The following is a 112650-nucleotide window of genomic DNA, read 5'->3' as shown; positions in this document are numbered from 1 at the left end:
CGCTGAACGGGGACTGGCGGTTCCGGTGGTCGCCCGTCGCCTCGGTCTCCGAGGACTTCGCGACCGAGGGTGGGGAGGACGACGACCCGGCCTGGGGCGAGCTCCCGGTGCCGTCGCACTGGGTGCTGCACGGGCACGGCGCACCGAGCTACACGAACCTGCAGTACCCGTTCCCGATCGACCCGCCGCACCCGCCGGAGGAGAACCCGACCGGTGACCACCGCCGCACCTTCGAGCTGCCGTCGTCGTTCGACGGCGCCGGCCGGGTGCTGCTGCGGTTCGACGGGGTCGAGTCACACTTCCGGGTGTGGCTGAACGGGACGCTCGTGGGGTGGTCGACGGGCTCGCGCCTGGCGACCGAGTTCGACGTCACCGAACTGGTGCGCCCGGGGGCGAACGAGCTCGCGGTCCGGGTGCACCAGTGGTCGGCGGCGTCCTACCTGGAGGACCAGGACCAGTGGTGGCTGCCGGGCATCTTCCGTGACGTCACCCTGCTCGCCCGGCCCACGGCGCCGATCGACGACGTGTTCGTCAGCGCGCGCTTCGCATCAGGGCGGCGCACCAGCGACGCCGCGGCGCCAGCGCCGGGCGAGCCTGCGAGCACGGTTCGTTCCGCACGCGGTACACAGGCGGGCACCGCGGCGTCGGGACGGCCGGAGACGGGGACCGGCACGATCACGTTCCCGACGCTCGACGCGGTGTTCCCGGTGCGGTTCGCGGTGCCCGACCTGGGCGTCGACGTGACCTGGGCCACGGCGGACGACGTCGCGCCGATCGAGGTCGAGGGCGTCGAGCCGTGGAGTGCCGAGCTGCCGAAGCTCTACGACGCGATGCTGTCGACCGGTTCCGCGGCGGCCGGCGCGGGCGCCTCGGGCGGTGAGACGGTGTCGCTCCGACTCGGGTTCCGCACCGTGTCCATCGTCGGCGACCGGTTCCTGGTGAACGGCGAGCGCGTGGTGTTCCACGGCGTGAACCGGCACGAGACCCACCCCGTGCGCGGCCGGGTGTTCGACGAGGAGCACGCCCGCGCCGACATGGCGCTGATGAAGCGCAACAACGTCAACGCCATCCGCACCTCGCACTACCCGCCGCACCCCCGTGTGCTCGACCTGGCCGACGAGCTCGGGTTCTGGGTGATCCTGGAATGCGACCTGGAGACCCACGGGTTCCTGTTCACCGACTGGGTCGGCAACCCCTCCGACGACCCGGCGTGGGCCGAGGCCTACCTCGACCGCATCGCCCGCACCGTCGAGCGCGACAAGAACCACGCGTCGATCGTGATGTGGTCGCTCGGCAACGAGTCCGGCACCGGTCGGAACCTCGCGGCGATGTCGCAGTGGGTGCACGACCGCGACGCCGAGCGCCCCGTGCACTACGAGGGCGACTACACGGGCGAGTACACGGACGTCTACTCGCGGATGTACCCGACGCTGCAGGAGACCGAGTCGATCGGCGGCGGCACCCCGACGCCCCTGCTCGGCTGCGGCCCGGCCGAGGCCGCACGGCAGCGGTCGAAGCCCTTCATCCACTGCGAGTACGTGCACGCGATGGGCAACGGCCCGGGGCAGATCGCCGAGTACGAGGCCCTGGTCGACCGGTACCCGCGGCTGCACGGCGGGTTCGTGTGGGAGTGGCGGGACCACGGCCTGCTCGCGAAGACGCCCACGGGCGAGGACTACTACGCCTACGGCGGGGACTTCGGCGAGGTCGTGCACGACGGCAACTTCGTGATGGACGGCCTGGTGCTGCCCGACGACACCCCGACGCCGGGGCTCGCCGAGTTCGCCGCCGTCGTGGCCCCGATCCGCCTGGCGGTCTCGGACACGACGGTGCTGGTCGAGAACCGGTACCACTCGGCCTCGACCGCCGGGCTCCGGCTGTGCTGGACCCTGTCGCGGAACGGCGTCGTCGAGGCCTCGGGGCGCCTGTCCACGGGCATCGTCGCCGCTCGGGAGTCGGCGACGGTCCCGGTGCCCTCAGAGGTGCTCGACGCGGCCACGTCCGAACTCGCGCCCGGCGACGAGCTCTGGTTCGACCTGACCGTGGAACTGGCGGGGCCGACCGCGTGGGCGGACACCGGCCACGTCGTCGCACGCACCCAGCGGCTCGTCGCAGCGCGCGCGGCGGACGCACCACGGGCCTCCCGGCAGGGGTGGGACGGCGACCGACTCGGTGACGGCACCTTCAGCGCCCGCGGTGACCTGGTGTCCTGGAAGGGCCACGAGGTCGCCGGGCCCCGTCTGGAACTCTGGCGTGCACCGACGGACAACGACAGCCTGGCGTCACAGGGCGGCTACGAGACAGCGGACCCGGTGCTCACGCACGGTGTCGGCGACCCGACCGCTCCCCCGTCGGCGTCGCGCTGGCGCGACCGAGGGCTGGACCGGCTGACGCACCGGCTGGTGTCGGTGTCGCGGACCACCTCCGGGCTGGAACAGCGCGTCCGCGTCGCGGCGGCGAACAGCGGGTGGGGCCTCGAGGTCACGCACCGCTGGACCCTGACGTCCGACGGGCTCGTGCTGCAGACCGACGCCGTGCCGTTCGGCGCCTGGGACGTCACGTGGCCGCGGATCGGGGTGCGGTTCGACCTGCCCGCGTCGCTGGCCGACGCGGACGCGACCTGGTTCGGGACCGGACCGCTGGAGTCGTACGCCGATTCCTCGCACGCTGCCCGTGTCGGCCGGTTCACCGCGCCGGTGCGGTCGCTCGGGGTGGCGTACTCGCGGCCGCAGGAGACCGGGCACCGGCCCGACCTGCGAGAGCTGTCCGTCGGGCCGTTCACCGTGTCGACCGTCGGGTCGCACCGTGCGGGGTTCACCCTGTCGCCGTGGACCGCGCAGCAGATCGACCGTGCCGAGCACCCGTACGAGCTGCCCACGTCGGACCACCTGTACCTGTACCTCGACGCCGCGCAGCACGGGCTCGGCAGCCGGGCGTGCGGGCTCGACGTGCTGCCGGAGCACCAGCTCTGGCCGCAGGCCTTCAGTTGGAGCGTGCTGCTGGCGTAGGTCGGGGCGAGCAGCCCGCGGGTCGGCTCCGCGAGCTGGCCCGCGGGCTGCGCCCCGCTGCGGTCATCGCGCCCCGTCTCTTCGGGGCGCGATGACCGGGGCGGGGCGCGGCGCGGGCCGCGGCGCGCCGTGCACAACCAAAGCCACCTCGAACCACGGGTTCCCGCGGTTCGAGGTGGCTTTGGTTGTGCGGAGCGCGACGCCTACGCGCCGGCGGCCAGGGCGCGCAGGGCCTCGGGGTCGCTCGCGTTCAGGAAGTCGGTCAGTCGCTCGGCCTCGCCCGGCTCCTCGATCGCCTCGGCCGCACGCCGCAGGGCGAACAGCGCCCGCAGCACGCCACGGTTGGGCTCGTGTGACCACGGCACCGGGCCGACACCGCGCCAGCCGGCCTTGCGCAGGGCATCGAGCCCACGGTGGTAGCCGACACGGGCGTACGCGTACGACTCGAGGGTCGCGCCACGCGCCCACGCCTCGTCGGCGAGCAGCGCCCACGCCAGGCTCGACGACGGGTAGGACACCACCACGCTGGCGACGGGGGCCTCCGCCTCGATCGCGGCGGTCACCTCCGGCTCGGCGGGCAGCAGGGTCTCGGGGTTCGACGACGGGGTCGGCAACAGGTTCTCCGGCATGCCCCCAGCCTGTCATCCCTTGCGGGTGCCCGTGTCACGGGATTACCGTGGAGGTCACCTCGTCGTCATCGCGGGGCCGCCGGGGCGGGAGACCGACCGGCGGAACGGATGGCGGACACGGGGGTCCCCCGACGGAAGCAGACGGATTGCTGTCGATCACCGGTACCGCTCAGCCCACGCGCTGACACCGTGATCGCGCGCCCCGTCGGGCGCTCCACCGCACCGCGGTGGCCTCGGTGTCGTGCGCCCAGCATCGACACCGGGAGACACCCCCATGCCCACCAGTCCGTCCGTCGTCCTGCACGACGTCACCTTCGCCTGGCCCGACGGCACCGTCGCGCTCCACCACCTCACCGCCGCCTTCGGACGTGGCCGGACCGGCCTGGTCGGGAGGAACGGGGCCGGCAAGTCCACGCTGGTCCGGCTCGCGACCGGCCGGCTCCACCCCACGTCGGGCAGCATCACGACGTCGGGTCCCGTCGACCACCTGCCGCAGCGCCTTGCAACGGGGATCGACGACACCGTCGCCGACCTGCTCGGCGTCCGGCCCACACTCACCGCGCTCCGGGCCGTCCTGGCCGGCGACGCCACGGCAGCACAGCTCGAGGCAGTCGGCGACGACTGGGACCTGGAGGAACGGGCCGCCGCGGTGCTCGACCGGGTCGGGCTCGACGGCACCGACCTCGACCGGCCGGTGTCGACGCTGTCCGGCGGGCAGTCGGTGCTCGTCGCCGTCGCCGGGGTGCGGTTGCGCGCTCGGCCGATCGTGTTCCTGGACGAGCCGACGAACAACCTGGACCGCCGGGCCCGCGGGCTGCTCCTCGACCTGGTCGACGACTGGCGCGGCACCCTGGTGCTCGTCAGCCACGACCGGGAACTCCTGGAGCACGTCGACGAGACCGTGGAGCTCCGCGCCGGGGCGATGACGGTGTTCGGCGGGACGTTCAGCGCGTTCGAGGAGCACCTCGCCGTGCAGCAGGCAGCCGTCGAGCGCGAGGTCCGGGTCGCCGAACAGCGGCACCGCACCGAGAAGCGGCAGCGCATCGAGGCGGAGACGAAGATCGCGCGTCGTGCCAAGGCCGGTGAGAAGGCGGGCCGCTCGATGCCGAAGATCCTGGCGAACGAGCAGCGGAAGAAGGCGCAGGAGACCGCCGGTCGACTGCGCGTCGGGTACGCGGACGACGAAGCCGCCGCACTCGCCACCAAGCGCGAGGCCGAGCTCCGCCTGCGCGACGACGAGTCGATCCAAGTCACCCTGCCCGACCCGGACGTGCCGGCATCGCGTCGGATCGCCACCGTGACCGTCCGCGGCCGGGACGTCATCGTGCAGGGGCCGGAACGGATCGCCGTCACCGGGGACAACGGCGTCGGCAAGTCCACCCTGCTCGAGCAGCTCGTCGGCGACCCCGCCGCGCGGGAGCACCCGCTGCCCGAGACCACGGCCGCCGCCCACGTCGACCGGATCGCGTACCTGCCGCAGCGGAAGGACAGCCTGGACGACACCGCCACGGTGCTCGACAACGTGCGCCGGGACGCCCCGCACGTGCCCGTCGCCGAGGTCCGCAACCGGCTGGCGAAGTTCCTGGTGCGCGGGGACACCGTCGACCGCCCGGCCGGGGACCTGTCCGGCGGCGAGCGGTTCCGGGTCGCGCTGGCGGCCCTGGTGCTCGCCGACCCGCCGCCGCAGCTGCTCGTGCTCGACGAGCCGACGAACGACCTCGACCTGACGAGCGTCGACCAGCTCGTCGACGCGCTGCGGGCCTACCGGGGAGCACTCGTCGTGGTGAGCCACGACGAGACGTTCCTGGAACGGCTCGAGCTCGACGACCGGATCGAGCTGCGGTAGCCGAGGGTCGGCGTCAGCGCCGTCCGAACATCAGCGCCGTCGGGTCGGTCGGATCGCGAGCGACTCGACGGTGCCGCGCTCGGGCATGTCGACGACGGTGCGGACCGCGGCGGCCACGTCCTCCGGCGCCAGGTAGTAGTCGGTGTCGTAGGACTCCCCGAGCTTCGCCACGAGCTGCCGCTGCATGTCCGAGTCGGTCCGGCCCGGGTGCACGCTCGACACCCGCACGCCGTTCGCCCGCTCCTCTTCGCGCAGGGCGTCGGCGAAGGCCCGCAGCGCGAACTTCGACGCCGCGTACACGCCACCGCCGGGGCCCGAGTGGAACCCGGAGCCGCTGTTGATCGGCACGACGATGCCCCGCGCCGCCCGCAGTGCCGGCAGCGCCAGCCGGGTGAGCTCGGCGACCGCGAACACGTTCGTCGCGAAGACCTGCTCCCACACCGCGCGCGGGGTGTCGGCGACGGTGGTGCCCTGCTCGACACCGGCCGAGTGCACGAGGACGTCGAGCCGATCCGGCAGCGCGGGGACCTCGCCCGCGCCCAGGTCACCGACGAACGGCGCGGCGCTCGGCAGCTCCTGGACGAGGGCGTCCACGGCGTCGGCCGACCGGCCGCCCACGAGCACGTGGTGGGTGCGGCCGAGGTCGGCGGCGATCGCGCGGCCGATGCCGCGGGTGGCTCCGGTCACCAGGGCGACCGGACGGTTCTGGAGCTGGTCTGTCGTCACGGATGCCAGCCTACGGAAGCCGGCCCGGGCCTCCTGAGCGATCGCGGCGACGACGCAGGACCGTCAGCGCGACGCCGGCGACGACCACCAGACCCACGAGCGCCGCGATGCCCCACGGCGAGCCGGCGAGCGCCGCGACGACCGCCCAGAACACGGCGAGCCCGACCGTCGCGTACAGGAACGCCCATGCCACGCACCCCGGCACCATCGCGATCGTGTACCGCCACCAGGCGACCCGCGCCAGGCCCGCTGCGGCGTTCATCACCGTCTGCAGGCCGACCACGACGAAGCTCACCGTCACGACGGGCAACCCCCAGCGATCCAGCAGCGCCGAACCGCGGCGGACCGCCGGCGACCGCAGCCAGCCGCCCCACCGCGATCGGGACGCACCCGTCACCGCGAGCCGCGCGACCCAGTACGTGGCCTGCGCACGGCAGAACACGATCACGAAGAGCGCGAGGACGAGCCACCGGAACGGGAGCCCCTCGAGGAAGGACGGCACGCTCGCACCGTAGCGCCCCGACCCGGAGAGCGCCCGTCAGCGGTGGTCGGACGAGCCGCGGTCAGTCGTTGTCGACGCCCTGGCGGATGCGGATGCCCTCGAGCACGTCCTGCGCCCGCTTCTCGTCCTGCTTCTCGATCTGTCGGGTGTCACGCTCGGGGAGCTGGATGTCCTCCTCCGCGCGGATGCCGGCCTGCAGCTCGCGGCCCCGCTCGATCTCGGCGTCGAACTCGGCACCGAAGAGCAGGGCGTTGTTCGTGATCCAGATCCACAGCAGGAACACGATGACCCCACCCAGGGAGCCGTACGTGGCGTTGTAGTTCGAGAAGTTCCCGACGTAGAACCCGAAGCCGACACTGGCGATGATCCAGATGAGGAGCGCCAGGATCGAGCCACCGCTGACCCAGGTGAACTTCGGCTGCTTGACGTTCGGAGACCAGTAGTAGAGCACCGCGACGACGATGATCGCGATGACGAGCAGGATCGGCCACTGCACGATCGACAGGACGGTGACGGCCACGTCGCCGAGGCCGATGACGTCGCCGAAGCTGCGGGCGAGCGGAGCGCTCACCAGCACCAGCAGACCGACCACGAGCAGGACGACGGTGGTGACGGTCACGCCGAGCATGGTCGGGCGGAGCTTCCAGATCGGGCGGCCCTCGCGGACGTTGTAGATCCGGTTCATGGCACGGCCGAAGGCGCCGACGTACCCGGATGCCGACCAGAGGGCACCGACGACACCGACGATGAACGTGATCGGGGCGGCAGGCGAGCGGACGAGCCCCTCGAGCGGCTCCTTGATCAGGTCCACGACCTGGTCGGACCCGATGTTGCCGATGATCTGCAGCATGGTCTTGATCGTGTTGTCGGCCTGGCCGACCAGGCCCAGCAGTGACACGACCGCCAGCAGCCCGGGGAACAGCGCGAGCACGGAGTAGTACGTCAGGCTCGCCGCCAGGTCGGTGCACTGGTCGCTCGTGAACTCGCGCAGCGTCTTCTTCAGCGTGTAGACGAGCGTCGGCTTCTTGAGGTCGGTGGGGTTGTCGGGCTTCCGGGCGTCGTCCGGATCCGGCTTGTGCTCTTCGTGCGCCATGTGACTACCCTCTCGCCTTCACGGCCTGCTTCGACCGCTTGACCGCCTGCTTGCGGTTCTTGTTCGCCCGTCGCTGCACCGCCGCGATGCCGACCTGCTGCTTCACGCGGGCGCGGTGCGCCGGGTCCTGCTCCAGGGCTTCCTCCGCCGCCTTTGCCCGCGCCTTCCGGCCCTTGCGACCGGCCTGCGCCTGCTCCTTCGCCGAGGGGGCGTCGCCACGCGCGCCGAACGGCAGCAACGCGGTGAAGGCCGAGTTCGCCGGCGGTTGGGCCAGGTGCCCGGCCGGGCGGTTCCGCAGCGCGATGCCGAGGACGATCGCCGCGACACCGGTCAGTCCCGTGATGCCCATCGCCACCAGCGGCGTGGGATCCCGGTGCCACCGCTGCTTCGTCTTGGCGACCGCGAGCCGCGTGCGGGCGGGCAGGTCCGCGCGTCGCTTCAGCTCCGTCACGGTGTCCGTGATGCCCTCACGGGTGCGCACGTTGGCGAGTTCGAGCTCGGGCAGACTGTCCTTGGCCATTCCCCATTTCGTACACGTCCCACCCGGGATCGTGCCCAGCAGGCCGCGTCTACCGTGCCGCACATGCTCTTCCGGGACGCCGCCGAGGGGATCCACCGCCTCGAGATCGCACACACCAACACGTACCTCGTCGAGACCGGCGATCAGTTGCTCGTCGTCGACGCGGGGTTGCCCGCCGCGTGGCCGCACCTGCAGCTCGCCGTGCACGACCTGGGCTACACGCCCGACCAGGTCGAGGGGCTCCTGCTCACGCACGGGCACTTCGACCACGTCGGCACCGCCGCAAGGATGCACCGCGACTGGGGCACGCCCGTGTTCGTCCACCCGGGCGATCGGCACCTCGCCGCGCACCCGTACTCGTACCGGCCGCAGACGAACCGTTTCGGGTTCGTCGCGCTCCACCCGGGTGGTCTGCGCCCCCTGGGTCGGATGCTGCTGGCCGGTGCGGTCACGGTCGACGGCATCGCGGACACCGAACCGATGGAGAACCGCGCCGACGTGCCGGGCAACCCGTGGATCATCGAGACCCCGGGACACACCGACGGCCACGTGGCACTGCACTTCGCCGACCGCGACGCCGTCATCGCCGGGGACGCGCTCGTCACCTTCGACCCGTACACGGGCGGGATCGGACCGCGGATCGTCGCACCCGCGGCGACCTCCGACGTCGACACGGCGGTCGCGTCGCTCGACCGGCTCGCGGACACCGAGGCGAAGCACGTGCTGCCCGGCCACGGCCCCGGGTGGTCGCTCGGCGTGCGGCGGGCCGTGGCGCAGGCGCGGCGGGTGGCCGGCGTCGCCTGACGCGCGAGCGACAGATCAGGCGGACCGCACCGGGTCTGGTTCGCGAAAGCGACAGTATGCCGCGAACGTTCCGCAACCCACTGTCGCTTTGACGCGGTGGACGCGACCAGAGCCGGCCTGGAGGCGCGGTGCGGGCCCGCCCCGCGCCTCCAGGCCGTGGGTGGTCTCGGTCAGGACGGGACGACGACGTCCTCGGGCAGGCCGGACGCCGCGGAGCGGCCGGCGGCCTCCATCAGCGCGAGGCTCCGCAGGTTGTCACGACCGCTCGTCTCGGGGGCGGGGCCGCCCTGCACCGATCGGGCGAACGCCTGCAGCCCGCCCTGGCGGTCGGTGTGCGCGAGCACGGGGAGCTCGACCGGCTCGGCGACGTCGTCCTGCGTGCGGCGGACGGTGACCCGGTCGCCGTCGACCGCGTTCGGTTCACCGTCGCGGCTCGTGAACCAGAGCTCGCCGTCCTCGCCCTCGATGCTCCACTCGCCGGCCCAGGCGGTGCGCGGGCCGCGGCTCAGCCAGCTGCCGCGGTAGTTGACGACCGTGCCGCCGTCGAGCTCGATGATCATCGAGGCAACCGCTTCGTCCTGGTACTTGCTGTAGGCGGGGTAGCTGGCCTTGGCGAAGACCCGGAGGGCCTCTTGCCCGGTGATCATCCGGAGCAGGTCGAAGTGGTGGATCGCCATGTCGTTGATCATCGCGTGCGGGAACCGGTAGTGCGGGTACGTCTCGGCGGGCTGGTCGTTGTCCCACTGCCGGAAGTCGACGTTGATCGCGGAGACCTCGCCGACGACGTCCGCCTCGAGCATCTCCTGCACGACCCGCGGTGCCGGGTACCAGCGGTAGTTCTGGCTGACCTGCAGCACTAGGCCGAGCTCCTCGGCGCGACGGACCGCGGTGACGGCCTCGTCGGTGGTGTTGGCGAACGGCTTCTCGACCAGGACGTGCTTGCCGGCATCGAGGGCCTCGAGCGCGAGCGGCACGTGCGTCACGGCCGGGGCGGTGATGACGACGGCGTCGGCCTCGACCGCGGCGAGCGCCTCGGTCAGGGACCCGAACGCCGCGGAGGCCGGGAGCCCGAGGTCGGTCCGCACGGCCTCGAGCGTCGGTGCCGACGGGTCGACGATCGCGACCACCTGCACTTCCGACACCTCTGGGATGGCGGTGCGGGCCCAGTTGCCGCCCCACCCTCCGAGACCGACGTGGATGATCCGGACGCTCATGCGCGCACTCCTTCGTGACTGCCGTCGTGACTGGTGACGCACCACGGACGCCGCGGTGCGTGCGTCCAGTCTGTCAGTGCGTGAAGGCGTACGCGATGAGTGCCATCGTGACGATGAAGCCCGCCAGGTAGTTGATCCAGAGGAACCGCTTCCACCCGGCGTTCGCGGCCTCGGCGCCCTGGTCGGTGATGTTCCACCACGGCAGCACGTTGAGCGCGTACGGGATGACGACGATCGCGGCGATCGGCCCGGGGAACGCCGAGAACAGCAGCGCGACGCCGGCGACCAGGTAGGCGACGAAGGCCAGGCGGACGGTGGCCCGGGCGCCGATCACGGTCGCGACGGAGCCGATGCCACCGGCACGGTCGGCCAGGACGTCCTGCACGGCACCGAACGCGTGCGAGGCCACGCCCCACAGGAAGAACGCGATGCACACGGCGACGAGTTCACCGGTCCAGTGCGGACCGGCGAGGGCGAGGCCGTAGATCGCCGGGGAGACGAAGTGGGTGCTCGACGTGAGCGAGTCGAGGAACGGCTTCTCCTTGAACCGCAGCCCCGGTGCCGAGTACGCGATGACCGCGAAGACGCTGATCGCCAGGACGAGCCACGACCACGGCCCGTTGCCGCTGACGGCGCCGAGCACCATGAGCGCGACGAGGAAGGGGACGTTCGTGACGACGACGGCCCACAGCGTGGTGCGGTGGACGCTCTTGTCGAGCAGGGCCCCTTCGACACCGCCCTTGCGCGGGTTGCGCAGGTCGGACTCGTAGTCGAAGACGTCGTTGATGCCGTACATCGCCAGGTTGTAGGGCACCAGGAAGTACACGACACCGACCAGGAACGCGACGAGCGAGAACCCGCCGCCGCCCTCGACGCCGACCCCGCTGCCGAGCAGGTACGCGGCGCCGAACGGGTAGGCGGTGTTCACCCAGCTGATCGGGCGCGACGACACGAACAGGGCGCGCAGGGTCGACGGCCTGGAGGCGGTGCTGGCGTTCACTTCATGTCCTCTGCTGGTGCTGTGGTCGGGCCGAGCGCGGGGCGCGCGCCGGTCCGGTCGAACAGGACCCACAGGCTGGGCAGCAGCACGATGGCGGACATCGCGTAGGCGAGGTCCTCGACCGGGATCGCACCGATCTTCGCACCGCTGATGAGCGAGGGGTCGTAGGCGACGATCCGCAGCGTGACGATGACGTTGTCGAACACCATCGTCATCACCAGCAACGCGACGCCGGCGATCACGGACGTGAGCACCGCGACCCGGCGCCCGACCGCGGGCCGTCGACCCGCCGCACGGGCCCGGCGGGCGGCGACGACGCCGGCGACCACGGCCACGACGGCCGTGACGCCGAAGAACGGCAGGGCCAGGAGCGCGTACGCCCCGGTGCCGTTCACGCGCGCCGCCGATCGGTCGCCCGCTGCACCAGGGGCCGGACGAAACCGACCAGGTCCATCGTCGAGTAGCAGAGCAGCAGCAGGAAGAAGAGTTCCTCGAGCGGGACCTCGGGCGCCAGGAGCACCCCGGTGAGCAGGTTCTGCGGCCCGATGAAGAAGATGCCGGCAGCGACACCGGCGACGTCCCACACCATGAAGAACGCGACTCCGACGACCATCACGGCCGCCGCCCGCCACGGTGCCCGCCAGAAGAACAGCCGGAAGCGGGCGTCCAGCACGGTCATGCCGACCAGGGACACCACCAGGCCGGCGAGGTAGACCCCGGGCATCAGACGGTCTCGGTCCGGTCCCGCGGGGCCCCGAGGGGCGTCGGCAGCGGCTCGGTGCTCCGGTCGCCGTGGATGCGCTTGAGCAGGACCTCGGCGCTGATCAGGCACATCGGCAGACCGATGCCCGGGATCGTCGAGGCGCCGACGTAGTACAGCCCCTCGACCTTCTTCGACGCGTTCTTCTCGCGGAAGAACGCGCTCTGCTTCAGGGTGTGCGCCGGGCCGAGCATCGAGCCGTTCCAGGCGTTCAGGTCGTCGGCGAAGTCGCGCGGTCCGATCGTGCGTCGGACCCGGATGCGGTCGCGCAGGTCCGGCACCCCGGCGCGCTCGGCCAGCGCGTCGATGGCACGGTCGGCGATCTGCTCGACCTGGTAGTCACCGGCACCGTCGATGCCGCCCTTGCCGATCGACAGGTCGGCGGGCAGCGGCACCAGGATGAACAGGTTGCTGGTACCGGGCGGGGAGACGCTCGGGTCGGTCTCGGACGGGGCGCAGACGTAGATCGAGGCGGGGTCCGGCACGTGCCGGTCGTCCCCGAAGATCGCGCCGAAGTTCGCCTTCCAGTCCGCGGTGAACATCAGGGTGTGGTGCAGCAGGCCCGGCGTCGGACCGTCGATGCCGAGGTACACGAGCACCGCGCTCGGGCCCGGGTCGCGCTTCTTCCAGTGGTCCGCGCCGTGGGTGCGGTGCTCACGCTCGAGCAGCTGCATCTCGGTGTGCTGCATGTCGGCAGCGCTGACCACGAGGTCGGCGGGCGCCGTGTGCTGCACACCGTCGCGGTCGCGGTGGACGACCCCGGTGGCGACGCCGTCCTCGACGACGATCCGTTCGACCTTCGCGCCGGCGATGATCTTCGCGCCCTCGGCCCGGGCGACCCGCTCGACGGCGGAGATCACCTCGGTGATGCCGCCCTTCGGGTAGAGGACGCCGTCGGCCAGGTCGAGGTGGCTCATCAGGTGGTACATGCTCGGCGCCGCGTACGGGCTCGTGCCGAGGAACACCGCCGGGTAGCCGAGGATCTGCCACAGGCGACGATCGCGCACCGCGGTCTCGGCGAAGGTGGAGAGCGGCTCGAGCAGCAGGCGCGCGAGCTTGGGCAGACGACGCAGGACGTCGGGTGCGGCGAGCTTCGTGAGGTCCTGGAAGCTCGTGTAGAGGAACCGGCGCACGGCCATCGTGTAGGTGTCCTCGGCCGACGCGAGGTACTTCCGCATCCGCTCGCCGGCACCGGGCTCGATGGACTCGAACAACGCGATGTTGGCCTCGGCGTCGGCGCGCAGGTCGATCGGCTCGTCGTGGCCCTCGCTGTAGACGCGGTAACCGGGGTCGAGCTTCACCAGGTCGAGTTCGGCCTCGGCCGACGTTCCCAGCAGCTGGAAGAAGTGGTCGAAGACCTCGGGCATGAGGTACCACGACGGCCCGGTGTCGAACCGGAACCCGTCCTGCTCCCACGAGCCGGCACGGCCGCCGAGCTGCGTGCGCTGCTCGAGCACCGTCACCGAGAAGCCGTCGCGTGCGAGCAGCGCGGCGGCCGCCAGGCCGCTGATGCCGCCGCCGATGACGACCGCGCGGCGTGCGGGCACCTTGCGCCGGGTGGTGGTGGCGACCGTCGTCGGTCGGGAGGCGCGGGGCGGGGTCATGAGGAGCCTCCCGGCCGGTGGGTGGTGACGCGCGACCGGAGCGGTGCGCGTCCGGCGAGGACCTGCGCCGCGAGGCGCGCCTTCACCGGGTTGGGGACGCGCACGCGCGTCGTGACGAGGCGGCTCGCCGGGGTGCGCGCGAGTCGGTCGTTGAGTTCCTGGAACAACGCGTGTGCGAGTCCGACGGCGTTGCGGGCGTCGGCCGGCAGCAGCCGGATCGTGCGTGCTGCGTGGTCGAGGTCGGCCTGCACGTCGGCGACCAGGCGGTGCTTGGTGGCTTCGTCGAACGACCGGATGTCGACGCCCGGGAAGTACGAGCGACCGAGCACCTCGAAGTCGGCGTGCAGGTCACGCAGGAAGTTCACCTTCTGGAACGCGGCGCCGAGCGCACGTGCACCGGCGACGAGTTCGGCCTGGTCGAACGTCGGCCGACCGGCCCGGTACACGAACGCGCGCAGGCACATCAGGCCGACGACCTCGGCGGAGCCGTACACGTACGCGTCGAACGAGGCGTCGTCGTGCTCGGTGCGGTCGAGGTCCATGCGCATCGAGGCGAAGAACGGGGCGGTGAGCTCGGCGCCGAAGCCGGTGGCGCGGGCCGTGCGGGCGAAGGCGTGGACGACCGGGTTCACCGAGAAGCCGAGCGCGATGGCCCGTTCCGTGTCGGCCTCGAGCTCGTCGAGCACCGTGCGGGCGAGCTCGCGGTCGAGCCCGGCCTCGGTCGCGGGGCCGTCGACGACCTCGTCCGCGACGCGGACCAGCGCGTAGACGTTCCGGATGTGCTCGCGCGTGTCGCGGGCGAGCATGCGGCTCGCCAGGCCGAACGACGTGGAGTACCGGTCGATGACGACCCCCGACGCGGCCTCGGCCGTGGCGTCGTAGAGCTGGAGGCGAGCCGGACGGGATCCGGTCGCCGTGGTGGTGCTGTGGGTCACCGGGCGCGCTCCACGAGTTCGGTCACGAGGGCCTCCAGGCGGTCGGCGAGGTCGTACGGCAGCCGGGCGAGCTCGGCCCGGGCGAGTGCGGTGTGGTCGGCGACACGTGCTTCCGCGGCGCCGCGCGCACCGCAGGACACCAGGGTCGCACGGACCTCGTCCGCGCGGGCCTCGGTCAGGTCCGGGTCGCCGAGGTACGGCTCGAGGTCGGGCCAGCAGTCGGTGGTCGCCGCGTAGGCGATCAGCATGGTGCGCTTGCCCTCGCGCAGGTCGCCCAGCACGGTCTTGCCGGTCATGGTCTCGTCGCCGAACACCCCGAGCAGGTCGTCGACGATCTGGTACGCGATGCCGATCTCCCGACCGAAGGCCCCGAGGGCGGTGACGATCTCCTCGTCGGCGCCGGCCAGGACAGCACCGGACTGCAGCGGGGCCTCGAACGAGTACACGCTCGTCTTCGCCCGCTCCATCGCCAGGACCTCGTCCACCGTCGGCATCACGCCGAGTGCCAGGTCGACGTCGGTCATCTCGCCGGCGGCGCTGGCGAACACCGCCTCGTCGAGCAGTTCGAGCAGCCGCTCGCGGCGGGTGCCGTCGACGCCCGCAGCCTCGATGAAGCGGGGCGCACCGGCGAGGGCCAGGTCACCGGCGATGACCGCGGCACTCATCCCCCGGTGCTCGGCCGTCGGCAACGGCAGGCCACCCGTCGTCCCGTTGTCACGGAAGGACCCGGCGACGTTCGGCTGACCGCGGCGCGACCAGTCACGGTCGATGACGTCGTCGTGCACCACGAGTGCGGTGTGCAGGAGTTCATAGGCCGCGGCGACGTTGGCTGCGGCGTGCGCGTCGGTGCCGCCCATGCCGGCGTACGCGGTCATGACCATGCGGGGCCGGAAGCGCTTGCCGCCCATGCTCGCCTTGCGGAGCACGCGCCACAGTTCTTCCGACGGCCGGCCGTAGCGCTCGGCGCGTGCCGACGACACGGCGAAGAAGCGCTCGAGGCAGTCGTCGACGAGCGCGAGGTCGATGTGCGGCACGGTGGTCGCTTCCTCGCTCATTGGCCTAACCTATCGACACAGATGAACGCTTTCCCTGAATCCGTGGTGCTCCTGGCCGACGACCGTACCCCGATCGGCACGGCGGACAAGTTCACGGTGCACACAGCCCACACGCCCCTGCACCTGGCGTTCTCGTGCCACGTCCGGAACACCGACGGTGACGTCCTGGTGACCCGACGAGCACTGTCGAAGAAGACCTGGCCGGGGGTGTGGACGAACACCTTCTGCGGCCACCCCGGTCCGGACGAGTCCTTCGAGGACGCCATCGGCCGTCGTGCCTCTCGCGAGCTCGGCATCACGGTGCGTGACGTCGAGGTCGTGCTGCCGGAGTTCCGGTACCGCGCGGTCGACGCCTCGGGCATCGTGGAGAACGAGGTCTGCCCCGTCTTCCGTGCCGTGACCGACGACACCCCGGCGCCCGCCGACGACGAGGTCGCCGAGTGGGCATGGGTGTCCGAGGACTCTCTCAGGCAGGCCGTCGCCGGCGCGCCGTTCGCCTGGAGCCCGTGGCTCGGGTGGCAGCTCGCCGAACTCGAGACCGCCGGGCTGCACGTCACGCGCTGACGCTCCTGCGCCTGTCGGGCCGGGTTGTCCCGCCCGCGCCGCAGGCGTACGCTCGACGGTCGGCAGCGCTCTGGGCGCCGCCACGACGAGACGAGAAGGGCAGGTGAGGCGCGATGTCGGGTGACCATCCTCGATCGGGCCGGCCGCCCGTGTCGGTCGTCGCGCCCGCTCGCTGACCCTGCCTGCGTCCCGGATCACCTCCGGGGCGCCATCGCGCCCGTCTGCTCCGCACCGAAGGAGCACGCACATGGCACTGATCGACAACGCGATCTACGTCCGGGGACGCCGCGTGGAGTCTCCGTCGACCCTGTCGCGCCCGGCTCGTGGCGACCTGACGTGGATCGGGCTGCTCCGGCCCGACCCGCACGAGCTCGAGGCCGTCGCCACCGAGTTCGACCTGCACGAGAACGCCGTCGAGGACGCCCGCAAGGGACACCAGCGCGCCAAGCTCGAGCGCTACGGCGACACCCTGTTCCTGGTGCTCCGGCCGGCCTGGTTCGACCAGGCCTCGGGCACCGTGGAGTTCGGCGAGGTGCACCTGTTCGTCGGCGACCACTTCGTGGTGAGCGTCCGGCACGCCGCCCGACCCGACCTGGCGGCGCTGCGGGCACAGGTCGAGGCGGACCCGGAGTTCCTGGCGAAGGGGTCCGAGGCCGTGACCGCAGCCGTGCTCGACGAGGTCGTCGACGGGTACGGCCCCGTCGTCCAGGTCCTGCAGGAGCAGATCGACGCCATCGAGGACCAGCTGTTCGCCGGGCACGTCGACCCCGGGGTCTCGAAGCGCATCTACCAGCTGCTCAGCGAGGTCCTGGCGTTCCAGCGGGCCACCACCCCGGTGCCGGCGATGGTCACGGGGCTGCTCCGCGGTGCCGACAAGTACGGCGTGGACGACGACGTGCAGCACCGCCTCCGCAACGTGCACGACCACGCGCTCCGTGTCACCGAGCGGGTCGACTCGTTCCGCGCCCTGCTCGAGAACGCCCTGACCCTGCACGCCACCCTGGTGTCGCAGGAGCAGAACGAGGCGATGCGCCGGATGACGAGCGCGAGCCTGGCCCAGGGCGAGGAGAGCCGGCAACTCGCCCGGGCAGCACACCGCCAGGGCGAGGAGGTCAAGAAGATCTCGTCGTGGGCGGCGATCCTGTTCGCACCCGGCCTGATCGCCGGTGTCTACGGCATGAACTTCGACCACATGCCCGAGCTGCACTGGCGCTACGGCTACCCGGTCGCGATCCTCGGCATGCTCCTGCTGATGGGCGTGCTCTGGGCGATCTTCCGCAAGCGCAACTGGCTCTGAGCGGACGGCGGATCGGCGCACAGGTGGCGCCGATCCGCCGGACGTGCATAATGATCTGGCCCGGAATGTGAACGTGCACATCGATGTGCCACGACACCCGGGCGGAAACGAGCAGCAATGGCGTCATCGCGGACACAGCAACCGCGTTCGCCCAGCATCCGTGACGTCGCACGGATCGCGGGCGTCTCGCACCAGACCGTCTCGCGGGTGCTGAACAACTCGGATGCGATCCGGGCCGAGACACGCGACAAGGTCCTGGCGGCCATGGAGCAGCTGCAGTACCGGCCGAACCGGGCCGCACGCGCCCTGGTCACGAGCCGGACCCACACGATCGGCGTCCTGACGGCCCGCCGCGCCCACTACGGTCCCGCCGTCGCGCTGCAGGCGATCGAGGACGCCGCGATGCTCCGGGGCTACTCGGTCACGACGGCGAACATCGCCGAGGCGACCGACGCCGCCGTGCGTGAAGGACTCGGACACCTGCTCGACCTCGACGTCGAGGGCATCGTCGTCATCGCACCCCAGCAGCGGGTCTTCGACCTGATCGCGGAACTCGGCATCCGCACCCCCTACGTCACCATGCGCGCCAGTGTCGGCGAGGACCCGACGGCCCTGTGGGTGGACCAGATGGAGGGCGCCCGGCTCGCGACCGCGCACCTGCTCGACCTCGGCCACGAGTACGTCCGGCACATCGCCGGGCCGCAGGACTGGATCGAGGCGGATGCCCGGATGCAGGGGTTCCTGCGCGAGATGTCCGACCGCGACATGGCCGTGGCTCCACCGATCCTGGGCGACTGGACCGCCGACTTCGGGTACCACGCCGGCCGCGAGCTGCTGCGGTGGCGGGACTGCACCGCGATCTTCTGCTCGAACGACCAGATGGCGCTCGGCGTGATGCACGCAGCGCGCTCGTACGGGCTCGACGTCCCGGGCGACCTGTCCGTGGTCGGCTACGACGACATCCCGGAGGCGAAGCACTTCTGGCCGCCGCTCACCACGGTGCAGGTCGACTTCGCCGAGCTCGGGCGTCGCTGCGTGGATCTGCTGCTGCCGAGCGAGGGCGAACTGCTCCGCCCCATCGACATCGTCCCGCAGCTGGTCGTGCGCGCCTCCACCAGCGCGCCCCGTACGCGCTGACGCACCTCGGGCCGCGCCACGCCCCGAGTACCTGCCACGAACTTCTGCCCAGGGACGCCCGGAGACACCCGGTACGCCCGGAACCACCCGGCGCCCCCGGAGTACCTGCCACAAACGGGCATACCTGCCACGAACTTCCGACCAGGTACGCCCGAAGACACCAGGTACGCCCGGAATGACTGGGTACACCCGAAACGTCTCGGTACACCCGAAACCAACCGGCCACCCCGGAGTACCTGCCAGGAACGGGCGTACCTGCCACGAACTTCTGCCCGGGTACGCCCGAAACGACCCGGTACGCCCGGAACCACCCGGCCGCCCCGGAGTACCTGCCACGAACGGGCATACCTGCCACGAACTTCCGACCAGGGACGCCCGGAAGCGCCAGGCAAGCCCGCCCCGACGAGGCGAGCGGGGCTCCGGACGCGACCACGAAGCGGACGGGAGGCCCGTGGCGGGCCCGCCACGGGCCTCCCGTCCGCGCATGCGGATTCGCGCAACGAAACGCGCGCTCCCGAGCCCCCTGGCCCCAACCCGGGGGACGTTCCCTCCGGATCACGCACGCCGTTACGAAAACGCGACCAATCCGAATTGACAGCCGCACCGAGGCTGTGCGTAAATTGCCTCCGTCCAGCCGATGTGACCGTTCACATGAGCGTCACACCGAGCCGGATCCGGACGCGACAACGAAGTCCACACAGGCCCCCTGTGCTTTCGCTGCCGCAGCAGAACCACCCGAACACACTGCCGCACCGAAGCGGCAGAAGGAGATGCACTGTGGCGTCAACCCCGATCGACACCGGCCTCGAGACCCGGTCGATCACCGCACCCGAGACGATCCTCGAGATGCGCTCGATCACCAAGGAGTTCCCTGGTGTGAAGGCGCTGGCCGACGTCTCCCTCAGCGTCCGCGCCGGCGAGATCCACGCGATCTGCGGCGAGAACGGCGCCGGCAAGTCCACCCTGATGAAGGTCCTGTCGGGCGTCTACCCGTACGGCACCTACAGCGGCGAGATCGTCTACGAGGGCGAAGAAGTCCGCTTCTCGAACATCAAGCAGTCCGAGCAGGCCGGCATCGTCATCATCCACCAGGAGCTGGCGCTCATCCCGGAGCTCTCGATCACCGAGAACCTGTTCCTGGGCAACGAGCCGAGCCGCGGTGGCGTCATCAACTGGACCGCCGCGCAGCTGCGTGCGCAGGACCTGCTCGCCCGCGTCGGCCTGGCCGACGACCCGGACACGCAGATCAAGAACCTCGGTGTCGGCAAGCAGCAGCTCGTCGAGATCGCGAAGGCCCTGCACAAGGACGTCAAGCTCCTGATCCTCGACGAGCCGACCGCCGCGCTCAACGAGAACGACTCGCAGCACCTGCTCGACCTGATCGTCGGGCTGAAGGCCAAGGGCATCGCGAGCATCATCATCAGCCACAAGCTCAACGAGATCGAGCAGATCGCGGACGAGATCACGATCATCCGCGACGGCAAGGCCATCGAGACGCTCAACGTCAAGGCGGACGGCGTCAACGAGGACCGCATCATCCGCGGCATGGTCGGCCGCTCGCTCGAGTCGCGCTTCCCCGACCGCACCCCGAAGATCGGCGAGACCTTCTTCGAGGTCCGCAACTGGACCGTGCAGCACCCGCTCGACTCGTCGCGTCTGGTCTGCAAGGCCTCGAACTTCCACGTCCGCCGCGGTGAGATCGTCGGCTTCGCCGGCCTGATGGGCGCCGGACGCACCGAGCTCGCGATGAGCCTGTTCGGTCGCTCGTACGGCACCTGGCTCGACGGCCAGATCATCAAGGACGGCCGCGAGATCAAGGTCACAAACGTCCAGCAGGCGATCGAGAACGGCCTCGGCTACGTCTCCGAGGACCGCAAGGCGCTCGGTCTGAACCTGCTCGACACCGTGAAGCGCTCGACGGTCGCCGCCGACCTGCGGAAGATCTCGAAGGCCGGTGTCGTCGACTCGCTCGAGGAGTACTCGGTCGCCGAGAAGTACCGCAAGATGCTCCGCACGAAGGTGCCGAGCGTCGAGGACAACGTCGGCAAGCTGTCCGGTGGCAACCAGCAGAAGGTCGTCCTGTCCAAGTGGATGTTCACGGACCCGGACATCCTGATCCTCGACGAGCCCACCCGCGGCATCGACGTGGGCGCCAAGTTCGAGATCTACGGGATCATCCAGCAGCTCGCCGCCGAGGGGAAGGGCATCATCCTCATCTCGTCCGAGCTCCCCGAACTCCTCGGTCTCTCCGACCGGATCTACACCATCTTCGAGGGCCAGATCACCGCTGACCTCCCGGCCGACCAGGCCGATCCCGAATCGCTCATGCGCAGCATGACCTCCGCGCGGAAGGGCGCCACCGCCTCATGAACAACCTGAAACTGCTCTTCGGCAAGGGCAACAGCATCGGCCAGTACGGCATGATCATCGCGCTCATCGTGCTGCTGATCTTCTTCTCGATCACGACGAACGGGCTCATCCTCGAGCCGACCAACGTCATCAACCTGTTCCTGCAGTACTCCTACATCCTGATCCTGGCGCTCGGCATGGTCATGGTCATCATCGCGGGGCACATCGACCTGTCGGTGGGGTCGGTCGCAGCGGTCGTCGGCATCGTCGTGGCGCAGTCCATGGCCGTGTGGGACTTCCCGGTGTGGGCCGCCATCATCCTGGGTCTCGCGTGCGGTGCCCTGATCGGTGCGTGGCAGGGCTTCTGGGTCGCGTTCGTGAAGGTCCCGGCCTTCATCGTGACGCTGGCCGGTCAGCTCATCTTCCGTGGTGTGAACCAGATCATCGGCAACTCGACGTCGGTCCCCGTCCCGGACGCCTTCACCCCGATCGGCGCCGGCTTCCTCGGTGACTTCGGCCCCGACTTCGGCTTCAGCAACGGCACGCTGCTCATCGGCCTCGTCACGATCCTCGCGCTCATCATCATCGAGGCCCGTGGCCGTGCCCGCCGTCGGAAGATGCAGGCCGAGGTCCCGCCGCTGTGGGTCTCGATCGTCCGCACCGGCATCCTGGTCGCCGTCACGCTCGTCGCCACGTACCTGTTCGGCGCCGGTCCGGTCGGCACCTCGGTCCCGATCGTCGCGATCATCCTCGGTGTCCTGACCATCGTCTACGGCTTCGTCACGAAGAACACGATCTTCGGTCGCCAGGTCTACGCCGTCGGTGGCAACGCCAACGCAGCCGTCCTGTCCGGCGTCTCGGCGCGGCGGGTCAACTTCTTCGTCATGATGAACATGTCGGTCCTCGCCGCGATCGCCGGCATGGTGTTCGTCGCCTACTCCGGCGCCTCGGGCCCCGCGGACGGCACCGGCTGGGAGCTCGACGCGATCGCCGCCGTGTTCGTCGGTGGCGCGGCGGTCGCCGGTGGTGTCGGCACGATCTCCGGCTCGATCATCGGTGGTCTCGTGATGGCGCTGCTGTCGAACGGTCTGCAGCTCATGGGCCTCGAGTCCAACCAGGTGCAGATCATCCGCGGCCTGGTCCTGCTCGTCGCCGTCGCCTTCGACGTCTACTCGAAGTCGCAGGGACGCCCGTCGCTGATCGGCGGCATGATGCGGCAGTTCCAGCGGAAGGACACCGAGCAGGACACGGTGGCCGCCCAGCAGCCGCGGTCCATCGAGGACCAGCCGGACAAGATCACCCTCCCCTAGTCCACCCCTCCCCACAGCGGGGCTCCGGCCCCACACCTCCTCAACGAAGAGAAAGCACTCACATGCGCAAGAAGATCGTCGCCGGCCTCAGCCTGGCGCTCATCGCGGGCCTCGCCCTCAGCGGCTGCTCGGCACGCGGCTCGTCCGACGACGCCGGCAGCACCAGCAGCATCAAGAAGGGCGACCTCATCGGCGTCGCCCTGCCGGCCAAGACCTCGCAGAACTGGGTCCTCGCGGGTGCCGCGTTCAAGAAGTCGATCGAGGACGCCGGCTTCAAGGCCGACATCCAGTACGCCAACGCCGGCAACCCGGTCCCCGACCAGCAGTCGCAGATCTCGGGCATGATCACCAAGGGCGCCAAGGCCGTCATCATCGGTGCCGCCGACGGTTCGCAGCTGACCGCGCAGGTCAAGTCCGCCAAGGACCGTGGCGCCGTCGTCATCGCCTGGGACCGCAACATCCTGAACACGAAGAACGTCGACTACTACGTGGCGTTCAACAACTTCAAGGTCGGCCAGCTCCAGGCCGAGGCGCTGCTCAAGGGCCTCGAGGAGAAGAAGGGCGACAAGCCGTACAACGTCGAGCTCTTCGCCGGTTCGCCGGACGACGCCAACGCGACCGTGTTCTTCAACGGTGCGATGGACGTCCTGCAGCCGAAGATCGACGACGGCACGATCAAGGTCGTCTCCGGTCAGACCACGTTCCAGAAGGTCGTCACGCAGGGCTGGCTCGCGCAGAAGGCCCAGTCGCGCATGACCGACCTGCTCTCGCAGTACTACACGGGTGACACCGAGCTCGACGGCGTCCTGTCGCCGAACGACACCCTCGCCCGTGCGATCCTCACCGCGACCAAGGCCGCTGGCAAGGACAACCCCGTCGTGACGGGCCAGGACTCGGAGACCGCGTCCATCCCGCTCATCATGAAGGGCACGCAGTACTCGACCATCTTCAAGGACACGTCGAAGGAGGCCCAGGCGGCCGTCGACCTCGTCTCCACGCTGTCGAAGGGCGACAAGCCCGACACGAAGATGGACAAGACGAACAACTACAACGGCAAGAAGACGGTCCCCGCGATCGAGCTCACGCCGGTCCTGGTCACCAAGGACAACGCCGTCGAGGCCTACAAGGGCAACGACACCCTCGAGGAGCTCGCCAAGAAGGGCTGATCTCCCCAGCACCACGGACGGCCCCGTCTCGCCTCGGCGAGACGGGGCCGTCCTGCGTCGTCCGGGGGCCGGCCACACGGCGGACGGGAGGCTCGGTGCACGTCGTGATCCGTGCCTCCAGTCCGCCGTGTGGTCCGCCCAGGGCACGTGGCCGCGTCCGGTCCGCGCCCGCGTCCGTCAGGGGTGGGCCGCGCGCAACCGGCGCGCGGCGTCGGCGAGGTGCGGGACGTCGGTGCGGGCGGTGCCGAACACCAGCGCGCGCGTCGTGTCGAAGTACCGCCGGGTCAGCCGCTCACCCAGGTCGGACACGCGCGACCACGGGATGCCGGGCTCGCTCGCGGTGACCCCGGCGGGGAGCACCCGGACCGCCTCACCGATCTCGACCAGGCGCATCCGGACCGCGTCGTGCACCAGGTCCTCGGGCAGCCGCTCGTCGTCGATGTAGCGCCGGATCGCGTCGCACGCCCGGATGACGTCGTCGAGGCGGTCGGCCACGGCACGGCGGATGCCGGGCTGCCCACTCACAGCGGCACCGCGGTCCGGACGACCCCGGGGCGCATACCCGCGGCGTCGACGACGTCGACCCGGACTCCGAGCAACCGTTCGGCGGCGTCCTGGATGCGCATCAGCGCGAAGATGCCGAGCCCCGCGTCGACGTCGACCATCAGGTCGACGTCACTGTCCGGGCCGTCGTCACCCCGCGCGACGCTGCCGAAGATCCGGGGGTTCCGCCCGCCGAACCGCTGCACGATCTCGATGAGGTCCTGCCGGGCTGCGACCACGCGCTCGAGGAGCGGCGGGGGTTCCTCGACCGGCTGCAGGTCGATCGTCGTCGTGAAGCCCGCCGCGCGGAGCATCCGCTGCAGGGCTGCGAGCGACGGTTCGCGCCGACCGTTCTCGTAGGTGCTGATGACGCTCTGCGTGACGCCGGCGCGCTGGGCGAGCTGGACCTGGGTCAGTTCGGCGCGTTCACGGGCGTCGCGGATGAGCACCGCGGCCGACAGTGGCGGGGCGGACCGTGGGGGAACAGCGGACATGCTGCAACGATACACAGCATCCAACATTTCGTCCGCCGCCGGAGCGGCTCACGCTCAGCGGGGGTCGGAGACGTCCGCCCGGTGGAAGTTCTGCGCCGAGCGGGACGCGGTCGGGCCACGCTGGCCCTGGTAGCGGGACTGGTACTCGGCGGAACCGTAGGGCTTCTCGGCCGGGCTCGACAGCTGGAAGAAACAGAGCTGCCCGATCTTCATCCCCGACCACAGCTTGATCGGCAGCGTCGCCACGTTCGACAGCTCGAGCGTCACGTGCCCGGAGAACCCGGGATCGATGAACCCCGCGGTCGAGTGGGTCAGGAGTCCGAGGCGACCGAGCGAGCTCTTGCCCTCGAGTCGCGCTGCGATGTCGTCGGGCAGGGTGACGACCTCGAACGTGGAACCGAGCACGAACTCGCCCGGGTGCAGCACGAACGCCTCGTCCGGGTCGGTCTCGACCAGGCGGGTCAGGTCGGGCTGGTCCACCGCGGGGTCGATGTGCGGGTACTTGTGGTTGTCGAACAGCCGGAAGAACTTGTCGAGCCGGACGTCGATGCTCGACGGCTGCACGAGCGAGGCGTCGTACGGGTCGAGGCCGATCCGGCCTGCAGCGAGCTGGGCGGTGATGTCGCGGTCGGAGAGCAGCACGGACGAAGCCTAGCGGCAGCGGGCGTCGCGCCGGTATGCTGCCAGGCTGCCCACCGCCCGAGCGGGCGGCGTTCGGAGCAGTGATGACCACGTACACCGTCGACGAGATCACGGTGCCCGCCACCATGGACGACGACCCGGCCATCGTCTCGGTGTTCCGCGAGTGGGTCGACGCGCAGAACCGGGCCGAGGTCGCGACCACACACCTGCCCGAGCTGCTCTGGACCCCCGAGGAACAACTGCCGTACCTGATCGACCCGGATGCCCCCAGCCGACTGTTCCTGGTCCGTGACGACGAGGGGACCGCGGTCGGAGCCGGCTCGTACGACTCGAAGGCGGACGTGGCCGCCCCGAACTGCTGGATCGCGGTCAGCGTCGCACCCGAGCACCGACGTCGCGGCGTGGGCACGCTCCTGGCCGAACACCTGGAGGGCGTCGCTCGCGGTCAGGGGCGCACGCAGTGGAAGGCCTACGCGGTCTCTCGACAGGTCGGGCCGGCATCCGGTCCCGGGTACCGACAGGCACCCACCGGGTTCGGGGCCGTCCCGGAGAACGAGGCAGCGGTCCGGTTCCTGACCCGTCGAGGCTGGCGGCTCGGGCAGGTCAACCGGATCAGCCGTCTCGCACTCCCGGCCGCCGAGGCCGCGGTGCCCGACGTCCTCACGACTGCGACCGCGGCGTCGGGTGACCACTACCGCGTGCACACCTGGACGGGTCCGACACCCGATCGGTGGCAGTCGGACCTCGCGCTCCTGCTGACCCGGATGAGCACCGACGCCCCGTCGGGCGACATGACCGAGCCTGAGGACGCCTGGACCGTCGAGCGGCTCCGGACACACGAGCAGCACCTCGAGGACGGACCCCGCACGATGCGCACGATCGCGGTCGAGGACACCTCGACCGGCTCGCTCGTCGGGTTCACCCAGCTCGCCGTCCCAGGTCCCCTCGCGCAGCCGGTCATGCAGGGCGACACCCTCGTCGTCCGTGAGCACCGTGGGCACCGGCTCGGATGGCTCCTGAAGGCGGTCGGGATCGAGACCGTCGAGCGGGAGCATCCGGGGCACCCGTCGATCATCACGTTCAACGCGGAGGAGAACCGCCACATGCTCGACGTGAACGAGGCCGTCGGGTTCGTCGGCGTCGGCTGCGAGGGCATCTGGGAACGGCGGGTCTGAGCGCGCATCCGAGGGGCCGCCGTCCAGCCGACACGCCTACGATTGGACGGTCATGACCGTCACGTCACCCGAAACCCAGCCCACGGGGTCAGCGCCGGACGCCGCCCCCACCACCGGGCGCTCGTCCACCGTCGCGACGGTCCTCGTCATCGCGATCCCGCTGGCCGTCGCGTGCTCGATCCTCGGGCTGACGATCACCGGTGCCTTCAGCGCGAGTCAGCAGCTGGTGTCCGCCGGCGAGGTGGTCGAGTACGGCCTGCCGATCGCCCGCGTCGTGCACGACACGATGGCAGCGCTGACCATCGGGCTCCTCATCGTCGCCGCCTTCGCGCTGCCCGCGCAGAAGAAGGACCACGGCGCCCTGTCCAGCGTGCAGCACCGTGCGACCCGGTGGGCTGCAGCGACCGGCGCCGTCTGGTTCCTGGCCGCCGCGGTGAGCATCGTCCTGACCGGCGCGAACACCCTCGGTGTCCCGCTCACCAGCCCGGTGTTCGCCCGCAACTTCATGCTCTTCGCGTTCCAGGTCGAGATCGGCCAGGCGCTCGTGGTGTCGGCAGCCGCGATCCTGGTCGCCACGGTGGTCGCCGCTTTCGCCACCCGGGTGACGACCCTGGCGTTCGCCACCGTGATCGGCCTGTTCGCCCTGCTCCCCCTGGCCCTGTCCGGCCACGCAGCCGGGTCGCTCGAGCACGCGAACGCGGTGAACTCGCTCGCGATCCACCTGGTCGGGGTGTGCGTGTGGGCCGGTGGCCTGGTCGCCGTGGTCCTGCTCCGCACCCGCACCAAGGGCGCGACCGGACGCGTGATCGCCCGGTACTCGACGCTCGCCGGCTGGTCGTTCGGGGCCGTCGCGTTCTCCGGCATCGTCAACGCGTCGCTCCGCCTGACCGGCCCGCTCGACCTGTTCACGACCACGTACGGCTGGCTCATCACCGTCAAGGCGCTCATCCTCGTGCTGCTCGGCGTCGCGGGGATCGTGCAGCGCCGGAAGCTCGTGCCCGGGCTCCTCCGCGCGCCGCTCGACCGCCGCCTGTTCACCCGGTTCACCCTGGCCGAGATCGTGTTCATGGCCGTGGCCATCGGTGTCTCGGTCGCCGTGTCCCGCTCGCAGCCGCCGATCCCGCAGACCCCGGCGACGGGCGAGGACACCCGCTCCGGCCTGATCGGGTTCCCGTTCCCGCCGGCACAGACCACGCAGACCTACCTGACCCAGTGGCACATCGACTGGGTGTGGCTCGGCCTGGCCGTCGTCGGGGCCGTCTGGTACCTGCTGGCGGTGCGCAAGCTCCGGAAGCGCGGCGACGCCTGGCCCGTCGGGCGCACCATCGCCTGGCTGATCGGCTGCGCCCTGTTCATCTGGACCACGTCGGCCGGCCCCGCCGTGTACGGCATGATCCACTTCTCGTCGCACATGCTCCAGCACATGCTCCTGATGATGTTCGTCCCGCTGCCGCTCGTGCTCGGCGGCCCGGTGCTGCTCGCGCTCCGCACCCTGCCGGTCCGGAACGACGGCTCACGCGGCGCCCGCGAGTGGCTCATGCTCTTCGTGCACTCCCGTTGGATGCAGTTCCTCGGCAAGCCCGCCGTCGCGGGGATCATCTTCGCCGGGTCCCTCGTGGTGTTCTACTTCACGCCGGCGTACCAGGCCGCGATGCAGTCGCACGAGTGGCACGTCGCGATGATCATCCACTTCGTCCTGAGCGGCTACCTGTTCTTCTGGGTCTTCGTCGGTGTCGACCCGGGCCCCCAGCGCCCGCCGTACCCGATGCTCATCATCACCCTGCTGGCCACCCTGGCGTTCCACGCGTTCTTCGGCGTCGCGGTCATGACGTCACAGTCGGTGTTCGCGATCGACTGGTTCCACGCACTGGGCCAGACGAACGACGCCGCACTGCTCGACGACCAGCACACCGGCGGCGGCATCGCCTGGGGCGCTTCGGAGCTCCCGATGGTGTTCGTGGCCCTGCTCGTCGTCCGGAACTGGATGCGCTCGGACAAGCGCGACGCGAAGCGCCTCGACCGCAAGGCCGACCGCGACGGTGACGCCGACCTCAAGGCGTACAACGAGCGCCTGGCGGCGATGAGCAAGCGGGACTGACCCGCAGCACGGGTCACACGGCGGGCGTTGCCCCGGTCAGTCCCCGTGGACGATGCAGACCGCGTCGAGGTCCATCGCGGCCTCGAGCGCGGCCGAGACCCCCGATTCCCCGTCGGGGCCGGCGGGGGTCACGGTGTCGACCCACCACAGCGGCGTCGCCAGGGTCGGGGCGTCCGGCAGGATCCGCTCGACCTCGTCGAAGGAGTCCACCCGCCGCACGCCGAGCACGGTGATCACCGGGTGGGTGGCGTCCCGGCAGACCTGCATCATCGGGCCGTCGTCGAGCGCCCGGACACCCCAGGTCTCGTCGTGCAGCAGGAGCGCCTCCGCCACCTCGCGCGTCTCCACCGGCTGGCGGCAGAGGATGGTGACGTCACGCGGCACCCTGACCGCCCACCATCCGGTCGTCGCGGACGTGTCCGTCGAGCGTGCCCTCGTCGTGCGCGGGGTCGAGCGGTGCGCCGCCGACCAGCTGCAGGAAGCGGTCCTCGTCGATGCGGTCGAGGAACGACTCGAGCGCTTCCCAGCCGTCCTCGAAGCGGACGATCATGCCGCCGTCGTCAGCGGCGTCGGCATCCGGACGGGCGGCCGAGCCTGAGCCGGCTGCGAAGGTCGCGGTGGTGGTGCGCGGTGGCGGCCAGACGCCGTCGCGGTCCAGGAAGCCGGCGGCCTCGGGGCCCACGACGACGGCGAGCGGCGACGGTTCGCCGTGCGAGACGGCCCGGACCAGGTGGTCTGCGTCGCCGCGGCGCTGCATGACGACGCCGAACACGGGGACGACCTGGTCGGCGACCCGCTGCACGGCGTCGAACATCCGGTTCGCCAGGCCCGGGTCGGTGTTCTCCTCGGGCACGGTGAGCACGGCGGACATCGTCTCGACGACGACCCCGCCGACCAGGTGCGCGGTCATCGTCGCGGAGAACCCCTCACCGACGGCGTACGAGGTCGAGATGCCGGGTGCCTCGTGCTTCGCGTACTGCGTGACGACCCAGCGGTCCCACGGCACGGTGAGCGGTTCGGCGGTGCCCCACCGGGTCGGGCAGGTGCCGACGGTGTGGCACAGCGCCTCGATCGCGGAGCCCATGTCGACCGCACGGCCGGGGTGGTGGCGGAGGGTCAGGTCGATGCTGATCTGTCGCACCGAGTCGGCCGAGACGGGGTGCTCGGGCGACGGGGTGCCCACGAGTTCGGGGCCGCGGTGCACGAAGTCCTCGATGTCGGATGCGGCGACGCCGGTCCGGCCGTCACGCAGCGTGCCGTCGAAGTCGGACACCGCCCACGCGGCGCCGTACGCGCCGAGCGCGTGCCGGAGTGCCGGGGTGATCGCCGCGGCCCGGCCGGTGCGGAGCACGACCGTCCGTCCGGCGTCCGCCGACCGACGGAGCAGCGAGGCGAGCGCGTCCGTCAGCCACACGACGGGCGAGGCGGACTCGACCACGATCGCCGAGCCGACCACGTCGTCGATGAGGGGATGCCTGACCATCCGGGTCCTCCTCGGTTCGGGGCTGGAACTCCCTGGACGGTACACACGGGGGCGACACCTGTCCGTCAGGCTCGCACCCTCACAGCGGAGACTCGGGAGGCGCGACACGCGCCCGCGAGACGGCGTACGGTGCGCGGTCGGCTGGCTTCCAGGCGAGAATCCGCTAGGCTTGCCGAGTCCCGTTCTGCGGGGCGCGCGAGTGTAGTTCAATGGTAGAACTCCAGCTTCCCAAGCTGGTAGCGCGGGTTCGATTCCCGTCACTCGCTCTCTTCGTTCTGCGGCCGGTCCTCCGCCGCTCGCCACCTGCCGATCCGTCCGGCCAGGCGTCAACGCTCCGCTTGCCGCGTACGGGCGTGAGCTCGCGGCGGCGAGCCACCCCGATCGCGATCCTTCCCGGAAGCGCAGGCGTCCGGGGCATCCCCTGCGGGCAGCGCAGGCTGCGTTCAAGATGTCAATGGGCACCACGCCGCTGCAGTACCTGCTCAACGCGCGCGTCGCTGCCACGCGGGCACAACTGCTCGGTTCGACTTCGTCGCACCCCGAGTCGGGAGGCGACGGTACGGGCACCGACGCTCAGCGACTCATCCAGCGCTGGACGGCGTCGTAGGAGTTCTGGGGGCTGGTGTTGAAGCTGATGCGGATGCCCGGCTGCAGATCGATCAGGACGTTCACGATCCGTTCGAGCACGACCGTGTTCTCCGGCAGCATGCGCACGCCTCCGCCGACGAGGGCCACTCCGTACGACTGCTCGGCGAAGCGTGCGCGCAGCTGCGCTTCCGCCTCGTCAGGGTCCTTGCTGATGCCGGCGAGCACGCCCTCCACTCCCTGTGCCTGGATGGCGGCCCACCCGCGCTCCATCTGCTCGGCGAGCTGTTCGACGGTCATGCCGAGGGGTGCGAGTTCTTCGTCGGTCATCGCCTCGGCGGCGAAGCCGATGAAGAGGACCTGGTTGTTGACGGGTGCGGCCACGGACGAGTTCTCGTGCGACATGTGTTCCTCCTTGGTTCCAGGGTGTTGTGGATCGGTTCAGCGCGGGATGACGGTCAGGGGATGACGATGAGCTTCCCGCGGGTGTGTCCGGCTTCAGCTGCCCGGTGGGCGGACGCTGCATCGGCGAGTTCGAAACGGCGGTCGACGTGCAGGGCGAACCCTGGTACCGCGGCAGCCTCGGCCAGGCCGTCGCGGGGACTCGTCGTCCTGCCTGCACCGGTCGAGACGCGTGCGCCGAGCTGGGGCGCCGTGAAGTCGGAGATGGAGATGACTCTGCTCGGGTCGCCGACGAGGGCGATGAGGTCACCGATGACCCCCGCGCCCGACAGGTCGAGTGCGCCGTCGACGCCGTCGGGCGCCACCGCTGTCACCCGGTCCACGAGGCCTGCCCCGTACGTGATCGGTACTGCTCCGAGCGCTTCGAGGTAGGACTGGTTCTTCTCACCGGCAGTACCGATGACCCGGAGCCCCCGAGTGGTGGCCATCTGGATGAGGGCGGATCCGACACCGCCGGAAGCACCGCTGACCACGATCGTTCCCGCCTCGACACCCAGCTCGGTCAGCAGGCGGTGGGAGGTCTCCGCTGCGACGCCCCACCCTCCAGCCTCGACAGGGTCCACACCAGCAGGAACCTTCGCCCACGCGGTCAACACAGCCTGCTCGGCGAGGGTGTTGCGGCCGATCCCGAACACGACGTCCCCGGGCTCGACATCGGCAACGCCGGCCCCGACACCGATGACCGTGCCCGAGGCGTCGAATCCCGTGCCGCTCGGGGCCGGAAGGTCCTCACCGTTCGCCATCAGGCCGGATCGGAGTTTCGCGTCGAGTTGGTTGGTGCCCGCACTCATGACCTGGACGAGGATCTCCCCCGCAGCCGCGTCGGGAGCATCGACGTCGACGACGTGGAGGACGTCGGGCGAGCCGTAGGAAGTGAACTGGACGGCTTTCATGAGGTGCTCCTTGCGGTGTCGACATCGAGGACGTCGTCGTACTCAAATCATGAGTCGGCTAATTGTCCTTGGGAAGGACCTCGCCGGTCTTCCCGCGGAACTCCCAGACTCGATCCCCGAGCGGTGCCGGTCCCGAGTCGCCGGTCAGGCGCCCCCGGTCGGAGCAGCGGTCAGCTGGCCAGCCGTGTCGCAGCAGCGGCGATGCGTTCGTCGGTGGCCGTGAGCGCAACCCGGACGTGGTTGGCGCCGGCCGCGGAGTAGATGTGCCCCGGGGTGACGAGGATTCCCCGGTCGGCGAGCCAGGCCACACTGTCGAGCGCGCTCTCGTCACGCGTTGCCCAGATGAACAGTCCGGCTTCGCTGGCCTCGATCCGGAACCCTGCCGACTGCAGCGCGCCGACGAGGAGCGCACGCCGGTCGCGGTAGCGACGTTTCTGATCAGCGACGTGCGCAGGGTCCGAGAGTGCGATCCGCATGGCTTCCTGCACGGGGGCGGGGGTGATCAGACCCGAGTGCCGACGAACGGCCAGCAGGCGAGCAAGGATCTCGGCGTCGCCCGCGACGAACCCTGCGCGGTAGCCGGCGAGGTTCGACTGCTTGCTCAACGAGTACACGCTCAGCACTCCCCGCCGGGTGTCGCCGACGACTCGGGGATCGAGAACGGAAGGCGTGGTGGCATCACTCCACTCGTCCTTCCAGCCCAGCTCGGCATAGCATTCGTCGCTCGCGATGACCGCGCCGAGTTGTCGAGCTCGCTCGACGGCGCGGCGCAACTGCTCGAGGTCGAGGACGGTGCCGTCGGGGTTCCGGGGGCTGTTCAACCAGATCAGCCGGGTGCTGTCCGGCCACTCGGCGGGGTCGTCGGAGGCGACGGGATCCGCCTGGGCGAGCGCGGCACCGACCGCGTAGGTCGGGTAGGCCGATGTCGGATGCACCACGACGTCCCCGGGCCCGAGACCGAGCCACCCCGGAAGGCCCGCGATGAACTCCTTGGAACCGATCGTCGGCAGCGCCTCAGCAGGCTCGAGACCCGGCACGCCCCGCCGACGCTCGTACCAGTCCACGATGGCACTCCGGAGCGCGATGGTCCCGAGGACAGTGGGGTAGGCGTGTGCGTCCGTTGCGTCGGCGAGGGCGTCTCGGATGATCTGCGGGGTGGGGTCGACCGGTGACCCCATGGAGAGGTCGACGATTCCGTCGGGATGCCGTCTGGCGGTGGCGGCGAACTCGGCGAGCGTGTCGAACGGCAGGTCGGGGAGCCTGTGATCGATCCCGGAACGAGCGTGGTCAGTGCCGTGGAGAGCCATCCGGCGATCGTAGAGACCTCGACGCCGATTTGACCAGACGATCGTCTGTCAAAATCTACGAATCTTCTCACCCGGCACGGGAGCCGATCCGCGGCTGCCGATCAGGTCGCGGGGGTGAACCGGTACATCCAGCCACCTGCGTCGGCGTGGTCCATCCGGGCCTTGAAGGCTGCGCCGGGGAGGATGATCCGGTCTCGGAGGAGTGATCCGACCGGACCGAGCGTCTTGCTCTCGTCGAGCCGCACCCCCTGCCGGGTGATGGCCGCCACGCGACGGTCCCGTCGATCGCGCAGGTGGACGGCGAGGTTCGTGGCCGACACTCCGCCGGCTGCCAGTGATCCGAGGACGACGGCATCCTCGAGCGCCAGGGATGCGCCCTGTCCGGCGGTCGGAGGGATCGCGTGCGCGGCATCGCCGATCAGGACGATCCGCCCCTGGCCCCACAACACCGGCCGCGGAGTCGTGCGGGACGTCCACGCGTCGACGTCGCCGGAGCCCGCCAGCAGAGCGGACACCGGAAGGGCGTCCCGCCCGACGAGACGTGGGAGCACCACAGCCCACTCGGGGCCACTCAGGCTCACGGCGGCGCGTTCACCTCCGTCCACGGCACGCAGGCGCGGGTTCGCGAACCACAGGACGGTGGACGTGTCGACCCGGACCGTGCCGAGGAAGCAGTCCCTGCCGAACCGGAACTGCAGTGCGCCCGTGACCCCGGTCTCGGTCTCGGGCAGTCCGCTTCCGGTGTACGTTCCACCGATGCTGACGACGGGGGCCAGCACGTCCTTCTTCGTGACACGGCTCGCGTCCGGTCCGTGACTTCCCAAGGTGCGTCGGACCGCGGAACCGATGCCGTCCGCACCGATGACGATGTCGGCGGTGAAGCGACCGTGCCGCTCGGTGAGGACGCTTGCCTGGCATCCTTCGTCGGCGGCGCTCAGGACGCGGGTTCCCGTGATGATCGTGACGCCCCGCCGTTCCGCGTCCGTCCGGAGCAGTCGGTAGAGATCTGCACGTTTCACCGAGCGTGTCGCGGTCGCTTCGTCCTGCGGCCCGAGCGGCAGCTCCGCGGTCCGTCGCCCCCTCGAGTCGAACGTCTGCAGCCACGAGCTCCGAACCCCGAGCGTCGGCACCGCAGACCCGAGACCGAGCGCGTGGAGCGCCCCGACGCCGTTGCTCGCGACCTGCAACCACGATCCCGCATCATCAGCCGACCCGGCGTTCCGCTCGAGCACGATCGAGCCGTGACCGGCTCGGTGCAGGGCGATCGCAGCCGCAAGACCGGCGATACCGCCGCCCACGATGAGCGCCTTCATCCCCAGAGCCCGTCAGTCGTGGTCGCCTGCACGACCCACGTCGACGTTCGCACTCGAATCGGTGCGCACTCGGCGCGCAGCAGCAGCGGTCGGGACATCGGGGTGCCTCACTCTTCGGACGGGAATCGGGCCGTGGACCTGGTGCAGCAACGAACGGATCGACAAGACGATCGTATGGTGAACCGAGTCCGTCGGCACTGAGAGAGCCTGCAGACGGGCCCTCCGTACATCGGCGACTGCAACGCCTGTGGGCATGCTCATTTGGTGACGAGCACGGCCTTGCTACGTTCATCAGACGATCGTCTGACCAACTGACTCGTCGTGGAGGATCCGTCTTCGCTCGCTCCTTGCGAAGGACTTCAGGGCGACGTCCTGACCACCGCTCGGCTTCGCCGGGACGCAGTCGGAGGCGCACGTCCAGGTCCGCCGCTGTCGGCGGAACGGAGCAGGTCGGTCGGACAGACCAAGACGGAGGACTCCGAACCATGCCGCTTCCGGTAGCACCGATCCCGATGACCCCGACCGAGGTCCTTCCCTACATCGAGAACAACGTCGGCCCCATCCTGATGGGGCTCGGCATCGCGATCATGATCACCCTCTGCATCTACGCGGTGATCCTCCTCGTGATCTCCATCGTGGCAGTCGTCTCGGCGGCCGTGGAACGTTCGGAACACCGTCGCGGAGCTCCACGAGACTGACGCCGCCTCGGCGGGGGACAGCCACGGGGACGCCCGAGCCGCGGCACCCGAAGCCACCGGGGGAGACAGTCCGGACGCAGGCCGTGACGGAACGCCGGCTGGGCAACGCGCTAGCGGTCCGAGTGCGATCCTCGGCCGGCGTCCTCGACGAGGCGGGCCGCGGCGGATGCGGCGTCGTCGACCGCGAGTCGGGCGCCGACGAGCCGAGTGCGGGCAGCGACGGCTTCGTCGAGCAGGGGCCGGACCGCGTCCACCAGCCGGTCTGCATCCGCCTTCCGGAACGGGAGCCACGTTCCCAGGCCCTGATCGCGCAACCGCTGTCCCCAGAACGGTTGGTCGAAGGCAACCGCACAGACCACCGTCGGCAGCCCCGCGCCGATCGAGGCTGCGGTCGTTCCCGCACCTCCGTGGTGCACCGCCACCGAGCAACGAGGCATCACACTGGTGTGATCGAGTGGCCCGACCAGGCGCATGCGATCAGCGGCGCGCTGCGCGACACCGATGGGCATGGCGCTCCATCCCGCGCCGATCAGTCCGCGGACGCCGAGTTGCTCGCACACGTCGGTGAGCATCGCGAGCATCGCTCCGGGATCCCTGACCGGCATGCTGCCGAACCCGAAGAAGACGGGTGGGTCCCCGGCGTCGAGCCACTCGTCGAGTGCTTCGTCCGGTTGCACGTCGTGCCATCGAAGCCGCTGCTCGGCAGTCGGGGTGAGAAAGCCGACGACCGGGAACCGCGTCGCCCATCCGTGCAGCTCGGGCACGAGCCCCGCTCCGAACGCCTGGATCTCGAGGGTGTTCCCCGCTGCCAGCCTCGTGGGCAACGGGAGGTCGGTTTCGGGCAGGTCGAGGGACCGCCGGAACGTGTTGACGTAAGCAGCGGTCGCCTTCCACTCGGCCTGCGCCACGAGGTGGTGCGTCGCGAGACGAAGGGGCAGGACCAGACGACGGACGGTCATCGCGTGGGCCGCGTACGCACGATTCGGACGCCAAGGCGCGAAGTGGAGTCCGACGAACGGGACACCCATGGCTTCAGCGACACAGGAGGCCTCGTCCATCACGAGGTTCGACGCGACGATGACGTCTGCCGATCGACATGCCTCGAGAACGGCAGCCTGCCACGCCGTGGCGATGAGCATCTTCTGCTCGAGCACCCCGCGGCCGTACCCCCTCGCGCCCCGTTTCGTGAGGAGTGCTTGCCCCGCATCCGAACGGAGGAACGAGCGAGTGTCGAACGCGAGCGGTACGGTTCGCAAGCCCAGGGCGTCGCCCATCCAGGTCAGGTCGTCCGTGCTGGCGAGTGTGACGTCGTTGCCGCGTCGTGCCAGTTCGGCGCCGAGGATCGCGCCGGGCTGCGTGTCGCCTCGGGAACCGGGGACGAGGATCGTGATGCGCATGCCGCCTCGCTGTTGTGGTCGACTCGACGCGTGGGTGGTGGTGACGGCGGGACCGCCGTCTCGGACGCCCGCAGCGAGACCGGTGGTGCCTCCTCGGCAACGGGACGACGGTTCGTGCCGAACCACCGTGGCGTGGCAACAGTAGAACTTTCACCAGACGATCGTCTATCCAAGTCTTCTCAGCAAACCCGTCCGTTCCGACCGGGGTCGTTCGACCGGAGCGTGTCACACGGCGTCATCGACGACAGGTGTCGGTGGCGGCGCGACATTACGCTCGCTCCATGTCCTCCCCCGACTCCCCCACGATCGTCGTCGGTGCCGGCGTCATCGGCCTGAGCGCGGCCTGGCACCTCGCCGGCCTCGGACAGCGGGTGCTGCTCCTCGACAGCGGCACGATCGCGGGTGGCACCACCACCGCGGGAGCCGGGTTCGTCGGACAGTGGGCCGCCGGGTACGCCTGGTACTGGAACGAGTCCGAACGCGACGTCGAGCAGTACGGCATCGACTTCTACCGGGAACTCGCCGACTCCGGGCACGGTCCGACCGGGTACCGGCAGAACGGCAACGTCTGGCTGACGGTCACCGATCAGGGCCGCGCCGACCACATCCCGCCGTTCGAGGACCACCCGCTGCGACCGCCGGGGTCGCGGACGCTCACCCCGGCCGAGGCCGCCGACCTCGTCCCCGGGCTCGACCCGGGTGCCGTGACGGCGGGGTTCCTGCACCCCGACGGCATCCAGATCAGCGCGCCCGACGCCGCACGTGCGCTGGCCGCTTCGGTCCGTGCCCGGGGCGTCGAGATCCGCGAGCACACCCCGGTCGCAGCCCTGGAGGCCCGTGACGGCGCCGTCACGGGCGTCCGGACACGCGGTGGCGAGGTCATCGACGCCGCGCGGGTCGTGCTCGCCGCCGGCAGCTGGACGAACACCCTGCTCGCACCCTTCGGGCGCGAGCTGCCCACGGTCCGCGTCGTCGCGAGCCGCCTGATCACCCGGCCGTTCGGACTGCCCGGCAGCCTCCCGACCCTCATGCTGCCGGAACTACAGGGACTGTGGATCCGTGAACACCGCGCTGGCGTGACATACGGCGCCGGTCCCGGTTACGAAGCGCTCTCGGTCGGTGGCGCGGACCGGAACACCGAACCCGACCGTCGACCGGTGCGTCCGGACCTGCTCGACGCGATGCGCGAGTACCTGCACCCGGTGATCGCCCGGTTGCTGCCCGACGCGGCGAGCGCCCTCGGGGCTGACGAGACCCCCACGCAGGGTGTCGTCTCGATGACCGCCGACCGGAACTTCATCGTCGGCGCGGTCCCCGAGGTCGCCGGGCTCGTCGTCGCCGGTGGGGACAACGAGTCGGGTGTCACGCACGGCCCCGGGCTCGGTCGCATCGCCGCCGAGCTGAGCGCCACGGGCAGCACTGCGCTCGGCGACGCGACCAGGTACGACCCCGCGCGGTTCCCGGCGGTGGCACCGAGCGAGGCGGACGTGATCCGGATGATGCCCGCCCGCCGTGAGGCCGACGCGCGACGAGCCGGAGCCACGACGTGAGCGACACGTCCGCACGGGATGAGCGGACCGGTGCGCCGACGACGCACCTCGTCATCGGTGCCGGGGTCGTCGGCGCCGCGACGGCGTACGCGCTCACCCGCCGTGGTGAGCGGGTCCTGCTCGTCGAACAGCACGAGCGCGGGCACCACAACGGGTCGTCGCACGGCGCCACCAGGATCTTCCGACAGGGGTACGCCGACGCCGAGTACGTCGCCCTGACGACGCGTGCGCTCGCGCTGTGGGAGCAGCTCGAGCAGGAGGCGGACGAGGAGCTGATCGTCCGCACCGGCGCGGTCGACCACGGGCGCCCCGAGGTGGTCGACGCCATCGCCGCGGCCCTCGCCGACGCCGGGATCCCGCACGAGACCCTGACCCCGGCCGTCGCCGCCACCCGGTGGCCGGGCATCGCGTTCGAGGGGCACGTCCTGACGCACGCCACCGCCGGCCGGATCCGGTCGGCGAGGGCCGTCGAGGTGTTCCTCACCCTGGCCGAGCGGACCGGTCTGGCGGAGCTCCGGTTCGGCACCGCGGTCACGGGGCTGCAGGACCACGGCGACAGCGTGAGCGTCGCGCTGTCCGACGGGTCCACGGAACGCACGACGAGCGCGATCGCCGCCGTGGGGTCGTGGGCGCCCACGCTGGTCGGCGACCTGCTCGCCGCACGCGGGGCGGGCCTCCCGGCGATCCGTGTCACCCAGGAGCAGCCCGCCCACTTCCCCAGCCACCTGCCGGACGAGGCCTGGCCGAGCTTCGTGCACTGGGCGCCCGGCGACGACGTGTACGGGCTGCTCACCCCGGGTGAGGGCGTCAAGGTGGGGTTCCACGGCACCGGACCCGTCGTCGACCCCGACCACCGGGACTTCACGCCGGTGCGGGCCGAGGCCGAGCGGCTGCAGGCGTACGTGGCCCGGTACGTCCCCGGCGTCGACGCGACGCGACCGACCTTCATCAGCTGCCTGTACGACAACTCGCCCGACGAGGACTTCGTCATCGACCGCCGTGGACCCCTCACGGTGGCGACCGGGTTCTCCGGCCACGGCTTCAAGTTCGCACCGCTGCTCGGCGACATGATCGCCGACCTCGCGACCGGCGGGCCACCCCGTGCCCGCTTCTCCCTGACGAAACCCTCCCCCACAGGAACCCCGTGACATCTCGACTCCTCCCCGCGCTCGCGCTCTCCGCGGTCGTCGCCGTGGCCGTCACCGGCTGCGTCTCGACCGGTTCGACGTCCGACGCCTCCGACGCCCTGGTCATCGGCACCACCGATCCCGTCACCTCCCTCGACCCGGCCGGTGCCTGGGACCGCGGCAGCTACACGGTGCAGACGCAGCTGTACCAGCACCTGCTCACCTACCCGGCCGGCAGGACCACGACGAGCCCCGAGGTCGCGGAGTCGTGCGACTTCACCGACGGGACCCACTACGTCTGCCGGATCCGCGACGGGCTGACGTTCTCGAACGGCGACGACCTGACGGCGAAGGACGTCGTGTTCTCGTTCGAGCGCCAGGTGACGCTCGGCGCCACGGACGGCCCCGGGTCGTTGCTCGCCAACATGGACTCGGTGACCGCCGACGGCGACGAGGTCACCTTCACCCTGAAGCAGGCGAACGACCAGACGTTCCCGTACGTGCTCGCGAGCATGGCCGGTGCGATCGTCGACAGCAGGGTCTTCTCGGGGACGAAGATCCACGCGGACGACGGGGTCGTCGGGTCCGGTCCGTACGCACTGCAGCAGTCGACCGACGGTGGGGCCACGATCGCGTTGACCGCGAACGCGGAGTACGACGGGCCGGCGCCGAAGTCGTCGGCCGTGACGATCAAGCAGTACACGAAGTCCGCCGACCTCAAGCTCGCGGTGCAGACGGGCGACGCCGACGTCGCGTACCGCCAGCTCACCCCGACCGAGGTCACCTCGCTCGCCGACGACGACGGTCTGCAGCGGGTGCAGGGGTCATCCGGCGAGGTCAGGTTCCTCGCCTTCAACCTCGAGACGATGCCGGGGAAGGACGCGGCGCAGAAGGAGGCCGTCCGGCAGGCGGTCGCGGCCACGATCGACCGCGCGGCCATCGCGAAGGACGTGTACCAGGGCACCTACGCCCCGGCGTACTCGATCGTCCCGTCCGACTTCAGCGGTGCGACGGACGCCTTCGAGACGGAGTACGACGGCGCCGACCCCGCCGCGATACTGCGCAAGGCCGGGGTGACGACCCCGGTCGCACTCCCGATCCAGTACACGACCGACCACTACGGCTCCGGGTCGGACGACGAGTACGCGCTCATCGAGCAGCAGCTCGAGGACACCGGGCTGTTCACCGTGGCCCTGCAGTCGGCAAGCTGGGACACGTACGTCGGCAACGTCGGCAAGGGCGAGTACCCGGTGTTCCAGCTCGGGTTCTTCCAGGACTACCCGGACGCGTCCTCGTACCTGACGCCCGCCTACGGTCCGTCGGACGTCAACCTGCTCGCGAACCACTTCGACGACCGGACGGTGACGGACCTCGTCACCGCGCAGGCGGTCCAGGCGGACCCGGCCGTCCGGAAGGAGCAGATCGAGCAGATCCAGCGGGACACCGCCGAGTCGGTGCCGCTGATCCCGCTGCTCGCCGGTCAGGAGAACGTGATCGGGCAGAAGTCCCTCACGGGCCTCGCCGGGTCGGTCGACGCGTCCGGCGAGTTCCGCATCTGGGAGATCGGGCGCTCGTGACGGCCGACTCGCGACTCCGGGACGCCGTCCGTGCCGCCCTGCCGGACGGGCTCGACGAGCTCGCGGCGCTCGTCGCGATCCCGTCGGTCCACGACGAGGCGGTGCAGTCGCTCGACGACTGCGACCGGGTCGCCGAGCGGGTCCGGGTCGCGTTCCAGGACGTCGGCCTGGAGGCGCGGCTCGTCACCACGACGGACGGCTCGCAGGCGGTCATCGCGACCCACCCCGCCCCCACCGGCGCACCGACGGTCCTGCTGTACGCGCACCACGACGTCCAGCCCGCCGGTGACCCGGCGGCGTGGACGAGCGACCCGTGGACGCTGACCGAGCGTGACGGCCGGCTGTACGGGCGTGGCGCGGCCGACTGCAAGGGCGGGGTGGTCACGCACCTCATCGCCCTTCGGGCACTGCTCGACGCGCACGGGTCGTTCCCCGTCGGGCTCGTCGTGGTCGTCGAGGGTTCCGAGGAGCAGGGCACCGACGGTCTCGAACAGTACGTGTCGACGCACGCCGACGAGTTCGCCGCCGTCGACACCGCCGTCGTGATGGACGCCGGGAACGCCGCCGTCGGGGTCCCCGCGCTGGTGACCACGCTGCGCGGCACCGCGTTCGTCGAGCTGCGGGTGCGGGCACTGCACGGAACCGTGCACTCGGGGATGTTCGGCGGGGCGGCACCGGATGCGATCGCGGTCCTGGTCGCGCTGCTCGCCACGCTCCGCGACGAGGCCGGCGACACCACGGTCGACGGACTCGACGCCTCGCAGGTCTGGGACGGTCTGCCGTACACCTCGGAGCGGTTCGCCGCCGACGCCGGCCTGCTCGAAGGGGCGGTGCCGATCGGGTCCGCGGACCCGGCGTCCCAGGTCTGGGCACGGCCTGCCCTGACCGTCGTCGGCATCGACGCGCCGGCCGTCGCCGGGTCGTCGCCGTCCGTCCAGGCCACGGCCGGGGCCGCCCTGAACCTCCGCGTCCCGCCGGGCGTCGATCCCGCCGAGGCCGGCGCACTGCTCGTCGCACACCTGGAGCGTCGGGCGCCCGCCGGGGTCGAGGTCTCCGCTCGGTTGACCGGTGTCGGCGACGGGTTCCGCGCGCTCGCGGGGCCGTACACGTCGGCCTTCCGGGACGCACTCGCGTCGTCGTACCGGGCGTCCTCGGTGGGCTCCCTCGGCGGCGGCGGGTCGATCCCGCTGTGCGCCACGCTGGAGCGGGCGATCCCCGGGGTCGAGGTGATCCTGGCCGGGGTCTCCGAACCAGCGGCGAACGTGCACGCGCCGGATGAGAGCGTCGACCCGTCGGAGATCGAGCACATGGCGCTGGCCGAGGCGTCGTTCCTGGCCGGGCTCGCGCCGCGCTCCTCGTCCTGACCCCGGTGCGGGACCGAGCGGCCACTACGGTGGACGGCGTGCGCATCATCGTGGCTCCGGACTCGTTCAAGGGCACCGCGACGGCGACGGCCGTCGCCGGAGCGGTCCGTGCCGGCTGGCTGACCGAGCGCCCCGACGACGACGTGGTCCTCGTCCCGATGGCCGACGGCGGCGAGGGCACGCTCGACGCCTTCGCGACCGCCATCCCCGGAGCCGTCCGGGTCCCCGTCACCGTCACCGGGCCGGCCGGCACGCCGGTCGACACCCACTGGCTGCGGCTGCCCGACGGCCGCGCGGTGGTGGAGCTCGCGGCGACGAGCGGCCTCCCCCTGCTCGACGCACCGATGCCGGACACGGCGACGAGCCGCGGGTTCGGCGAGGCGATCGCCGCCGCGCTCGATGCCGGTGCCACGGGGCTCGTGCTCGGCATCGGGGGCAGCGCGTCCACCGACGGCGGGCGTCCGGTGCTCGAGGCGCTCGGACTCGACAGCGACGGAGCCGGCACCGACGGGCTCCGGGCCCTCCCCCCGCTCGGCGTCGTCGTGCTCACCGACGTGACCTCGCCGCTGCTCGGACCGACCGGTGCCGCCGCCGTCTTCGGCCCGCAGAAGGGCATCACCCCCGACCGTGTGGCGTCCTTCGACGACCGACTCGCCACCTGGGCGGCGCGCTTCCCCGAGGTCGACCCGGACACCCCGGGCGCCGGAGCCGCTGGTGGTGTCGGGTTCGGCCTGCTGGTGTGGGGTGCCACGCTGGCGGGTGGGGCCGAGGCCGTCGCCGAGGTCCTCGGGTTGCCCGCGCTGCTCGAGGGGTCCGATGTCGTGATCAGCGGCGAAGGACGCTTCGACGGGCAGAGCGCCGTCGGCAAGGTGCCATCGGTGGTCCGTGCCCTGACGGCTGCGCGCGCTCCCGGTGCCCGTTCGATGCTCGTCGCCGGCGCGATCGAAGCCGCACTCGACGACTACGCGGCCGCCGCATCGCTCACCGTGCTCGCGACGCAGACCACCGGCGAGCCCGACGACGCCCTCGCCGATCCGCTGCGCTTCGCCACGATCGCGGGGCAGCGGTTGGCCCGGCTCGCCTGAGCGAACAGAACGACGCGAGCAACGCGGCGGCGCAGTGCCACGCCGACGCGCCGGGCAGCCGCCGCGACGCGCCCGTCCGCGGGCACAGGGGTGTCCTGGTTGTACCTCCCACCCGGCCGCGGCTGCGCGCACACTGGTTCCGGGCCGGAACCGGCCCGCAACGCACCACCCCCACGAGGAGATCATTGCGCACCGTCAACGCGTACGCGGCACCGTCAGCGACCGAGCCGCTCGTCAAGACCACCATCACCCGTCGGGACGTCGGCCCGGACGACGTCGCGATCGACATCGCCTACGCCGGCATCTGCCACTCGGACATCCACACCGTCCGCGGTGAGTGGGGCCCCATCCAGTACCCGCAGGTCGTCGGCCACGAGATCGTCGGACACGTCACCGAGGTCGGCGCGAACGTCACCAAGCACAAGGTCGGCGACCGCGTCGGCGTCGGCTGCATGGTGAACTCGTGCGGCGAGTGCGAGAACTGCGTCGCCGGCCAGGAGCAGTACTGCCTCAAGGGCAACATCGGCACCTACGCCAGCGTCGACCCGGCCGACGGCTCGATCACCCAGGGCGGCTACTCGCAGGCCGTCGTGGTGAACGAGGACTTCGTCCTCCGTGTCCCCGAGTCGCTCGACATCGAGAAGGTCGCGCCGCTGCTCTGCGCCGGCATCACCACCTACTCGCCCCTGCACCACTGGAACGCCGGCCCCGGCACCAAGGTCGCTGTCGTCGGCATGGGCGGGCTCGGCCACATGGCCGTCAAGATCGCCGTCGCGCTCGGCGCCGAGGTCACCGTCCTGTCGCAGACCACCTCGAAGCAGGAGGACTCGCTCCGCTACGGCGCGAAGGCCCACTACGCGACGAAGGACCCGGAGACGTTCGAGAAGCTCGCGAACTCCTTCGAGCTGATCATCAACACCGTCTCGGCGAAGATCCCGATGGGCGCCTACCTCGGCCTGCTCAAGGTCGACGGCACGCTCGTCAACGTGGGCGCTCCGTCCGAGCCGCTCGAGGTGCCGGCCTTCGCGCTCATCCCGCGTCGGCTCAGCTGGGCGGGTTCCGCCATCGGCGGCATCCAGGAGACCCAGGAGATGCTCGACTTCTGCGCCGAGCACGGGATCCTCCCGGAGACCGAGCTCATCAGCGCCGACCAGATCAACGAGGCCTACGAGCGCGTGCTGTCCTCGGACGTCCGCTACCGCTTCGTGATCGACACGGCCACGCTGGCGTAGTCGTCACCACCTGACAGACGGAAGGCCCGTTGCCGGCTGGCAACGGGCCTTCCGTCTGTCGTCTCGGGACCGTCAGCCGACCTCGTCACCGGACGGCAGCGCGCCGCACCAGTCGACGGAGCCCGCGTCGATGCTCGCCTCCAGCGCGCCGGAGGCCGCGTCCACGATGCTCACGAGCTCGCCGGTCGCCGACTTCGTCGCGACCGCGACGAACTGGCTGTTCGGGGACGGGCAGACCGCCGTGACGCTCGCGTCGTCGGGGATCGTCACCGGCAGCCGGGAGGCCCGTCCCCCGTCCACACGCACGATCCGTGCCGCGATGGTGCCGTCCGACCGCACGTCCCCCAGCACCCGCAGGTACGTGTCGTCGGACAGCTGGGCGATGCGGCCGAGGACGGCCGCGTCGGTGCTCGCGGCGGGCGCCTGCAGCGCCGACTTCGACCCGTCGGTCAGGTCCAGCCGCTCGATGCCGGTGCCCGTCTCGACGACTGCGGTGGTGCCGGTACCGACGAAGCCGTGCAGGTAGGTGGCGCTGCCGAGCCGGACCGGGTCGGCGCGCCCGCTCATGTCGACGAGCACCAGGTCGTCGCTGCCCGTCCGGACCAGCGCGCTCTCGGTGCGCGGCACGTAGGCCCACTGGGCGACCGTCATCGGCACGGCGCCGGTCTTCGGCTTGCCGTTCGCCGCGATCGCCGTGGGCATGTGGGTGCCCGTCATGTCGACCACGTACAGGCCGGTGTTCCGAGACTGCCCGGTCGACGTGTCGGCGTACTCGAACCCGAACGAGGCACCGTCGTCGGCGACGTGGAGCGCCGTGACACGGCCCTCGGCGGTCGGCAGGGTGAGGTGTTCGACGGGGGCGTCGGCGTCCTGCACGCCACCGCTCAGCGCCACGATGTCCACGGACGAGCTGGCGTCCGTGCCGCTCACGACCACCAGGGAACGGCCGAGCCGGGCGTACTCGGAGATCGCGGTGCCCTCGTAGACCGTGGTGGCGCCGCCCGCATCGAGGGAGCGTCGGACGATGCGGTCCTTCGCCCCGGCCTGCCCGGGCACGAGTGCGAGCACGTCGGTGCTGCCGGTGCGGATCGCCGCGGTCAGGTCGGACGTGGCGCGCTGCCCGGGTGCCCGGACGTCCGCGACCGTCACGGTGTACTCGCGGTCGTAGGCCAGGGGTCCGGCGAACTCGACGGCGATGGTGTTGCCGCTCGAGGTCACGGTGTGCGCCGCAGCCGGGCTGACCCGGACGTCGGCGGCGGCGACCTTCTGCAGCGCCTGGTTCGCCGTGAGGATCACCCGCTGGGCCGGCCGGGTGACGAGACCGGTCGCGTCGTAGGACACGTCGCGGAGCCGCGGGCCCTGCTGCGAGCCGACGACCGCGGCGAGCGCGGCGACCACGGCGAGGACCACCACGACGGCGACGTACCGGCGGTGGAAGCGGTGTGCGACGGGGCGGCGCTCGCGGCGCTGGTCTCCGTGGTGCTGGTCTCCGCGGCGCTCAGAACTCATACGGGTCCTCGGGCTGCGCGATGTCGGTGATCTTCGCGGCCTTGACGACGATGCGGGCGTCGGCGGACTGGTCCGGGTTGGCGGCCAGGGCTCCGCGGACGGTGACCCACTGCCCCTCGTCGGGGACGGTCCCGGTGCCGGCGCCGTCGCCGGTCACGACGCCGAGGCCGACCGGTTGCGCGTCCACGGCGCAGCAGCTGATCACGAAGCGGGTGAGGGTGAAGGACCCGTCGTCGCCCGGCACCACGAAGCCCGTCAGTTCGACCTGCTTGCCGACCAGGGCCGTGGTGTCCGTGGTCTGCCGGATCAGCGCGGCCCAGTCCTTGACGCCGTACTCCGAGGTGTCGACGCCCTCGCTGCCGAGCAGCTGCACCGCGGACTCCGAGCCGGTGGCGTTGGACAGGGTCGCGGAGTCCACGCTCCGCTGCTGGGCGGTCCGGGCCGACAGGGTCGTCGGGGGCAGGACGAGCATCGCGACGGTGACACCGATCGTGACGACGGCGGCGGCTCCTCCGAGGGCGAGGCGGACGGCGCGACGGCGGCCTCCCGTCCGCTGCTGCTGGTGCAGATCGAGGTCGTCCTCGTCGTCGCCGTGGGTGTGGCCGTGACCCCGGGCGATGACGACGAGTGCGGCGACCGACGCGGGCACCCCGACGGCGGCGAGTACCACCGTGAACACCGAGTACCGCGGGTTGATGTACAGGTCGAGGTGCCCGACCAGCGCGAGCCACAGCGTGCAGAGGGCCGCGGCCAGCACCGACCCGAGACCCAGGTACGCGGCCGCGTTGCTGCGTGCATCAGACGAGGACATTCATCACCAACCCGACGGCTCCGGCGAACAGGACGCACACGACGGACAGCAGCACCAGGAAGCGGACCCGGAACGTTGTGCGCAGCAGGGCGATCATCTTGACGTCGATGATCGGCCCGATGATCAGGAAGGCCGTGATCGACCCGGGCAGGAACGTCGACGCGAAGGACAGCGCGAAGAAGGCGTCGACGTTCGAGCAGAGCGACACCGTCATCGCCAGCAGCATCATCGCCGCGACGGACAGCACCGGGTTCGAGCCGACGGCGACCAGGGTCGAGCGGGGAACAGCGACCTGGATCGCCGCGGCGAGCCCGGCACCGACGAACAGCGCCGGCATCATCGTCGCCGTCTCGCCGCCGAACTGCGCGGCGCTCTGCCGCCAGCGGTGCAGGCCGCGGGGCGCTCCGACGGCCGCACGGCACCGGGCCTCGAAGGCGGGGAGCAGCAGGTCGGCCGGACGGCGGTGCGCGGCGACGATCCAGCCGACGAGGTTCGCGATGACGAACCCGCCGACGATGCGCACCGGCAGGATCCACCCGGACCAACCGAACGCCTGCGCGGTGCTGATGATGACGAGCGGGTTGAGGATCGGGGCCGCGACGAGGAACGTGACGGCCTCGGCCGGCGTGAACCCACGCATCATCAGGCCGCGGGCGAGGGGCACGTTGCCGCACTCGCACACCGGGAAGAGCATGCCGATCAGGGAGATCACGGCGCGACGGCCGAAGGCGTTCTGCGGCAGGACCTTCTCGAGCGCGCCGACCGGCACCCAGACCTCGACGACGATCGACAGCACGATGCCGAGCACCACGAACGGCAGGGACTCGACGACGACGCTGATCGCCAGTGTGAGGAAGTCCTGCACGACGTCCGGCAGCCCGGTCGACCCGATGCTCGGGGAGAACAGCCGGATGCCCAGCAGGACGACGACGGCGAGCAGCACCAGGCCGGGGCCGGTGAGGCTCCGGGTGCGCTGCGGCGGCCGCGTGGTCGTCGTCACCGGGACAGGATAGGTGACGCCGACTGCCCGGGGCTGCGCACGGGGCGGCTCAACCCGCGGTGACGCCGTCGAGGTGCCGGTCGAGCACGTCGATCGCCCAGTCGCCGGACTCCCCCGGAGCCAGTCGGACGACCTGCATCGCGAGTCCGTCCAGGAGCGCGTGGAGGCGGCAGGCCTCGTACTCCCGGTCGTCCGCCGGTACCCCGAGCAGCCCGAGGACCTCCTCGCACCACGTCCGCATCGCCGCGACGGTCCGGTCGAGCGTCGGCCGGAGCCCGACGTCGGTGAGCGCGGCGTTGCCGAGCGCCAGGTAGACCTCGAGCTCGACGACCCGCTCCTCGTCGAGGGGCAGCAGCTCGAGCACGATCCGGCGTGCGCGTCGGGCCGGCGTGAGGTCGTCGGGGATGGCGTCGATGCGCTCGCGGATCCGGTCGAACACGAGCGTGATGGTGTGCTCGCGGACGCTCGCCTGGGTCGGGAACGTGTAGCGGACCGTGCTCGGCGGCAGTCCGGCCTCGGCGGCGACGTTCCGCACGCTCAACGCTCCGAGCCCGTCGCGCACGAGGACCCGGCACGCCGCCTCGGACACGTTGCGGCGCCGTTCGTCGACGTCCATGCTCCTGGCCACGACGCCATACTCGCACAGTCGTACCAACTCGTGCTACCGTCGAGGTCGTTGTCGCACAGTCGTACGACAACGAGAACGAATGACTCCCGCAGGAAAGGACATCGTCATGGCATGGGCAATCCTCGTGCTCAGCGGCGTGCTCGAGGCCGTCTGGGCCACCGCCCTCAGCGCCTCGAACGGCTTCAAGAAGGTCGTCCCCACGATCGTGTTCGTCGCAGGGATGGCGCTGAGCATGGTGGGGCTGGCGTTCGCGATGAAGAGCATCCCGGTCGGCACCGCGTACGCCGTCTGGGTCGGCATCGGGGCGTCCCTGACCGTGGTCGTCGCGATCCTCCGCCGACAGGAGGCCGCGTCCTTCGCCCGACTCGCCCTGGTCTTCGGCCTGGTGGCGTGCGTCATCGGCCTCAAGGTGGTGAGCTGACGTGGCCTGGATCGTCCTGTTCGTCAGCGCCGCGCTCGAGACCGTCTGGGCGACCGCCCTCGGCGAGAGCGACGGCTTCACCGAGCTCCGACCGACGATCGTGTTCGCCGTCACGATCGTGATCAGCCTCGTCGCCTTCGGCTACGTCCTCAAGCACATCCCGATCAGCACGGCCTACGCGGTGTGGACCGGCACCGGCGCCGCGCTCACGGTGCTGTGGGGCATGGCCACCGGCGCCGAACCGGTCACGGTGCTGCGCCTGCTCTTCATCGCCGGCATCGTCGGGTGCGTCGTCGGCCTCAAGCTCGTGCCGGCCCGCCCCGTCGCGGAGCCCGCTGCCGAGCTCACGCGCTGAGCGACAGCTCACGCACCAGCGATCCTGTGACGTGTCGCTGACCCCGTGACGTCGGCGCGGGCCCGAGGACGCGCGCCGAGACGGACGGGAGGCCCGGTGCCAGCTGGCACCGTCCCTCCCGGCACGGCCGTCGTGCCGCTGGCGCGTCACGCCGGAACCGGCGGATGGGGCCCACCTCCCGTCCGCTCGGGGCCGCGCCCACCGCGCATGGTGAGCAGCAATGGTCGGGTCACCTCGCGGGACCCGACCATTCCTGCTCACGATGCGAGCGCTGGGAGCGCTGGGAGCGTCAGACCGACGCGCCCGTCCACTCGTCCTCGGCGGCGACGTGGTCGCTGCCGACCGTGCCGGCCGCCATCGCAGCAGCGGCGCGTGCCGCGTGCGACGGCGGGTCCGACGGGACGTCGGCGGGGCGACCCTCGTCGTTCAGCTTGCGCAGTTCCGGCACGATGTCCGTGGCCAGGATGTCGATCTGCTCGAGCACCGTCTTGAGCGGCAGACCGGCGTGGTCGATGAGGAACAGCTGGCGCTGGTAGTGGCCGACGTGGTCCTTCATCGCCGCGTACCGGTCGATGACCTGCTGCGGCGAACCGACGGTGAGCGGGGTCTGGGCGGTGAAGTCCTCCATCGAGGGGCCGTGGCCGTAGACCGGGGCGTTGTCGAAGTAGGGCCGGAACTCGTTGATCGCGTCCTGCGAGTTCTTCCGCGCGAAGAACTGCCCACCGAGCCCGACGATCGCCTGATCGGCGCGGCCGTGCCCGTAGTGCTCGAAGCGCTGGCGGTACAGGCCGACCATCTGCTCGGTGTGCTGGATCGGCCAGAAGATGTTGTTGTGGAAGAAGCCGTCACCGTAGTAGGCCGCCTGCTCGGCGATCTCCGGCGTGCGGATCGAGCCGTGCCAGACGAACGGCGGGACACCGTCGAGCGGACGCGGGGTCGAGGTGAAGCCCTGCAGCGGCGTGCGGAACTTGCCCTGCCAGTTGACGACGTCGTTCTCCCAGAGCTGGCGGACGAGCGCGTAGTTCTCGATCGCCAGGTTGACGCCCTGGCGGATGTCCTGCCCGAACCACGGGTACACGGGGCCGGTGTTGCCGCGGCCCATCATCAGGTCCATGCGACCGTCGGACACGACCTGGAGCATCGCGTACTCCTCGGCGATGCGCACCGGGTCGTTGGTGGTGATCAGGGTCGTCGACGTGGACAGGGTGATGTCCTTCGTCTTCGCCGCGAGGTAGGCGAGCAGCGTGGTCGGCGACGAGGCCACGAACGGCGGGTTGTGGTGCTCACCGGTCGCGAAGACGTCGAGCCCGGCCTGGTCGGCGTGCTCGGCGATCGTCAGGATGTCGCGGACGCGCCGGGTGTCGTCCGGCGTGGTGCCGGTCGTGGGGTCGGTCGTGACGTCACTGACCGTGAAGATGCCGAACTGCATGATGCGCCGCCTTTCGCGATATCGATGCGTTTGCATCGACTTGCTGGGTACAACGTAGCGCACGGCGTGGCATTCCCGCCAGGCTCGCGCTCGTCGGACGGGCGGACTGGCTCGGCTCCCCGGGTCAGCCGGCGGTCGGCAGCGTGGCCGGGTCAGGGGGCGAGCGTGGCCGGGTCGGTGCGCGCGGCGTGGTGCATCCCGTCGAGGAACCACACGACGGTCACGACCGCCAGGACGCTCGCGCTGGACGCCAACCGCCCCGCCACCAGGATCGCGGCGTGGTCGTACGCGCCGTCACCGGTCAGGCCGACCACGAGCGCCGCGACACCGATCACCAGCGTGAGCCCGGTCGCGACGAGGAGCACGACGCTCACCACCCGCCGAGGCCCCCGCCGACCGTCACGGTCGCCCCGGAGCCCGCGGTCGACCCGGGGTCCGACCGCGCGGACGATCCCGAGCCAGAACATCGCGATCGCGCAGGCGCCGATGATGTCGCTGACCCGGTGCCAGCCGTAGACCACGGTCTGGTTCGCCACGAAGACCGCGTACCCGACGCCGACGATGGTCACCAGCGGGCGGAACCGGCGAGGCGTGACCATCAGGACCGCGAACAGCGCCGCCAGTGCGATCGTCGCGTGCCCGGACGGGAACGAGTTCGGCGTCGTCGACTGAGCGATCTCAGGGCGCACGGCGATACGCTTGAGGAGCGTCGAGGTGGCCGCCGACGCGAGCACCACGACCCCCGCGCCGAGTCCCACCGAGAGCCGCCGTCTGGCGAACGCCACGGCGACGATCACGACGACGAGCAACAGGATCACCGGCACCGAGATGACGTTGAGCGCAGTGTCCGAGCTGAACAGGTCGGACTCCCGGACCCCGCCGAGCGCGGCGTCCTCCGCTTTCTGACCGACCGGGGTCAGCACCGCGACCCCGTAGACGAGAGGCACGATCACGAACCCCAGAGCCGCCAGCGCAGCCCACCGCCCCCGCCGCGAGACCCACGGTCCGCGCGACTCGGATGCACTGCGCTCGGGTGTCAAGGTCACCGGGCTGGTCCTCCTCGGAGTGGTCGTCGTCGGGCTCGTCGCACGACTGGCGGCGGCGCTGCGATTGGGTCGGTCGGGGTCCGACACGATACCGTTGGAGCACCGGCCGGAGGCTGGGAACCGCACCCCCGTCGGCCGTGCACTGCGCGCTGACACGAGGGGATCGGTGATCCCCGCCGGGCCGTCGCACCACGCGGGATCGACGCACGTCGCGTCGGCAGTGTACGAGGAGGAAACCGAAGTGGCCATCAAGGAACCGGGCATCATCGCCTCGCCGAACCGGGGTCTCGCACTCACGGCCGGCGGCGTCCTCGCACTCTGGGGCGTCCTGGGCTTCTTCTTCGCCGCCGACGGCGACCCGGGCTTCTTCAACCGCCAGGGCGGCATGCTGTGGAACGCGTTCGGCGTGAACCCGGCGCTCTGCCTGGTGTGGGTGCTGCTCGCCGCAGTGCTGCTCATCACCGGCCTCGGCAACACCGTCGGATCACGCAACGGCAACCTGCTCGTCGGCGTCCTGCTCGTCCTCTTCGCGGTGTACGGCTTCGTCTTCGTCGACACCTCCGCCAACGTCTTCGCGCTGAACACCACGGACAACGTGTTCCACGCCATCGTCGGTGTGCTCCTGCTCCTCACCGCGATCGGTGCCGACAAGGAGAACCTCCGCGCACTGCGAGCGGCGCGCGCCTGACGCACCCGCTCGACTGCACTCCCGACGCCCGTCTGCCGCTCCGGCAGGCGGGCGTCGTCGTGTGTGCGGGGGCGGGGCGGTCCGGCGGGGTGGTCCGGCGGGTGTGGTCCGGCGGGGGTGTCGTCCGGTCACGACTCCCCGCTCAGGTGCGTCGGCCGGTCACGAACTGTCGGATGCGGAGTGTCCAGGCGACGACGAGTGACCACTCGGCGCAGGACCGACGGGGAGTCGTGACCGCTCGGCAGTGTGCGTCCGGGCATGCAGGCGCGTTTGCCCGGCGGCGTGCGGCCGAAGCGGACCCAACGGGTCAGTCGGACGCGTCAGTCGGCGTCGGAGTCGGCATCGGAGTCGGCGTCCGGCTGCTTCTTCGGGGCCTCGAGCTCGGTGGCGACGATGCGGGGCGCCTCGGACATGAAGCGTCGGACGTCCAGATCGACGATGATGTCCTGTGGCCGGAGCGGCCGGGTGAGGAACAGCCCCTCGAGCGAGGTCAGCCGCGACAGCGCCACGTACGTCTGGCCCGCGCTGAACACCCGGTTGCCGAGGTCGACCACGGCCCGGTCGTAGGTGCTGCCCTGCGACTTGTGGATGGTCACGGCCCAGGCCAGTCGGAGCGGGAACTGCTGGAACTCCCCGACGGTGTCCTTCTTGAGTTCCTTCTTGTCCGCGTCGTACGAGTACTTGAACTTCTCCCACACCGAGGGCTGGACCTCGAACGACTCACCGTCGACGTCGACCCACACCGTGTCGCGGATGGCCGTCACGATGCCCAGGGTGCCGTTCACCCAGCGCTGGTCGGCGTCGTTGCGCAGGAACATCACGTGCGCGCCGGGCTTCAGCTCGAGGGCTTCGTCGGCTGGGAAGTTCCGTCCACGGAAGTCGCCGTTCACGTCGGCCTTGGCGGTCTTCACCTTGCCGGGCAGCCGTTCGAGGGCGGCCTTGTTGATCCGGGCGACCGTGTCGTTGCGGGTCGCCAGGGTGATGGCGTCGTCCGGAGCCGGGCGGGCCCCCGCGGTGTTCAGCTGCTCGGCGATGTCCGCGGTGACCCGGCCGTGCCGGACGGCGGTGAGCATCGCGGCGAAGGCGTCGTCGCGCTGCCGGTGCACCGTGGCGAGCTCGATGATGTTGAGCTCGGCCTCGAGCCACACCTTGGCGTCGAAGAACCACATCGACCGGTAGTGGTCGGTGAAGTAGGCGCGCTCGTCGGCGTCGCCCGGCACCGGAGGAAGCTGGTACGGATCGCCGAACATCACGACCTGCACACCGCCGAACGGCTCGAACTGCCGACCGCGGGCCTTGCGGAGCGACCGGTCCATGCCGTCGAGCAGGTCGGCGTTGACCATCGAGACCTCGTCGATGACCAGGGTGTCGATCGTGTTGAGGAGCTTGCGGGTGTCCGGGCCCTGCCGCAGCTCGGCGTCCGCGATGAGTCCGATCGGCAGCCGGAACAGGGAGTGGATCGTCTGGCCGCCGACGTTGAGCGCGGCGACCCCCGTCGGGGCGCAGATGACGACCTGCTTCTCGGTGTTCCACGACAGGTGGTTGAGGAGCGTGGACTTGCCCGTGCCGGCCCGGCCGGTGATGAACACGTGGTCTCGGGTGTGCTCGATGTACTCGAAGACGGCGCGCTGTTCGTCGCTCAGCTCGATGCTCATCGGGCGTCCGCTCCGGGCGAGGGTTCGAGGTCGTCGCTGCCGTCGTCGAAGTCCAGGTCGTCCTGGTCAACCTGGGAAGCGGGCTCGGCGGCGGCGGTCGGGCCGGCCACAGCTGCGTCGCCGGCAGCAACTGCGTCAACGGCGTGGGCCGGGTCTCCCCCGTCACGCCGCAGCCGCACGACCACCACCACGACCACGGTCACCAGGAGCAGCACCCCGGCGACGATCAGCACGAGCCCGGCCCGGGCCTGGTCGACGAGCGGATCCGGCCCCCACGTCCGGCCCATCGCACCGAACCACGATGCCTGCAGCAGCCCGAGCGGCCCGCGCATCGCGATCCCGAGCGAGACGGTGCCCGCCGCGATCACCATCGCCCCGACGATCCGGACGGCGGCGGCAGCCGTGGTCGGGCGACGGCGCCCGGCAGGGATCGGTGTGCAGAGCGTCGGGACGGCCAGCAGCCCGACCAGCAGGAACACGGCGTCGCTGACGGTACGACCGGTGGGGTCGCTCACCGACCACCGGACGGCATCGGTGGCGAAGAAGGCCCACCACAGGGCCGCCGCGAGCAGGAACGCGGGGAACGGCTGGGCCAGGTACCGCACGGAGGGGTGCTCGACGATGACGTCGGTCCACTCACGCACCCCCGTGCTGTCGTCGTTCCGGGGGTGCACGGCGGCGCGGATCAACGCGACGGGTGCCGCCGCCCACACCAGGGCGGGGACCACCAGGCCGAGCAGCACGTGGGCACCGACGTTCGCCGAGACGAGGAACCGGTCGTACTGATGCAGCGAGCCCGAGGTCGCGACCACCAGGGACACGACCGCCAGGGCCGCGGCGATTGAGCGACGCGCCGGCCACCGCACGCCGCTCCGCCGCAGTCGCACGACGCCGGCCACGTAGGTCGCGGCGAGCAGCACGGCGGCCATCAGCCAGAACAGGTCGATGTTCCACTGGGTCAGCCAGCCCCACGCACCGGGCGCGTGCGGCAGCAGGTCGTCGGTCAGGAGCTCCGCCGGGCTCGGGTCGGTGGTCTTGCTCAGGGCGATCTGGTCGACCGGGGTGGCGGTTCGTCCGAGTGCCGCGGCGAACCCCGACGCCACACCCATCACCGCGAGTTCGACGACGATGAGGGTCCAGAAGGGCCGCTGCCGACCGGGCGAGGTGGTCAGCGCACGGATGGCCCGACGGCGCTGCACCGCGCCGAGGACCCCGATGGCGACGATCGCACCGATCTTCACCAGGACGAGCGTGCCGTACGGGGTGAACAGGTTCGACAGCGCCCCGACGCGGATCTGCGCCGACGCAGTGCCGGATACGGCGACGAGCACGAAGCAGCCGAGGGCGATGCTCGAGTACCGGGCCACGACCACGGCCAGCCGGTCGCCGGGCAGCACCCCGCGCAGCAGCACGAGCATGACGAGCCCACCGACCCACAGCGCCGCACCGACCAGGTGGAGCCCCAGCGCCGTGACGGCGGCATCGTGGCTCGCGGTACCGGCGGCGTGTCCCTGCTGTGCGAGCGGGATGAGGCCGATCATCGAGACGCCGGCGGTCAGGGCGACCATGCCCCGCGAACGGACGGCGAAGCAGAGCACCGTGACGGCCGCGGCGACGAGGACGGTCACGAGCCAGGCGAGCCCGAGCTCGGTGCCGGTGAGGAAGACCCCCATCGACTGCCCGAACTGCTCGTCGATGCTGATGCGCGAACCGGCGACGCTGAGGAACGTGCAGAACGTGGCGACGGCCGACGCGACCGTCCAGACACCACTGGCCCCGGCGGCGACGTCGATCGCACGGTTCCACTCGGGGCCGGAGCGCGAGAGGCCGATGGTCGCCAGCGCGAGCCCACCGATCGTGGTGGCCGCGGACAGGTCGACGACGAGCCGGGCGATCGGCAGCCCGAAGCGGACGACGGGCCCCGGGTCGGCGATGAGCGCAGGGTTCGCGCCCCCGCCGATGACGAGCGCCGTGAGCAGCGCCACGAACCCGACGAGCAGGAGCACGGCGGGACCGGCGATGCGCGCGATCCGATTCACCCGTCAAGCCTAGGCGGTGCCCACCCGGCCACCGGACGGGGCGGGCCGATCTGTGCAAACCGCAACGGGCCTCCAGGCCGGGACGACCCCGGGAACGACGAAAGGGACGGCCGAAGCCGTCCCTCCCGATGCGCGGAACAGTCTTACTTGACCGCAGCCTTGAGCTTCGAGCCGGCGCTGACCTTGACCGAGTCGCTCGCGGCGATCTCGATGGCGTCACCCGTCTGCGGGTTGCGGCCGGTGCGGGCGGCGCGGTGCGTCTTCTCGAAGGCGATCCAACCGGGGATCGTGACCTTCGTGCCGTCGGCGACGGACGACGAGACGACGCTGAAGAGCGCGTCGACGACGCCGTTGACGGTGGCCTGGCTCTGGCCGGACTCAGCGGCGACGGCAGCGACGAGCTCGGTGCGGTTCAGTGACTTGTCAGCCATGGATGTCCTCCTCGGACTTCTTGCAGTATCGGTCGGACGCACGTGTCGTCCGGCGCCCGGAGCGGTTGCCCCGTGCCACGGTGCCAGTGGGCCGAGGGCCCGGCGGAACCGGAGTTGAACCTACCAGCCGCCGGGGGTGAAAACCGCCGACTCGCCCGGATTTCCGGGGTTGTTGGGGCTCCGAGGGGGTGCTGGAGGGGCAGATGTGACGAATGACGGCTCGCATGTACCCCGTACACAGCGAACGCCCCGCCACCAGGAGGTGACGGGGCGTCGTGTACTGCGAGTGCTTACCAGGAGCTCTTCGTGATGCCGGGGAGCTCGCCGCGGTGGGCCATGTCACGGAAACGGACACGGCTGATGCCGAACTCACCGAGGTGGCCACGGGGGCGGCCGTCGATGGCGTCGCGGTTGCGGTAGCGGATGGGCGATGCGTCGCGGGGCAGCTTCTGCAGGCCCACGCGGGCAGCCTCACGCGACTCGTCGGTGCCGTTCGGGTCCACGAGGGCCTTCTTCAGCTCGAGACGACGCTCGGCGTAGCGCGCGATGATGACGGCACGCTGGTTGTTCTTCGCGATCTTGCTCTTCTTCGCCATGCTTAGCGCTCCTCACGGAAGTCGACGTGCTTGCGGATCACCGGGTCGTACTTCTTCAGCACGAGTCGGTCGGGGTTGTTCCGACGGTTCTTCTTGGTCACGTAGGTGAACCCGGTGCCCGCCGTCGAGCGGAGCTTGATGATCGGACGGATGTCCTGACCCTTTTTCGCCATCAGATCTTCTCCCCACGGGCGAGGAGATCCTTGACGACGGACTCGATGCCACGTGCGTCGATCACCTTGATGCCCTTCGCGCTGAGCGTGAGCGTGACGTTACGACGAAGCGAGGGCACGTAGTACGTCTTCTTCTGCACGTTCGGGTCGAAGCGACGCTTCGTCCGGCGGTGCGAGTGCGAGATGTTGTGACCGAAGCCGGGAACGGCGCCGGTCACCTGGCACACTGCTGCCATGGTTTCCTCCTGAGTACCGTGCGACCGGACGGCCGCACCCAAGTTCACTTGCCTGGTGCACACGCGCACTGCCACCTGGGTGGCCGTGCGAGGGGGTTGTGTGCACCGCCCAGGTCCGCATCCCCTGTCGAAGGAGAGCCGGACACCGCGCGACCGCGGCGTTCGCGACGGTCGGAGGGCTTGGAACAACGGGCCCGCCGCGCGGACGCGGAGAACCAGGGGTCCACGTTACGCGAGGACCGGGCGTGTCGCAAGCCGCGCCTCCAGGCCTGGAGGCCCGGTGCGGCCGACCGTCCCGCTCACGTGACCCCGTTGGTCACCCCCACCGCCCGCGATCGTGAGCAGGAACGGTCGGGTCGGGCACCTCGACCCGACCGTCCCTGCTCACGAAGTGGACGAACCGCCCTCCGCGGCACGACCGCGCGGGAGCCCGACCGGTGCCATGAGCAGGTACCGCTCCCGCCGGATCCAGTACAGGCCCGTCTCCCGCCGCTCCGCCCGGGTGGCGAACCGGTAGTGGAACATCCGTGCGCGGACCCAGCGCGGCGGTTCCCCGTCGAACGGGTCGTGGGCGAGCAGCCGCAGCGTGGGCCGGTCGGCCTCGAGCAGCCGCACGACGAACACCCGGAACCACCGGTCGTCGGCACCGAGGGCCAGGAACCACATCAGCCAGTCGAGCCGCAGGTGGTACGGCGCGAACTGCCCGGGCCGACGCCTCGGGTCGCCCGGCTTGCCGCGGAACTCGTACGGTTGCCAGTCCTCGTCGGACGGGTCCTCGGCCAGGGTTCCCTCGACGATGACCTCGTCGCGCTGCTGCGTCACGCTGCCGAAGGCACCGTAGGCGTTCGCCAGGTGCCACCGGTTGAACGAGGCGTTCATGAGCTGCCGCCGCGACACCAGGTTCTTCGCGGCCGGCCAGGACAACCAGGCGAGCAGCAGCCCGACGGCGACCGTCACCGCGACGAAGGAGACCGGCGTCGCGGTCGGCCCGGCCTCGACGCTGTCGTGCAGCCAGGGCAGCACCGCCGCCACCGACCGGTCGTCGATCGCGGCGAAGGCCAGGACGAGGGTGATCCAGTTCAGCCAGGCGAAGTTGCCGGAGACCACCAACCAGAGCTGGGTGAGCAGGACGAGTGCGGCGGCGATCGACGCCACGGGCTGCGGCGCGAAGAGGAAGAACGGCACGACCAGCTGCACGAAGTGGCTGCCGAGCGTCTCGAACCGGTGCACGGGGCGGGGCAGCAGGTGGGCCGTCCGCGACACCGGGTTCGGCATCGGCTGCGTCTCGTGGTGGTAGTACAGCGCCGTCAGGTCACGCCAGGAGCGGTCCCCACGCATCTTGATCATGCCGGCACCGAACTCGAGCCGGAACACCAGCCACCGCAGCGCGACGAGCACGACGATCGGCGGCGCGACGTCGTCGGAGCCGAGGAACGCGACGGTGAACAGCGCCTCGACCAGCAGGGACTCCCACCCGAAGGCCCAGAAGGTCTGCCCGACGTCGGAGATCGACAGGTACGCCAGCCAGAGCAGCAGGAAGCACAGCATCGGCACCCACCAGGGGGCCCGTTGCGGGACACCGACGACCAGGGCGAACGACACGACCGCTCCCCCGCCGGCGAGCAGCCGCAACCGTCGGTCGGTGTAGCGCCACCACCGCCAGACCACCGGCAGTCGGCGGGCGTACGGGCGCTCCATGAACCGGGGCACCGGGAGCAGGCCGTGTTCCCCGACGAGCACCGGGAACTGGGCGAGGGCGGACAGGAAGGCGAGGCAGGCGATCGCTGCGACGCCGTGCTGCAGCACGAACCGGGCGACGTCGTAGTCGGACGCGCCGGCCCACTGCGTCCAGGCTGCGAGGTCCACGGGCGGGACGCTACGCGGGGCGGGCTGCGGTCCGTCTCGGCGTCATGCCCGATGCGTCGCCGACGGCGTGCGTCGCCGACGGCGTGCGTCGCCGACGGCGTGCGTCGCCGACGGCGTGCGTCGCCGACGGCGTGTGTGGCCTACGGCGCCTGCGTCGGCTTGGGTGCGAGCGCCTGCACCATCAGCTCCCCGAGCTGCTGCGGCGCCGTGAACATCGGCCAGTGGCCGGTCTCGAGCCCGACGATGGAGAGTTCCTCGGTCGCGACGAGCTCCGCCGCCCAGGCCTGGTGGTCCGCCACCATCGCCAGCAGCTCTGCGGCGGGGATCTCGCAGGTGATGATCGTCGCCGGGATCGTGTGCCGTGCCGGGTCGGCGTAGTGGAACCGGTCCGACGGCACCGAGGCGGGCTCGGGGATCGCCCGGTGCTCGACGTCCTGCCGGACCTCGGGCGTCATGCCCCGGACGGTGGCGGGTTCCCAGATGTCCCACGACGGCAGCGGCACGACCCCGTCGACCACGGGCAGCTCGTCGTTGACGCACCCGCCCTCGGGCCCCGGGAACGTGTCGACGTAGAGCAGGTGCGCGACGAGCGACGGGCGCTGGTCGGCGGCCATGTACGCGATCGGCCCGGCACCCGAGTGTCCGGCGAGCACGACGGGTTCGTCGGCCGACGCGACGTTGTCCAGGATCGCGACCAACGCGGCGACCTGCTCGTCGAGCGTGTCGCCGTCGCGCGTGACCGCCTGCACCGAGTGCCCGGCCGCGCGGAGCACCGGGGCGACGTCGTCCCACGCGCTCGCGTCGAGCCAGAACCCGGGGACCAGGATGACGTGCATGCGGGGCAGGCTACTCGTCGGTGGCGGCGGTCGCGCGGGCCGCCGTGCAGACGGCGCACTCGCCGAAGATGTCGACGACGTGGCTGGCGTTGGTGAACCCGTTGGCGGCAGCGACGTCCTGCGCCCACTGCTCCACCGGGTCCGCCTCGATCTCGACCGTCCGGCCGCAGTTCCGGCAGATCAGGTGGTGGTGGTGCGCGTCCGTCGTGCACGCCCGGTACAGCGATTCGCCGTCCTGCTGCAGCGAGTCGGCGTCGCCCTCGGTGGCCAGGTCGGCGAGGGCCCGGTAGACCGTGGCCAGACCGATGGTCGAGCCCTCGTCCCGCAGGTGCTGGTGCAGCGCCTGCGCGCTGACGAACCCCTCGGTGGAGTCGAGGGCACCGCGCACCGCTTCGCGCTGCCACGTGTTCCGCTTGGTCTTCTGCACGGCGTTCATGCTGACACCTCTTCCTTCCGACCGGCTGTCGACGTCGTCCCTGCCTGGAGGCCCGGCTCGCCCCCGCCGCGCTGGTTCCGGCCGGCGACGCGGTTGCGTCCCCGCCTGTCGCGTCGCGACCCGATGATCCGGCAGACCACCCAGATCGCGAACGAGATCGTCGTCACGTAGGGGCTGATCGGCAGGCCGCCGCCCAGTGCGAGCAGGATGCCACCGACGACCGACGTCACCGCGAACACCGTCGACAGCACCGGCACGACGACCGGGTGCGAGCTGAGGCGCAGCGCCGCCGCCGCCGGGGTGACGAGCAGGGACAGCACGAGCAACGCACCGACGATCTGCACCGACACGGCGGTGGCCAGCCCGAGCACGAGCATGAACACGATCGCGAGGGTCCGCACCGGGATCCCCGCGGCCGCTGCCACGTCGGGGTCGACCGAGGCGAACATCAGCGGGCGCCAGATGACGAGCAGCGTCGCCACGACGATCGCGGCGACCACGATCAGGAACGTCAGCTGCGGGTTGTCGACCGAGACGATCTGCCCGGTGAGCAGCCCGAACTTGTTGGCGGCCCGGCCCTTGTAGAGCGCCAGGCAGAGGATGCCGAGCCCGAGCCCGAACGGCATGAGGACGGCGATGATCGAGTTGCGTTCCCGGGCACGCGACCCGAGGAGACCGATGAGCAGGGCGGCGATGACCGACCCGACGAGCGAGCCGGACACCACGTTCACCCCGAGCAGCAGCGAGGCACTGGCCCCGGCGAACGAGAGCTCCGAGATGCCGTGCACGGCGAACGGCATGTTCCGGGCGACGACGAACGGGCCGATGAGCCCACCGACGATGCCGAGCACCGCGCCGGCCCAGATCGAGTTCTGCACCAGCGCGAGGAGCTGGCCGTAGTCCTGGAACGAGAAGACGGTCGACAGCAGGTCCATCAGATCCGCCCTTCGTCGGGCTGGTCGGCGTGCGGGTCGACCTCGCCCGGGTGGTGCTCGTGGGCCTCGTTGGCCCCGACGATGACGATGCGTCCCATGGTGCGGACGACGTCGACGGGCGTGCCGTACAGGTCGCTGAGCACGTCGGCGCGCAGGACCTCGTCCGGCGAACCGATCCGGAACCGACCGCCGGCGATGTAGAGCACCCGGTCGACGACGTCGAGGATCGGGTTCACGTCGTGCGTCACGAAGAGCACGGCAGCCTCGCGCTGTCGGCGCTCACGGTCGATGAGCTCGGTGATCCCGCGCTGGTGCCGCAGGTCGAGCGAGATGAGGGGTTCGTCGCACAGCAGCAGGGCGGGGTCGGCGGCGATGGCCTGCCCGACGCGGGTGCGCTGCTGCTCGCCGCCGGAGAGCTCGGCGACGGGGGCGTCCGCGAAGGCGGTGGCGCCGACCTCGTCGAGGACCCGGTCGATGCGCATCCGGTCAGCCTTCGACGCCCGTCGGATGCCCCACCGGTGCCCGGTCACGCCCTGGGCGATCATGTCCCGCGCGCGCAGGGGCGTCCCCGCCTCCATCAGGCGCTGCTGCGGGATGTAGCCGATCTTCCGGTGGCCGCGGTGCACCGGCTGCCCGAGGAACGACATCGTGCCGCTCGTGAGCCGCTGCTGCCCGAGGACGGTTCGGAGCAGTGAGGTCTTGCCGGCGCCGTTCGGGCCGAGGACCGCGACGAACTCCCCCGGCGCGAGGTCGAGGTCGAGGCCTGCCCAGAGCTTCCGGGCGCCGTAGGACAACCCGGCGTCGCGGAGCGCGAGGACCGGACGAGCCGCAGCCCGGTCGTCCACCGTGGTGGTCGCCGGGCTGGGGGTCGCCGCTGCTGCGGTCGAGGTCGTCACTTCTGGAGCGCTGCCTTCACCGCGTCGATGTTCGCCTGCTGCCACGAGACGTAATCCTGCCCCTTGGGGAGCGTCTCCGTGACACCGACGACGGGGATGTCGTTCTGCTCGGCCGCCTTCTGGACCTGCTCGGTCTCGGGGCTGGACGCCTGGTTGTTGTAGGCGAGGAGCTGCACGCGCTTGCCGGTGAACAGCGCGAGGGTGTCGCGGAGGGCCGCCGGCGGGACGTCGTCGCCTTCCTCGATGGCCTCGGAGAAGTCCGGCGGGGTCTCGTTCTCGAGCCCCATCGCGTCGAACAGGTACCCGGGCACCGGCTCCGTGTACGCCACCTTGTCGCCGGAGTCCTGCTTCTTGACGGCGTCGGTCTGGGACTCGAGGTCCTCGAGCTTGGTGGTGAGCGTGGCGGCGTTCTTCTCGAAGGCGTCCTTGCCGCTCTCGTCGAGCGCACTGAGGTCCTTCGTGACCGCCTCGACCAGCTTCACCATCGTCGGGTAGCTGTAGAAGACGTGCTCGTTGAACTCGGCGCTGCCGCCCTTGTCGAGGCCGGAGAGCTTCACGACGTTGATCGTGTCCGCCTTGGTGTCCGAGGCGTTCGCGAGCGTCGTCATGAAGTCGTCGTACCCGCCACCGTTCTCGATGAGCAGGTCGGCCTTGGAAACGGAGAGCTGCGTGCGGGCGCTCGACTCGAACGAGTGCGGGTCCTGCGACGGGTCGCTCAGGATGCTCGTCACGGTGACGGCGTCGCCACCGATGGTCTTGACGATCGAGCCGTAGACGTTGGTGGAGGCGACGACGTTGACCGTGCCGTCACCGCTGGCCTCCCCCGAGGCGGACGAGGTGGCGCACCCGGTCAGGGCGAGCGCGGCGGCGCCGGCGACGAGCGGGAGGGCGAGGAGGCGGTTGTGCATGGCACGACGCTAACGCCTACTGATAACGATTGTCAAAACCGCTATGGGGTCTCTCAGGGCGACGACGAACGGACGGGAGGCCCGGTGCCAGCTGGCACCGGGCCTCCCGTTCAAACGACGCTCGCGTCTACGGCTTGGTGGCCGCGTCGATCGTGTTCTCGGCGATCGTGTCCTCTTCACGCCCGGGTGTGCGGAGGTTCCACTTCTTGATCACGAAACTGAACAGGAAGTAGTAGACGACCGCGTAGCCCAGTCCGATCGGGATGAGCCAGATCGCGCCGTCCGCCTTGCCGAAGTTCAGCACGTAGTCGATCGCACCGGCCGAGAACGAGAACCCGTCGTGGATCCCGAGGGCGTTGACCAGGGCGAGCGAGGTGCCCGTGAGGACCGCGTGGATGATGTACAGCGGGAACGCCACGAACATGAACGAGTACTCGAGCGGCTCGGTGATGCCCGTGACGAACGAGGTCAGCGCAGCGGAGATCATGATGCCGCCGACGAGCTTGCGGTTCTGCGGCTTGGCGTTGCGCCAGATCGCCAGGGCACCGGCGGGCAGCGCGAACATCATGATCGGGAAGAAGCCGGTCATGAACGTGCCGGCCGTCGGGTCGCCGGCGAGGAACCGGTTCACGTCGCCGTGCACGGCGAGGCCGTCCGCGCCGGTGAAGCTGCCGAGCTGGAACCACGGGAAGAAGTTGAGCAGCTGGTGCAGGCCGACGGGGATGAGCATGCGGTTCGCGAACCCGAAGATGCCACCACCGATGACGGCGTTGTCCGCGACGGCGGTGCCGGCTGCGGTGAGCGCGATGTCGAAGTAGCGGTACACGAAGGACATCAGGACGGCGATCACGAGACCGGCGGCTGCGGTCATGATCGGCACCAGGCGGCGACCGGAGAAGAAGCCGAGGAAGTCGGGCATCTTCGTCCGGTGGAACTTCTCCCACAGCACGGCGGAGACGAGACCCATCACGATGCCGCCGAGGACACCGAAGTTGATGGTGGCAGGGTTGCCGGCGGCGTCCTTCACCCCGTCGAGCACGATCGGCGACATGGCGGCGAACACCTGGTACATGACCATGTAGCCGACGACGGCCGCGAGCGCGGTCGTGCCGTCGGACTTCTTGGCCCAGCCGATCGCGATGCCGACCGCGAAGAGCAGCGGAAGCCACGTGAACACGGCCTGTCCAGCGGCCGCGATGATGGTCGCGCCCTGCTCGAAGCCTGGGATCGCACCGAGCATGTCGGACTGGCCGAGGCGGAGCAGGATGCCCGCGGCGGGCATGACCGCGATCGGCAGGAGCAGGCTCCGTCCGAGTCGCTGGGCGTTCGCGAAGAACCTGGACTGCTTCTTCTTCGGCTTCTTCTCCGGCACATCCGTGGCAGTGGTGGCGCTCATCGGAGGTCCTCTCGTCATTGGGTGGAGCTGTCGGGGTGAGTTGAGTCGTGCAGCCAGCGCAGGTAACCTCGGCGGTGTCGCCAGGTCCGGTCCTGTCCGGTCATGACCAGTTCCGTAGTCTGATCCGAGAGCGGTCCGGTGTCAACCTGCGACGCAAACCCTTAACGAGGAGGAAACGATGGCCGACATCAAGGCAGCCGACATCATCGCCGCACTCGGCGGTGCCGAGAACATCGAAGAGGTCGAGGGCTGCATCACGCGCCTCCGCGTCGAGGTCGAGGACGGGGACCTGGTCGACAAGGCTGCCCTGCAGGCCGCCGGGGCCCAGGCCGTCGTCGGTGGCGGCACCGGCTGGCAGGTCATCGTCGGCACGATCGCCGACAACCTCGCGCAGGACATCCAGGACGAACTGTGACCGTCGTCCGCACCCCGTTCGGCGGCCCGGTCGTCGCCCTCGCCGACGTGCCGGACCCGGTGTTCGCCGGGCAGCTCGTCGGTGCCGGCGTCGCCGTCGACCCGACGGGTGTCGAGGGCGCGGTCACCGCGGTGGCCCCGGTCGACGGCACCATCGTGAAGCTGCACCCACACGCGTTCGCGCTGCAGGGCACCGCGGGCACCGACGTCCTGGTGCACGTCGGCATCGACACCGTGAAGCTCTCCGGCGAGGGCTTCGAGCTCCTCGCGACCGAGGGCGACACCGTCACCGCCGGTGACCCCGTCGTCCGGTTCACCCCCTCGGTGATCTCAGCAGCCGGCTACTCGCCGATCTGCCCGGTCGTGGTGCTCGGTTCAACGCCGGACAGCATCAACCAGGGAAGCGTCGGCACCACAGTGCTCGACGGCGACACTCTCTTCGAGGTCTGAGGGGTCTTCCTCGTCAAAGCGACTGTGTGCTGCGGAACACCCGCAGCACACAGTCGCTTTCGCGTTGCCGGGCGAACTACGCGACCGCGGGGGTCGCGGTGACCTCCATCTGCACGCGGTAGCGATCCGATCGGTACCAGCTGCGGGTGTGCTCCACGGGTCGTTCCCCCGCGTACGACACCCGGTCGAACTCGAGGACCGGCGCTCCGGTCTTCGTCCCGAGCAACGTCGCGACGTCGTCGGCCGCCGGGTTCGCCGCGACGGTCTGCTGCGCGCGGTCGATCGGGGTGCCGTACTCCGTGGCGATGATCGAGTACACCGACCCCGACAGGTCGTGGTCGAGCAGACCCGGGAACGCGTCGGCCACGAGCCAGGCGTCGTCGATCGACACCGGGGCACCATCGGCCATCCGCAGGCGCTTCACGTGGAAGGCGGGCACGTCCGGGTCGATCCGCAGGGCTGCGGCGGTGTCGGCCGGCGGCACGCGTTCCTCGCGCACGAGCACCACGGTGGTCGGCTCGTGCCCCATCGCCCGCATCTCCTCGGTGAACGAGGCGAGGTGCAGCGTCGACTGCACGGGCCGGTGCGCGACGAAGGTGCCCTTGCCGCGGACGCGCTCCAGGTAGCCCTCGTTGACCAGCTGCCCGAGTGCTTCACGCACGGTGATCCGCGAGACGCCGTACTCGGCGATGAGCTGACGTTCGGACGGGATCGCAGCGCCGGGAGCCAGTCGCGTGGTGACGAGGTCGAGCAGGATGCGCCGCAGCTGCTGGTGCTTCGGTTCGGCACCCTCGGTGATGCGGCTCGTCATGCGTCCCTCGTGCTCCGTTGCTGGTCCTGGGCGGTGGTCATGCGCGGACATGACCAGTTCCCATCACAGTAGCGAGTCAGGCCGGGAAGACCAACGTGCGCGGTGACGAAGGGACGGAGTCGGTGCTCAGGCGTTGGCGACGAGCCAGGCGAACTGCTCGTCGGAGAGCAGCCGGTCGGTCCAGACCTGCCCCTCGACCCCGGCGGCCGCACGGTTCTGCGCTGCGGGAGCCCCCTGCCACACCAGCGACAGCCCCGCACGACGCAGCACGGCTGCAGAAGCAGGGTTGTTCGTGAGCACCCGCCCGGTCACCGGGACGTCCGGAGCGGTGTCGGCGGCGGCACGCACGGCAGCGAGGGCGATCTCGGACGCGAAGCCCTGCCCCCACGCCGCGGGTGCCAGACGGTAGCCGAGGTTCCAGACCCCACCGGCGGTCATGTCGACCCCGCCCACACCGACGAAGGCGTGGTCGGAGGCGCTGCGGACCGCCCAGGACCCGAGGCCGTGGCGTGCACGACCGCCGATCTTGCGCTGCACCATGTCCACGCTCGAGCTCCGCGCCACGTGCCGGCCGGTGGGCAGGTGCTGCCACGTGCGGGCGTCCGAGAAGAGCGCGTGCACGTCGCCGATGTCGGCCGGGGTCAGCGGCGTGAGCAGGAGGCGATCCGTTCGGATCTCCTGCGAGGGGGTCAGGAGCTGGTGGACCATGCATCGATCATGCCGCCGACCCCCGACATCCGTGTGAACACCACGCGACGTTTGCGGAAGCCCGCAGATGGTGAGCAGAAAAGGTCGAGTGGCTCGAAGCAACCCGACCATTTCTGCTCACGAAGCGGAACGACCGACGCTCAGTCGAGCAGCAGCGCGGGCTCCTCGAGCACCGAGGCGACGTCGTGCACGAAGCGGGACGCCACGTCACCGTCGACGACGCGGTGGTCGAACGACGCACCGATGGTGGTCACCATGCGCGAGCGGACCTCGCCGTCGACGACCCACGGCTTCGGCTTGATCGTGCCCATGGCGACGATCGCGACCTCGCCCGGGTTGAGGATCGGGGTCCCGGTGTCCATGCCGAACACACCGATGTTCGTGATCGACACGGTGCCGTTCGCCATCTGCTTCGGCGTGGTCTTGCCGTCGCGGGCGGTCAGGGTGAGTTCCTCGAGCGCCTGCGCCAGCTCGAGCAGCGACATGTCCTGCGCGTCCTTGATGTTCGGCACGATGAGCCCGCGCGGGGTCGCCGCGGCGATGCCGAGGTTCACGAAGTGGTGGACGATGATCTCGCGGTCGGTCCAGGTCGAGTTCACCGAGCGGTTCCGGCGGACGGCCCAGATGACGGCCTTCGCGACGATGAGCAGCGGCGAGACCTTGACGCCGGCGAACGTCGGCGAGGCCTTGAGGCGCTTGACGAACTCCATCGTGTGGGTCGCGTCGACGTCGACGAACAGCGACACGTGCGGTGCCGTGAACGCGGACGTGGTCATCGCGGTGGCGATGGCCTTGCGGACGCCCTTGACCGGGATCGTCTCGCTGCGGACCTCACCCCACTCGGGCGTCTCGATGTTCCGGAAGACGCTGGCCTGCTTCGCGTGCCGGATGACGTCGTCGCGGGTGACCTCGCCGGCCAGACCGGTCGCGACGATCTCGGTCAGTTCGACACCGAGGTCCTTCGCGAGCTTCCGGATCGGCGGCTTCGCCAGCACGTTGGTCGCGGTGCTCTGCTTGTGCGCGGAGCCCGTGCCGAGGGCGCTGATCGCCTCGGCGGTGCTCTCCTCGCCCGGGTCGACGGAGGCTTCCGCCGCCGCGGCGGTGTCCACACTGGAGGCGCGGCTCGCCTCGGCCGCGAGCGCTGCGGCCCGGCGGGCGCCCGGCTTGCGACGGGAGGGCGACGAGGTCGCCGAGCCGTAGCCGACGAGGACGGCACCGGAGGACTCGTCCGTGCCCTGGACGGAGGCGTCGACCGCGACCGGCTGGACCGGCGCCGCCGGCGCGGCGGCAGGGGCAGGTGCTGCCGGTGCGGGGGCAGCGGCGCGTGCCGGCACCGCCGCGGGAGCGGGAGGGGTCTGCGCGACCGGGGCCGACGGGGCGGCAGGGGCCGGCGGGGTGGACGCGACCACGGGCGAGACCGGGGCGGTCTGGGCGACGGGCGCCGCGCCTCCAGGCTGCTCGACAGGCTTTTCCGCAGGCGGCGTGAGGGCCGCACCGGAGGCGACCGACGCGTCCGAGTCGACGCGGATGATCGGCTTGCCGACCTCGACCGTGTCTCCCTCGGACACGAGCAGGCCCGTGACGGTGCCGGCGAACGGCGACGGGAGCTCGACGAGCGACTTCGCGGTCTCGATCTCGACGAGCACCTGGTCGACGGCGATCTCGTCCCCGATCGCGACGCGCCACTGCACGATCTCGGCCTCGGTGAGGCCTTCACCCACGTCGGGCAGGGGGAATTCGGCGGCGGCCACTACGGCTCCTTCGCGGATCTGGTCGTGCTCGGTCGGACGGGTCAGTAGGCGAGGGCGCGGTCGACGGCCTCGAGGATGCGGTCGGCATCCGGCAGGTGCAGGTGCTCGAGCTTCGAGACCGGGAACGGCACGTCGAAGCCGGAGACCCGCAGCGGCGGTGCCTGCATCGTGTAGAACGCCCGCTCGGCGACGGTCGCGGCGATCTCGCTGCCGACGCTGACGAAGCCGGAGGCCTCTTGCGCGATGACCAGGCGACCGGTCTTGCGGACGGAGGCGAGCAGCGGCTCCCAGTCGATCGGCGAGATCGAGCGGAGGTCGATGACCTCGCAGCTGGTGCCCTCGGCCTCGGCGATGTCCGCCGCCTGCATCAGGGTGGCGACCATCGCGCCGTGCCCGACGAGCGTGACCTCGGTGCCGGTGCGGGCGACGCGGGTCGTGTGCATCGGGACGTGACCGTCGACCAGGTCCACCTGGCCCTTGGGCCAGTAGCGGGACTTCGGCTCGAGGAAGACCACCGGGTCCTTCGACGCGATGGCTTCCTGGATCATCCAGTAGGCGTCGTTCGGGGTGCTCGGGCTGACGACCCGCAGGCCCGGGGTGTGCGCGAAGTACGCCTCGGGGGACTCCTGGTGGTGCTCCACGGCGCCGATGTGGCCGCCGTAGGGGATGCGGATGACGACGGGCAGCGACATGTGTGCCGGCAGGCGGTTCGCCATCTTCGCGAGCTGCGAGGTGATCTGGTCGAAGCCGGGCCACACGAAGCCGTCGAACTGGATCTCGACGACCGGGCGGTAGCCGCGCAGGGCGAGGCCGATCGCGGTGCCGATGATGCCGGCCTCGGCGAGCGGGGTGTCCCGCACGCGCTCGGCGCCGAAGCGGTCCTGCAGGCCCTCGGTGATGCGGAAGACGCCGCCCAGCTGGCCGATGTCCTCGCCCATCAGCAGGACCTTGTCGTCCGCTTCCATGGCAGCGGCGAGCCCGGCGTTGAGGGCCTTGGCCATCGGCAGGGTCGGGGTGGGGTCGCTCGGGACCTCACCGGCGCCCGGGTGGGAGCGCAGGGTGTAGTCGAAGAGCTGCTCGGTGGTGCTCATGCGTGGGCGCCCCCTTCGAAGCCGGCCTCGTACTGGGCGAGCCAGGCCTTCTGCTCGGTGATCCGCGGGTGCGGTTCGCGGTACACGTTGTCGAACATGACGTCGACGGACGGTGCGGTCAGGGCGACGGTGCGGCGTCGGACGTCGGCGGCGATGTCCTCGCCCTCTTCGTCGAACGCGGCGAACTGCTCGTCCGTCGCACCCTTCGAGCGCAGGTACGCCTCGGACCGGACGATCGGGTCGCGCAGGACCCACTCCTCGAGCTCGCCGTCGGCGCGGTACCGGCTCGGGTCGTCGGAGCTCGTGTGCGCACCGATGCGGTAGGTGTCGGCCTCGATGAAGGCCGGGCCCTGGCCGCTGCGGGCGTGCTCGGTCGCGACGACCGACGCCGTGTAGGACGCGAGGATGTCGTTGCCGTCGATCAGGACGCTCGGGATCCCGAAGCCGCGCGGGCGGTCGACGAGCGGCGTCGGGGACTGCACCGACACCGGCACCGAGATGGCCCAGTGGTTGTTCTGCAGGAAGAAGACGACCGGCGCCTTGGTCGACGCGGAGAACACGAAGGCCTCGTTCACGTCGCCCTGGCTGGTGGCGCCGTCGCCGAAGTAGACGATCGAGCAGGCGTCGCGGTCCGGGTCGCCCGTGCCGACGTCGCCGTCGAGCTTCTGCCCGAGCGCGTACCCGGTGGCGTGCAGGGTCTGCGAGCCGATCACCAGCGTGGAGATGTGCGTGTTGCCGCGCTGGTCCGGATCCCACCCGCCGTGGGTCTGCCCGCGGTACATCGCGATGATCTCCATCGGCTCGACGCCGCGGTGCATCGTGACGGCGTGCTCGCGGTAGGACGGGAACACGTGGTCCTGGGCGCGCAGGGCGAAGGCCGAGCCGGTCTGTGCCGCCTCTTGCCCGTGGCTGGGCACCCACAGGCCGAGCTGGCCGGTGCGCTGGAGATTGTGGCCGGCGTGGTCGAACCGACGGGTGAGCACCATGCGGCGGTGCATCGCCAGCAGGGTCTCATCGGGGATCGCCCGCGCGGCGGCGGCGAACTCGGCGTTCTCGTCGGTCTCCACGAACCGACCCTCGGGGTCGAGGAGCCGGACGGTGGTCGTCGCGGGAGCCGCGGCGCGGAATGACATGCGGGCCAGCGTAGCGCCAGGCACTAGTCGGCCACCTGGAGGTCCCCCACAAGTGAGCGGGCTGTTTGGAGGAGCGTTTCCACAGCTTCGTGCTCGCCGATCGAGATGCGGATGCCCTCTGGCGGGAAGGCCCGGACAATGATGCCGGCGTCCTCGAACGCGGCCGCCGCGGTCGCCGTCCGCTCGCCCGTCGGCAGCCAGAGGAAGTTGCCCTGGGCGTCCGGGACGTCCCAGCCCTGGGCCCGGAGCTCGACGACGATCCGGTCGCGCAGGGTGGCGATCTCGGTCACGCGTCCGAGCAGTTCGGCCTCGCGTTCCAGGCTGGCGAGCGCCGCCGCCTGGCCCTGGGCGGTCACGGACAGCGGGATGGCGCAGGCCCGGACGGCGTCGAGCACGTAGTCCGGACCGAGCGCGTAGCCCACCCGGAGCCCGGCGAGCCCGTACGCCTTCGAGAAGGTACGGAGGACCACGAGGTTGGGGTGCGCGGCGAGCAGCGGGTGGCCGTGCACGGCGGCCTCGTCGGTCACGAACTCGGCGTATGCCTCGTCGAGCACGACCAGCACCGACTGCGGCACCGCGGCCATGAACGCGTCGAACTCCGCGGCGGTCACGATCGGCCCCGTCGGGTTGTTCGGCGAGCAGACGAGCACCATGCGGGTGCGCTCGGTGACGGCCGCGGCCATCGCGTCGAGGTCGTGCCCGCCGTCGGCGCGGTTCGGCACCTGCACGCTCGTGGCGCCGGCGACCGTGACGACGCCCGGGTACGCCTCGAACGAGCGCCACGCGTAGACGATCTCGTCGCCCGGGCCGGAGGTCGCGCGGGCGAGCTCGTGCAGGATCGCGACACTGCCCGGGGCGACGTGCACCTGCTCGGCGGTCAGCCCGAAGCGGTTGGCCAGCACGGCGCGCAGGGCCAGGGCGGTGGCGTCGGGGTAGCGGTTGTACGAGGTCTGGGCCTGCACGGCCTCGACGACCCCGGGGAGCGGCGGGAACGGGTTCTCGTTGCTCGACAGCTTGAAGGCGGAGTCGGACGCCTGTCGCCCCTGCTTGTACGCGGGGAGGACGGCCACCTCGGGCCGGATGTGCACACGCTGCTCGCTCACGGGTTCAGGCTACCGGCAGGCCCACGGCAGCCACGAGGGGAACGAGGGCATCATGGGCGCATGCGATTCCTCGTCCGCCTCGTCGTCAACGCCCTCGCGCTCTGGCTCACCACGCTCATCGTCAGCGGCGTCTCCGTCACGCCGTTCGGCGACGGCGGGACCACCGCGACAGTCCTCACCTTCCTGCTCGTGGCGTTCGTGTTCGGTCTCGTGAACGCGGTGATCGGCACGGTCATCCGGATCGTGGCGTTCCCGCTCTACATCCTCACGCTCGGGCTCATCTCGTTCGTCGTGAACGCGATCCTGCTGCTCATCGTCGCGGGCATCTCGGAGGCGTTCGGCTTCGGGCTCGAGGTCGACTCCTTCGGCTGGGGCATCGTCGGTGCCTTCGTGCTCGCGGTCTTCGCCTGGCTGATCGGGCTCTTCGCCCGCCCGGTGCTCAACCGCCAGCGGGCGTGACCCCGGCGGACCTCGCGGAGGACCCCGCCCTGCGTCATGATGTGCTCATGACCCAGGACGTCGACGCCCCGTTCCGCGTCTCGTTCGTCTGCAGCGGCAACATCTGCCGCTCCCCCATGGCCGGTGTCGTCTTCGCGCAGATCGCCGCGGACGCCGGTCTCGCCGACCGGTTCCAGGTGGAGTCGGCCGGTACCGGTGACTGGCACGTCGGCGAACCCGCCGACGAGCGCACGATCGCAGCGCTGGCGGCGCGCGGATACGATGGCAGCAGGCATCGCGCCCGTCAGTTCGACCCGGACCGGTTCCCGGACCTCGACCTGGTGGTCGCACTCGACCGCTCCCACGAGCGCATCCTGCGTTCGTGGGCCCCGACCATGGACGACTCCGCCAAGGTGACGCTCCTGTTGCGGTACGACGCCGCCTGGCCCCAGCAGGCCGACGTGCCGGACCCGTACTACGCGGACCGGCACGAGTTCGACCGAGTGCTCTCGACCGTCGAACGGGCCTGCCGGGCGCTCTTCCACCAGCTCGAGCCGGCAGTCCGTCAGGGAGCCCCATGACCCCCCTTCCCCCGCAGCCGATCAGCCCGCTCGACGGGCGCTACTACCCGATCGTGCACACGGTGGGCGAGCACCTCTCCGAGGCCGGCCTCAACCGCGCGCGCATCGTGGTCGAGGTCGAGTGGCTCATCTTCCTGACCGACCACGCGATGTTCACCACCTCGCCGCTCAGCGTCGACGACAAGGCAGCACTGCGCCGGATCGTCGAGACCTTCGGCCAGGACCAGATCGCGGAGCTCGCCGAGATCGAGGCGACGACCCGCCACGACGTCAAGGCCGTCGAGTACTTCGTGCGCCGCCGGCTGTCCGAGCTCGGCCTCGACGCGATCGCCGAACTCACCCACTTCGCCGCCACCAGCGAGGACGTCAACAACCTGTCCTACGCACTCACCGTGCGGGACACCGTCGACCAGGTCTGGCTGCCCGGCTTCCGTGCCGTGCTCGAGAAGCTCCGGACGCTCGCCGTCGAGCTGAAGAGCGTGCCGATGCTCTCGCACACCCACGGTCAGCCGGCCACCCCGACGACGCTCGGCAAGGAGCTGGCGGTCGTCGTCTACCGACTCGAGCGCGTGCTCGCCCAGATCGAGGGCGGCGAGTACCTCGGCAAGTTCTCCGGCGCGACCGGCACCTTCTCGGCACACCTCGCCGCCGACCCCGAGGCCGACTGGCCCGCGCTGTCCCGCGAGTTCGTCGAGGGCCTCGGCCTGACGTGGAACCCGCTCACCACGCAGATCGAGTCGCACGACTGGCAGGCCGAGCTCTACGACCGGGTGCGTCACGCCAACCGGATCCTGCACAACCTGGCCACCGACGTGTGGACCTACATCTCGATGGGGTACTTCACGCAGATCCCCGTGGCGGGTGCCACCGGGTCGTCGACGATGCCGCACAAGATCAACCCGATCAAGTTCGAGAACGCCGAGGCGAACCTCGAGATCTCGTCGGCGCTCTTCTCGACGCTGTCCGAGACCCTCGTGACCAGCCGACTGCAGCGCGACCTGACCGACTCCACCACGCAGCGGAACATCGGCGTCGCGTTCGGGCACTCGCTGCTCGCGCTCGACAACCTGCGCCGCGGACTGGGCGAGATCGCCGTGAACGAGGTCAAGCTCGCCGACGACCTCGACCACAACTGGGAGGTCCTCGCCGAGGCCATCCAGACGGTCATCCGTGCCGAGGTCACCGCCGGGCAGTCGAACATCGAGGACCCCTACGCGATGCTCAAGGAGCTCACGCGCGGCAAGCGGGTGAGCCAGCAGGACCTCATCGTCTTCGTGAACCGTCTGGACATCTCCGACGGCGCGAAGGCCCGGCTGACCAACCTGACGCCGGCGACCTACACGGGCCTGGCGGACGAGCTGGTCGACCACCTCGACGTCTGAGCACGTCGGCGTCGCGGCCGGGGGATGCGGAAACCTGAGCAAGTCGATAGGTTGGAGCTGCTGAGTACAGCTCAGCACGGGGGGCGTCGCAGTGGATGCACCCTGTCCACTGACCGGATGGATCTCCACACCGTGCTTCGTTCTCGCATCACCGCGGCCGCCGTCGGCGTCACCGTGCTCGGCGTCACCGCCGCCCTCGTCCCCACCGTCTCGACGGCCAGCGTGTCCACCGGAGCCGCTTCGGCGATCGTCACCTGGACCGACTCGGCCGACGACTTCACCGCCGCGCCGACCGGGACCGTCCCGCTGACCGACCAGTGGTACTGGGCGTCGGTGACCGACCTGGACGCCGGCGGCACGATCACCGACCACGCCACGATCGACGAGGACGGCCTGTCCGTCTCCGAGGGCGAGGCCGTCGGCCTGGTCCGCGGTCTGAACAAGCCCGTCGCCGCGAGCGACTTCCCCGCACTCGCCGCTGGCATCAGCACCACGACCACCGGCGCGACGAGCTTCGGCATCGCGGTCCAGGAGGGTGACGACGACAGCGCGCAGACCGTGGTCTTCGCCACGGACGAGACCAGCGGCGACGGCATCTCGGACGGCGCCAGCAACTGGATCGACCCCTCGACCGGCGAGGTCGAGTCGACGACGACGCTCACCGCCGACCTCGAGGCCGCCGACGCGCAGGTCGTCGGCTACGTCGTCTATGTCGGCATCGACGTCGCCGGCGAGGTCATCGCGCCGCCCACCGAGACCCCGGACCCGACGGACACGCCCACCCCGGCCCCGACCGTCGACGGTGCTCCGGCTCCGACCGCCGAGGCGCCCGGCGCCGAGCTGAAGAGCCTCGCCGCGCCGCTCCAGGCGAACGGCCAGGCCCTCGCCGCCGACGCCAGTGGTTCGATCTCCGCGCTCCGCATCGACGACACCACGACGTACTTCACGCCGCAGCCCACCGCCGCAGCGAAGCTGCTCACCCCCACGGCGACCCTGACCGAGGCGACCACCACCGGTGTCCGCATCCAGGGCTCGGGCTTCGCCCCGAACGAGCTCGTCGGCGCCGGTGTCGGCACCGGCGCACAGGGCACCGAGATCCCCGGGGTCGCGTTCCGCGCCGACGCCGAGGGCAACGTCTCCGGCACCATCGTCCTGCCGGCCGACTTCGTGAACATCGCCGGCGCGTACAGCGTCGGTCTCGTCGGCGCCTCGTCGGCGCAGGCCGCACAGGCCGAGCTCACCGTCACGGCCGACCCGGCCGCTGCCGGTGACCCGGGCACTGCTCCGGTTGCCGTCCCGGTGCCCGGAACGGCGACCTTCACGGGCTGATCTTGCCGATCCTCCCGACCGAGCCACGGCGGCGTGCGACTGTGATCGCCGCCGCCGTGGCCGTCGTCTGTGCGGGGGCCGTCGCGTTCGTCGCGCTCGGTCCCCTGTCAGCCGCACCCGCCCCGGCCCCGACCCGATCCGTCGCAGCGCCGACGCCGACCCCCACGACGACACCGGAGCCGACCCGGTCGGCAGCACCCGTCGACGCGGTCGACGCCCCGGTCAGCACCACCGTCGCCGCCGTCACCGGCGCGTCCGTGCCGGTCAGCGCGAGCGCGGGCGGCAAGGCGACGCAGACCCTCGAGAACCCGCAGGCGTCCGGTGCCCCGCTCGTCTTCCGGGTCGTCGACCAGCAGGACGGCTGGGCGGAGGTGCAACTCGCACAGCGCCCGAACGGCAGCACGGGCTGGGTGCCGACCAGTGCCGTCACCCTGTCCGAGGACCCGTACGCGATCGTCGTCACCCGCTCGACCAACACCCTCGACCTGTACGAGGCCGGCAAGGTGGTCGACAGCTACCCCGTCGCCACCGGCACCGGCGGCACCCCGTCGCCGACCGGTCGGTTCGCGCTGACCGAGCTGCTCGCGCCCACGAACGACGGGTACGGCCCGTACGCGTACGGCACGACGGCGTTCTCGGACGTGCTCAACTCCTTCGGCGGAGGCCCCGGCCAGATCGGTCTGCACGGCACCGACGACACGTCGAGCATCGGCACCGCCGCCTCGCACGGCTGCATCCGCATGCACAACGACGACATCACGGCCCTGGCGGAGCGTCTGCCGCTCGGCACGCCGTTCCAGGTGCGCTGACGTTCCAGGTGCGCTGACAGGCGGCCTGGAGGCACGGCGCGCGCCCGGCAGTGGGCGCCGCCGTCTCAGGTGGTGACGTCCAGGGCCACGGCGACCAGCGCCTCCAGGACGGTGCGCACCACGGGACGGACGGCACGGTCGGGGCGGACCAGTGCCTCGATGCGGCGTCCGGCACGGACGTCGGCGAGCTCCGCCAGGTGGAAGCGCCCGGCCGCCCGCGTGCCCGACGTGTACCGCGGGACGAGTGCGATGCCGTGGCCGCCCGCCACCAGGTTCTCGATGACCGGCAGGTGGATCGTGCGGAACGCGACACTCGGCGGGGTGTCCGTCGCCGCGGCCATGGCGTGCAGCACCCGGTCGATCGGGTAGCCCTCCGGCACGCCGATCCAGCGTTCCCCGACGACCTCGTCGATGCTCACGCGTGCGCGGCCGGCCAGGGCGTGCCCGGGCGGCAGGGCGACGTCGAGCGGTTCGCGGAGCAGTGGCACGGTGTCGACCGATCCCTGGTCCGCCGGGCGGACGCCGTCCGACCGGTGCCCGACGACCACGTCGTGGTCGGCCGCGAGCGGTGCGAACTCCCCCTCGCTGACGTCCACGTCGACCAGGGTCAGCGCGATGCCCGGGTGCGCCTGCATCCGGGTGAGCACGCCGGGCAGCAGCAGTTCCGCCGCCGACGGGAAGATCGCCAGCGACACCGGTCCGGTCGTGCCGCCGAGGTGCTCTTGCCAGGCGGCGTCCACCCGCGCGATGGCGGTCGCGACCCCGGACGCCAGGCCCGCGAGCACTTCGCCGTGCGGGGTCAGCCGGACCCCGCGCCCGACGCGTTCGACCAGCGGGACGCCGACCTGCCGCTGCAGCGTCTGCAGCTGCTGGGAGACGGCGCTCGGTGTGCGGTGGGTGGCCTCGGCGACGGCCGTGACGCTGCCGCGCTCGGCGAGCTCCCGCAGGACCGCCAGCAGCTGCACGTCGAAGTCGACCATGCAGGGACCCTACATCGTGGTTCACGAGGGTTTCGATGGACCTACAACGTCGCTCCCGGGACCATGAGGAGCATGACCACCCGAGACCGCCTCCTCGCCGTCGTCGTCGCCGTGGTCTGGGGCCTGAACTTCCCCGCGACGGCACTCGCGCTCGAGCACTTCCCGCCGTTCCTGCTCGCCGCGCTGCGGTTCACGATCCTGGCGGTCCCGACGCTGCTGTTCGTGCCGCGACCGCGGATCCCGTTCGGGCGGCTGCTGCTCGTCGGTCTCGGACTCGGCGTGCTGCAGTTCTCGTTCCTGTACCTCAGCATGGCGTCCGGTATGCCGTCGGGGCTGGCCTCGCTCGTGCTGCAGGCCTCCGCGCCGTTCACGGTGGTGCTGGCCGGGGTGTTCCTGCGCGAGCGGCTGACCGGCCGGCAGGTCGTCGGGGTCACCGTCGCCGTGGCCGCCCTCGCCGCGATCGCCCTGCACCGCTCCCAGACCGCTGCGCTGCTGCCCGTCGTGCTCGCGTTGTGCGGTGCGCTCGGGTGGGCGATCGGCAACGTCGCGACACGACGGGCGGGGGCCGCGAACCCGCTGCACCTGACCCTGTGGTGGTCCGTCGTGCCGCCGGTCCCGATGGTCGTGCTGTCGCTCGTGGTCGAGGGCCCGGACCGCATCGGCACCGCACTCGGTTCGGCGTTCACGTCGGCCGCGCTGCCCGCCGACCTCGGCCTGCTCTACATCGTGGTCGTCGCGACCCTGGTGGGGTACGGCATCTGGTCACGGCTGCTGGCGGCCTACCCCTCGAGCACGGTCGCGCCGTTCTCGATGCTCGTGCCCGTGGTCGGGGTGCTTGCATCATGGGTGGCCTTCGGCGAGGTGCCCGACCTGGTCGAGGTGCTCGCGGGCGCGGTCGTCGTGGCCGCCGTGCTGTGGTCGTCGCGTCCGGCGCGGGACCGCGGGCCGCGACCGGCCCCCGTCGACGAGGTCGCACGACGCGCCGCTGCCGTGTCGCCGAGGTCGCACGACGTGCCGCACGGACCGCTCGCGAGCGGCAGTCCGCGCGACCTCGACCCGGCGCTCAGCCCCGGTGCTGGCGACGCTCCGCGATGATCCCGGCGAGCGCCCCGCGCAGGTGCGGGTACCGGAACTCGTAGCCGGCCTGGGTCAACCGGGTCGGCACCACCCACCGGCTCTTCAGCACGAGTTCGGTTTCGGTGCGGATCGCGAACGACCCGAGCTCGAGCATCCACCGCCAGGTCGGCACCCCGAACCGGCGCCCGACGGCGTCGCGGAGGGTCGCCATCACGGTGCGGTTGTCGGACGGGTTCGGGCTCGAGATGTTCACCGGCCCCTCGATCTCCGGGTGGTCGCGGAGGAACCGGATCGACCCGAGGACGTCGGCGATGTGCACCCAGCTGAAGCGCTGCCGACCGTGCGTGGGCCGGTGGTGGTGGTAGGTGCCGGCGCGGAGCCGGGAGCGCGTCGGCACCCACGGCCCGTCGTACTGCGGCCCGCCGAGGCCGGCCTGCGCGAGCCGCAGCAGCGGCAGCAGGGCGCTGCCGTCGCCGAACACGATCGCCATCCGGAGCGCCACACGACGGGTGCCGGGCAGGTCGGCGCCGAAGAAGGCGTCCTCCCACGCGCGGGCGACGGAGACCGAGAACCCCTCGCCGATCTCCCCCGTCGCTTCGTCCTGCGGTCGGTCGTCGGCGTGCCGGTAGATCGTCGCGGTCGAGGCGTTCATCCACAGCGGTGTCGGGTGCTCGGACGTGCGGATGGCCTCGGCGAGCTCGAGCGTGGTGTCCACCCGCGAGCGCATGATCTCCGCACGGTTGCGTCGGCCGTAGCGGCAGTTGACGCTCTTGCCCGCCATGTTCACGACCATCGCGGCGCCGTCGACGAGTTCCCGGATGCGCATGGTGTTGCCCCACACGGCGTCGCCGGTCCGGCCGATGGTGACGACCCGGTACCCCTCTTGCGTGAAGGCGTCCCGCAGGTACCGCCCCACGAAGCCGCTCGCTCCCACGATCACGACGCGGCCCTTCTGGTCGCTCATCTCATCCCCGTTCTGTGTCCGGCGCGATCTCGTACCGGAACGCCCCCTCGTACCGGTACAGCGTGCCGAGCACCGGCGCCGTGAGCACCAGGGACACGCGCTGCAGGTCGGCTTCGTCATCGAATCGTTCTGTGAGCGTCACACGCGGGCTCAGGGCGGCCGGGAGGCGCAGATCGCGTCCCAGCGCTCGGAACGTCACGCGCGTGGAGACCAGGCGCAGAGCGCCCGCGTCGGGACCGTCCGCGTCGACCTGCGCCCGGAGCCGGGCGCTGACGCGCCCGTGGCGACCCAGGTGGTCGACCAGGCCGTCCGGTTCGGCGGTGATGGCGTCCACCATCGTGCGGCTCCCGGAGCGGAACCGGAAGGTGCGGTGCGCGCGGACGGCGACCCGGGCCTCCAGGCTGACCCCTGACCCGCGGCGGACGCGAGCCGGCCGGTTCTCGACCGTGAACGGGACGTCCCGCTCCCAGACCGGGAACATGACGGAATCGTGGGCGAACACCGCGAGCACCGGCCAGAGCCACCGACGTGGGGTGCCGACGACGTCGAAGACGCCCTCGCCGCGGCCGACGTGCCCGGGCGGGACGGGGCCGAAGTACGTGCGGAGCCGCGGGTGCAGCCGGGCCAGCACGTCCGGCGGTGTGGACAGCTCGTAGGGCGACCGGCTCACGGTTCGATCCTGGCATGTCGTCAGTGCGGATCCCTACGATGTCGCACATGGGACACGACCACGGGCACGGCGTCGGGCACGCCTCGGAGCGCGCCCTGCTCGTCGCGTTCTGCATCTCGGCGGGCATCCTGCTCGCCGAGGTCGTGGGCGCCGTGGTCACGGGTTCGCTCGCGCTGCTCGTCGATGCCGGGCACATGGTCGTCGACACCGGCGGACTCGGCATCGGGCTCGTCGCGACGCGGCTCGCCCGCCGGTCCCCGACCGCGCAGCGCACCTGGGGCTTCCAGCGGGCCGAGGTCCTCGGGGCCACCGCACAGGCCGCGATCCTGCTCGCCGTCGGGGTCTACGTGATCATCTCGGCGGTGCAGCGGCTGTTCGTGCCGGAGGAGATCCACTCCGGGCCGCTGCTCGTCTTCGGCATCGTCGGACTCGTCGGCAACCTGGTGGCCTACGCGGTGCTGCTGCGGGCGTCGGGCGAGGGGTTCACCTCGCGCGCCGCCCGGCTCGAGGTCCTCAACGACACCCTCGGCTCGGTCGCCGTCATCATCGCCGCGGTCGTGCTCATGCTGACCGGGTGGGAGCGGGCGGACTCCGTCGCCGCGATCCTGATCGGCCTGCTCATCCTGCCGCGGGCGATCCGGCTGCTGCGCGAGACCGCGAACGTGCTGCTCGAGTCGACGCCGCCGGGGCTCGACCTCGACGACGTGCGTGGTCACATCCTCGAGCTCGACCACGTCATCGCGGTGCACGACCTGCACGCGACGCTCGTGGCGACCGGGGTGCCGAACCTGACGGCGCACGTGGTCGTCGACGACCACTGCTTCTCGACGGCGCACGCCCCGGCGATCCTCGACGAGCTGCAGCGGTGCGTGGCGGAGCACTTCGACGTGCCGGTGGAGCACTCGACGTTCCAGTTGGAGCCGGTGTCGCACCGGCGGCACGAGTACGAGGTGCACGCGTAGGGTCCGCGCTCGGGCGTGCGGGCGTCGGTCGGGGGCGCTCCGGCTTCGCGACGATCCACCAGGTGATCGACGCGTGGTCTGTCGCAGAACGGGTGTCCGCGGGTGCCGGGTCAGCAGTCGTCGGTGCGCGTGGGGTACGCCGTGATCACCCGGTCGGTGGTGGCCGAGACGATCACCTTGACCCAGGGCTCGTCGTCGGGGCGTGAACCGTCGTCGAACCGGACGGGTGCGGCGTAGCAGACCTTGCCGTCACCGGCGTCGAGCGGGAACCCGGGGCGCGGGTCCTCGAGCGCCGTCTGCACCGCGGTGAGCATGGCGTCGTCCCAGTCCCGCGAGCCGTGCCCGGTGACGACGTCCTGCCAGTCGGCGGTGTGCCGCACCCGGACGTGCTCGTAGCCCTGGGCAGCGGTGCCGCACTGCAGGGTGACGCGGCCCAGGGCCTCGGTCTCGTACTGCGCGACGGCCGCCTGGGTCGTCGTGTCGCACCGGCCGAGCGCGGTGCTGCCGGGCATGTCCGGCCCGGTGCGGGTGATCGTGACGGTGCCGTCACCGGCGGCGGTCGGCGCGTCGCTCGGCGTCCGTGAGGCCGAGCCGGCACCGATGGTGGGGTCGTCCGCGCCCTGCCGTGCCGTCAGGAACAACCCGCCGGCGAGGAGACCGGCGGCCACCACGGCCGCGACGCCGGTGATCACGGGACGGTTGCGGTTCCGGGGCACGCGCCCAGTATGCCGGGAGTTCGACCGCACGACGGAACCAGGCTCCGGACACGGCACCGCGCGATCGCGTGGTGCGGTGTCCGGAACCTGGTTCCGGGCGGACGGGAGGCCCGCCACACGTCAGGCGCGCGCGGCCAGCCGGGTGCCGGCGACGACGGCCAGGACGGCGACGAGCACCACGTACCCGATCAGGACGGGGAGCGTCGGGATCACCAGCAGCGCTGCCCCGACGGCCACGACCGGCACGGTGAGCCCGGCGTAGGCGATGAGGAACGTGGCGGCGAGCACGCCGCCCCGGCGCTCCGGGCCGACCAGTGCTGCGGCGCTGCCGATCGCGGCGCGGAACAGCAGGCCGACGCCGGCTCCCGCGACGACGCCGCCGCCGATGAACCCGGCGACCTGCAGCAGGACCGCGGCGACGGCGAGGACGACCAGCCCGACGACCAGGAGCACCATGCCGAGCCGGATCTGTGCACGCTGCGACAGTCGGGCGAAGACGATCTGCGACAGCGCGCTCGCGGCGAAGACCCCGAAGGTCGTGGCACCGGCGGCCAGGCGGTCGGTGACGTGGAACGTGGTGCCGAGGAAGCTCGGCGCGACCGAGGTGAAGAGGCCCTGCACGGCGAGCGCGGCGAACGCTGCTGCGCCGGCTGCCCAGAACGCCGCACCCTGCCCCTCCGGCGCCTGCATGCGCTGCGGGCGGTAGGCCACGGGCTGCTCGGGACGGTCGACCGTCTCCGGTGCGGCCAGCACGAGCACGAACGCGACGGCCAGCGCGATCACGAACACCACGTACGGGACCATGAGCGGCTGCCCGACGAACTCGGCGAGCGCTCCGCCGACCAGGGCGCCGAGCGACAGCCCACCGAGGTTCACGGCTCCGGCGGCGACGCTCGCGCCCTTCGCGGAGTCGCTCGACCCGGTGGCACGGACCCGGAGCTCACCGAGGTGTGCCGTCGCGGTCGCCGTCAGCGTCCCGACGCCGAGGCCGGTCACGAGCCGGGCGACGATGAGGCCGGTGACGTCGTTCCAGAGCAGGAACAGCACGGCGGCGACGAGTTCGAGGGCGATCGACACCAGGATGAGCGGGCGCCGCCCGTGCACGTCGCTGAGGTGTCCCGCCAGGTACAGCGACCCGACGACCCCGACCCCGTACGCCGCGAAGATCACCGTCGTGGTGAAGGTCGGGAAGCCGTCGCGGGCCTGGTAGATGACGTAGAGGGGTGCGGGGACGGTCGCGAAGGCCATCACCGCGAGGAACGCGAAGGCGACGATCCAGAAGCCGAAACCGTGGCGCCGACGGGTGTGGACACGGCGTCCGCGCGGGGCGACGACACGGTCGCTCGCGGATGCGGGAGCGGCGGTGGTGGCGGGGACGGTACCCGTCGGGGTGTCGGTGACGGTTGACATGCTCCGATGATCGTGCTCGCGGTGCATCGAGTCCAACGGATGCGCTTGATGTGCACGATCGATCTGCTCGATACTCGGACGATGGAGACCCGACTGCTCGAACAGTTCGTCGCCGTCGCCGCCGAGGGCAGCGTCACCCGTGCAGCCGAACGGCTCTGGGCCGCGCAGTCCACGGTGTCGGCGGGGATCGCCTCACTCGAACGGAGCTTCGGGGTACGGCTCTTCGATCGCACCGGCCGACAGCTCGTCCTGACCCCCGCCGGCGAGGACCTGCTCCCCCACGCCCGCGCGGTCCTCGAGTCCCTCGACCGGATGCGCGACCTGGCCACCGCCGACGACGCCGACCTGCGGGGCCGGGTGCGGCTCGGCATCTTCACGAGCATGGACATCGTCGATCTGACGGGCGTGCTGCAGCGGTTCCGACGACAGCACCCGCTCGTCGCCGTGGAGCTGATGACCTCACCGTCGGGGACGACCGGCCTCGTGCAGGACCTGGTCGCCGGGCGGCTCGACATCGCCTACACGGGCCTGCCCACCGTGCCCGCCGGCGTCGTCGTGGAGCCGCTGCGGGAGATGCCGTTCCGGGTCTTCACCGCGTCGGACCACCCGCTCGCCGGCCGGTCGTCGGTGTCGCTCGCCGAACTCGCCGACGAGCCCTTCGTCGACACGGCGCACGGGTTCGGCAACCGGATCATCCTCGACGGGGCACTCGAGCGGCTCGGCATCCGTCGGCGCATCGTCGCGGAGATGAACGACATGCCCGCAGTGATCCGGTTCGCCTCGGCCGGGCTCGGCGTCGGGGTCGTGCCGGACTCGGGGGTGCGGTACGACGGGGCGGTGCTCGACCTGGAGGACGAGGTCGACCCGCTCCGCATCGGCCTGGCGGTCCGGACGTCCCCGGAGCCGAGCCGCGCGGTCCGGACGCTTGCGCGTGACATCGTGGCGGCGCGGGTGGGGTGACGCGGTCGCGCTCGCTGTGCTTCGTGAGCAGGAAAGGTCGGGTCGCGGTGCGCGAGGCGACCGTTCCTGCTCACGATCTGACCACCGACGGCCTGGAGGCACGGGTCGGGTCCGCCACGTGCCTCCGGGCCGTCAGTCCCCCCAGATCTCCCCGACCACGGCGTCCAGCAGCCCGTTCGTCGGGAAGTTCGCCTGCCGGATCACGATGAAGGTGTCGTCGCGCAGGAAGAAGGTGGAGACCTGGTCCACCGGGGCAGCCTCGGCCGGGACGGACGATTGGCACACCCGCCCGCCGTCGCGGTCCTCGCACTCCAGCGGACTGGTGGCGAGCACGTCCGCGGCCCCGGGCCCGGCCGTCCCGACAGTCATGGTGAGCCCACTGACGTCGGCTCGGGGATCGGCCCACGTGCAGATGATCTTCGACTCGCCGTTCGCCCAGGTGACGTCCTCACCATCGCCGCCGGCCGTCCCGTCCTTCGCCTTCGATATCTCGGTCAGCGGAGTCTCCCCGAAGAGCCGGGTGTAGTCCTCTGCCGGGACCATGTCGCGGCACGTCGCCGGGATTGTCGCCGCGGCGGGGGTCGGTGTCGACGTCGGGGTGGGCTTCGGCACCGGGGCACCCGTGATCGGGGCGGAGCTCGGCGTCGTGGAGGACGGCGCGGGCTCGGGCTGCTGGGTCTGGGTGGGAGCGGCGACCGGGTCGGCGTTCTGCTGCGACAGGGTCAGGGCGACCGCGCCGGTCGCGGTGCCGACGGCGAGCAGCGCGACGACACCGATGACGATCCCGGACCGGCCCCGACGACGCTTCGGGAGCGGGGTGGCACGTTCGAGGACGTTCTGCTTCATCGAGACGAGCATGCGCTGCAGGTCGTCTCCCTGCGGAGGCTCAGTGTTCATCGTGCATCACCACCTTCTTGAGTCGTCGACGGTTGCGGGACACCCGCTGGGTGACCGCGCCGACCGTGAGTCCGAGGAGTTCGGCGGCCTCGGCGTACGAGTGGCCCTCGAGCAGGCAGAGCTCGCAGATGCGGCGGTCGAGGTCCGGGAGCGCGGCGATCTCGGCGCGGACCCAGCGCAGGGTCTCGCGGGCCTCGTCGTGGTCGGCGGGCGAGGCGAGGTGCTCCGGCAGCTCGTCCGTGCGGCGCCGGGCCTGCTTGCGCCCGGTGTTGAAGGCGTGGTTGCGGCACACGACGAGCAGCCACGGCAGCACCGTGTCCGCCGGCAGCTCGAGGGTCGCGGCGCGCTGCCAGAGCGTCAGGAACGCGTCCTGCACGATCTCCTCGACGTCGGACCGGTCGTCGACGAGCGCCCACGCGTAGCGGGTGAGGGTGGCGGCGTACCGGTCGAACGCCCTGGCGAGCGCGCCGGTGTCTCCCTGTGCCATCGCACGGACGAGTCCTTCGTCCGTGTCGGTGCCGGTGCCGGTCGTCACGTCCACATCCCACCTCCTTCACTCAGAGGTGTCGGCAGGACCCGCGATCCTGACAGGACCGTGGCGGATTCGTGATCTCGGGCGTGTCCGCCCGGAGCCGTCAGCCGTCAGCCGTCAGTGGAAGTCGTCGCCCTCGCCCGGCGTCTTGTGTCCGCCGAGCATGTCGTTGTCGTCCTGCTCGCTCGACGAGGCGAGCTGCAGCATCGCGAGCACGACGACGACCACGATGAACGCGACGCCGAGGAAGATCACGGCCAGCTGCAGTTCCCGCGTCGAGAACAGCACGACGAGCCCGGTGAACACCGCGATGATCGCGGAGATCCCGAGGAGCTCGACCGGGCGCAGACGGTCACGACGGCTGGGGGTGGTCATGCGTGTGGTGCTCCGTCCGGGGCGACGGCCGGCGTGGCCGTGCCCCACTTGTGCGAGAGGCCGGCGATCACGTGGAAGACGGCCGTGATGGCGAGGTACGCGCCGAGCAGGCCGACGAGCACGATCGAGGCGTCGAGGGTGCCGGTGACCTGCTCCACGCCACCGAGCTGCTGGGAGTAGTCCGGCGGCGTGACGAGGAAGGCGACCGCGAGCAGCAGCGTGAGACCGCCGATCGTGGTCCAGTCGCGAGCGAAGGGCGAGCGTCGCCGGGCACGGAGCCCCTGCGACAGCTCGAGGGCCCCGGTCAGCACCGCGAACGCGACGATGACCGTGATGAAGGCAGGCAGCCCGAACCCGTTGCACGCGAAGGCGGCGACGGCCGCGAGCAGGGTGATGACGGCCTGCAGCAGGGTCGTGCGACGCGATCGACCGTCGAGGGGCAGTCGGGAGATCCCGGCGAACAGGAGCACGAGGCCCTCGACCAGAGCGAAGCCGCCGAACAGCAGGAGACCGTAGCCCGCGGCGTGGTTGGTCGAGAAGGTGATCACCATCGCGACGACCGCTGCGGGGACCGCCCGGAGGATCGGGATCGGCCAGTACCGCGCGCGCTGGGTCGCGTCTTCCACGGTGGTGGCGTCGTCCACGGTGTCGGACACGAGACCTCTTTCGGGCATGCGGATCGTGGATCCGATCCTACCGCCGGTGGGGTGGACGCCCGACCGGAGCGGACTCGACCCCCTGTGGACGTCCACACCCGTGCACCGGGACGACACCGCCGTCCGGTGCCGTCCCGGCGGTGTCAGGGCTGCTGCGGGTCGTCGGACGGCGCGTTCCGGCGAGCACGACGTCGGGCGAGCCACCAGCACACGGATCCGGCGGCGGCGGCCAGGGCGGCGAGCGCCGCGGCGAGGCCGAGCCCTTCGGCGCCGGTGTAGGCGAGGGCTCCGACGGGGGCAGCCGCACGACGGTCGACTGCGGGGTCACCGGCTCCGCCGTCGTCGTCGACACCGGCGCCGTCACCGTCGTCACCACCGGAACCGTCACCACCGGCGTCCCCGTCGTCCGGAGCCGGCCCGCTCGTCGGCACGGGGCTCGGCGCAGGCCCCTCGTCGTCCGGGCCCACGACGATCGCGACGCCGGTGGACGGGTCGCCGCCGTCCGCGTCGGTCGGCGAGGTCGCCGTCGCCACGTTCACCACGTCGGAGCCGTCCCCCTGGTACGCGGGGTCGAGCTCGGCGCGGATCCGGAAGTCCAGGGTCTCGCCCACCTCGAGCGACACGTCGGAGCTGCAGGTCACCCGCTGCCCCTCGGCCGTGCACCCGTCCTCGGAGCCCACGAACCGCATGACCTGGGGCAGGTCGTCGACCGCCCCGACCTGCTGCGCCACCGACGGCCCCCGGTTCCGGGCCGTCACGAGGTACTCGACCTCGTCACCGGGCCGGACGGTCGACGGCGACACCGACTTGTCCGTCTCGACGTCGGCGGCGATCACGGGGGCAGTGACCGTGGTGGTCGCCCGCGAGGCGTTGTCGGCCTCGTTCGTGTCGGACAACGAGGTCGGCGGGGCGATGGTCGCAACGCTCTCCAGCGCTCCGGACGTACCCTCGGCCACCCGGCCCTCGATCGTGACGACGGCCGAACCCCCTCGGGGCAACGACAGGTCGGTCGCGACGTCACCGGTGCCCGACCCGGTCGCACAGGCGGAGCCGTCCGCGGCCGTGCAGGTCCAGGTGACGTCCTCGACGCCGTCGGGCACGTCGACCTGCAGCGGGCTCGGGTCGGCGGCGTTCGGGCCGGGGTTCCGCGCCGTCACGGTGTAGCGGAGCGGTTCGCCCGCCGTCGCGGTCGCGGGCAGGTCGTGCTCGACGGACAGGTCCGCCGGCTTCCAGACCCGGAGCGCGTCGACCTCGTGCTTGTCGACGTGGCTGCCGGTGGCCCCGGCGAACCCGAGGCGCAGCGTGCTCGGCAGCGCGGCCTGCCCGTCGCCGTGCAGCGGGACCGAGTCGAGCACGGTGCGCATGGTCGAACCGACCTGCAGCCGGACGGAGACCGCGAGCCCGCCGTCGTCGTCGGGCAGCAGGGTGATCCGGACCGTCCGGGGCGTGGAACCGGCCGTCACGGTGCCGCCCGGTGCCGCGGCACCGGCGACGTACCGGTAGCCCTCGGTGCCGTTGCCGGAGCCCCGGACCACCACGTGGTCGGGCTGTGCTCCGGGACCGGACCCGTTGATGCGTGACGAGAAGTTGCCGTAGTGGTCGATCGCGACGGCCGCGAAGCCCCCGGGGACGCCCGGCAGGTCGCACTCCCGGCCACCGCCCTCGGTCGCTTCCTTGCGGCATGCGTACCCGAGACCGGCGCCGAAGGACCCGACGCCCTGCGCCGCAGCGCCGTCGGCCAGGTACAGCAGCAGGCCGTCGGCGCCGGGGTCGTCCTTCTCGTGTGCATCGCGTACGTGAACTCGATCTCGAGCCCGGTGTCCGACGGGAACGTGTCGTTCGTCGACCACGCTCCCGCCTGGTTCCGGACGTCGTCGGTGAGCCGCAGTCGGCCGCCGGACACCGCGGCGTCACCGTGCAGGGCACCGCCGGACGCACTGGAGAACTGGTTGACGTACGGGAAGTCGAGGGCGGCCGCACTCGACCCGGACGGCAGGACGGCCGGCGCCGCAAGCACGCCGAGCGCGGTCAGGGCGGCGCAGGCCGCGGCGAGGCGCCGGACGGCCCGCGAGCGGAACGACCGCCGGTCGAGGGAAGGAGCTGGGGCAGGAGCTGGTACTGGTGCAGGAGCAGGAGCAGTGGGATCTGTCATGCTCCGATGCTCGCGACCGGGACGTCACCCCCGGGCGGCGGCGAGACGATCTGTGGAACGCCCCCACGGGCCTCCCGGCTGTGGAGGAAGAACGACGCGAGCGGACCGCTCAGGCCAGCCACACCGTCGTCTCACCCGGCAGCAGCCCCGGTGCGACCCCGTCGAGCGGCCCGGACGCGACGACGACGGTCCCGGCCGGCAGGGGCACCGGCGCGGTGCCGAAGTTCGTGACCGACCGCCAGCCGTCGTGCCGCGCGAACGCCACGACCTCGGAGCCGGACTCCAGCCACGTCAGCGCCTCCCCCTGCTGCAGGCGACGGCGGGCGGCCAGCGCCCGGCGGTACAGCGACAGGGTCGACTCGGGATCGCCGTCCTCGGCCTCGACCGAGGACGCCCCGAAGTCCTGCGGCTGCGGCAGGTGCGGTGCGACGTCCCCGAAGCCGAACGACGGCCCGGAGCGCGTCCACGGGATCGGCACCCGACAGCCGTCCCGGCCCTTCACGGTGTGCCCGGTGCGGAGCCACTTCGGGTCCTGCAGCAGGTCGCGCGGGATCGCGGCGGCCTCGTGCAACCCGAGCTCCTCGCCCTGGTAGACGTACGACGACCCGGGCAGCGCCAGCATCAGCATCGTCGCCGCTCGGGCCCGACGGAGCCCCCGTGCACGGTCGAGCTCCGGCGTCGTGCCGTCCGTCATGAGCCAGGCGTCGGTGTCGGTGCCGTCCGGCAGGCCGTAACGGGTGGGGTGCCGCACGACGTCGTGGTTCGAGAGCACCCAGGTGCTCGAGGCACCGGACTGCTCCGAGGCGGCCAGGTTCCGCTCGATGATCCGACGGAACACATCGGGCTCGAACGGGGCCTCGAGCAGGTCGAAGTTGAAGGCCTGCCCGAGCTCCGTCGGCCGGGCGTACAGGACGCGGCGGGGTGCCGGGGCCCAGGCCTCGGCGACCGCGGCACGGGGCGGGTCGTACTCGTCGAGCACCCGGCGCCAGGTGGCGAAGATCTCGTGCACCTCGTCGCGGTCGTACAGCGGGTCGGAGCCGTCGAGCGGCAGGTCCTGCTCGTTCGACGGCCGGTACGGGGTCGACAGGTCCTTCGCCAGCCCGTGCGCGACGTCCACACGGAAGCCGTCGACGCCGCGGTCCGACCAGAAGCGCAGCGTGTCCTCGAAGTCGGCGCGGACCTCGGGGTTCGACCAGTCCAGGTCGGGCTGCTCGGGGGCGAACAGGTGCAGGTACCACTGCCCGTCGGGCACCCGGGTCCACGCGCTGCCGCCGAAGTTCGAGACCCAGTCGCTCGGCGGCAGTTCCCCGGAGGCGCCGGAGCCCTCACGGAACACGTACCGCGCCCGCTCGGCCGACCCCGGCGCGGACGCCAGCGCAGCCCGGAACCACTCGTGCTGGTCCGAGGTGTGGTTCGGCACGATGTCGACGATGACCTTGAGGTCGTGCTCGTGCGCGGCCCGGACCAGGGCGTCCAGGTCGTCGAGGGACCCGAGCTTCGGGTCGACGGCGCGGTAGTCGGCGACGTCGTAGCCACCGTCGGCGAGTGGCGACGGGAAGAACGGGGAGAGCCACAGGGCATCGACGCCGAGCGACGCCAGGTACGGCACCCGGCTCGTGATGCCCGCGACGTCACCGAGCCCGTCGCCGTCCGTGTCGGCGAAGCTGCGCGGGTAGACCTGGTAGACGACGGCATCGCGCCACCAGGTCGGATCGGTGGTTCGTGGCGTGCTGGCCGGGGTCCGAAGCGTGGTCACGTCGCCACCGTACCCAGGGTGCTGGGAATAGCGCCCCCTACGATCGCATTGGTTGTCGCTGACACCTTTCCGTCCAGCAACAGCATCCCGCAACAGAAGGAGCTCCATGACGAACGTCCTCGTCCTCGTCGGCAGCCTGCGCGCCGACTCCATCAACCGCAAGCTCGCCGAGGCCGCCGCGCACCACGCGCCGGAGGGCATTGAGCTGCACACCTTCGACGGCATCGTCGACCTGCCGTTCTACAACGAGGACATCGACGGTGACACCCCGCCCGCCGCGGCCGTCGCCTTCCGCGACGCCGTCGCCACCGCGGACGCCGTCCTGCTGATCACCCCCGAGTACAACGGCACCATCCCCGCCGTCCTGAAGAACGCGCTCGACTGGGGTTCGCGTCCGTTCGGCGCCTCGCCGCTGTCCGGCAAGCCCCTCGCCGTGATCGGCTCGGCGTTCGGCCAGTACGGCGGCGTCTGGGCCCACGACGACGCCCGCAAGGCCGCCGGCATCGCCGGCGCGAAGGTCCTGGAGGACGTCAAGGTCGCCATCCCGCAGTCGGTCGTCCGCTTCGCGGAGACCCACCCGCGCGAGGACGCCGAGGTCACGACGCTCGTGCAGGGCGCGCTCACCGCGCTCGCCGAGGCCGCGGCCGGCACGGACGAGCAGGCAGCCGCGTAACGCGACCGACCACCGGACAGGAGGCCCGTGGCGACCCCGCCACGGGCCTCCTGTCCGTCAGGTGCGGACGCAACGGTCGTTGCGAACGCATCGGACGGTGCGGACGCACCGGTCGTGGCGGAACCCGGGAGTCCGCTAGACGACCGAGATACGAGACGGGTTACCCTGAACGCCATGTCGACGCAGGAGATCACCGAGGCGTCCGGGTACTGGTTCCCGGACGACGACGCGACCCAACGCGGGGTCGCCGTGCTCAACGCCCTGCGCCGGTACCGATCCGCCGAGACGGCCATGCGCCGCCGGACCCGTGACTCGATGGGCATGGGCGAGACCGACCTGCTCGCCGTGCGCTTCCTGCTGCAGGCGCAGCGCTCCGGCACCGCCGTGAGCCCGAAGGACCTCGCCGCGTACCTCAAGATCTCGTCGGCTTCGACGACCATCCTCATCGACCGCCTGGTCAGGTCGAACCACGTCCGCCGCGACCCACACCCCACCGACCGCCGGGCCCTCGTCATCACGCCCACGACCGAGACCGACGACGAGGTCCGCGCCACGCTCGGCGTGATGCACCGCCGGATGATGTCGATCGCCGAGGGGCTCCCCGCGTCCGAGGCGCGGATCGTCGCCGGCTTCCTGGAGCAGATGCGCGACGCCGTCGACCAGGTCGACCCCGCGCCGTCGCACTGAGCAGCCCTGCACCGAACGACCTCGGGGGACGCTGCCTCCGAGCGCACTGAGAGCGTGCACTGCGGCACCGCGTAGACCGGAACGGTCACACCGACGCGAAAGGAGCCACAACCATGCACGCTTCGGACAAGATGGCCAAGAACCTCCAGGCGGTCCTCGTGGACCTCATCGACCTGCACCTGCAGGGCAAGCAGGCCCACTGGAACATCCTGGGCACCAACTTCCGCGACCTCCACCTGCAGCTCGACGAGATCGTCGACGCAGCTCGTGAGTTCGCCGACGACACCGCCGAGCGCATGCGTGCGCTGTACCTCGTGCCGGACGGCCGCTCGGCGACCGTCTCCGCGGGCAGCCACCTCGACGCGTTCCCCTCGGGCGAGATCACCACGCACGACGCCATCGACCAGGTCACGCTCCGGCTGTACCAGGCGACGGGCACCATGCGCGATGTCCACGACGAGGTCGACGAAGAGGACCCGACGACCGCGGACCTGCTCCACGGCTTCATCGAGCGCCTCGAGCAGCTCGCGTGGATGGTCTCCGCCGAGAACCGCGCGCCCAGCACCCCGCTGGCCTCCGCGACCACGCCCGCCGTCGCCGACGCGTCGGCACACGCGTAGGGGCCCGGGTGGACCTCGGTATCCAGGGCAAGACCGCGCTCGTCTTCGGCGGCGACTCCGGCATCGGCTGGAACACGGCGCGCATCCTCCTGGCAGAGGGTGCGACCGTGGTCGTCACCGACATCGATCAGAGCCGTCTGGACACCAGTGCGGACCAGCTCGAGGCGCCGATCGGCAAGCTGCACGCCTTCGCCGCCGACGTCCGGAGCGCCGAGAGCCTCGCCTCCCTGCACGACAAGGTGCGTGAAGCGGTCGGCGAGATCGACATCCTGGTGCAGTCCTCGGGCGTCACCGGCGCCCAGGGCATGTTCCACGAGATCGACGAGGCCGGCTGGGCGGAGACGATCGACATCGACCTGATGGGGCCGGTGCGGATCACCCGCGAGTTCATCGGCGACCTGCGCCAGGGCGGCTGGGGACGCATCGTCTACCTGGTGTCCGAGGACGCCTCGCAGCCGTACGACGACGAGCTGCCCTACTGCGCCGCCAAGGCCGGGGTGCTCTCGTTCGCGAAGGGACTGTCGCGCTCCTACGCCTCCGAGGGCCTGCTGGTGAACACGGTCTCCCCCGCGTTCATCCACACGCCGATGACCGACGCGATGATGGACAAGCGGGCCAAGCAGCGCGGGACCTCGTTCGACGAGGCCATCGGCAGCTTCCTCGAAGAGGAGCGGCCGTACATGGAGCTCAAGCGCCGCGGCGAGCCGGAAGAGGTCGCGAACGTCGTGGCCTTCCTGTGCTCCGACCTCGCCAGCTTCGTGAACGGCGCCAACTACCGGGTCGACTCCGGCTCGGTCGCCACGATCTGATCGTGGCACCACAGCACCGCCAGGAGGCGTCATGACCGACTTCCGCTACCTCATCGTCGGCGGCGGGATGGTCGCCGACGCCGCTGCCCGTGGCATCCGCGAGCTCGACACCGACGGGTCGATCGGCATTCTCAGCGAGGACGTCGACCGACCCTACGCCCGGCCCGCGCTCTCGAAGAAGCTCTGGACCGACCCGGACTTCAGCTGGGACGACAAGGTCGACCTGCACACCGAGGAGACCGGGGCGCAGTTCGTCCTGGGAACCGCGGTCACCGCGATCGACCGTGCCGCGAAGACCGTCACGACGGCCGACGGCGCGACCCACGGCTACGAGCGGCTCCTGCTCGCGACCGGCGGGAAGCCACGCGGGCTGCCGGGGCTGTCCCCGTCGGCGCGCGTGCTCGACTACCGCAGCGCGTCGGACTACCGCCGGCTGCGTGAACTCGCGGACGCCGGAGCACACGTCGCCGTCGTGGGCGGCGGGTACATCGGTCAGGAGATCACGGCGGGCATCGTGCAGAACGGCGCACGCGTCACGCTGGTCGACCCGGACGAGGTCGTCGGCGGACGGATGTTCCCGGAGGACCTGGCACGGGCGTTCCAGCAGCGCTTCGTCGACCACGGCGTCGAGCTCCGCACCGGCCGCCGGGTGTCCGAGGGCACCGAGACGGCCGACGGCGTGCGGCTGACGCTCGACGACGGCTCCGTGGTCGAGGCCGACGCGGTCGTCGCCGGGCTCGGCATCGAACCCGCGACGCAGCTCGCCGCCGACGCCGGACTGACCGTCCGCGACGGCATCGTGGTGACCTCGACGCTGCTCACCGACGACGACTCCGTGTTCGCCGCCGGTGACGTCGCCGAGTACCCGGACCGGATCCTCGGCACCCGCCGGGTGGAGCACGTCGACAACGCCCAGCAGCAGGGTCGGCAGGCAGGCCGCAACCTGGCCGACGCCGATGAGACCTACGACCACACGCCGATGTTCTACTCCGACGTCTTCGACATGGGGTACGAGGCCGTGGGGCAGGTCAGCTCGAAGCTCCACACGGTCGAGGACTGGCAGGACCCCACCGTGACCGGCGTCGTCTACTACCTGGACGACGACGACACGGTCCGGGGCGTGCTGCTCTGGAACGTGTGGGACAAGACCGACGAGGCCCGCAAGGTCCTCGCCGAGGCGAACGCGCTGACGCCCGACATGCTGCCGGGCCGCATCACGCCCTGACCGCTCGCTCGTCGCGTTGGTCGCGACGGCCTGGAGGCCCGGTGCCCGTCCGTCGGACCGGCACCGGGCCTCCAGGCGGTCACCCGCAGATCGCGGCGGACGCTGGTCCGACCGCGCCCGCTACTTCGACTCCGGGGCGACCTCGTCGACGACCGCACGGCGGTCCGCCGGGTCGACCGGCAGGTCGTCGCCGTCCGCCATCGCGACGGCGTGCGCGGACTTGGCAGCCTCGAGCGTCTCGTCGTCGTTCCGGGCCATCCCGAACAGTTCGATGAAGCGCGACTTGACCAGCAACCAGGCGTCCCCCGGGCTGAGCCGCGCCAGGTCCGACGACGTCGAGTCGTCGCGCACCCGCTGCAGCGACGACACGCCCCGGTCGGGGATCCGGTGGTCGACGTGCGCCACGGCGAGCCGCGCGACCGCGTCGGCCTGCGCGTGCATGACCGAGTGTGCGCCGTCGACGACCTCGCGGAGGACCGCGTACGGGAACACCCGCGCCAGCCGACGGACCCAGTCCCGCGGCACCATCGCGTCGTGCTCACCGCGGACGATCAGGGTGCGGGCCTGCACGTGGGCGGCGCGCTCCTCGATCGGGAACGCGATCATCCGCGGCAGGACCTTCCGGAACCAGTGCCAGCCGCACAGTGCGTACGCCGTGATGCCGTGCCAGCGGACCGCGGCGGGCTCGTGCAGCGTCGACCGGAGGAACCGGAACGCCGACTGCCGCACGGTCCGTGCCGACGAGTCGACCACCGGGCTGATGAGCACGAGGTCGGAGATCCCTGGACGGCGGGCGGCGACCTCGGTGACGACCTGGGTGCCCATCGAGTGCCCGACCAGGACCGGATCCTGGAGCCCGAGGTCGTCGATGACCCGCTCGACCGCGTCGGCGTAGCGCTCGATCGAGACCTTGCCGCGGAACCGCGGGACTCCGGCGAAGCCCGGCAGGTCGAGCGCGTGCACCGGCCCGTTCTCGTTGAGGTGCGGCGCGAGCCGCTCGTAGTAGGTCGAGGCGATGCCGAGCCCCGCGACGAGCACGAAGGCCCGCTCGCCCGGCTCACCGATCGAGCTCACCCGGACGTAGGTGCCGTCGACCGCGACCCGGTCCACCTGCACCGTGACGTCGGCGTCCTCGGCCTGGGCGAGTTCCCCGGCCGGGTCCGGCCGGGGTGCCTGGCGTTCGTCGTCCACGTGGGTCTCCTCCGGTCGGGCGGTCGCCCAGGATACCCGGCCGCCGTCCGCGCGGGCGACGACGACGTACTCAGCCGCTGAAGGTGTTCGCGGGGAACCCGTGCACCGTCGTCGGCACCGCGAAGACCGCCCCGGACCGGGGCGCCTGCTCCAGGTCCTGCTCGGTGAGGTTCTCGCGGGCCGTCCCGACGAAGAGCGTCGACATGTCCGGGCCGCCGAACGCCACCGACGTCGGGTTGGCGACGGGGAGCTCCACCGTCTCCAGGTGCGAGCCGTCCGGCCCGTAGCGCTCGACGCGGGACCCGCCGTAGATCGCGCTCCAGAAGCAGCCCTCGTCGTCGCGGACCAGGCCGTCGTGCGCCTGACCGACGATGAACGGCTCGAGTTCGCCGAGCTCGCCGTCCGGGCCGTACGACCCCCGGAAGACCGTCGAGGCGCTGGTGTCGGTGACGTACATCGTGCTGCCGTCCTCCGACCACTCCATGCCGTTCGTCACGCCGAAGCCGCCGCGGAGCACCCGGGTCGTGCCGTCGGCCTCGATCGAGTAGAGCGCTGCGTCTGGCTCGCCGGTCGTCACGTTCATGCTGCCGACCAGGAACCGGCCGAACGGGTCGCACTTGCCCTCGTTGAACCGGTTGCCCGAGGTGCTGTGGGTGACGCGGGTGATCTCACGCTCCACGGATCCCTGCTCGTCCGTCACCACGACGGTGTCGCCGAGGGCCGCGACGAACCCGCCGGAGGCCCGGGGCTGGAAGCTCGCCAGCGGGGGCGGCAGCGGCACGCTCGAGCGCACGGTGCCGTCGGCCTCAGCGGTGTTGAGGGTGCCGAGGGTGATGTCGGCCCACCGGAGCAGCTGTGCGGACGGGTCCCAGACGATGCTCTCGGCGAGGACCGCTCGGGCGTCGGCGAAGACGGTCGCGGGGCCGGTCGTGACGTTGGTGCTCATCGACCCCGTCTACCGCGGGGGTGGTCCGTGCCCGTTCAGGCGTGCGTGCGTCGGCGGGTAGCGCGGCAGCGCCGGCGGGTCAGAGGCGGGCGAACCGCGCACGGAAGAAGCTGTAGACGCCGAAGGCCAGGAACCCGATGCCGATCGCGACGAGGACGAACACCCCACCGGGCATGCTCCGCACCGCGTCGAACGCGGCGTCGAGGCCGGTGGCCTGGTCGGGGTCGCTCTGCAGCCCCGCGACGGCGATGAGCACGCCCACGATGACCACGGCGACGCCCTTGCCGACGTACCCGACGACGCCGAGCACGGTGACCACGCGGTCGAGCTGGCCCGACGGTCGCGTGATCTGCTTGCGGAACGACCGGCGGCAGCCGATCACCACGAGGCCGATGCCGACCGCGACCGCGATCGCCCCGGCCAGGACCAGCACGAACACCCCGCCCGGTGTCGCCAGGGTCTTCGCCGCGGCACTCTGCGACGAGCTGCTCGAGCTCGAGCCGGCTCCGAGCGCGTACGAGGCCGCCGAGTACGCGATCACGCCGTAGACCACGGCCTTCGCGACGTCCTTCAGCCGGGCGAGCCAGCCACGGGTGGTGTCGGAACGGCCGCCGACGATCGCCTCGACGACCAGACGCACGGTGAGTGCGGCCGTGCCGACGGCGATCAGCCAGAGCAGGAACACCCCGCCGGGGACCGCGGCGATCTGCTGCAGCGCACCGGACTGGTCCGTCTCGCCGCCCGAGGACGCGTTGCCGATCCCGAGCAGGATCGCCAGGTACCCGATCAGCAGGTGGACGATGCCGCTGCCGACGAACCCGGCGCGTGCCGTGACCTCGAACCAGCGGCTGTCGGCCGCCCGCCGGACCTGTCGTCCGGTTTCCTTCGCTGCGTGCTCCGCCGTGTCGCTCATCACGGCCCAGCGTGCCCGACGCGTGCCGTCCTGTCCGGGGCGCGCCGGGCCGTGCGGTCCGCCCCGTGGCGGACGGGAGGCCCGTGGCGGTGCCGCCACGGGCCTCCCGTCCGTCGGTGGGCGCGTCTCAGTCGCCCTTCACGTTGACGACCTGCCGCAGGGTGTGCCGGATCGACACGAGGTCCTCGGCGTCCGCCATGACCTGGTCGATCGGCTTGTAGGCCGCCGGGATCTCGTCGAGGAACGCGTCGGTGTCGCGGTACTCGATGCCGGCCATCGCCTCGCGCAGCTGCTCGTGGGTGAAGGTCCGCCGGGCAGCGCTCCGCGAGAACAGCCGGCCCGCACCGTGCGGGGACGACTCGAGCGAGGGCTTGTTGCCGAGCCCCTCGACCACGTACGAGGCGGTGCCCATCGACCCCGGGATGAGGCCGGGCTGACCGGCCTTCGCCTGGATCGCACCCTTGCGCGAGACCCACACGGACTTGCCCCAGTGCGTCTCACGCTGCGTGAAGTTGTGGTGGCAGTTGATCCGCTCGCGCTCGTCGACGGGCGTGCCGACGGCCTCCGACAGCTGCCGCACGACGCGGTCCATCATCTCCTCGCGGTTGAGCAGCGCGAAGTGCTGGGCCCACCGCAGCTCGGCGATGTACCGGTCGAACTCCGGCGTGCCCTCGACCAGGTACGCCAGGTCGGGGTCCGCCAGCTGGATCCACCACCGCTCCATCGCCTTCTTGGCGACCTTGATGTGGCGCTGCGCGATCTTGTTGCCGACGCCCCGCGACCCGGAGTGCAGGAAGAGCCAGACCCGGTCCTGCTCGTCGAGGGAGACCTCGATGAAGTGGTTGCCGGACCCGAGCGTGCCGAGCTGGTTCCGCCACCCGCCGTGCACGCCGTCCGGGTCGAACCCCGCGGTCTCGGCCATCGCCTCGAGCTCGGCGATCCGGGGTGCGGCGGTCGCCACGATCTTCCGGTTCGACGCACCGGCCGACAGCGGGATCGCGCGCTCGATCTGCTCGCGCAGGCCCTGCAGGTCGGCGGGCAGGTCGGTGGCGGTGAACTGCGTGCGGACCGCGATCATGCCGCAGCCGATGTCCACGCCGACGGCCGCCGGCATGATCGCGCCGAGGGTCGGGATGACGGACCCCACGGTGGCCCCGAGGCCGAGGTGTGCATCGGGCATGAGGGCCAGGTGCGGGAACACGAACGGCATGCGCGCGGTCGTGCGGGCCTGCTGCTCGGTGTTGTCCTCGAGCATCGAGGCCCAGCTCAGCAGCCGGTCGTTGATCTTCTTCATGGAGTCGTCTCGCTTTCGTGACGGTCGAGGTGACGGTCCGAGACGGTCGTACGCCGAGCCTCCTGGTCGTCGCCGGACGTGGCGGACGGAAGGAAGCGGTGCTGACGAACGCCCCGGGCCGGGTGGGCACGGGGCGTCGTGGGACGTCGCGTGCCTACGCGGGATAGCGGAGGGACCACTGCTGCTCGGGCAGCACGGCGGCCGCGGCGAGCTGGAGCTCGACGCGTTCCTCGTTGTGCTGCACGGCGCGCATGCGCGGTCCTTCCGGTGTGCCCGGGGCGGGCGGTCTGCCGATCGGCAGGAGCACGACGCTAGTGCGACACGCCCGGGATGCGCAAGTCGCGTGGGCGTGTCGGCTGGTCCGCGTCGGTTCTCCACACGCTGGAGGCCCGGGGTGCGTTCTCCACGAGGGGTACGTCCGCCTGATGGTCGCCGCCGGGGCCGGGGCAGGCTGGACGCATGACCGAGCGCACGCGAGACACCCCCGACGCGACCGAGAACGAGGAACGGACGAACGGGTACGTCCCGCTCCGTTCGTACGGCGCGATCGGTGACGGTCGGACGGTCGCCCTCATCGCGCTCGACGGCCGGATCGACTGGCTGCCGATCCCGTCGATGGACTCGCCGCCGGTGTTCGCGAGCATCGTCGACGCCGAGCACGGCGGACACGTCGCACTGCGGCCGGTGGACGACCACGCGCAGGCGTCCCGCACCTACCTGCCGGGGACGAACGTGCTCGTGACGACCTGGACGACCCCGTCCGGCACCGCCACCGTGACCGACGCCATGGTCACCGGCGTGGCCGGACGGCTGCCGTGGGCCGAGATCGGACGCTGCGTGCAGGGGGTCGAGGGCTCCGTCGAGATGGAGTGGGCGGTCGTGCCCGGCACGATCCTGAGCACCGCGGAACCGCGCCGACTCGACACCGCGAACGGCACGGTGATCGGCGTCGACGGCGTGACCATCGCGATCGTCCAGCAGGGCTTCGAACCCGTCCACGACGACGGGCCCCGGTTCTCCGGGCGGTTCTCGACGACCGAGGGCTCGAAGTCGATCTTGACCATCGTCGGCACGCACGACGAACCGATCTTCCTGCCGGAGCCGGACCGCACGCTCGAAGGGATCGACCGCACGATCGAGAACTGGTCGACCTGGTCGAAGGAGTTCCGCTACGACGGGCCGTGGTCCGACGCCGTCCAGCGCAGCGCCCTCGCCCTGAAGCTCCTGATCTTCGCCCCCACCGGCGCGATCGCGGCGGCACCGACCACGAGCCTGCCCGAGGACCGCACCGGCGGGAAGAACTGGGACTACCGGTTCGCCTGGGTGCGCGACCTGGCGTACACGGTGCACGCGCTCACCCGCTTCGGCCTGCGCGAGGAGACGCACGCCGCCGTGTCGTGGGTGATGCGCACGATCGCCGAGCACGACGAGACGATGCCGATCTTCTACGGACTCGACGGGTCGAAGAGCGACACCGTCGAGGAGCGCGACGTCCCGGGCTGGAACGGCATCGGGCCGGTCACGATCGGCAACCGCGCCGGTGACCAGCTGCAGCTCGGGGTCTGGGGCGACGTGTTCGAGATCATGCGGCAGTACGTCCGGGCCGGCAACGTGCTCGACCGCAAGACGGCCTCGGTGCTGCAGGACCTGGCCGACGACGCGTGCCACCGCTGGGTGGAGCCCGACTCGGGCATGTGGGAGCTGCAGGAGGCGCAGCACTACACGACGAGCAAGATCGGCTGCTGGCAGGCGCTCGACGCCGCGGTCGAGCTGCACGACGCGGGGATGATCGACGGCCCGCGCGAGAAGTGGATCGAGAACCGCGAGCTCATCGAGGACTGGGTCGCCGAGAACGGGTGGAACGAGGAGCTCGGCCACTACGTCATGTACCCGGGCACCGACGCGCTCGACTGCTCGATCCTGCTGCACGCGATGTCGGCGTTCGACCGCGGACCGCGCATGGAGTCCACGATCCGTGCGATCGAGGAGCAGCTGCAGCACGGCCCCCTCGTGTACCGGTACTCCGGCATCCAGGACGAGGAATCGCCGTTCGTGGCGTGCTCGTTCTGGCTCGCTGCGGCCCTGGCCTGCGTCGGACGGGTCGACGACGCGAAGCAGCTGATGGACGACATGGTCGCGCAGGCGAACGACGTCGGCCTGTTCAGCGAGATGCTCAGCGCCGTCGACGGGGACTTCATGGGCAACATCCCCCAGGGGCTGTCGCACCTGGCGCTCATCCAGGCCGCGCTGACCATCGAAGAAGTCTCAGAGAAGTCCTGACCGGGCTGGACGAACCGTCGGGGGGGCGGGGCATCATGGTCTGACGATGAACGACGTCGATGCACGGATGGACCGGCTCCGCAGGGCCGCGCGCTACCGCTACCAGCAGCTCGTCGACCAGGAGATCGAGCGGGGGTCGCTCGACCCCGACGAGGTGCGCTCGGAACGTGAGGAACGTCGGCTGCTCAAGGCCGCCGACGTCGCGGCGCACGCCCGGGCCCAGATCGCGGAGGCCGAGCGCCGCGGGGTCTTCGAGGGCAACCCGTACCACGGCAAGCCGCTGCCGGGCCTCGACGGGCAGCACGACCCGGACTGGTGGATCAAGTCGAAGATCGAGCGTGAGGACATCCGGGGCATCGCGCCGCCGGCCCTGGCGCTGCGGACCGAGGACGCCGACCTCGACGACGCACTCGACGCGCTGTCGCTGGAGTCCGACGTGCGGGACGTCCTGGTGGACTTCAACGCGCGGGTGAAAGAGGCCCGGCGGCAGCTGCTCGGCGGGCCGCCGGTGGTGACGCCAATGCGCGACGTCGAGGCCGAGGTGCTCGCCTGGCGGGAGCGCCGCGAGGTGCGCATGGCTTCGGCCGCGCGGGCTGCGGAGCAGGCGCGGCTCGAGGCGAAGCCGCGGCGGTGGTGGCGGCGCCGCTGAGCGGTGGCGCGGCGCGGTGGCCGGGGGCGGGATTTCGCGCTCAGCGACAGTTCTCGCGGACGTGAGCCCGTGAGGTGTCGTCCAGCCCGTGACGACGCCGGCCGCCGGCCCGGCGTCCGCACCTGACGGACGGGAGGCCCGGTGCCAGCTGGCACTGGGCCTCCCGTCCGTCTGTGCGCCCGTTCTTTCCCATCGCGCGCGTGTTGGTTCGCAAGAACGGGCGTACCTGGTCGAAAGAACCGACCAGGTACGCCCGATTCCACCAGGTACACCCGGTTCCAGCAGGTACGCCCGATTCCGCCGGGTACGCCCGGTTCCAGCAGGTACGCCTGGTTCTGCTCGGCGCGGGCCCGCGAAACGCAAGTCGGCCCGGGCCACGCTGCTGCGTGGTCCGGGCCGACTGTGGTGGTGCGGGGTGTTACTTGATCTGTGCGGTGATGGTGGCGGTGCCGACGAGGAGGCCGCGCTTGACGGCGTCGGTGCCGAAGGTCTTGTTCAGCAGGCCGGCGGCGTCTTCGCTGATGTGGACGGTGGTGCCGGTGAGGATGGCGTTGTCGCCCTCGAGCTGGAGGGGCTTGAGGGAGCCGCCGTGCAGCTCGAACAGGAACGCGTTGGCCGCGGCGACCTTGCCGTTGACGAGGACGTCGCCGTAGAGCTTGGACGAGCCGGGGTTCACGACGAAGTTCTCCAGCGTGACGGTGGTGTCGCCGGCCTTCAGGGTCAGCCCTGAGTCGTCGTGGTTCAGCAGGCCCTGCACGTACGGGCGGTAGTTGCCATCCGGGGACCAGTAGGTGACCGACCCGGCGGTGATCGGGAACGACACCGACCCGTCAGCGAGGGTTGCGTCGCCGGAGACGCCGGGGGTGAGCTTGAGGGCGGTGAGGGCGTCGGTGAAGCCGGAGTCGAGCTTCACGGCGGTGGAGCCACCGAGGACCTCGGGGACCGAGGCGACGGGTGCGGGGATCTTCGACTCGGACGACGAGGACACCGTGTGCACGTTCGGGGTCGCGGCCTGGGCGGAGGAGATCCCGAACGCGGCACCGCCGAGGACGAGGGCGCCGGTCGTGGCGAGGGTGATGGAGGTCTTGAGGCTCTTACGCATCGTGATCAGTCCTTTGCTCTAGAGGCGCTCCGGCCGGTGGCCGAATGTGCACTGTGCACATACTGAGTACCGGCCAACTGTGACCGGAGAGCGCCCTGGGCTTTTGCCCTGTGCAAGTCATTCGGCGCCCCCGCCCGAACGGTTTGGGACGAGTTTCCTGAGGTGCAGCAACCCGGTGTTTCGTACCGTGTACCCATGGCTCCAGCACACATCTCCACCACCGACCGGCTCCGGGCGGTCGACGCCTGGTGGCGCGCCGCGAACTACCTGACGGTCGGGCAGATCTACCTGCTGGACAACCCGCTGCTCAGCCGGCCGATCGAACCCGACGACGTCAAGCCGCGGCTGCTCGGCCACTGGGGCACCTCCCCCGCACTGAACCTCGTGTACGCGCACTGCAACGCGCTGATCACGGAGACCGGGCGCGAGTTCCTGTACATCTGCGGCCCGGGGCACGGCGGTCCGGCGATGAACGCGAACGCGTGGCTGGACGGCACGTGGAACGAGCTGTACCAGGACGTCGACCTGCAGCGGTTCTTCCGCCAGTTCTCGTTCCCCGGCGGCATCCCCTCCCACGCCGCCCCGGAGACCCCCGGCTCCATCAACGAGGGTGGTGAGCTCGGCTACTCGCTGTCGCACGCCTACGGTGCGGCGCTCGACAACCCGGACCTCGTCGTCGCGTGTGTGGTCGGTGACGGTGAGGCCGAGACCGGTCCGCTCGCCGGTTCGTGGCAGGCGCACACGTTCCTCGACCCGGTGTCCGACGGCGCCGTGCTGCCGATCCTCAACCTCAACGGCTGGAAGATCGCGAACCCGACCGTCCTGGCGCGCATTCCTGACGAGGACCTCACCGCGTACTTCCGCGGGCTCGGCTACGACCCGATCGTGGTCGACTCCCGCCGCGTCGACGACGACCCGTACGCGGTGCACGCCCTGTTCGACGGTGCCCTGCGACGTGCCCTCGCCGGCATCGACGACATCCAGGCCGCTGCCCGCGCCCAGGCCGCCCGCGCCGCCGCGGGGCAGCCCGCCGGTGCCGCGGACCTGCGTCCGCGCTGGCCGATGATCGTGCTGCGCACCCCGAAGGGCTGGACCGGCCCGAAGGAGGTCGACGGCGAACAGGTCGAGGGGACCTTCCGGGCACACCAGGTGCCGCTGCCCGCGGTGCGCGAGGACGACGGCCACCGTGCGCAGCTCGAGGAGTGGATGCGCTCGTACCGCCCCGAGGAGCTCTTCGACGAGGACGGCCACCCCGTCGGCATCATGACCACGATCCGTCCGACCGGCGACGAGCGGATGAGTGCCACTCCGCACGGCAACGGCGGACGGCTGCGGACCGCGCTCGACCGGCCGCCGCTCGAGCCGTACGCGGTCGAGGCCGGTTCCACGGCATCCGCCACGGGCACGCTCGGCCCCTGGCTCGCCGCACTCATCGAGAAGAACGCCTCGACCTTCCGGCTGTTCGGCCCGGACGAGACGATCTCGAACAAGCTCGACGCCGTCTTCGACGTGACCTCGCGCGTCTGGCGAGCCCAGCGCGCCGCAGGCGACGAGCACCTCGCCGCACGCGGACGGGTCACCGAGGTCCTGTCCGAGCACCTGCTCGAGGGGATGCTTGAGGGGTACGTGCTGTCCGGTCGGCACGGGATGCTCAACACCTACGAGGCGTTCGCCCACATCATCGACTCGATGGTCGGGCAGTACGCCAAGTGGTTGGAGTCGTCGACCGACATCGACTGGCGGGTGCCGGTGTCCAACCTGTCGCTCCTGCTCTCGTCGCACGTCTGGCGACAGGACCACAACGGGTTCTCCCACCAGGACCCCGGGTTCCTCGACGTCGTCGCGTCAAAGCAGCAGGACCTCGTCCGGATCAAGCTGCCGGCCGACGCCAACACGCTGCTCGCCGTCGCCGCGCACGCGATGGAGACCACAGACCGCATCGAGGTGATCGTCGCGGGCAAGCACCCGGAGCCGGTCTTCCTGTCCCTCGACGACGCGGTCGCGCACGCGCAGGCCGGACTCGGCGTGTGGGACTTCGCCGGCACGGAGCAGGCCGTCGGGAAGGTCGACGTCGTGCTCGCCTGCGCCGGTGACGTCCCCACGGTCGAGGCGATCGCCGCCACCGACATCATCCGGAAGCACGCTCCCGGCGTCGGGGTCCGCGTGCTCAACGTCGTCGACCTGCTGGCGCTCGGCGACCCGCGCAAGCACGAGCACCCGATCCCGGACGAGCAGTACGACGCGCTCTTCCTGCCCGGCACGCCCACGGTCTTCGCGTTCCACGGGTACCCCACCCTCGTGCACCAGCTGACGTACCGCCGGAACGGGCACGACGACCTGCACGTGCACGGGTTCCTCGAGCAGGGCACGACGACCTCACCGTTCGACATGCTCATGCGCAACGAGATGGACCGATTCGCCCTGGCCCACGACGCCCTGACGCGGGTGGACGCCGAGGCGCACGCCGATCTGCTCACGAAGCTGTCCGAGGCGCGTGACGCCGCGCGGACGTTCGCGTACACGAAGGGCGAGGACCACCCGTCCCTCGCGGGCTGGGAGTTCGCGGGCTGGCCGCAGGACGAGCCCGCCAGCGGCGGGACCGGCGGCGACCCGGGTGCGGGCGAGACCGAGGCGGCCGCGCCCGGCAACTGACGCACTCCTCCACAGGCCTGGAGGCCCGGAGCGCCCTCCACAGGACCGGTCACGCCCGCCGCGTGGCCGGTTCCGTGCTGTCAGGGTTCCGGCATGGACATCGGCTGGATCAGCGCGCTCGTGTCGGTCACGAGCGCGTCCGTCGCGCTGGGTGCGCTCGTCGCCTCGGTGCTCGACGGGCGCGCAGGACGGCGAAATGCAGAGTTCTCGGCGCACCGCGACCTGTGGTGGCAGCGTTGGTCGTGGGTCGCCGACCGGGCGACCTCGGACGACGAAGGACAGCGCGCGGCCGCCGGTGTGATGTCCGCTGCGCTGGTGACCCGCAGTTGGACGACCGCGGACGACCGCTGGGTCGGCCAGGCACTCGACGACCTGACCGCAGCGACGATCGAAGGAGCGAACGATGATCTCGAAGCTGAGTGACAAGGACTTCAAGCGCTGGCTCGACGGACGTGAAATGACGACGCCCGCACTGCTGGCGGACCCGCACTACGGGCCCATGATGCGGGCGAAGGGCGCCGAGGAAGAGCTCCGTCAGGCGCGCATCGAATGGCGCGAACGCCAGGAGCGCGCACGGGCGCGGAAGCTCAAGTACGAGGCGTCCTTCGGTGAGAGCTGAACCGATGCCCTGCGAGCCTGCCACGCTGGGACCGTGACCGAACTCGTCATCCCGGCCCCGAACCTCCCGACCGTGCCCACGACGACGGGCGCGCGTTTCCCCGTCCGCCGTGTGTTCTGCGTCGGCCGGAACTACGCCGCGCACGCCCGCGAGATGGGCCACGACCCGGACCGCGAGCCGCCGTTCTTCTTCACCAAGCCGGCAGACGCGGTCGTGGTCGACGGGGCCGACACCCCGTACCCACCGCTGACGCAGCAACTGGAGCACGAGGTCGAGCTGGTCGTCGCGATCGGCACCGGCGGCACGGACATCGCAGTCGCCGACGCCCTCGCACACGTCTGGGGGTACGCCGTCGGGATCGACCTCACCCGCCGCGACCTGCAGGCCGAGGCGAAGCGACTCGGGCGCCCGTGGGACACGGCCAAGGGCTTCGACGCCTCGGCACCGATCGGCGTGCTCACCCCGGCGGCGGGGGTAGACCCGACCAGCGGCGCGATCGAGCTGACGGTGGACGAGGGACTCCGGCAGTCGGGCGACCTGACCGACCAGATCTGGTCGGTCGCCGAGACGATCGCGGCGCTGTCACGGTCCGTGGCGCTCGCGCCCGGCGACCTCGTGATGACCGGCACTCCTGACGGTGTCGGCGTGCTCGAACGCGGCGCCGTGCTCGTCGGCACGATCGCCGGCGTCGGCGAGGTCCGGACCCGGATCGTCTGAAGCACGTGTCGGCGATGTGTCGACGGGCTGGGAGCGTTCGCAGGCAGTACGGGTAAGTCTTGGGCATCGTCGCGGGTGGGGCCCGCGGCGGACACGGGGCGGCGCATCGCGACGGGGCGACGCGGACACCTCGGGACTGCCGGAGGTACGACCGTGCTGGAACACGACCTGCTCGCCACGTCCTGGACGTGGGCGGGCGACGAGAGCATCCGTGACCGCGTGCACGCCGTCGGCGCCGCCGGGTTCGCCGGCCTGTCGCTGTCCCTCGACGATCTGCACGAGGTCCGCGCGACGACGGGGTTCGCCGAGCTGCGCCGCATGCTCGACGCCGCCGGCATCGTCTGGGTCCAGCTCGGACCACTCGACCGGTGGTGGACGTGCACGAGCCGCACCCAGGACGAGGACGCCGACCGCGGGGTCGTGCTCGAGGCCGCGGCGACGCTGAGCGCCTGGCAGGTGGTGGCGCGCGCCGACACCTCGTTGCCCGGAGCCTCCCCCGCGACGATGGCCGACGACTGGGTCGTGCTCGCCGACCAGGCCGAGGCGGTCGGAGCGCAGCTCGTGCTCGAACCGGAACCGTGGTCGAACCTGCCCACGATCGAACGGGCCTCCCGCTTCGTGGCCGCTGCCGGACACCCCAACGGCGGCCTGCTCATCGACGCCATGCACGCGCTCCGCGGCGGTTCCACGCTCGCGTCGATCCGGCAGGGCGTCGCACCGGGGGTCCTCGCAGCCGTCGAGCTGAGCGACGGGCTGCTGCACACCCCGAGCGGGATGACCCTCGCCGACGAGTCCCGGACGGCACGGTACCTGCCCGGTGCCGGAGCGTGGGACCTGCCCGGCTTCGTGCGGACCGTGCGCGAGCTCGGGTTCGACGAGCCGTGGGGCGTCGAGGTCCGGACCCCGGCGCACCGGGCGATGCCCGTCCGCGATGCGCTCCGGACGGCCGTGGCCGCCACCCGTGCGGTGCTCGACGCCGCCGACGCGTTCGGCGCGCCGGCCGCCCCGGCGATGCCCTCGACGCCCGCACCGACGTCCGCGGTGGACTTCGAGCCACCGCACACCGGCCGGCACGACCCGACGCACGGAGCCCGCCGGCGGGACGCCGACACAGGGACGCCCGCGTAGGTTGCTGGGCATGACCGATCAGGCAGCACACGACGACGACCTGCTCCGCCGTTCCCAGGAGTCCATCGACGAGGCCAAGGCCGCCGCGGCCGAGGTGGTCGAGCCGGAAGAGGACGAGCTCATCGAAGAGGACGCACCCGTGGCCGACCACGCGGTGCCCTCCGACGGCCCTGCACCCGCGGCCTGACCCCGTCCTGATCCGACAGGATCCCCCCCCGGGACAGACGAGATCGCCGGGCGACCATCGAGGTCGCCCGGCGATTCTTCTTGCCGCTCGTGTGACGATCCGGTCACTCGGCACGTCTCCCCAGTGGACCCACCGGTCGCGCTTAGGCGAGCCCGGTGCGGGGCCTCGTGGTCGGTCTCCCTGAACCGGCGGACCACGTGCCTCGGCGACGGTCCGTGCGCTCCCTGATCCAGCGTGCGGGCCGTCGGGTCTGTCGCTTCTTTCGGTCGCGTCGAGCGGTCAGGTGTCCAGGTCGTTCCGGTCAGGCGCTCCGGCTGCCCCGCTCAGTCGTCATCCTCGTCCGCGAGGAAGTCCGCGTACCGGACCTCGGTCTCCGTGGCGCCGCTGCCCGGTTCGACGGTCCGCTGCGACAGGTCGTCCCCCGTGATCGCGACGCGTTCTGCGGCCGTGTAGGGCGGCAGGTACTTGCTCGAGTTCATCATCGAAGCCCCCTTCGTCCCGGCGAACGTAACAGCCGATGGCCGATCGTGGCCAGCGGGGCCGATACTGTCCCCCGCCCGGGCACGGTACGGGGGACGGATGTTCGCCAGCGGCGGACCCCATGCGCACGCATGCGGAGCCGAGGCCGGAGCGCGGGTCAGGTCTCCCGCACGACGTCGTCCGGGTCCTTGTCCACGCGCCACCCACGCCACGACGGCTGGCGGAGCCGTCCGTCGCCGGTCCACTCGGCGAACTCGACCTCGCCGACGCGCTTCGGCGTGACCCAGTGCGCATCCCGAGCGTCAGGTCGTGGGACGTCGACGAACGGCGGGGTCTTCCGTTCCAGCGGTGCGAGGACACCGGCGATCTCGTCGAGGTCACGGTCACGGAACCCGGTGCCGACCTTGCCGACGTACTCCAGCCCGTCGGGGCCGGGCACCCCGAGCAACAGCGACCCGATCCCGCCGGCACGCCGACCGCTGCCCGGTTTCCAGCCGCCGACGACGACTTCCTGCGTGGCGTGGTGCTTGAGCTTCAGCCAGGCCTCGGACCGCCGGCCCTCGGCGTACTTCGACGACCGCTTCTTCGCGACGACGCCCTCGAGGCCCTGCTCGCGCGATGCGGCCAACACCGCGTCGAGGTCGCCCTGCACCGCCGGCGGCACGTCGATCGCACCGCCGGGGTCCACGACCGTCTCGAGTGCCTGCCGCCGGGCGTCGTAGCCGAGCCGCGTGAGCTCGTGCCCGTCCGCCTCGAGCACGTCGAACAGCAGGAACCGCACCGGCGTCGTCTCCTGCGCGCTCCGGACCTCGCGTGCCTTCGTCAGGCCCATGCGGTTCTGGAGCAGCTGGAACGAGGGTCGGCCACGATCGTCGACGGCCACGATCTCACCGTCGAACACGCCGTCCACGCCGGCCCGCTCGCCCAGTTCCTGCAGCTCGGGGTACTGGGCCGTCAGGTCGTTGTCGTTGCGGCTGCGCAGGGTCACCGACCCGTCGCGGACCGTCGCCAGCGCGCGCACCCCGTCCCACTTCATCTCGAAGGCCCAGTCGGCCGGGTCCAGCCGGGGCTCCCCCTTGGCCAGGGTCGCCTGCATCGTCCGGCGCTCCGACGGTGGGGTCTCGGCGTCCGCGGTCCCGCTGATCCGTCGCTGCCCGGCGCGGTGCGCATCGCCGTGGCCGTCCGACGGCCGCTCCGACCGTCGCGCCACCGTCGGCCCGGCAGAGCCGCTGCCGTCCGCCAGCCGTTCGGGTTGTTCCTTCGTGCGGTGGATGAGCCAGTTCTTCTCGTCCCCGCCGCCACGGCCGCGGGTGTGGAGCAGCGCGAGGCGGCGAGCGCCGCCGGCCCGACCGTGCAGGGTGACGATGACCTCCTGCCCCTCGCGCCACTTCTCGAGCTCGTAGGTGCCGTCATCCCAGATCGTGACCGTGCCGCCGCCGTACTCGTCCTTCGGGATCGTGCCCTCGAACGAGCCGTACTCGAGCGGGTGGTCCTCGGTCTGCACGGCCAGGTGGTTCTTGCCCGGGTCGGTCGGCTCGCCCTTCGGCAGGGCCCAGCTCACCAGCACCCCGTCGTGCTCGAGCCGGAAGTCGTAGTGGTCGCGGGTGGCGTGGTGCTCCTGGATGACGAAGGTCGGTGTGCCGTCCTTCCGCACCGTGGGAGCGCCCTCGGGCACGGGCTCCGGCGTCTTCGAGGCGTCCCGCTTCGCCCGGTAGGCGGCGAGCCGGTCACGTGCGGGCTGCTCGGCATCGTTCGCCCGCTCGGTCCGGTCGCTGTCCCAGTGACCGTGGTCGTCGCGTCCGACGGCCAGCGAGGCGGAGGCGACCGGGTGCAGGAAGTCCCCACGGGCCTCCAGGCGTTCGAGGACCTCGTCCAACGTGAGCTGCGCGAGCCCGCGTTCCTCGAGTTCCTTCCAGGTGCGGGGCGCCGCGACCGTCGGCCGCTCGCGGCCGCGCAGCGAGTACGGGGCGATGGTCGTCTTGTTGCCGTTGTTCTGCGACCAGTCGACGAAGACCTTGCCCTTCCGCTCGGCACGGCTCATCGACGACAGCACCAGGTCCGGCAGGTCCGTCTCGAGGGCCTTGGCCAGCTCGTGGGCGACGTCGGAGACCTGCGCGGTCGTCGCCTTGCCGTCGAGCGCCGCGTACAGGTGGATGCCCTTGGAACCGGACGTCACCGGGTACGGGTCGAGCCCCATGCCGTGCAGGATCTCGCGCGCGGCCACGGCGACCTCGACGCACTCGGGCAGCCCCACGCCGTCCCCCGGGTCGAGGTCGAGGACGAGCCGGTCCGGGTTCTGCTGCGCGCCGCGTGGGCCGAACCGCCACTGCGGGACGTGCAGTTCGAGCGCGGCCTGCTGCGCCATCCACACCAGGGTCGGCAGGTCGTCGACGATCGGGTACTCGTTGTCGTGTTCCGAGTGGTGGATGGTGTGGTGCCGCACCCAGTCGGGTGCCGAGTCGGGCAGGTTCTTCTCGAAGAAGACCTTGCCCTCGACACCGTTGGCCCAGCGCTTCCGGGTCACCGGGCGGTCCTTGACGTGCGGGATCATCCACGGCGCGACCCGCTCGTAGTACTCGATCACCCGACCCTTCGTGGTGCCGGTCTCGGGGTAGAGCACCTTGTCGGTGTTCGTGAGCGCGAGCCGCCGGTCCCCGACCAGGACGACGGTCTTGCGCGAGGCGGGACTCACAGCGCCACCCCGGTCGCTCCCGCCACCGTCAGGGTCGTGCCGGACGTGTACGACGACTCGGGCCCCGCCAGGTAGACGTAGGCGCTGCCGAGCTCGACGGGTTGGGCGGGACGGCCGAAGGGGGTGTCCTGGCCGTACGCCGCGATCTCGTCGCCCGGGTAGCTGATCGGCTGCAGGGGCGTCCACACCGGCCCGGGCACCACCGTGTTGGCCCGGATGCCCTTGCTGGCGAGCTGCCGCGCGAGCCCGTTCGTGTAGGTGATGATCGCGGCCTTCGTCGCGGCGTAGTCGATCATGCGGTCCTGCGGCTGGTACGCGGACACCGAGCTGGTCGTGACGATCGAGCTCCCCGGCGCCATGTGCGGGACGGCGGCGCGGACGAGCCAGAACAGCGAGTACAGGTTGACCTTCATCGTGCGGTCGAAGTCCTCGGTGCTCTGCACGGTGATGTCCTCGTGCACCTGCTGGTGACCCGCGACCAGCACGAGCGCGTCCAGGCCGCCGAGCTCGCTGACGGCGTCCTGCACCAGGACGTCGCAGAAGGCCTCGTCCGTCAGGTCACCGGGCAGCAGCACCGCCTTGCGCCCGAGGTCACCGATGACGTCGCGGACCTGTTCGAGGTCCTCGCGTTCCTCGGGCAGGGCGTTCAGGGCGACATCGGCGCCCTCCTTCGCCATCGCGATCGCCGCAGCGCGCCCGATGCCGGAGTCCGCGCCCGTAACGAGCACCCGGTACCCGCGCATCCGCCCGGTGCCCAGGTAGCTCGTCTCGCCGTGGTCGGGGGCGGGGTCCATCGCACTCGCCAGCCCGGACCCCTGCTGGGTCTGCGCGGGGAACGGCGGACG

At 71.2% G+C, this 112650-nt stretch carries 110 protein-coding genes and 1 tRNA gene (2 of these 111 cut by a window edge); 45 read left to right on the top strand and 66 right to left on the bottom strand.

Annotated elements, in window-relative coordinates; genetic code table 11:
• On the top strand, positions 1-3008 hold the 3' portion of the coding sequence (locus tag DEJ29_RS02510; RefSeq protein WP_111094897.1) for a glycoside hydrolase family 2 TIM barrel-domain containing protein. It extends 91 nt beyond the left edge of the window; only the last 3008 of its 3099 coding nucleotides appear in the window; its start codon lies beyond the left edge, outside the window; the stop codon is at positions 3006-3008.
• Positions 3009-3211: 203 nt separating this feature from the next.
• Here the strand turns inward: DEJ29_RS02510 and DEJ29_RS02505 are convergent, their stop codons facing one another.
• Entirely contained in the window at positions 3212-3637 is a 426-nt protein-coding gene (locus tag DEJ29_RS02505) for a DUF3151 domain-containing protein (RefSeq protein ID WP_110864930.1), read from the bottom strand.
• 274 nt (positions 3638-3911) lie between these two features.
• Between DEJ29_RS02505 and DEJ29_RS02500 the strand changes: the two genes are divergently transcribed.
• Positions 3912-5483 (top strand): ABC-F family ATP-binding cassette domain-containing protein, encoded by a 1572-nt coding sequence (locus DEJ29_RS02500; protein ID WP_111094898.1) that lies wholly within the window; start codon positions 3912-3914, stop codon positions 5481-5483.
• A 30-nt stretch (positions 5484-5513) separates the two neighbouring features.
• On the opposite strand, the gene DEJ29_RS02495 is transcribed toward DEJ29_RS02500, so the two are convergent.
• The 4 genes from DEJ29_RS02495 to DEJ29_RS02480 all read right to left on the bottom strand — a co-directional run bounded on the left by DEJ29_RS02495 (position 5514) and on the right by DEJ29_RS02480 (position 8324).
• Positions 5514-6209: an SDR family oxidoreductase gene (locus tag DEJ29_RS02495; protein WP_071404940.1), complete on the bottom strand. Its 696-nt coding sequence runs from the start codon at positions 6207-6209 to the stop codon at positions 5514-5516.
• Positions 6210-6219: 10 nt separating this feature from the next.
• Positions 6220-6711 carry a VTT domain-containing protein gene (locus DEJ29_RS02490; RefSeq protein ID WP_111094899.1) on the bottom strand — a complete coding sequence of 164 codons (492 nt, stop codon included), beginning with the start codon at positions 6709-6711 and terminating at the stop codon, positions 6220-6222.
• Between the two features lie 61 nt (positions 6712-6772).
• Positions 6773-7804 (bottom strand): YihY/virulence factor BrkB family protein, encoded by a 1032-nt coding sequence (locus DEJ29_RS02485; RefSeq protein ID WP_111094900.1) that lies wholly within the window; start codon positions 7802-7804, stop codon positions 6773-6775.
• Positions 7805-7808: 4 nt separating this feature from the next.
• Positions 7809-8324 carry a hypothetical protein gene (locus tag DEJ29_RS02480; protein WP_110864933.1) on the bottom strand — a complete coding sequence of 172 codons (516 nt, stop codon included), beginning with the start codon at positions 8322-8324 and terminating at the stop codon, positions 7809-7811.
• Between the two features lie 63 nt (positions 8325-8387).
• Between DEJ29_RS02480 and DEJ29_RS02475 the strand changes: the two genes are divergently transcribed.
• On the top strand, positions 8388-9128 hold the full coding sequence (locus DEJ29_RS02475; RefSeq protein ID WP_111094901.1) for an MBL fold metallo-hydrolase: 741 nt from the start codon (positions 8388-8390) through the stop codon (positions 9126-9128).
• A 170-nt stretch (positions 9129-9298) separates the two neighbouring features.
• Here DEJ29_RS02475 and DEJ29_RS02470 read toward each other — a convergent pair whose 3' ends face one another.
• The 7 genes from DEJ29_RS02470 to DEJ29_RS02440 form a co-directional block, all read right to left on the bottom strand.
• Positions 9299-10342, bottom strand: a complete 1044-nt coding sequence (locus DEJ29_RS02470) for a Gfo/Idh/MocA family protein (protein WP_111094902.1) — start codon at positions 10340-10342, stop codon at positions 9299-9301.
• A gap of 73 nt (positions 10343-10415) precedes the next feature.
• Positions 10416-11342, bottom strand: a complete 927-nt coding sequence (locus DEJ29_RS02465; protein ID WP_111094903.1) for a prenyltransferase — start codon at positions 11340-11342, stop codon at positions 10416-10418.
• A complete protein-coding gene (locus DEJ29_RS02460) occupies positions 11339-11737 on the bottom strand; it encodes a lycopene cyclase domain-containing protein (RefSeq protein ID WP_181437904.1) in 399 nt (132 codons plus the stop codon). The genes DEJ29_RS02465 and DEJ29_RS02460 overlap by 4 nt, the downstream gene beginning before the upstream one ends.
• On the bottom strand, positions 11734-12066 hold the full coding sequence (locus tag DEJ29_RS02455; RefSeq protein WP_027464925.1) for a lycopene cyclase domain-containing protein: 333 nt from the start codon (positions 12064-12066) through the stop codon (positions 11734-11736). The genes DEJ29_RS02460 and DEJ29_RS02455 overlap by 4 nt, the downstream gene beginning before the upstream one ends.
• Complete coding sequence (crtI, locus tag DEJ29_RS02450) at positions 12066-13706, bottom strand: phytoene desaturase family protein (protein ID WP_111094905.1); 1641 nt, start codon at positions 13704-13706, stop codon at positions 12066-12068. Before crtI ends, DEJ29_RS02455 begins: the two co-directional genes overlap by 1 nt.
• Positions 13703-14641 (bottom strand): phytoene/squalene synthase family protein, encoded by a 939-nt coding sequence (locus DEJ29_RS02445; protein ID WP_111094906.1) that lies wholly within the window; start codon positions 14639-14641, stop codon positions 13703-13705. The genes crtI and DEJ29_RS02445 overlap by 4 nt, the downstream gene beginning before the upstream one ends.
• Positions 14638-15696, bottom strand: coding sequence for a polyprenyl synthetase family protein (locus DEJ29_RS02440; RefSeq protein ID WP_163343195.1), 1059 nt, complete (start codon positions 15694-15696; stop codon positions 14638-14640). The genes DEJ29_RS02445 and DEJ29_RS02440 overlap by 4 nt, the downstream gene beginning before the upstream one ends.
• Positions 15697-15717: 21 nt before the next feature.
• Here DEJ29_RS02440 and idi point away from each other — a divergent pair, with 21 nt between their 5' ends.
• From idi to DEJ29_RS02410, 6 genes are all read left to right on the top strand, one after another.
• Positions 15718-16260, top strand: coding sequence for an isopentenyl-diphosphate Delta-isomerase (idi, locus tag DEJ29_RS02435; RefSeq protein WP_110864939.1), 543 nt, complete (start codon positions 15718-15720; stop codon positions 16258-16260).
• 247 nt (positions 16261-16507) lie between these two features.
• A complete protein-coding gene (locus DEJ29_RS02430) occupies positions 16508-17557 on the top strand; it encodes a magnesium and cobalt transport protein CorA (protein WP_111094907.1) in 1050 nt (349 codons plus the stop codon).
• A gap of 117 nt (positions 17558-17674) precedes the next feature.
• Positions 17675-18694, top strand: a complete 1020-nt coding sequence (locus tag DEJ29_RS02425; protein WP_017886425.1) for a LacI family DNA-binding transcriptional regulator — start codon at positions 17675-17677, stop codon at positions 18692-18694.
• Between the two features lie 846 nt (positions 18695-19540).
• Positions 19541-21064: a multiple monosaccharide ABC transporter ATP-binding protein gene (mmsA, locus tag DEJ29_RS02420; RefSeq protein ID WP_051596601.1), complete on the top strand. Its 1524-nt coding sequence runs from the start codon at positions 19541-19543 to the stop codon at positions 21062-21064.
• Entirely contained in the window at positions 21061-22353 is a 1293-nt protein-coding gene (gene mmsB, locus DEJ29_RS02415) for a multiple monosaccharide ABC transporter permease (protein WP_111094908.1), read from the top strand. Before mmsA ends, mmsB begins: the two co-directional genes overlap by 4 nt.
• A 62-nt stretch (positions 22354-22415) precedes the next feature.
• The gene (locus DEJ29_RS02410; protein ID WP_071404928.1) at positions 22416-23519 is read left to right on the top strand and encodes a substrate-binding domain-containing protein; all 1104 of its coding nucleotides are present in this window, start codon (positions 22416-22418) and stop codon (positions 23517-23519) included.
• 177 nt (positions 23520-23696) lie between these two features.
• Here the strand turns inward: DEJ29_RS02410 and DEJ29_RS02405 are convergent, their stop codons facing one another.
• From DEJ29_RS02405 to dcd, 3 genes are read right to left on the bottom strand one after another with little or no spacing between them, the layout of a single operon-like run.
• On the bottom strand, positions 23697-24044 hold the full coding sequence (locus tag DEJ29_RS02405) for a HepT-like ribonuclease domain-containing protein (RefSeq protein ID WP_111094909.1): 348 nt from the start codon (positions 24042-24044) through the stop codon (positions 23697-23699).
• Positions 24041-24556, bottom strand: a complete 516-nt coding sequence (locus DEJ29_RS02400) for a helix-turn-helix domain-containing protein (protein WP_071404927.1) — start codon at positions 24554-24556, stop codon at positions 24041-24043. Before DEJ29_RS02400 ends, DEJ29_RS02405 begins: the two co-directional genes overlap by 4 nt.
• A gap of 54 nt (positions 24557-24610) precedes the next feature.
• Positions 24611-25198, bottom strand: a complete 588-nt coding sequence (gene dcd / locus DEJ29_RS02395; protein ID WP_111094911.1) for a dCTP deaminase — start codon at positions 25196-25198, stop codon at positions 24611-24613.
• A gap of 83 nt (positions 25199-25281) precedes the next feature.
• Between dcd and DEJ29_RS02390 the strand changes: the two genes are divergently transcribed.
• Both DEJ29_RS02390 and DEJ29_RS02385 read left to right on the top strand, forming a co-directional pair.
• Complete coding sequence (locus DEJ29_RS02390) at positions 25282-26373, top strand: GNAT family N-acetyltransferase (protein ID WP_181438179.1); 1092 nt, start codon at positions 25282-25284, stop codon at positions 26371-26373.
• Between the two features lie 52 nt (positions 26374-26425).
• Complete coding sequence (locus DEJ29_RS02385) at positions 26426-28471, top strand: bifunctional copper resistance protein CopD/cytochrome c oxidase assembly protein (protein WP_111094913.1); 2046 nt, start codon at positions 26426-26428, stop codon at positions 28469-28471.
• Positions 28472-28507: 36 nt separating this feature from the next.
• On the opposite strand, the gene DEJ29_RS02380 is transcribed toward DEJ29_RS02385, so the two are convergent.
• On the bottom strand, positions 28508-28855 hold the full coding sequence (locus tag DEJ29_RS02380) for a hypothetical protein (protein WP_111094914.1): 348 nt from the start codon (positions 28853-28855) through the stop codon (positions 28508-28510).
• Positions 28845-29954, bottom strand: coding sequence for a DUF6177 family protein (locus DEJ29_RS02375; protein WP_071404923.1), 1110 nt, complete (start codon positions 29952-29954; stop codon positions 28845-28847). Before DEJ29_RS02375 ends, DEJ29_RS02380 begins: the two co-directional genes overlap by 11 nt.
• A 195-nt stretch (positions 29955-30149) precedes the next feature.
• On the opposite strand from DEJ29_RS02375, the gene DEJ29_RS02370 reads away from it, so the two are divergent.
• Positions 30150-30220, top strand: a tRNA-Gly gene (locus tag DEJ29_RS02370).
• Between the two features lie 307 nt (positions 30221-30527).
• Here the strand turns inward: DEJ29_RS02370 and DEJ29_RS02365 are convergent.
• The 4 genes from DEJ29_RS02365 to DEJ29_RS02350 form a co-directional block, all read right to left on the bottom strand.
• Complete coding sequence (locus DEJ29_RS02365) at positions 30528-30944, bottom strand: hypothetical protein (RefSeq protein ID WP_111094915.1); 417 nt, start codon at positions 30942-30944, stop codon at positions 30528-30530.
• Positions 30945-30997: 53 nt separating this feature from the next.
• On the bottom strand, positions 30998-31894 hold the full coding sequence (locus DEJ29_RS02360; RefSeq protein ID WP_111094916.1) for an NADP-dependent oxidoreductase: 897 nt from the start codon (positions 31892-31894) through the stop codon (positions 30998-31000).
• 170 nt (positions 31895-32064) lie between these two features.
• Complete coding sequence (dapC, locus tag DEJ29_RS02355) at positions 32065-33201, bottom strand: succinyldiaminopimelate transaminase (protein WP_111094917.1); 1137 nt, start codon at positions 33199-33201, stop codon at positions 32065-32067.
• Positions 33202-33302: 101 nt separating this feature from the next.
• Positions 33303-34514, bottom strand: a complete 1212-nt coding sequence (locus tag DEJ29_RS02350; protein WP_111094918.1) for an FAD-dependent oxidoreductase — start codon at positions 34512-34514, stop codon at positions 33303-33305.
• 485 nt (positions 34515-34999) lie between these two features.
• On the opposite strand from DEJ29_RS02350, the gene DEJ29_RS02345 reads away from it, so the two are divergent.
• Positions 35000-35212 carry a hypothetical protein gene (locus DEJ29_RS02345; RefSeq protein WP_146248328.1) on the top strand — a complete coding sequence of 71 codons (213 nt, stop codon included), beginning with the start codon at positions 35000-35002 and terminating at the stop codon, positions 35210-35212.
• A 110-nt stretch (positions 35213-35322) separates the two neighbouring features.
• Here the strand turns inward: DEJ29_RS02345 and DEJ29_RS02340 are convergent, their stop codons facing one another.
• Complete coding sequence (locus DEJ29_RS02340; protein WP_111094920.1) at positions 35323-36609, bottom strand: glycosyltransferase; 1287 nt, start codon at positions 36607-36609, stop codon at positions 35323-35325.
• 281 nt (positions 36610-36890) lie between these two features.
• Between DEJ29_RS02340 and DEJ29_RS02335 the strand changes: the two genes are divergently transcribed.
• The 6 genes from DEJ29_RS02335 (at position 36891) to DEJ29_RS02310 (ending at position 44544) form a co-directional block, all read left to right on the top strand.
• Positions 36891-38159 carry an NAD(P)/FAD-dependent oxidoreductase gene (locus DEJ29_RS02335; RefSeq protein WP_111094921.1) on the top strand — a complete coding sequence of 423 codons (1269 nt, stop codon included), beginning with the start codon at positions 36891-36893 and terminating at the stop codon, positions 38157-38159.
• A complete protein-coding gene (locus DEJ29_RS02330) occupies positions 38156-39307 on the top strand; it encodes an FAD-dependent oxidoreductase (protein WP_111094922.1) in 1152 nt (383 codons plus the stop codon). The genes DEJ29_RS02335 and DEJ29_RS02330 overlap by 4 nt, the downstream gene beginning before the upstream one ends.
• Positions 39304-40863: an ABC transporter substrate-binding protein gene (locus tag DEJ29_RS02325; protein ID WP_111094923.1), complete on the top strand. Its 1560-nt coding sequence runs from the start codon at positions 39304-39306 to the stop codon at positions 40861-40863. Before DEJ29_RS02330 ends, DEJ29_RS02325 begins: the two co-directional genes overlap by 4 nt.
• Entirely contained in the window at positions 40860-42227 is a 1368-nt protein-coding gene (locus tag DEJ29_RS02320) for a M20/M25/M40 family metallo-hydrolase (protein WP_111094924.1), read from the top strand. The genes DEJ29_RS02325 and DEJ29_RS02320 overlap by 4 nt, the downstream gene beginning before the upstream one ends.
• Positions 42228-42265: 38 nt before the next feature.
• Positions 42266-43312: a glycerate kinase family protein gene (locus DEJ29_RS02315; RefSeq protein ID WP_111094940.1), complete on the top strand. Its 1047-nt coding sequence runs from the start codon at positions 42266-42268 to the stop codon at positions 43310-43312.
• A 185-nt stretch (positions 43313-43497) separates the two neighbouring features.
• Positions 43498-44544, top strand: a complete 1047-nt coding sequence (locus tag DEJ29_RS02310; protein ID WP_111094925.1) for an NAD(P)-dependent alcohol dehydrogenase — start codon at positions 43498-43500, stop codon at positions 44542-44544.
• Positions 44545-44616: 72 nt separating this feature from the next.
• Here DEJ29_RS02310 and DEJ29_RS02305 read toward each other — a convergent pair whose 3' ends face one another.
• From DEJ29_RS02305 to DEJ29_RS02290, 4 genes are read right to left on the bottom strand one after another with little or no spacing between them, the layout of a single operon-like run.
• Entirely contained in the window at positions 44617-46053 is a 1437-nt protein-coding gene (locus DEJ29_RS02305; RefSeq protein WP_111094926.1) for a hypothetical protein, read from the bottom strand.
• Positions 46043-46864, bottom strand: a complete 822-nt coding sequence (locus DEJ29_RS02300; RefSeq protein WP_111094927.1) for a TIGR03943 family putative permease subunit — start codon at positions 46862-46864, stop codon at positions 46043-46045. The genes DEJ29_RS02305 and DEJ29_RS02300 overlap by 11 nt, the downstream gene beginning before the upstream one ends.
• Positions 46851-47864, bottom strand: coding sequence for a permease (locus DEJ29_RS02295; RefSeq protein ID WP_071246228.1), 1014 nt, complete (start codon positions 47862-47864; stop codon positions 46851-46853). Before DEJ29_RS02295 ends, DEJ29_RS02300 begins: the two co-directional genes overlap by 14 nt.
• A gap of 49 nt (positions 47865-47913) precedes the next feature.
• Positions 47914-48492 carry a TetR/AcrR family transcriptional regulator gene (locus DEJ29_RS02290; protein ID WP_258375936.1) on the bottom strand — a complete coding sequence of 193 codons (579 nt, stop codon included), beginning with the start codon at positions 48490-48492 and terminating at the stop codon, positions 47914-47916.
• A gap of 106 nt (positions 48493-48598) precedes the next feature.
• On the opposite strand from DEJ29_RS02290, the gene DEJ29_RS02285 reads away from it, so the two are divergent.
• Together DEJ29_RS02285 and DEJ29_RS02280 are read left to right on the top strand one after the other, a co-directional pair.
• The gene (locus tag DEJ29_RS02285; RefSeq protein WP_027464946.1) at positions 48599-48913 is read left to right on the top strand and encodes a DMT family transporter; all 315 of its coding nucleotides are present in this window, start codon (positions 48599-48601) and stop codon (positions 48911-48913) included.
• A gap of 1 nt (position 48914) precedes the next feature.
• Positions 48915-49268, top strand: coding sequence for a DMT family transporter (locus DEJ29_RS02280; RefSeq protein ID WP_027464947.1), 354 nt, complete (start codon positions 48915-48917; stop codon positions 49266-49268).
• A gap of 289 nt (positions 49269-49557) precedes the next feature.
• Here DEJ29_RS02280 and DEJ29_RS02275 read toward each other — a convergent pair whose 3' ends face one another.
• On the bottom strand, positions 49558-50697 hold the full coding sequence (locus DEJ29_RS02275) for a CE1758 family FMN-dependent luciferase-like monooxygenase (RefSeq protein ID WP_071404914.1): 1140 nt from the start codon (positions 50695-50697) through the stop codon (positions 49558-49560).
• Positions 50698-50849: 152 nt separating this feature from the next.
• The gene (locus tag DEJ29_RS02270; RefSeq protein ID WP_181438180.1) at positions 50850-51644 is read right to left on the bottom strand and encodes a phosphatase PAP2 family protein; all 795 of its coding nucleotides are present in this window, start codon (positions 51642-51644) and stop codon (positions 50850-50852) included.
• A gap of 340 nt (positions 51645-51984) precedes the next feature.
• Here DEJ29_RS02270 and DEJ29_RS02265 point away from each other — a divergent pair, with 340 nt between their 5' ends.
• Positions 51985-52431 carry a DUF4383 domain-containing protein gene (locus DEJ29_RS02265; protein ID WP_181433159.1) on the top strand — a complete coding sequence of 149 codons (447 nt, stop codon included), beginning with the start codon at positions 51985-51987 and terminating at the stop codon, positions 52429-52431.
• Between the two features lie 320 nt (positions 52432-52751).
• On the opposite strand, the gene DEJ29_RS02260 is transcribed toward DEJ29_RS02265, so the two are convergent.
• From DEJ29_RS02260 to DEJ29_RS02200, 13 genes are all read right to left on the bottom strand, one after another.
• The gene (locus DEJ29_RS02260) at positions 52752-54086 is read right to left on the bottom strand and encodes an ATP-dependent DNA helicase (RefSeq protein ID WP_111094930.1); all 1335 of its coding nucleotides are present in this window, start codon (positions 54084-54086) and stop codon (positions 52752-52754) included.
• Complete coding sequence (locus tag DEJ29_RS02255) at positions 54083-56125, bottom strand: bifunctional copper resistance protein CopD/cytochrome c oxidase assembly protein (RefSeq protein WP_111094931.1); 2043 nt, start codon at positions 56123-56125, stop codon at positions 54083-54085. The genes DEJ29_RS02260 and DEJ29_RS02255 overlap by 4 nt, the downstream gene beginning before the upstream one ends.
• A gap of 143 nt (positions 56126-56268) precedes the next feature.
• Positions 56269-56556, bottom strand: coding sequence for an HU family DNA-binding protein (locus DEJ29_RS02250; RefSeq protein WP_017886454.1), 288 nt, complete (start codon positions 56554-56556; stop codon positions 56269-56271).
• Positions 56557-56846: 290 nt separating this feature from the next.
• Positions 56847-57152, bottom strand: coding sequence for a 30S ribosomal protein S14 (rpsN, locus tag DEJ29_RS02245; RefSeq protein WP_017886455.1), 306 nt, complete (start codon positions 57150-57152; stop codon positions 56847-56849).
• Positions 57153-57154: 2 nt separating this feature from the next.
• The gene (gene rpmG, locus DEJ29_RS02240) at positions 57155-57325 is read right to left on the bottom strand and encodes a 50S ribosomal protein L33 (protein WP_017886456.1); all 171 of its coding nucleotides are present in this window, start codon (positions 57323-57325) and stop codon (positions 57155-57157) included.
• Positions 57325-57561: a 50S ribosomal protein L28 gene (gene rpmB / locus DEJ29_RS02235; RefSeq protein ID WP_027464952.1), complete on the bottom strand. Its 237-nt coding sequence runs from the start codon at positions 57559-57561 to the stop codon at positions 57325-57327. The genes rpmG and rpmB overlap by 1 nt, the downstream gene beginning before the upstream one ends.
• 384 nt (positions 57562-57945) lie before the next feature.
• Positions 57946-59427, bottom strand: coding sequence for a lipase maturation factor family protein (locus tag DEJ29_RS02230; protein ID WP_111094932.1), 1482 nt, complete (start codon positions 59425-59427; stop codon positions 57946-57948).
• Positions 59428-59567: 140 nt separating this feature from the next.
• Positions 59568-60263, bottom strand: a complete 696-nt coding sequence (locus DEJ29_RS02225; protein WP_111094933.1) for an alpha/beta fold hydrolase — start codon at positions 60261-60263, stop codon at positions 59568-59570.
• Positions 60264-60273: 10 nt separating this feature from the next.
• Complete coding sequence (locus DEJ29_RS02220; protein WP_027464954.1) at positions 60274-60699, bottom strand: Fur family transcriptional regulator; 426 nt, start codon at positions 60697-60699, stop codon at positions 60274-60276.
• Positions 60696-61634, bottom strand: a complete 939-nt coding sequence (locus tag DEJ29_RS02215; RefSeq protein ID WP_111094934.1) for a metal ABC transporter permease — start codon at positions 61632-61634, stop codon at positions 60696-60698. The genes DEJ29_RS02220 and DEJ29_RS02215 overlap by 4 nt, the downstream gene beginning before the upstream one ends.
• Positions 61634-62479: a metal ABC transporter ATP-binding protein gene (locus DEJ29_RS02210; RefSeq protein WP_051596603.1), complete on the bottom strand. Its 846-nt coding sequence runs from the start codon at positions 62477-62479 to the stop codon at positions 61634-61636. The genes DEJ29_RS02215 and DEJ29_RS02210 overlap by 1 nt, the downstream gene beginning before the upstream one ends.
• Positions 62480-62526: 47 nt before the next feature.
• Complete coding sequence (locus tag DEJ29_RS02205) at positions 62527-63438, bottom strand: metal ABC transporter solute-binding protein, Zn/Mn family (protein ID WP_111039737.1); 912 nt, start codon at positions 63436-63438, stop codon at positions 62527-62529.
• Positions 63439-63565: 127 nt separating this feature from the next.
• Positions 63566-64834, bottom strand: coding sequence for a PTS transporter subunit EIIC (locus DEJ29_RS02200; RefSeq protein WP_111094935.1), 1269 nt, complete (start codon positions 64832-64834; stop codon positions 63566-63568).
• Between the two features lie 178 nt (positions 64835-65012).
• Between DEJ29_RS02200 and DEJ29_RS02195 the strand changes: the two genes are divergently transcribed.
• On the top strand, positions 65013-65249 hold the full coding sequence (locus tag DEJ29_RS02195; protein WP_110864962.1) for a PTS sugar transporter subunit IIB: 237 nt from the start codon (positions 65013-65015) through the stop codon (positions 65247-65249).
• Positions 65246-65698, top strand: a complete 453-nt coding sequence (locus DEJ29_RS02190; protein WP_111094936.1) for a PTS sugar transporter subunit IIA — start codon at positions 65246-65248, stop codon at positions 65696-65698. The genes DEJ29_RS02195 and DEJ29_RS02190 overlap by 4 nt, the downstream gene beginning before the upstream one ends.
• Before the next feature lie 76 nt (positions 65699-65774).
• Here DEJ29_RS02190 and DEJ29_RS02185 read toward each other — a convergent pair whose 3' ends face one another.
• The 6 genes from DEJ29_RS02185 to DEJ29_RS02160 form a co-directional block, all read right to left on the bottom strand.
• Entirely contained in the window at positions 65775-66509 is a 735-nt protein-coding gene (locus tag DEJ29_RS02185) for a GntR family transcriptional regulator (protein WP_017886466.1), read from the bottom strand.
• Positions 66510-66635: 126 nt separating this feature from the next.
• Positions 66636-67217, bottom strand: a complete 582-nt coding sequence (locus tag DEJ29_RS02180) for a GNAT family N-acetyltransferase (protein WP_181438181.1) — start codon at positions 67215-67217, stop codon at positions 66636-66638.
• A 140-nt stretch (positions 67218-67357) separates the two neighbouring features.
• A complete protein-coding gene (locus tag DEJ29_RS02175; protein WP_284174034.1) occupies positions 67358-68968 on the bottom strand; it encodes a dihydrolipoamide acetyltransferase family protein in 1611 nt (536 codons plus the stop codon).
• Between the two features lie 41 nt (positions 68969-69009).
• Positions 69010-69969 (bottom strand): alpha-ketoacid dehydrogenase subunit beta, encoded by a 960-nt coding sequence (locus DEJ29_RS02170; protein ID WP_110864996.1) that lies wholly within the window; start codon positions 69967-69969, stop codon positions 69010-69012.
• Between the two features lie 86 nt (positions 69970-70055).
• Positions 70056-71192 (bottom strand): thiamine pyrophosphate-dependent dehydrogenase E1 component subunit alpha, encoded by a 1137-nt coding sequence (locus DEJ29_RS02165; RefSeq protein ID WP_071404900.1) that lies wholly within the window; start codon positions 71190-71192, stop codon positions 70056-70058.
• A 23-nt stretch (positions 71193-71215) separates the two neighbouring features.
• Positions 71216-72295 carry a histidinol-phosphate transaminase gene (locus tag DEJ29_RS02160; RefSeq protein WP_071404899.1) on the bottom strand — a complete coding sequence of 360 codons (1080 nt, stop codon included), beginning with the start codon at positions 72293-72295 and terminating at the stop codon, positions 71216-71218.
• Positions 72296-72355: 60 nt separating this feature from the next.
• On the opposite strand from DEJ29_RS02160, the gene DEJ29_RS02155 reads away from it, so the two are divergent.
• The 5 genes from DEJ29_RS02155 (at position 72356) to DEJ29_RS02135 (ending at position 76834) form a co-directional block, all read left to right on the top strand.
• Entirely contained in the window at positions 72356-72754 is a 399-nt protein-coding gene (locus DEJ29_RS02155; protein ID WP_111094299.1) for a phage holin family protein, read from the top strand.
• Between the two features lie 47 nt (positions 72755-72801).
• Positions 72802-73314: a low molecular weight protein-tyrosine-phosphatase gene (locus tag DEJ29_RS02150; protein ID WP_017886476.1), complete on the top strand. Its 513-nt coding sequence runs from the start codon at positions 72802-72804 to the stop codon at positions 73312-73314.
• On the top strand, positions 73311-74696 hold the full coding sequence (gene purB / locus DEJ29_RS02145) for an adenylosuccinate lyase (protein WP_111094300.1): 1386 nt from the start codon (positions 73311-73313) through the stop codon (positions 74694-74696). The genes DEJ29_RS02150 and purB overlap by 4 nt, the downstream gene beginning before the upstream one ends.
• Positions 74697-74813: 117 nt before the next feature.
• Entirely contained in the window at positions 74814-76025 is a 1212-nt protein-coding gene (locus DEJ29_RS02140) for a hypothetical protein (protein ID WP_111094301.1), read from the top strand.
• Between the two features lie 2 nt (positions 76026-76027).
• On the top strand, positions 76028-76834 hold the full coding sequence (locus tag DEJ29_RS02135; protein WP_258375890.1) for a L,D-transpeptidase family protein: 807 nt from the start codon (positions 76028-76030) through the stop codon (positions 76832-76834).
• Positions 76835-76899: 65 nt separating this feature from the next.
• Here DEJ29_RS02135 and DEJ29_RS02130 read toward each other — a convergent pair whose 3' ends face one another.
• Complete coding sequence (locus DEJ29_RS02130; protein WP_111094303.1) at positions 76900-77814, bottom strand: LysR family transcriptional regulator; 915 nt, start codon at positions 77812-77814, stop codon at positions 76900-76902.
• 72 nt (positions 77815-77886) lie between these two features.
• Here DEJ29_RS02130 and DEJ29_RS02125 point away from each other — a divergent pair, with 72 nt between their 5' ends.
• Positions 77887-78909: an EamA family transporter gene (locus tag DEJ29_RS02125; protein WP_258375891.1), complete on the top strand. Its 1023-nt coding sequence runs from the start codon at positions 77887-77889 to the stop codon at positions 78907-78909.
• On the opposite strand, the gene DEJ29_RS02120 is transcribed toward DEJ29_RS02125, so the two are convergent.
• Positions 78878-79855 (bottom strand): epimerase, encoded by a 978-nt coding sequence (locus DEJ29_RS02120; protein ID WP_111094304.1) that lies wholly within the window; start codon positions 79853-79855, stop codon positions 78878-78880. The genes DEJ29_RS02125 and DEJ29_RS02120 overlap by 32 nt on opposite strands.
• A gap of 1 nt (position 79856) precedes the next feature.
• The gene (locus DEJ29_RS02115; RefSeq protein WP_111094305.1) at positions 79857-80525 is read right to left on the bottom strand and encodes a DUF4166 domain-containing protein; all 669 of its coding nucleotides are present in this window, start codon (positions 80523-80525) and stop codon (positions 79857-79859) included.
• A gap of 47 nt (positions 80526-80572) precedes the next feature.
• Here DEJ29_RS02115 and DEJ29_RS02110 point away from each other — a divergent pair, with 47 nt between their 5' ends.
• A complete protein-coding gene (locus tag DEJ29_RS02110) occupies positions 80573-81487 on the top strand; it encodes a cation diffusion facilitator family transporter (protein WP_111094306.1) in 915 nt (304 codons plus the stop codon).
• Positions 81488-81597: 110 nt separating this feature from the next.
• On the opposite strand, the gene DEJ29_RS02105 is transcribed toward DEJ29_RS02110, so the two are convergent.
• Positions 81598-82203: a hypothetical protein gene (locus DEJ29_RS02105; protein WP_111094307.1), complete on the bottom strand. Its 606-nt coding sequence runs from the start codon at positions 82201-82203 to the stop codon at positions 81598-81600.
• 120 nt (positions 82204-82323) lie between these two features.
• Positions 82324-83613, bottom strand: coding sequence for an MFS transporter (locus tag DEJ29_RS02100; protein ID WP_111094308.1), 1290 nt, complete (start codon positions 83611-83613; stop codon positions 82324-82326).
• Between the two features lie 81 nt (positions 83614-83694).
• Between DEJ29_RS02100 and DEJ29_RS02095 the strand changes: the two genes are divergently transcribed.
• Positions 83695-84573: a LysR family transcriptional regulator gene (locus DEJ29_RS02095; RefSeq protein ID WP_181438125.1), complete on the top strand. Its 879-nt coding sequence runs from the start codon at positions 83695-83697 to the stop codon at positions 84571-84573.
• A gap of 132 nt (positions 84574-84705) precedes the next feature.
• On the opposite strand, the gene DEJ29_RS02090 is transcribed toward DEJ29_RS02095, so the two are convergent.
• The 6 genes from DEJ29_RS02090 to DEJ29_RS02065 all read right to left on the bottom strand — a co-directional run bounded on the left by DEJ29_RS02090 (position 84706) and on the right by DEJ29_RS02065 (position 90941).
• Positions 84706-85470, bottom strand: a complete 765-nt coding sequence (locus tag DEJ29_RS02090) for a hypothetical protein (RefSeq protein ID WP_146245621.1) — start codon at positions 85468-85470, stop codon at positions 84706-84708.
• Positions 85460-86005, bottom strand: a complete 546-nt coding sequence (locus DEJ29_RS02085; protein ID WP_258370821.1) for an RNA polymerase sigma factor — start codon at positions 86003-86005, stop codon at positions 85460-85462. The genes DEJ29_RS02090 and DEJ29_RS02085 overlap by 11 nt, the downstream gene beginning before the upstream one ends.
• A 114-nt stretch (positions 86006-86119) precedes the next feature.
• The gene (locus tag DEJ29_RS02080) at positions 86120-86377 is read right to left on the bottom strand and encodes a hypothetical protein (protein ID WP_111094310.1); all 258 of its coding nucleotides are present in this window, start codon (positions 86375-86377) and stop codon (positions 86120-86122) included.
• Positions 86374-87033: a DUF308 domain-containing protein gene (locus tag DEJ29_RS02075; protein ID WP_228513510.1), complete on the bottom strand. Its 660-nt coding sequence runs from the start codon at positions 87031-87033 to the stop codon at positions 86374-86376. Before DEJ29_RS02075 ends, DEJ29_RS02080 begins: the two co-directional genes overlap by 4 nt.
• Before the next feature lie 143 nt (positions 87034-87176).
• Positions 87177-88883: a DUF11 domain-containing protein gene (locus DEJ29_RS02070; protein ID WP_181438126.1), complete on the bottom strand. Its 1707-nt coding sequence runs from the start codon at positions 88881-88883 to the stop codon at positions 87177-87179.
• Positions 88884-89294: 411 nt separating this feature from the next.
• Positions 89295-90941 carry a glycoside hydrolase family 13 protein gene (locus tag DEJ29_RS02065; protein WP_111094313.1) on the bottom strand — a complete coding sequence of 549 codons (1647 nt, stop codon included), beginning with the start codon at positions 90939-90941 and terminating at the stop codon, positions 89295-89297.
• A 106-nt stretch (positions 90942-91047) separates the two neighbouring features.
• On the opposite strand from DEJ29_RS02065, the gene DEJ29_RS02060 reads away from it, so the two are divergent.
• From DEJ29_RS02060 to DEJ29_RS02040, 5 genes are all read left to right on the top strand, one after another.
• Positions 91048-91614 carry an NADPH-dependent FMN reductase gene (locus tag DEJ29_RS02060; protein ID WP_027464982.1) on the top strand — a complete coding sequence of 189 codons (567 nt, stop codon included), beginning with the start codon at positions 91048-91050 and terminating at the stop codon, positions 91612-91614.
• Positions 91615-91788: 174 nt separating this feature from the next.
• Positions 91789-92301, top strand: coding sequence for a MarR family winged helix-turn-helix transcriptional regulator (locus tag DEJ29_RS02055; protein WP_111094314.1), 513 nt, complete (start codon positions 91789-91791; stop codon positions 92299-92301).
• Positions 92302-92414: 113 nt separating this feature from the next.
• Complete coding sequence (locus DEJ29_RS02050; protein WP_017886495.1) at positions 92415-92921, top strand: Dps family protein; 507 nt, start codon at positions 92415-92417, stop codon at positions 92919-92921.
• Positions 92922-92929: 8 nt separating this feature from the next.
• Positions 92930-93730, top strand: a complete 801-nt coding sequence (locus DEJ29_RS02045; protein ID WP_111094315.1) for an SDR family NAD(P)-dependent oxidoreductase — start codon at positions 92930-92932, stop codon at positions 93728-93730.
• Positions 93731-93761: 31 nt separating this feature from the next.
• Positions 93762-94955, top strand: a complete 1194-nt coding sequence (locus DEJ29_RS02040; protein WP_111094316.1) for an NAD(P)/FAD-dependent oxidoreductase — start codon at positions 93762-93764, stop codon at positions 94953-94955.
• A 120-nt stretch (positions 94956-95075) separates the two neighbouring features.
• Here the strand turns inward: DEJ29_RS02040 and DEJ29_RS02035 are convergent, their stop codons facing one another.
• The 4 genes from DEJ29_RS02035 to DEJ29_RS02020 all read right to left on the bottom strand — a co-directional run bounded on the left by DEJ29_RS02035 (position 95076) and on the right by DEJ29_RS02020 (position 99299).
• On the bottom strand, positions 95076-96146 hold the full coding sequence (locus tag DEJ29_RS02035) for an alpha/beta fold hydrolase (protein ID WP_111094317.1): 1071 nt from the start codon (positions 96144-96146) through the stop codon (positions 95076-95078).
• 70 nt (positions 96147-96216) lie between these two features.
• Complete coding sequence (locus tag DEJ29_RS02030) at positions 96217-97092, bottom strand: SMP-30/gluconolactonase/LRE family protein (RefSeq protein WP_111094318.1); 876 nt, start codon at positions 97090-97092, stop codon at positions 96217-96219.
• 79 nt (positions 97093-97171) lie between these two features.
• Positions 97172-98005: a DUF1206 domain-containing protein gene (locus DEJ29_RS02025; protein ID WP_111039758.1), complete on the bottom strand. Its 834-nt coding sequence runs from the start codon at positions 98003-98005 to the stop codon at positions 97172-97174.
• 127 nt (positions 98006-98132) lie between these two features.
• Entirely contained in the window at positions 98133-99299 is a 1167-nt protein-coding gene (locus DEJ29_RS02020) for an RtcB family protein (RefSeq protein WP_071404876.1), read from the bottom strand.
• Positions 99300-99758: 459 nt separating this feature from the next.
• Between DEJ29_RS02020 and DEJ29_RS02015 the strand changes: the two genes are divergently transcribed.
• Positions 99759-101579, top strand: coding sequence for a glycoside hydrolase family 15 protein (locus DEJ29_RS02015; RefSeq protein WP_111094319.1), 1821 nt, complete (start codon positions 99759-99761; stop codon positions 101577-101579).
• Positions 101580-101625: 46 nt separating this feature from the next.
• Complete coding sequence (locus DEJ29_RS02010) at positions 101626-102228, top strand: DnaJ family domain-containing protein (protein ID WP_111094320.1); 603 nt, start codon at positions 101626-101628, stop codon at positions 102226-102228.
• Positions 102229-102646: 418 nt separating this feature from the next.
• On the opposite strand, the gene DEJ29_RS02005 is transcribed toward DEJ29_RS02010, so the two are convergent.
• On the bottom strand, positions 102647-103330 hold the full coding sequence (locus DEJ29_RS02005) for a hypothetical protein (RefSeq protein WP_110865654.1): 684 nt from the start codon (positions 103328-103330) through the stop codon (positions 102647-102649).
• Positions 103331-103525: 195 nt separating this feature from the next.
• Between DEJ29_RS02005 and DEJ29_RS02000 the strand changes: the two genes are divergently transcribed.
• From DEJ29_RS02000 to DEJ29_RS01975, 6 genes are all read left to right on the top strand, one after another.
• Positions 103526-105982 (top strand): phosphoketolase family protein, encoded by a 2457-nt coding sequence (locus tag DEJ29_RS02000; RefSeq protein ID WP_111047858.1) that lies wholly within the window; start codon positions 103526-103528, stop codon positions 105980-105982.
• A gap of 93 nt (positions 105983-106075) precedes the next feature.
• Entirely contained in the window at positions 106076-106405 is a 330-nt protein-coding gene (locus DEJ29_RS01995; protein ID WP_111094322.1) for a hypothetical protein, read from the top strand.
• Positions 106386-106601 (top strand): hypothetical protein, encoded by a 216-nt coding sequence (locus DEJ29_RS01990; protein ID WP_110865597.1) that lies wholly within the window; start codon positions 106386-106388, stop codon positions 106599-106601. The genes DEJ29_RS01995 and DEJ29_RS01990 overlap by 20 nt, the downstream gene beginning before the upstream one ends.
• A gap of 33 nt (positions 106602-106634) precedes the next feature.
• Positions 106635-107318, top strand: a complete 684-nt coding sequence (locus DEJ29_RS01985) for a fumarylacetoacetate hydrolase family protein (protein ID WP_111094323.1) — start codon at positions 106635-106637, stop codon at positions 107316-107318.
• A 153-nt stretch (positions 107319-107471) separates the two neighbouring features.
• The gene (locus DEJ29_RS01980; protein WP_181438127.1) at positions 107472-108446 is read left to right on the top strand and encodes a sugar phosphate isomerase/epimerase family protein; all 975 of its coding nucleotides are present in this window, start codon (positions 107472-107474) and stop codon (positions 108444-108446) included.
• Between the two features lie 10 nt (positions 108447-108456).
• Positions 108457-108633: a hypothetical protein gene (locus DEJ29_RS01975; RefSeq protein WP_181433403.1), complete on the top strand. Its 177-nt coding sequence runs from the start codon at positions 108457-108459 to the stop codon at positions 108631-108633.
• Between the two features lie 323 nt (positions 108634-108956).
• On the opposite strand, the gene DEJ29_RS01970 is transcribed toward DEJ29_RS01975, so the two are convergent.
• From DEJ29_RS01970 to DEJ29_RS01960, 3 genes are all read right to left on the bottom strand, one after another.
• Positions 108957-109115 carry a hypothetical protein gene (locus DEJ29_RS01970; RefSeq protein ID WP_181422773.1) on the bottom strand — a complete coding sequence of 53 codons (159 nt, stop codon included), beginning with the start codon at positions 109113-109115 and terminating at the stop codon, positions 108957-108959.
• A gap of 155 nt (positions 109116-109270) precedes the next feature.
• Positions 109271-111805 (bottom strand): ATP-dependent DNA ligase, encoded by a 2535-nt coding sequence (locus DEJ29_RS01965; protein WP_111094325.1) that lies wholly within the window; start codon positions 111803-111805, stop codon positions 109271-109273.
• Positions 111802-112650: the 3' portion of an SDR family oxidoreductase gene (locus tag DEJ29_RS01960; RefSeq protein ID WP_071245906.1), read on the bottom strand. It continues 42 nt past the right edge of the window; 849 of the gene's 891 nt are visible here — the last part of the coding sequence; the start codon falls outside the window, past its right edge; its stop codon occupies positions 111802-111804. Before DEJ29_RS01960 ends, DEJ29_RS01965 begins: the two co-directional genes overlap by 4 nt.

Origin of the sequence: Curtobacterium sp. MCPF17_021, from assembly GCF_003234605.2 — a bacterium.
Lineage (GTDB): Bacteria > Actinomycetota > Actinomycetes > Actinomycetales > Microbacteriaceae > Curtobacterium > Curtobacterium flaccumfaciens.
This window is presented reverse-complemented; position numbering and strand designations above follow the sequence as displayed.

Bases quoted from the DNA above. Each gene is read 5' to 3' on its own strand.
- DEJ29_RS02505 (WP_110864930.1), bottom strand. From the start codon at position 3,637: ATGCCGGAGAACCTGTTGCCGACCCCGTCGTCGAACCCCGAGACCCTG.
- DEJ29_RS02500 (WP_111094898.1), top strand. From the start codon at position 3,912: ATGCCCACCAGTCCGTCCGTCGTCCTGCACGACGTCACCTTCGCCTGG.
- DEJ29_RS02485 (WP_111094900.1), bottom strand. From the start codon at position 7,804: ATGGCGCACGAAGAGCACAAGCCGGATCCGGACGACGCCCGGAAGCCC.
- DEJ29_RS02480 (WP_110864933.1), bottom strand. From the start codon at position 8,324: ATGGCCAAGGACAGTCTGCCCGAGCTCGAACTCGCCAACGTGCGCACC.
- DEJ29_RS02475 (WP_111094901.1), top strand. From the start codon at position 8,388: ATGCTCTTCCGGGACGCCGCCGAGGGGATCCACCGCCTCGAGATCGCA.
- DEJ29_RS02470 (WP_111094902.1), bottom strand. From the start codon at position 10,342: ATGAGCGTCCGGATCATCCACGTCGGTCTCGGAGGGTGGGGCGGCAAC.
- DEJ29_RS02455 (WP_027464925.1), bottom strand. From the start codon at position 12,066: ATGCCCGGGGTCTACCTCGCCGGCCTGGTGGTGTCCCTGGTCGGCATG.
- crtI (WP_111094905.1), bottom strand. From the start codon at position 13,706: ATGACCCCGCCCCGCGCCTCCCGACCGACGACGGTCGCCACCACCACC.
- DEJ29_RS02440 (WP_163343195.1), bottom strand. From the start codon at position 15,696: ATGAGCGAGGAAGCGACCACCGTGCCGCACATCGACCTCGCGCTCGTC.
- idi (WP_110864939.1), top strand. From the start codon at position 15,718: ATGAACGCTTTCCCTGAATCCGTGGTGCTCCTGGCCGACGACCGTACC.
- DEJ29_RS02430 (WP_111094907.1), top strand. From the start codon at position 16,508: ATGGCACTGATCGACAACGCGATCTACGTCCGGGGACGCCGCGTGGAG.
- DEJ29_RS02425 (WP_017886425.1), top strand. From the start codon at position 17,675: ATGGCGTCATCGCGGACACAGCAACCGCGTTCGCCCAGCATCCGTGAC.
- mmsA (WP_051596601.1), top strand. From the start codon at position 19,541: ATGCGCTCGATCACCAAGGAGTTCCCTGGTGTGAAGGCGCTGGCCGAC.
- mmsB (WP_111094908.1), top strand. From the start codon at position 21,061: ATGAACAACCTGAAACTGCTCTTCGGCAAGGGCAACAGCATCGGCCAG.
- DEJ29_RS02410 (WP_071404928.1), top strand. From the start codon at position 22,416: ATGCGCAAGAAGATCGTCGCCGGCCTCAGCCTGGCGCTCATCGCGGGC.
- DEJ29_RS02400 (WP_071404927.1), bottom strand. From the start codon at position 24,556: ATGTCCGCTGTTCCCCCACGGTCCGCCCCGCCACTGTCGGCCGCGGTG.
- DEJ29_RS02390 (WP_181438179.1), top strand. From the start codon at position 25,282: ATGACCACGTACACCGTCGACGAGATCACGGTGCCCGCCACCATGGAC.
- DEJ29_RS02385 (WP_111094913.1), top strand. From the start codon at position 26,426: ATGACCGTCACGTCACCCGAAACCCAGCCCACGGGGTCAGCGCCGGAC.
- DEJ29_RS02375 (WP_071404923.1), bottom strand. From the start codon at position 29,954: ATGGTCAGGCATCCCCTCATCGACGACGTGGTCGGCTCGGCGATCGTG.
- DEJ29_RS02365 (WP_111094915.1), bottom strand. From the start codon at position 30,944: ATGTCGCACGAGAACTCGTCCGTGGCCGCACCCGTCAACAACCAGGTC.
- DEJ29_RS02360 (WP_111094916.1), bottom strand. From the start codon at position 31,894: ATGAAAGCCGTCCAGTTCACTTCCTACGGCTCGCCCGACGTCCTCCAC.
- dapC (WP_111094917.1), bottom strand. From the start codon at position 33,201: ATGGCTCTCCACGGCACTGACCACGCTCGTTCCGGGATCGATCACAGG.
- DEJ29_RS02350 (WP_111094918.1), bottom strand. From the start codon at position 34,514: ATGAAGGCGCTCATCGTGGGCGGCGGTATCGCCGGTCTTGCGGCTGCG.
- DEJ29_RS02345 (WP_146248328.1), top strand. From the start codon at position 35,000: ATGCCGCTTCCGGTAGCACCGATCCCGATGACCCCGACCGAGGTCCTT.
- DEJ29_RS02340 (WP_111094920.1), bottom strand. From the start codon at position 36,609: ATGCGCATCACGATCCTCGTCCCCGGTTCCCGAGGCGACACGCAGCCC.
- DEJ29_RS02335 (WP_111094921.1), top strand. From the start codon at position 36,891: ATGTCCTCCCCCGACTCCCCCACGATCGTCGTCGGTGCCGGCGTCATC.
- DEJ29_RS02305 (WP_111094926.1), bottom strand. From the start codon at position 46,053: ATGAGTTCTGAGCGCCGCGGAGACCAGCACCACGGAGACCAGCGCCGC.
- DEJ29_RS02300 (WP_111094927.1), bottom strand. From the start codon at position 46,864: ATGTCCTCGTCTGATGCACGCAGCAACGCGGCCGCGTACCTGGGTCTC.
- DEJ29_RS02285 (WP_027464946.1), top strand. From the start codon at position 48,599: ATGGCATGGGCAATCCTCGTGCTCAGCGGCGTGCTCGAGGCCGTCTGG.
- DEJ29_RS02275 (WP_071404914.1), bottom strand. From the start codon at position 50,697: ATGCAGTTCGGCATCTTCACGGTCAGTGACGTCACGACCGACCCCACG.
- DEJ29_RS02260 (WP_111094930.1), bottom strand. From the start codon at position 54,086: ATGAGCATCGAGCTGAGCGACGAACAGCGCGCCGTCTTCGAGTACATC.
- DEJ29_RS02250 (WP_017886454.1), bottom strand. From the start codon at position 56,556: ATGGCTGACAAGTCACTGAACCGCACCGAGCTCGTCGCTGCCGTCGCC.
- rpsN (WP_017886455.1), bottom strand. From the start codon at position 57,152: ATGGCGAAGAAGAGCAAGATCGCGAAGAACAACCAGCGTGCCGTCATC.
- rpmG (WP_017886456.1), bottom strand. From the start codon at position 57,325: ATGGCGAAAAAGGGTCAGGACATCCGTCCGATCATCAAGCTCCGCTCG.
- rpmB (WP_027464952.1), bottom strand. From the start codon at position 57,561: ATGGCAGCAGTGTGCCAGGTGACCGGCGCCGTTCCCGGCTTCGGTCAC.
- DEJ29_RS02225 (WP_111094933.1), bottom strand. From the start codon at position 60,263: ATGCACGTCATCCTGGTCCCCGGGTTCTGGCTCGACGCGAGCGCGTGG.
- DEJ29_RS02220 (WP_027464954.1), bottom strand. From the start codon at position 60,699: ATGAACGCCGTGCAGAAGACCAAGCGGAACACGTGGCAGCGCGAAGCG.
- DEJ29_RS02215 (WP_111094934.1), bottom strand. From the start codon at position 61,634: ATGGACCTGCTGTCGACCGTCTTCTCGTTCCAGGACTACGGCCAGCTC.
- DEJ29_RS02205 (WP_111039737.1), bottom strand. From the start codon at position 63,438: ATGCACAACCGCCTCCTCGCCCTCCCGCTCGTCGCCGGCGCCGCCGCG.
- DEJ29_RS02200 (WP_111094935.1), bottom strand. From the start codon at position 64,834: ATGAGCGCCACCACTGCCACGGATGTGCCGGAGAAGAAGCCGAAGAAG.
- DEJ29_RS02195 (WP_110864962.1), top strand. From the start codon at position 65,013: ATGGCCGACATCAAGGCAGCCGACATCATCGCCGCACTCGGCGGTGCC.
- DEJ29_RS02185 (WP_017886466.1), bottom strand. From the start codon at position 66,509: ATGACGAGCCGCATCACCGAGGGTGCCGAACCGAAGCACCAGCAGCTG.
- DEJ29_RS02180 (WP_181438181.1), bottom strand. From the start codon at position 67,217: ATGGTCCACCAGCTCCTGACCCCCTCGCAGGAGATCCGAACGGATCGC.
- DEJ29_RS02170 (WP_110864996.1), bottom strand. From the start codon at position 69,969: ATGGCCAAGGCCCTCAACGCCGGGCTCGCCGCTGCCATGGAAGCGGAC.
- DEJ29_RS02165 (WP_071404900.1), bottom strand. From the start codon at position 71,192: ATGTCATTCCGCGCCGCGGCTCCCGCGACGACCACCGTCCGGCTCCTC.
- DEJ29_RS02155 (WP_111094299.1), top strand. From the start codon at position 72,356: ATGCGATTCCTCGTCCGCCTCGTCGTCAACGCCCTCGCGCTCTGGCTC.
- DEJ29_RS02150 (WP_017886476.1), top strand. From the start codon at position 72,802: ATGACCCAGGACGTCGACGCCCCGTTCCGCGTCTCGTTCGTCTGCAGC.
- purB (WP_111094300.1), top strand. From the start codon at position 73,311: ATGACCCCCCTTCCCCCGCAGCCGATCAGCCCGCTCGACGGGCGCTAC.
- DEJ29_RS02140 (WP_111094301.1), top strand. From the start codon at position 74,814: ATGGATCTCCACACCGTGCTTCGTTCTCGCATCACCGCGGCCGCCGTC.
- DEJ29_RS02130 (WP_111094303.1), bottom strand. From the start codon at position 77,814: ATGGTCGACTTCGACGTGCAGCTGCTGGCGGTCCTGCGGGAGCTCGCC.
- DEJ29_RS02125 (WP_258375891.1), top strand. From the start codon at position 77,887: ATGACCACCCGAGACCGCCTCCTCGCCGTCGTCGTCGCCGTGGTCTGG.
- DEJ29_RS02120 (WP_111094304.1), bottom strand. From the start codon at position 79,855: ATGAGCGACCAGAAGGGCCGCGTCGTGATCGTGGGAGCGAGCGGCTTC.
- DEJ29_RS02110 (WP_111094306.1), top strand. From the start codon at position 80,573: ATGGGACACGACCACGGGCACGGCGTCGGGCACGCCTCGGAGCGCGCC.
- DEJ29_RS02100 (WP_111094308.1), bottom strand. From the start codon at position 83,613: ATGTCAACCGTCACCGACACCCCGACGGGTACCGTCCCCGCCACCACC.
- DEJ29_RS02095 (WP_181438125.1), top strand. From the start codon at position 83,695: ATGGAGACCCGACTGCTCGAACAGTTCGTCGCCGTCGCCGCCGAGGGC.
- DEJ29_RS02090 (WP_146245621.1), bottom strand. From the start codon at position 85,470: ATGAACACTGAGCCTCCGCAGGGAGACGACCTGCAGCGCATGCTCGTC.
- DEJ29_RS02080 (WP_111094310.1), bottom strand. From the start codon at position 86,377: ATGACCACCCCCAGCCGTCGTGACCGTCTGCGCCCGGTCGAGCTCCTC.
- DEJ29_RS02060 (WP_027464982.1), top strand. From the start codon at position 91,048: ATGACGAACGTCCTCGTCCTCGTCGGCAGCCTGCGCGCCGACTCCATC.
- DEJ29_RS02055 (WP_111094314.1), top strand. From the start codon at position 91,789: ATGTCGACGCAGGAGATCACCGAGGCGTCCGGGTACTGGTTCCCGGAC.
- DEJ29_RS02050 (WP_017886495.1), top strand. From the start codon at position 92,415: ATGCACGCTTCGGACAAGATGGCCAAGAACCTCCAGGCGGTCCTCGTG.
- DEJ29_RS02040 (WP_111094316.1), top strand. From the start codon at position 93,762: ATGACCGACTTCCGCTACCTCATCGTCGGCGGCGGGATGGTCGCCGAC.
- DEJ29_RS02030 (WP_111094318.1), bottom strand. From the start codon at position 97,092: ATGAGCACCAACGTCACGACCGGCCCCGCGACCGTCTTCGCCGACGCC.
- DEJ29_RS02025 (WP_111039758.1), bottom strand. From the start codon at position 98,005: ATGAGCGACACGGCGGAGCACGCAGCGAAGGAAACCGGACGACAGGTC.
- DEJ29_RS02020 (WP_071404876.1), bottom strand. From the start codon at position 99,299: ATGAAGAAGATCAACGACCGGCTGCTGAGCTGGGCCTCGATGCTCGAG.
- DEJ29_RS02015 (WP_111094319.1), top strand. From the start codon at position 99,759: ATGACCGAGCGCACGCGAGACACCCCCGACGCGACCGAGAACGAGGAA.
- DEJ29_RS02010 (WP_111094320.1), top strand. From the start codon at position 101,626: ATGAACGACGTCGATGCACGGATGGACCGGCTCCGCAGGGCCGCGCGC.
- DEJ29_RS02005 (WP_110865654.1), bottom strand. From the start codon at position 103,330: ATGCGTAAGAGCCTCAAGACCTCCATCACCCTCGCCACGACCGGCGCC.
- DEJ29_RS02000 (WP_111047858.1), top strand. From the start codon at position 103,526: ATGGCTCCAGCACACATCTCCACCACCGACCGGCTCCGGGCGGTCGAC.
- DEJ29_RS01995 (WP_111094322.1), top strand. From the start codon at position 106,076: ATGGACATCGGCTGGATCAGCGCGCTCGTGTCGGTCACGAGCGCGTCC.
- DEJ29_RS01990 (WP_110865597.1), top strand. From the start codon at position 106,386: ATGATCTCGAAGCTGAGTGACAAGGACTTCAAGCGCTGGCTCGACGGA.
- DEJ29_RS01975 (WP_181433403.1), top strand. From the start codon at position 108,457: ATGACCGATCAGGCAGCACACGACGACGACCTGCTCCGCCGTTCCCAG.
- DEJ29_RS01970 (WP_181422773.1), bottom strand. From the start codon at position 109,115: ATGATGAACTCGAGCAAGTACCTGCCGCCCTACACGGCCGCAGAACGC.